The following is a 112,515-nucleotide window of genomic DNA, read 5'->3' as shown; positions in this document are numbered from 1 at the left end:
TGGCCACGCAGAACCGGGTCGCCATCTTCGGCTTCCTTGACCTCCACTTCGCAAAGGCTGTTCAGGCGCTTGGCAAAGGCTGCGGTAAACTTTTCCGGCATGTGCTGCACGATCACGATGCCCGGCGCATTGGCCGGCAGCGCCTCCAGAAATTCGCGCAGCGCTTCGGTGCCGCCTGTCGACGCGCCGATGCACACCACCATTTCGGTGGTTTTTGCCATGGCACCGATTTTTGGCGGCGGCAGGATGGCATCGGCCGTCAGCTTTGCCGACACCGGCCCGGTCCCCCGGAAACGGCGCAGCTTGCCAAGCCGCGCGCCGGCGGCAGCCTTGACGACGCTGCGCACCCGCTCGGCGCTTTCAGCCAGATGGTCGGCAGCGCCGATCTTCGGCTTCTGGATAATGTCGACGGCGCCGGCTTCCAGCGCCTGCATCAGCGTTTCCGAACCCGCTTCCGTCAGCGACGAACACATGACAACCGGAATCGGATGCTGCGACATCAACTTGCGCAGGAAGGTGATGCCGTCCATTTGCGGCATTTCCACATCCAGCGTGATGACGTCGGGTATGTCTTCGCGGATCTTGCGCGCTGCCATGAACGGATCGGAAGCGGCGCCGATCACCTCGATTTCCGGATCTTCCGACAAAAGCATGGTGAGCGTCTGGCGGATGCTGGCGGAATCATCGACGATCAGGACGCGGATCTTTTTGCCTATCGTGGTGCCCATGGCTCACACTCGCTTGAACACAGTATTGGCCACCTGCCTGATCGGCAGATTGAAGCCGGTTGCCGTTTCCGAATGGCCGATGAACAGGTAGCCACCCGGAAGCAGGCAATCGCATAGCCGGCTCAGGACGTGCTGCTGTGTTGGTTTGTCGAAATAGATCAGCACGTTGCGGCAGAAGATCACGTGTTGCATGTCCTTGATCGCATAGGCGTCGTCCATCAGGTTCAGACGTCCGAAGCCGACCCGCTGACGCAGCACCGGGGCAATACGCACCTCGTCGCGGCGCGGATCCACGGCCTGCATGATGTATTTTCGGCGCATCTCCTTGGAGACGGGGCTGACGATCTCGCTGGAATAGATTGCCCGGCGGGCGGTGTGCAGCACGTCGGTGGAGAGATCGGTGGCAATGATACGGAAGTCCGCGCCCTGCTTCTGGCCAAGGCATTCGGAGAGCACCATGGCCATCGTATAGGGTTCGGCGCCCGTCGAACAGGCGGAACTCCAGGCGCGGATCATCGTTTCGCCGGCCTTCAGAAGTTCCGGCACCACAGAGCGGGTCAGATAATCGAAATGCTTCGGTTCCCGGAAAAAGTCCGTCTTGTTGGTGGTCACCGCATCGATCAGGTAGACCTGTTCGGTTTCGAGGCCATCGTGATTGAAAAGATGATCGCAATAGTCGTCGAAGGTTGCGATGCCGGTGACGCGCAGCCGTCGGCGCAGACGCCCCTCCAGCATCGTCACCTTGGTGACCGGCATCTTGATGCCACTGTAATCATAAATGTATTTCGCCAGCCGTTCGAAATTCCGCTTGCTCAGGTGGTCATCGAGCGGTTGGCGTGCAAGTCCCGAGGCAGGTGCCAAAATCGTCTCCCGTCACGCCACTTGCAGGGCAGAGGTCACCCCGTCAAGCGCGTGGCTCTGGTCTGAAAACAGGCGGGCGAGATCGATGATGACCACGAAACCGCCGTTGCGTCGCACGACGCCCGAGATGTAATCGGAGCGCCAGCGAATGCCGATATCCGGTGCCGCTTCGATCTGCTCACGCTGGAACGGCACGACTTCGTAGACGCGATCCGCCACAAGGCCGAGCACGAGTACCTTGTTGCCGACGGGAACGTCGAGAACCAGGATGCGCGTATGCGGCGTTTTTTCCGTGCGGCTGAGGCCGAGCCGCAGGCGCAGGTCAATCACCGGAACGCCCTGGCCGCGGACATCCCGCAGCCCCAGCAGATAGTCGGGGCCATGGGGGATCTTGAACGGCTCCTCATGGTCCAGGATCTCCCGGACCACTTCGACCGGCACGGCGAAGATCTCCTCACCGAGACTGAAGGTCACGAACTGGGCTTCTGAAGGTGTCGCCATGGTTTTACGCGCTTTCCCTGAAATCGGCATCATCTTCGTCCGGGCCGCCCATCGACATGTCGAGCGCAAAACCCTTGGCGCGGGCCTGCTGGGCTGCCACGGACTGGGCATTGGTCGGGCGCTGGACAGGTTTTGCCTTATGCGCCTGCGAGGACATCGGCTTTGACGGTGTACGTGCCGGTGCCCGACGGCCGCCACCGCTCTGCTCCACCTTGAAGAAGGCGATGGAGGCCTGCAGTTCTTCGGCCTGGGCGGCCAGTTCTTCAGAAGTCGCAGACATCTGCTCGGAGGCACCGGCGTTCTGCTGGGTCACCTTGTCCAGCTGCTGGATCGCCTCGTTGATCTGGGATGCGCCGATATCCTGCTCGCGGCAGGCGGCCGAAATTTCCGAGATCAGTTCCGCCGTCTTCTGGATATCGGGCACAAGCCGGCTCAGCATCTCGCCGGCATCCGTTGCCACCTGAACCGTGTCGCCGGAAAGAGCCGAGATTTCGGCGGCGGCCGCCTGGCTGCGTTCGGCGAGCTTTCGGACTTCCGAGGCGACGACGGCAAAACCCTTGCCGTGTTCGCCGGCGCGGGCGGCTTCCACAGCGGCGTTCAGGGCGAGCAGATCGGTCTGGCGGGCGATTTCCTGCACGATGGAGATTTTTTCGGCAATCGTGCGCATGGCGCCGACGGCGCGGGTGACGGCCTGGCCCGAGGCTTCGGCATCACGCGAGGACTGACGGGCGATCTTTTCCGTCTGGGCGGCGTTATCGGCGTTCTGCTTGATGTTGGCCGCCATCTGTTCCATGGCAGCCGAGGCTTCTTCGGCAGCGGACGCCTGTTCGGTAGCACCCTGCGACAGTTGTTCGGAGCTTGCCGACAGTTCCTGGCTGCCCGAGGAAACGTTGTCACCGGCTGCCAGCGCATCGCCGACGACGCCGCGCAGGCGCGCAACCATGCTCTCCAGCGCCTTGCCCAGCGTATCCTTGTCGGACAGCGGTTTTGGCGAGACGGTGAGGTTGCCGTTGGCAATCTGATCGGCAATATCTGCGGTGTTGCGCAGATTGCTCGTCATGGTCTTCATGGAGGTGACGAGGTCGCGGATTTCATCATTTGCCGCGTGGTTCACATCCCGGTTGAGGTCGCCGATGGCCACTGCGTCGGCAAGGTCCACTGCGCGGCGCAGGCCGCGGCTGATGTTGAGGGAAATCCAGATGGCTGCGACAGCCGATAGAAGAATGGTCGCGGCAACGATACCGAGCAGCAGGCTCTTTGACGCATCATATTGCGCGTTGGTGGCGGCATCCGTTGCGGCAAGATCCTTGGCAATTGCTTCGTTCAGGCCGCCGAGTGCCTGCAGCAGGACAGCGGTGATCTTTGCGCCTTCGCCCATGGAAACCTCGCCGGCGCGTGTGTTGGACGCCGTGGTGTTTTCCCGGGCCAGTGCCAGGATCTGGTCCTGCAATTGCAGCCAGTTGGGATAAGCCGCGCGGAATTCGGCGACCTTGGCGCGAATGGCATCGGCCTTTTCCGCATCAAGCGCAGTGAGCAGCGTCTGGATCCGGGCGCGGGCGTCCTCGACCTCGCGGAAATAGGCGCTTATCTGCGCGGGATCGGTGTTGAGGATCGCGTTCTTCTCGGCGCGGATCGAAAGATAGACCGTGTCGGAAAGATCGCTGGAATTGCGCAGGTTTTCGGCCGGCCCATCGACGATATCGGTGATGGCCGAGTTCAGGCTCGACAGGTTGGTGATCGCAAGGGTTGCCATGCCCGACATCGCGAGCAGAATGAGCCCGAAGATCAGCGTCAATTTCAGTTTGATGGTGAACCGCATCATATCCTCTAGTAATCCCCCGCGTCTTGCGGGCTATGATGCAGAAGACCGAGTGCATTCACCCTTCTGCGGCCCGTCCCCCGGGCGTCTTCCAGCGCCTGCATGCGCTGGACCGTTTTTCGGCGTAAGCCGAACGTTCACTCAGGCACTTTTCTGGAAGTCCGCATCGTCATCGTCAGGGCCGCCCATCGACATATCGAGTGCAAAGCCTTTTGCACGCGAAAGCTGGGTTGAAACTGTCTGCCGTTTGGTGGTGGCGGTTTTGGGCTTCGTCTGGCGTGTCGGTTCCGCAGCCGCTGTCGGCCGTTGACGGGTGTTTGCGCGCTCGACGCGGAAGAAGGCGATGGAGGCCTGCAACTCCTCGGCCTGGGCTGCCAGCTCTTCCGATGTCGCCGACATCTGCTCGGATGCGCCGGCATTCTGCTGGATGACCTTGTCGAGTTGCTGGATAGCCTCGTTAATCTGCGAGGAGCCGATATCCTGTTCACGGCAGGCGGCCGAGATTTCCGACACCAGGTCTGCGGTTTTCTGGATATCGGGAACAAGCCGGTTCAGCATCTCCCCGGCCTCCGTTGCCACCTGAACCGTGTCGCCCGAGAGGGAGGAGATTTCGGCCGCTGCCGCCTGGCTGCGCTCGGCAAGTTTTCTGACCTCGGAGGCAACGACGGCAAAACCCTTGCCGTGTTCGCCGGCACGCGCAGCTTCCACAGCAGCGTTCAGCGCGAGCAGATCGGTCTGGCGGGCGATTTCCTGCACGATGGAGATCTTCTCGGCGATCGTGCGCATCGCACTGACCGCCCGCGACACCGCCTTGCCCGATGTTTCGGCATCGCGCGAGGACTGGCGAGCGATCTTTTCCGTCTGCGCGGCGTTATCGGCGTTCTGTTTGATGTTGGCGGCCATCTGCTCCATCGAGGCAGACGCTTCTTCAGCAGCAGCGGCCTGTTCTGTTGCGCCCTGCGACAGCTGTTCGGAACCGGCCGACAGTTCCTGGCTGCCCGACGAGACGTTGTCGGAGGCGGCCAGTGCATCGCCAACCACACCGCGCAGACGCTCGACCATGGATTCCAGCGCCAAACCCAGCACGTCATCCTTCGACTGGCGTCGCGCATCTGTTGTCAGGTCGCCGCTTGCGATGCTTTCCGCAAGATCGGCGGTTGCGCGCAGATAGTCCACCATGTCGCGCATGGAATTGCCGAGCGTATCCTTGTCGGACAACGGTGTTACGGTCACCTTGATGTCGCCGGTTGCGACACGACTGGCAATCCCCGCCGTCTGGCGAAGGTTTGCGGCCATCCTGTTGACGGTATCGACGACATCCTTGATCTCGTCATTGCCGGTGAGCTTGATCTCCTGGTTAAGGTCGCCCATTGCCACGGCGCTGGTTGCCTTCTGCACGGCGTTCAGCCCCCGGCCGATGCCGCGCAGGATGAAGAAGGCGGCCAGCGACCCCACCAGCAGGGCTGCGGCAAGGCCGACACCCACGACAAGCTGCGTCATCTCCCGTGTTGCCGAGGCGTGGGCTTCCGCTTGCTGCATCTGGTTGCTGTTGTTGGCAAGGCGTGCCTGGAGCAGCGTCTCGATCTGCCCCATCAGCGCGCCGCTTTCGCCTTTTGCCAGCTGGAGCGCCTGCTCCCCATTGCCCGTCTTGACAAGCACGCGCAGCTGGTCGTCGATCCGGAAAAGCTCGCGAAGGATCAGTAAGATGTCGGCATAGGCTTTTCTGCCGGCCTCGGTTTCGGCAGCGTTTGCCGCCCATTCGGCCGCCTTCAGCAATTCCTGGCGATCCGCATCGCTGGTGCGGATCAGGTTTGAGGCATCGTCTGCACTCTTTGCCTCCACCAGCGCCAACTGGCTGCGCGCGATCCTCAGCTGCAGATTGGTCATGTTCAGCGCGTTCGCCTGACGCGCGACGGGACCGGTCAAGGTGTGATGAAGCGTTTCGCCCGCATCGTCGATCGCATAAATGCCATAGCTTCCCATCGCCAGCATCAACGACAGCAGGAGCCCAAATGTAGCGGTTAGCTTGGTCTTGATCGTTATCCGCATGACAGCGTTTCCTCGTGAGGCATAGGTCGCTTCAGATCACCGGCTGGCGGTCGGGCTCTGTCGCAGGATTGGGGTCTGCCGGAGCGCCTCAGGCGCTCTGGCGAAAATCGTGGTCGTCGTCATCGGGGCCACCCATCGACATGTCGAGCGCAAAACCCTTGGCGCGGGCCTGCTGGCCTGACACCGAATTGTTCTGCGTGCGCCCTTGCGTCTGTGCGGGCTTGGTGGATCTGGCCGGAGTGCCGGCCTTGGCGCTACGCTGGGCCGCGGCCGGTGCCGGGCGCGCCGTGGTTTTGTGGCTGGCGCCATCCACCCGGAAGAAGGCGATGGAGGCCTGGAGTTCCTCGGCCTGGGCGGCCAGTTCCTCGGAGGTTGCCGACATCTGCTCGGAAGCGCCGGCGTTCTGCTGGGTGACCTTGTCGAGCTGCTGGATCGCTTCATTGATCTGGGAGGCGCCGATATCCTGCTCGCGGCAGGCAGCGGAGATTTCCGAGATCAGTTCCGCCGTCTTCTGGATGTCGGGCACAAGCCGGCTCAGCATCTCGCCGGCATCCGTTGCCACCTGAACCGTGTCACCCGACAGCGCCGAGATTTCAGCGGCGGCTGCCTGGGAGCGTTCGGCCAGCTTTCGGACTTCGGAGGCGACGACGGCAAAACCCTTGCCGTGTTCGCCGGCCCGGGCGGCTTCAACGGCAGCGTTCAGGGCGAGCAGATCGGTCTGGCGGGCAATTTCCTGCACGATGGAGATCTTTTCGGCAATCGTGCGCATGGCACCGACGGCGCGGGTGACGGCCTGGCCCGACGCTTCCGCATCACGCGAGGACTGACGGGCGATCTTTTCCGTCTGGGCGGCGTTATCGGCATTCTGCTTGATGTTGGCCGCCATCTGTTCCATCGAGGCGGATGCCTCTTCGGCGGCAGACGCCTGTTCGGTGGCGCCCTGCGACAGCTGTTCGGAGCTTGCCGAAAGTTCCTGGCTGCCCGACGAGACATTGTCGGAGGCGGAAAGCGCATCGCCGACGACACCGCGCAGGCGCTCGATCATGGTGTTGACGTAGCCGAGGAGATCGCCGATCTCGTCACGGGTGGTGATGGGTGCAAGCTTGGTCAGGTCGCCATTCGCCACGTCCTGGACGGAGCTGACGGCATTGCGCAGGCCGCGGTTGATGGAGGTCGCAATCCAGAAGGCAGCAATAAGGGCCACCAGAAGCGCAGTGCCGGTGACAGCCAGCACGATCGTGCGGGTCTGGAGATAATCTTCATGGGCCTCAGTCTTCGCCTGGCCAAGGCGGGATACTTCAAGCGCCACGACCTCTTCCAGAAGCGTGTCGATCTCGGCTGCGGTTGCCCGGTTGTCTGTCGTGGAAATCTTGAGCGCCGACGGCTGGTCACCGGCCATGACGAAGGCGCGGATCCGGTCGTCCTGCTGGCGATACTGTCCGGTAAGGCCCTGCAGCTTGTTCCAGATGACCTTGCCCTGCTCGGTGGCCTTCAGCATGACGGCACTGAAATTCTTGTCGAATTCCTGGCGATAAGTGTCGATGCGCCCGGCATATTCACGCGCGGCCTCCGGGTTCGGGGCAAGCAGCATGTTCTTCTGCTGGCGAAGCTGCTGAAGCTGGTAGACATCCAGCTCGAGAGCCAGTTGCAGGCGCTCTGCGGGGCCTTCCACCACGCCTTCCAGCCGATCGTTCAGGCTACCAAGGCTGATGATGCCAAGGGTTGCCGTAGCAACCAGCATGAGGATCACGAACCCGAAGGAGAGAGTGAGTTTTAATTTGATGGAGGCACGCATCTGAAATCTCCTTTGCAGCCCTACGCTTGCGACGGCTGGGTTGTCGACCGCTCTTGTTGAGCCGAAAAAATGGTGTGCAGGTTGGGAATGATGATGAATTCACCACCGCGTCGCACCAGGCAATCAATGAAATCCGGGCGCCAGCGCATGCCCACGCTCGGCGGCGGCTCGGCGGCCGTTTTTGTGAGCGTGGTCACCTCGTTCACCTTGTCGGTGCGCAGCCCCGTCAGCGTTGGCTCGTCGTCGATGTCAAGCTCGATCACGATGATGCGGCTGTCGATCGTCGGTTTGGTTGCTTCCATGCCGAAGGCCAGCCGGATATCGGCGAGCGGAATGACCTTGCCGCGAAAGTTGATGACGCTGCCGACGAAGGGTTTTGCACCGGGAACCGTGGTTTCCGGCAGGAGATCGAGGATTTCCTGAACCCTGACGGCCTCCAGCGCAAACATTTCGCCGGCGATGTCGAAGGTCAGCACCTCGACTTCCGCGCGGCCGTTCCACAGATCGTCGGGCATTTTTCTCTGGGCTTGGGTCATCCTGCAGCGCGCAACTGCGCCTCCTGTTGCTGTCCTTCGGTGACCAGATGGCCGACGTCGAGAATGAGAGCGACACCGCCGTCGCCGAGGATCGTGGCACCCGAGAAGGTGTCTACGTCGTGATGCAGCTTCGACATGCCCTTGATGACGGTCTGGTGGTCGCCGATGATCTGGTCGACGACGAGGCCCACCCGTTCGGAGCCGGTGGAGATGACCACGACTTTCTGGAAGGGATCGGGCTTTGTGCCGGTGCGGAAGAGATCACGCAGGCGGATGAACGGCACCAGGCTGTCGCGCAGCGAAATGAAGGAGCGGCCACGCGAGCGCATGTCCTCGTCGAGGGACAGCTCCAGGCATTCCTCAACGGCCGAGAGCGGAATGACGTAGCGGCCATTGCCGACCCGCACCAGAAGACCATCGATGATGGCAAGGGTCAGCGGGATGGCGAGCGAGATATTGGAGCCTTCGCCGTTCTGGCTCGCGACATTGATCGTGCCGCGCAGCGCATCGATCGTGCGCTTGACCACGTCCATGCCAACGCCGCGGCCAGACAGGTTCGTGACCTGCTGGGCGGTGGAAAAGCCCGGCTGAAAGATCAGTTGCAACAGGTCCTGGTCGCTGAGGTTGGCGCTCGGGGCAATCAGACCGGAGGCTTCCGCCTTGGCGCGCACGCGCTCGCGGTTGATGCCGCGGCCATCGTCGCGAATGGTGATGATGACTTCGCCGGCCTGCTGGCGGGCGGTGAGATAAATGCGACCGGCGGCGGGTTTTCCGGCGGCGATGCGTTCTTCCGGTGTTTCAAGGCCGTGGTCACAGGAATTGCGCACCAGATGCACCAGCGGATCGGCCAGCCGCTCGACCACGCTCTTGTCCACCTCGGTGCTTTCGCCCTCGGTGATCAGCTCGATCTTCTTGCCGGTTTCGATGGCCAGATCATGCACGAGGCGGCGGAAGCGGCTGAAGAGATGCGCAACAGGCACCATGCGCAGCACCATCATCGTGTCGCGCAGCTCGCCCGACAGGCGCTCCACGTCTTCCGAGACGGCGCGCAGCTGCAGGTCTGCGCTGGAATTGGCAAGCTGGCTGAGGCGCGACTGGGCAATCACCAGTTCGCCGACGCGGTCCATCAGCTCGTCCAGGCGTTCGGCGGGAACACGGACGTTTTCGGCCGATTTTGCCTGCTTCGCCTCGTTCTGGCGCGGCTCGGCCGGCGGTGTTGGCTGTGCGGGGGCCGGGACAGGAGCCGGCGCTGCGGCAACGGGTGCGGCAGATGGCGTGGGGGCTGCAACTGCTGCTGCCACTGCAGGCGCTGCGGCCGTCCCATCGAGGGCCTCGATCTCGAGCTGCATTTCGTCCATCACGAAGATGAACACGTCCTCGATGTCTGAGCGCGGTTTGTCCGTCACCAGTTCCAGGTCCCAGCGCACATGCAGGTCGGTGGCCACCAGCATGTCGAGCGAGGGGATGTCGGATTTGTCGGCGCGGATGCGGCAGGTGCCGAGTTCGGCAAGCTCGTCGAGAAGGCCGAGCGGATTGGTGCCATTGGCCATGGCATTGGCCGGCAGGCTGAAGCGGATGCGGTAGCCGGTTGCCTTTGCGGGCGCTACCGTTTCCGGCGCTTGCGAGGGATCGGCTGCGGCGGCAACGGCGGCGCGAAGGCCGGCCAGCAGCACTTCGCTTGCCGCTTCATAATCGCCATTCGGCGTTTCGACCAGCGCGCGCATGTGGTCGGTTGCGCCGAGAACGGCGGTCACCAGATCATGGGTTGCCGGCACGATGCCCTTGCGCACCTGATCGAAGGCGGTCTCGCAGTGATGGGTAAACGCGGCAAGGGCCTCGAAGCCGAACATGGCCCCGGACCCCTTCAACGTGTGCAGGCCGCGAAACACCGCGTCCACCTGTTCCTTGTCGGCCAGGTCATGATTCAGATCCAGTAGACCGGTCTCGATCTGCTCGAGCAGCTCGGCCGCCTCGGTTCTGAAAACGGCTATTGGATCTGGAAAACTCATCGGCCAAGGACCTTTCTGACAATCTTCACCAGGCTTTCCGGATCGAAAGGCTTGGTCAGCCAGCCGGTCGCGCCGGCGGCCTTGGCCTGCTGCTTGATCGCGGCATCGGATTCGGTGGTGAGGAAAATGACGGGAACGCCCATATGGGCAGGCAGTTTGCGCAGTTCGCGGATCATCGTCAGCCCGTCCATGCCGGGCATGTTGAGGTCGGTGACGATCAGATCGTATTGTCCGCCCTTGAGCTTGGCGATACCGTCATTGCCGTCCACGGCCTCGGTCACCTTGTAACCGGCGTTGGACAGGGCAACGCGCGTGGTGAGACGGATACTGGCGGAATCATCCACGGTCAGGATGCTGGCAGTCATTGAATTTCCCCTTGATGTAACCAAAATCCGGCATCGCCCGCGGACATGTCCTCGGCAAAACCCGCTCGCTTCAAAAGGTCGAGGAGCCGTCCTTCGACAGGTCTTTCCAGGTCCAGCCGCTTGCCGGCGGTCCCGGCATAGATTCGCGCCGATTCCATCAGCTGCAGGAAGCTCAGGTCTGCCTGCACATCGGCCGGCAATTGGACGATGACGTTGTCTTGTTCTTGAATGGCTTGCAGTAAATCGTCCCGAACAGACGAAATGTTTCTGATCGTCAATGTGTCGGGAAAGGTGATCGTGAAGGAGGCAGCCGTGTCGGAAAGCATCAAGGCCTCCTCGTTTTCTAGTGATTGGTGCAATTTGCCCTCGAAAGCTCCTCCCGGGCGATTAATGAACCCCTAATTTGCCGGTACAAGTTATGATGTGGAAAGATTCATCATCGTTTCCCGCACGCGGGCTCGCCTGGAAAATTAACCAATCGATTCGAAACTAAACGTCGATTTTGTGCCTGTTAACGCCGAGGCATCAAAACAGGAAACGCGCCGCAAGCAGACCTTTCATCGGCTTTCCGGCGCGTGCGTGAAGCGGGTTCCTGTCAGGCCGTTCAGCGGAATTCTTCGATGGTGAAAGAAGGGTGTAGTGGCATTGTCAGCAGCGGCGAAACAGGTCTCGGTCTTCAGGGGCAACAGCGCCCGGCATACCGTCGATCGGATGGAGGAAGCGCGCTCGCGCATCGAGCAGCGGTTCCTGGATGGCGGCGGCGTGCTGCTTTCGGTTCTCGATATCCTCAACAAGATGATCGGCTCCCTCGATAATCTCACCGGCTCCCTGGACGAGGGCACGGCGAAGGCAACGATGGAGGAACTCAACACCACGGTCACGGCGCTGTCACGGCTGACGGCGGCGGAAGGCGACCGCCAGGTTCGCTTCCGCGAAATCTCCTCCACCGAACGGGTTTTACGCCCCCACGTGACCAGCATGCAGGAAACGTTGCGCTACCTGCGCACGTTTGCCGTCACCGCCAAGATCACCGGCGCCGGCATCGATGATTTCGCCGGATTTGCCGAGGAAATCCTTCAGCGCATCCAGGAAGGCGCCCAGCAGGTCAACAGTTTTTCCGACAAGCTGCGCGATCTCGGTGCCGGGCTTGCGCCCGTCATCGTCAAGGGCGATGCCATTCTGCTGCGTTATGGCCAGACGGTGCCGAAGATCGTCGCCAGCCTCTCGGTCGGCGTCGACCAGATCCGCGACCAGCGTCGCCATCTGGCCGAACGGGCCGACAAGGTGCGTGCCATTGCGCGCGGCATCCAGAACAAGCTTGCCTCGACGCTGTCAGCCATGCAGATCGGCGACATCACCCGCCAGCGTGTCGAGCACTGCCAGTCGAGCTTCGAGATCCTCGAAGACTATCTGGCATCGCCCGAATCGGCAGGCCTCAGCGAAGAGCAACGCGCGCGCCTGTCTGCCATCATTCGCCGCCTCGTTTCGTTGCAGCTTGACCAGACGCGCGGCGATTTCGACCGCGACACCAAGAAGATCGTCGAAACGATCGCCAGCTTCCGCCAGGATCTCGTGGAGATTACCCAGATCCAGCAGTCGATGATGGGCGAGGGCGAGGGACAATCGACCAATGCGCTGCGCGAACTGGAACAGGGCGTTTCGGAAGCCCGCGCGGCGGTAACGGAAATCGACACGGTAGCGCATGCCGCCGCCAATCTCAGCCGCACCACGGTTGGCACCGTGCGCGATCTCCTGGATGGCATCAGCCTTGTGCAGGTGGTGCGCGGCGATATTCACTACATGGCGCTCAACACCAACCTGCGCTGCGGCAAGATCGGTGAAGCGGGCAAGGCGATCAATGTCGTGACGGCCGAACTGCGCGTCTTTGCCGGCCATCTGGACGAGGCGGCGGAAAAGATCCTGGCCGAACTGCATGGGCTTGAAAATGCCGCGCAGAAGCTGCTCAGCGATCCGCAGGCGCTCTCGGATGAGGAACATCTCGATACGCGGCTGGAACGGGCGCTTGCCCGTATCCGCGCCGTCGGCGACGGCATGGATGCGGATCTGAAGGTCATGGCCGAGGACGGTCGCGCCGGTGTCGATGCCATGAATGCCTCGCTGGCACGCCTGGATTTCCACGCCGAACTCGGCGCCATCCTGCGCGCCTGCGCTGAAGATATTGCCTTTGACCCGCAGCAGGATCTGTCCGCGTCAGGTCTTGAAGAGGCGCTTGCCACGATCGGGCCGCGGATCGCCAAGACCTATACGATGGCAACCGAGCGGGAACTGCACGCCCAGATACTCGGCACCGAACTTCCGCAGGAAGCGCCGCTCACGGTGCTCTCCGACGACGATCTGGATGACGCGCTGTTCTAGCGCCTTCAACCCGGCCCATCGGCCCAAAACCGTCTTGTCGACGGTTGGGCCGATGCAAACGGAGTATCAGTCGTCGACGTGGTCGTGGCCGCCATTGCGGCCCGGACGCCAGTAACCTTCCGAGGCAATCTGTTCGCGGGAAAGCCCGCGCTCGATCAGGTGGTGGCGCTGGGCGCGTACATTGCTCGTTTCACCGATGATCAGCGCCTGGCCGCGACCATCCGGCAGGGCAAAGGCACTGAGGCGGTCCAGCATGACGCTGCTCGGGCCGGCTGGAATGTCTCCGCGATAGATCCACTCGACAACGGCCTGGCTCGACGTTTCGACCGGCTGATGCCAGGTTTCATCCTGAACCTCGATGAAGGCGAAGGCGCGGGCATCGGAGGGCATGGTTTCCAGAATGTGCAGGATGCCCGGAATGCAGGTTTCATCGCCGGTCAGAAGATGCCAGTCGGCCGCCTCGTTGAACACGATGCGTCCGCGCGGGCCCTTCACCTCGACCGTATCGCCGGCTTTCGCGGCGCGTGCAAAACGCGGGCCGACGGTATCGCCATGCATGACGAAATCCACCGCGATCGTGCCCGTTGCCCGGTCAAGCGCCCGAATGGTGTAATGACGACGGCCCATTTCGCCATTGTCCAGCGGCAGGAAAAACACGATGTCCTGTCCCGGCTTGTAGGCGAATTCCTCGATCCGATCCGGGGCCAGAAGCACGCGGCGCATTTTGGGCGACAGATCGAAGGCATCCATGACGGTCAGTGTCCAGGAGGGCAGGTTCGGACGCTGGCGGGGCGGTTCGGTGGTCGTGGAAACAGGTTGGTCCATGAAGTAAATCCTTTTCGGTGTCGCCGCACCATTGCTGCTGCGGCTTTGGCTCAACCGATAGCGCGTTATACCTTCAAATTAAAGTCATGTTTTATCGTGCCGGATGCTTCTGCATCGCCGTCACGCTTGATCGGTAAAGGGCAGGGCAATGCCATAACGCACGGTAAACCCGCGAAAAGCCTCCTGCGTTGCCGGATCCAGCGGAATGCCTTCGCGCTCGCGCGCCTCAGCCACGCTCCATTCGCGGTCGCCGGGCGCCATCACATGCGTATCAGCGCCGGCATCGCTCATGCTATCAGCACGGGCGGGCGATTGGCGCAGGCTTTCGAGATAATGTTTCATGCCGGCGTCAAAGGTTTTTTCGTCGAGAAAGGCAGAAGGTTTCAGCGCCAGCACGAAGGCGCCAAGCCCGCGCGGTGTCGACAGATCCGGCCCGCCCATCGGCAGGATATCGAAGCTCAGCTTCATGCCGGAGAGAACGGCACTCAGGATCTCCACGAGACCGGCAAGGGCTGCTCCCTTGAAGCCGAAGGCGCCGCCGAGAGGGGCCAGCATCTCGGCCTTTTGCGGCTCGTTCGTATCATGGCCCTGCGCATCCGAGGCAACGCCTGCCGGAAGCGACACGCCAAGGCTTTCGTAAAGTTTGACGCGGTTATAGGGGATGGCACTGGTTGCCATGTCGAGAAGCCAGGGCCTTGTTCCGGCGACCGGCACGCCAAATGCGATCGGATTGGTGCCGTGAAAGCGCATGGCGCCGTCGTGCAGCCGCACAAAACTGTCGGAGTTGCAGACAGCAAGCCCGATAAAACCGCGGTTGGCTGCCTCAAGCGCATAGGCGCCCGCCGCGCCGAAATGCGAGCTGTTGCGGATGGAGACGGCGCCGATGCCGAAACGGTCTGCAAGGGCTGTTGCCTTGTCCATCGCGTGATAGGTGGCGCGTGCGCCATGGGCGTTATCGGCGTCAAGCACGGCAACCGCGCCGCCCTCACCGGAAAAATGCATGTCAGGCCGGCCATTGACGCGGCCGTGTTCGATGACGGTGACGTAATGGGCGAGAAGCCGGATGCCGTGGCTGTCGACGCCAAGCCGCGAGGCATGCAGCATGGCGCGCGTCGCAGCCTCGGCCGTTGCCTCATCGGCACCTGCAGCCCTGAGGATGGCCCGGCTATAGTCGGCCATGGTGTCCAGCGGCGCCAGTTTCACGGCCGCATGATCGGTTTTTGTCATGTTGTCTCCTCCCATAAACAGGACAGGCCCCGAAGGGCCTGTCGTCGTCTTTCTTGCAGTGTGCGTCAGATGTGGCTGCTGCTCAACTCCGCATGGTCTTCGCGGGCCTGTTCCTTACGGTTGTGGCGGATGGACGACCAGAGCGAGAGGCCGATGAGGCCTGCGCCGCCAAGACCGGTAATGACTTCCGGAATATGGAACAGTGTCTGGACGTACATGATGACCGAGAGGATCAGGATGGCATAGAAAGCGCCGTGCTCCAGATAGCGGTATTCGGCAAGCGTTCCCTTCTCCACCAGCATGATGGTCATCGAACGCACATACATGGCGCCGATGCCAAGGCCGATGGCGATGATGAACAGGTTCTGCGTCAGCGCAAACGCGCCGATCACGCCGTCGAAGGAGAAGCTGGCGTCGAGCACTTCCAGATAGATGAAGGCGCCGAGACCACCCTTTGCCGCTTCGCTCATGGTTTTCTGCGAAGCATCCAGCACACCGCCCAGAACTTCCACGAGAAGGAAGGTCAAAAGGCCGTAGACCGCCGAATGCACGAAGGTCGAGGCATCGGCTTCCGGCAGAAGCTGCGAGAACAGCATGATCAGCAGAAGCACGAAGGCGATCTCGATGCCCTTGATGGAGGAAAAGCGCGCAACGCGGCTTTCCAGCACCTCGATCCAGTGCACGTCCTTCTCATGATTGAAGAAGAAGGTGAGGCCGACCATCATCAGGAAGGTGCCGCCGAAAGCTGCGATCGGCAGATGCGCATCGTTCATGATGCGGGCATATTCTTCCGGTTTGGCGGCTGCCAGAATGATGGCATCGATCGGGCCGATGCCTGCGGCGATGACAACGATCAGCAGCGGAAACACGATGCGCATGCCGAAGACGGCAATCAGGATGCCCCAGGTGAGGAATCGCTGCTGCCAGACCGGCGTCATGTCCTTCAGCTTGTTGGCGTTGACGATGGCATTGTCAAAGGACAGCGAGATTTCCAGAACGGCAAGGACCGCACAGATGAAAAACACGGTCAGCATGCCGCTGATCGTGCCGCTCGACTGCCAACCCAGCACGCCGCCGAGGATGAGGCCAATGATGGTGACGATGAAAGCCCAGCGGAAATAACCGAGGGTGGAGCTTTGGGGCTGGCTCATGCGCACACCTCCAGAAGGAGAGAACGCGGATCAGCAAAAAGCGGGTGCGCGCGGTGAGCGGCATCCGGAATTCGGATGTTGAGAGATTTCATGGGGTTCAATCCGCCGGCTTTTTTGCAGGCGGTACCGACATCGCGAGAGCGCCGTAAAACTCTCGCCAGAGGGGCCCGGCACCAGTGTTCCGTCCCCAGGCGCAACTGGCGTGGGGAGACATGCCTAAAAGTGGCCAATTCCGGGCAAACGTCAAGAGCCTAAAAACAATGCCGGCAGCCTGTCTGCGGGCCTGAAGCGCCTGCACTTGCCTTGAAGCCTTGCGCCTCGTCACCTTGACCTTTTGACATTGGCAGGGCATGGAGCACGCCTGCCCGCGCCATTCGACCGCGTTTCTGTTATGATGCGTGCCTTGAAACGGCCCGAAGGAAAGAAAAACAACAATGAGCAAACCCACATCTTCCGCCCCGTCGCAGCGGATGCTGCGTGTTGGCGAGCAGGTCCGCGCCGCCATTACCCAGGTTCTCCAGCGTGGCGAAGTGCGTGACGACATCATCGAAAAGACGGTGATCTCGATCTCGGAAGTGCGCATGTCCACGGACCTGAAGCTGGCGACAGCCTATGTGACGCCGCTTGGCGTTGCCGACCATGTCAAGATCATCGAGGCGCTGAACCGCCATGCCAAGTTCATCCGCGGTCGCATCGGTGGCCAGCTGCGCCAGATGAAATACATGCCGGAAGTGCGCTTCCGCGACGATACCAGTTTTGACAATTACAAGAAGATCGACGCCCTTTTGCGCTCGCCGGAAGTCAGCCGTGACCTCGGGCGCGAGGCCGGTGACGACGAACAAGAATAGAGATCCATGTCCAAACCTCGCAAACCCAAGGGCCGGGCGATTTCCGGCTGGCTGATCCTCGACAAGCCGGTGGATTTCGGCTCGACCGAAGCCGTCGGCAAGATCAAGTGGCTGTTCAACGCCCAGAAGGCGGGACACGCCGGCACGCTCGATCCGCTGGCCTCCGGCATGCTGCCGATTGCGCTTGGCGATGCGACGAAGACCGTGCCTTACGTCATGGACGGCCGCAAGATCTACGAATTCACCGTCACCTGGGGTGAAGAGCGGGCAACCGACGACCTGGAGGGCGATGTCACCCATTCCTCCGACATCAGGCCGTCCGAAGAACAGATCCGCGAAATCTTGCCCAATTATACCGGCACGATCAGCCAGATCCCGCCGCAGTTCTCGGCCATCAAGATTGCCGGCGAACGCGCCTATGATCTGGCGCGCGACGGCGAGGTGGTGGACATTCCCGCCCGCGAGGTGGAAATTTTTCGCCTGACGCTGCTGAAGGCTGAAACCGACCGCGCCTTCTTCGAGGTGGAATGTGGCAAGGGCACCTATGTGCGCTCGCTGGCCCGCGATTTCGGCCGCGACCTCGGCTGCTACGCCCATATTTCCGAGCTTCGCCGCTCTTATGTGGCCCCGTTTGCCGAAGAGACGATGGTGCCGCTGGCCGATCTCATTGCGCTCGAAGCCATCGAGGATCGCGACGAGCGGCTGGCAGCACTCGATGCCTTCCTCGTCGACACCAGCGAGGCCTTGTCGGCTCTCCCGCAGATCCGCATCACCGACGATCAGGCGCATCGTCTGCGCATGGGCAACCCGATCATTCTGCGCGGGCGCGATGCGCCGGTGGCGGAACCGGAAGCGGTGGCGCTTGCCGGCGGCAAGCTGATCGCCATTGGCGAGATCGGCGAAGGCGAGTTCCGGCCGAAGCGAGTCTTCGGCTGAGAAACCCTGAAAAACATGCCTCTTCCCAAGGCGGGCCGAATGGTTTATAGGCACCGCCAGCTAGAGATGCGCTAATTTTGCACTCTTGCCTTCATGGCCAAGGCTGGACGACATCCCGGCCTATGGCGACCCCTTCCATCCTCACATCGAAAGGATTCACGATGTCGATCACTGCAGAGCGCAAGGCCGCCCTCATCAAGGAATACGCAATCAAGGAAGGCGACACCGGTTCGCCGGAAGTTCAGGTCGCAATCCTGACCGAGCGTATCACCAACCTGACGGAACACTTCAAGGGTCACAAGAAGGACAACCACTCGCGTCGTGGCCTTCTGACCATGGTTTCGACCCGCCGTTCGCTTCTCGACTACGTCAAGAAGCAGGATGAGGCTCGTTACACGAAGCTGATCACCAGCCTCGGCATCCGCCGCTAACAGATTTCCGGCGGGCTATCGAAAGGTGGTCCGCCGGTTTCCGATCCGGGCCTGACGTGCCCGGCAAACACATGAACCGTTCGACACCGAACGGCACTGGTGGGCCGGATGGCCGGACCGCCGAACGTAACCGATGACCTGTCATGGGGCAGGATTGCCGGATGCTTTCGCTGACGTTCCCGAGTACGGGCGCCAGCGGGCAATGCCTTTGATGCCGTCACCGGCCGGGCATTTGCCAAGCGCGCTGCGGAACACACCGCATCGACCCTGAAAGCCTCCCGTTGTCTTGCCCGTGATCGTGTCGCATTGCGCTGGCCGCGCGGCCCTCCGGTTTCCCCCTTTTGGAGGCCGATGCCGCACCGCCGCGCTACGAAGGACATACCATGTTCAATACCCATACCGTCGAAATCGAGTGGGCAGGCCGCCCGCTGAAGCTTGAAACCGGCAAGATCGCCCGTCAGGCTGATGGCGCGGTTCTCGCCACCTACGGCGAAACCGTCGTTCTCGCCACCGTCGTGTCGGCCAAGTCGCCGAAGCCGGGCCAGGACTTCTTCCCGCTCACCGTCAACTACCAGGAAAAGACCTATGCCGCCGGCAAGATCCCGGGCGGCTATTTCAAGCGCGAAGGTCGTCCGTCGGAAAAGGAAACGCTGGTTTCCCGCCTGATCGACCGCCCGATCCGCCCGCTTTTCCCGGAAGGCTACAAGAACGACACCCAGGTCGTCGTCACCGTCATCCAGCATGACCTTGAAAACGATCCGGACGTGCTGTCGATGGTGGCCGCTTCGGCTGCGCTGACGCTGTCGGGCGTTCCCTTCATGGGCCCGGTCGGTGGTGCGCGCGTTGGTTACATCAACGGCGAATATGTTCTGAACCCGCATCTCGACGAGATGGACGAATCGGTTCTCGATCTCGTGGTTGCCGGCACCCAGGACGCCGTCTTGATGGTGGAATCGGAAGCCAAGGAACTGAACGAAGACGTCATGCTCGGCGCCGTCATGTTCGGTCATCGCGGCTTCCAGCCGGTGATCGATGCGATCATCAAGCTTGCTGAAGTGGCCGCCAAGGAGCCGCGCGAATTCGAACCGGAAGATCATTCCGCTCTCGAAGCCGAAATGCTGCAGCATTTCGAAGCCGAACTGCGCGCCGCCTACAAGAACACCCAGAAGGCTGAACGTTACGCTGCCGTCGACGCCGTCAAGGCGAAGGTGAAGGCACATTTCTTCCCCGAGGGCGCTGAGCCGAAGTACACCGCCGAAGTGATCGGCGCCGTCTTCAAGCACCTGCAGGCGAAGATCGTTCGTTGGAACATCCTCGACACCAAGAGCCGCATCGACGGTCGTGACCTCGAAACCGTTCGCAAGATCGTTTCGGAAGTCGGGATCCTGCCGCGCACCCACGGTTCGGCCCTCTTCACCCGCGGCGAAACGCAGGCGATCGTTGTCGCCACGCTCGGCACCGGCGAAGACGAACAGTATGTCGACAGCCTCACCGGCATGTACAAGGAACGCTTCCTTCTGCATTACAACTTCCCGCCCTACTCGGTTGGTGAAACCGGTCGCATGGGCTCCCCAGGCCGCCGCGAAATCGGCCATGGCAAGCTTGCCTGGCGCGCTATCCGTCCGATGCTGCCGTCGGCTGACCAGTTCCCCTACACGCTGCGCGTCGTCTCCGAGATCACCGAGTCGAACGGCTCGTCCTCGATGGCAACCGTCTGCGGCACCTCGCTTGCCCTGATGGATGCCGGCGTTCCCTTGGCAAAGCCGGTGGCCGGTATCGCCATGGGCCTCATCCTTGAAGGCGACCGCTTTGCGGTTCTCTCCGACATCCTCGGCGACGAAGATCACCTCGGCGACATGGACTTCAAGGTTGCCGGCACCGCTGACGGTATCACCTCGCTGCAGATGGACATCAAGATCGCCGGTATCACCGAAGAGATCATGAAGGTCGCGCTCGGCCAGGCTCAGGGTGGCCGCAAGCACATCCTCGGCGAAATGGCCAACGCCATCACCGAAGGCCGCAGCCAGCTCGGCGAATTTGCACCGCGCATCGAAGTGATGAACATCCCGGTCGACAAGATCCGTGAAGTCATCGGTTCGGGCGGCAAGGTCATCCGCGAAATCGTTGAAAAGACCGGCGCCAAGATCAACATCGAAGACGATGGCACGATCAAGATCGCATCGTCCTCCGGCAAGGAGATCGAAGCGGCCCGCAAGTGGATCCACTCGATCGTCGCAGAACCGGAAATCGGCGCCATCTACGAAGGCACGGTTGTGAAGACCGCCGATTTCGGCGCTTTCGTCAACTTCTTCGGCGCCCGCGATGGCCTCGTGCATATCTCGCAGCTTGCTTCCGATCGTGTTGCCAAGACGCAGGACGTGGTCAAGGAAGGCCAGAAGGTCTGGGTCAAGCTGATGGGCTTTGATGAGCGCGGCAAGGTTCGCCTGTCCATGAAGGTTGTCGACCAGACGACCGGCCAGGAAATCGCCGCCGACAAGAAGAAGGAAGGCGAAGCCGCCGAATAAGGCGCTCGCATCCGGATGACTTCTGGGGCGCGGAAAATATTTCCGCGCCCTTTTCCTATTCGGGCCTTCTGGCCCACTTCGGGCAGTCGCTGCACTCTCATCGGTGAGCGGCATCAGCCCCAACCTCAAAGATCGAGCGTTTGTCGGCCAGGCTCATGGCGCACGCTCCAAAGATCGGAAACTCTTCATGATCCGCGACGCCGTGAAAACGCTGTTCCATCCCTTCGCCACCGGCACCCTGCCGATGCCCGGCGAGGGCTCCCGCATCCTGTTTCTGGCCGCCGAAAGCGGTCCGCGCCTGCCGGAAGGTTTTGGCGCCACAATCACCAATGTCCAGCCGCTGCGGCCTCTCTACCGCCCGCTGTCGGTCGCTGGCGCGCATATCGTGCCGGAGCCGGAAGGTGAGGACTATGACGGCGCGCTCGTGCTCTGCGGCAAACATCGCGGCGAGAACGACAACAACATGGCCGAAGCGCTCGCCCGCGTGAAGCCGGGCGGCATGATCACCGTTGCCGGTTCCAAGGAAGACGGCATCCAGCCGCTGCGCAAGCAGTTGCTCAACCTCGGTTTTGCCATCGATTACATGCCGAAATATCACGGCGTCGTCGTCTGGTTCCAGCGCCCTGATGATGTCGATGCCGCACTTGCATCCTTTCGCCGTCCTGTCACGATCATCGACGCCCGCTTTGAAGCCGTGCCCGGCACGTTTTCGCATGAACATGCGGACGCGGGCTCGGAATTGCTGGCAAGCCGCCTGCCGCGCGATTTCGATGGCAATGCCGCCGATCTCGGCGCCGGCTGGGGTTATCTCTCGGTGATGCTGGCGGATGCCTCGCCGCGGGTGAACCGTATCGACCTGTTCGAAGCCGATCACCGGGCTCTGGAATGCGCCAAGAAGAATCTTGCCCGCAATTGCCCGGAGCTTTCAGCGCGCTTCTTCTGGCAGGACCTGACGGCCGAGCCGGTCAAGGAAAAATACGACCTCGTCATCATGAACCCGCCCTTCCACGAAGGCCATGCGGCCGATCCGGAAATCGGCCAATCCTTCATCAAGGCGGCAGCTTCGGCGCTTCGCATCGGCGGTCGCCTGCTGATGGTTGCCAATCGTGGCCTGCCCTATGAGCCGGTGCTGGCCACCGAGTTCAAGGAAAGCGGCGAAGTCTGCCGCAACGCCCGTTTCAAGGTTTTGCAGGCGAAGAAGTAACCGCTTCACGCGGACGCGAGACCCATAGAAAAAGGCCCCGGGATCGATGATCCCGGGGCCTTTTTCATGAACGATGTCGAAGCGATCATTCCGAATCGGCGTTGCGCAGCCGGTCGAGCGAGGGCAGCGACGTGATGTTGTAGCCGGCATCCACATAATGGATCTCGCCGGTGACGCCTCGCGACAGGTCCGACAGCAGATAAAGTGCTGAGCCGCCGATATCCTCGATGGTCGCCGTGCGGCGCAGCGGGGAATTTTTCTGGTTCCACGAATAGATCGCGCGCGCATCCGAAATGCCGGCGCCGGCCAGCGTGCGTACGGGACCGGCGGAGATCGCGTTGACGCGAATACCCTTCGGGCCGTAATCGGCTGCAAGATAACGCACGGAGGATTCCAGGGCCGCCTTTGCGATGCCCATGACGTTGTAGTTCGGGATCACCCGCATGGAGCCGCCATAGGTCAGCGTCAGCATGGAGCCGTCTTCGCCCATCAGCTCGGCGGCCCGCTTGGCAATCTCGGTGAACGAGAAGCAGGAGATCACCATGGTGCGGCTGAAATTTTCCCGCGTCGTGTCGGCGTAGAGGCCCTTCAGCTCGTTCTTGTCGGAAAAGCCGATAGCATGCACGACGAAGTCGAGTTTGCCCCAGCGTTCCTTTATGGCGTCAAACGTGGCATCCACGGAGGCAAGATCCTCCACGTCGCAGGGAAGCACGACATCGGAGCCGACTTCGGCAGCCAGCGGCTTGACCCGACGTCCCAGCGCATCGCCCTGATAGGTGAAGGCAAGCTCGGCACCCTGGGCGGCCAGCGCCTTCGAAATACCCCAGGCAATCGAATGATTGTTCGCGACCCCCATGATGAGGCCGCGCTTTCCCTGCATTAGTCCGCTCATGGTCTTATCCGTTATAACGCTGGAAGACGAGCGTGGCGTTGGTGCCGCCGAACCCGAAGGAATTGGAAAGGGCAATGTCGATCTTGGCGTCGTCGATGCGCGAGCGCACGACAGGCATGCCTTCGAATTCCGGATCGAGATCCGTGATATGGGCGCTTTCACCGATGAAACCGGCCTGCATCATCAGCAGGGAGTAGATCGATTCCTGCACGCCGGCTGCACCCAGCGAATGGCCGGTCAGCGACTTGGTGGACTGGATGTGCGGCATCGCATCGCCGAACACTTCACGGATGGCGCCCATTTCCTTGGCGTCGCCCACGGGCGTCGAGGTGCCGTGCGTGTTGATGTAGTCAACCTTGCCGTCAACCGTTGCCAGCGCCTGACGCATGCAGCGGATGGCGCCTTCGCCGGAGGGAGCCACCATGTCATAACCGTCGGAGGTGGCGCCGTAGCCGACCACTTCGGCATAGATCTTGGCGCCGCGGGCCTTGGCATGCTCCAGCTCTTCCAGAACAAGCACGCCGGCGCCACCGGCGATGACGAAACCGTCGCGGCTGACGTCATAGGCGCGCGAGGCGGTCGACGGCGTGTCGTTGTATTTCGAAGACATGGCACCCATGGCGTCGAACAGGTTCGACATGGTCCAGTCGAGATCCTCGTGGCCGCCGGCAAACATCATGTCCTGCTTGCCCCACTGGATCATTTCCACAGCATTGCCGATGCAATGGGCAGACGTCGAGCAGGCAGACGAGATGGAGTAGTTGACGCCGTGGATCTTGAACCAGGTGGCAAGCGTGGCAGACGCCGTCGAAGACATCGCCTTCGGCACGGCAAACGGGCCGATGCGCTTCGGGCTGCTGTTCTTGATGGTGATGTCGGCGGCTTCGATCAGCGTGCGGGTGGAGGGGCCACCGGAGCCCATGATGATGCCGACGCGCTCGTTCTGGGCGTAATCGGTTTCTTCAAGCCCCGAATCGGCAATCGCCTGCTTCATGGCCACATGGTTCCAGGCGCCGCCTTGGCTGAGGAACCGCATGGCGCGGCGATCGACCAGATCGGTCGGATCGAGCTGCGGCTTGCCCCAGACCTGGCACTTGAAGCCATGTTCGGCAAAATCGCTGGAGAAGGAGATGCCGGACTTCGCATCGCGCAGAGAAGCGGTGACCTCGGCGGCATCATTGCCGATGGAGGAAACGACACCCAAACCTGTGACAACTACCCGTCGCATGAGATTGACCTTTTCAGTTCGTTTTAAGCAGGCGGCTGGCCGTCAGGCGGCCTTTTCCTGGAAGAGACCGACGCGCAGATCGGTGGCGCGGTAAATGACTTCGCCATCGGCCTTCATCCAGCCGTCAGCGATGCCGAGAACGAGGCGGCCGCGCATGACACGCTTGAAGTCGATGCCGTATTCGACAAGCTTGGTCTTCGGCGTCACCATGCCGGTGAACTTGACCTCGCCGGTGGAGAGGGCGCGGCCCTTGCCGGGTTCGCCAAGCCAGCCGAGATAAAAGCCGGTAAGCTGCCACATGGCATCAAGGCCAAGGCAGCCCGGCATCACCGGATCGCCTTCGAAATGACACGGAAAGAACCAGAGGTCCGGCGTGATATCGAATTCCGCCCGGATGAAGCCCTTGTCGTTCGGGCCACCGGTTTCCGAGATCTCGGTAATACGGTGGAACATCAGCATGGGCGGCAGGGGCAGCTGTGCATTGCCTGGCCCGAACATCTTGCCATGCGCGCAGGTCAGTATTTCTTCATACGAGAAGCTCGATTGTCTGCTGTCCATGAGGCCTGTCCGTTCCCCCTCTTCGCCGGTCCTTGCGCCTGTTTAAAGCAAGAGCGGCGGAAATTGAAGCGCATGAATCCGCTCCCCGGTCTTTACCAAGGGGGCCGATCCAGATTGATTCAGGTCGGCATATAGGAACGAGACCCGGCAAACCAGAGGCTTCTGATGCAAAATTTCGCATTTTCCTCCGCAGCCGCTTCATGACTGGAGCTTGCGTGCTATTGAAAGCACCGCGTTTAAAAGTTATATGCAAAACTCGAGAATACCGGCTTTACAGGAGCTTGCCTCACCCATGGCTGATGCCATCACCGATGTGGAAACCAGATTGCGCCACTGCGGGCTTCGGCCAACGCGGCAGCGCGTTGCGCTGGCCGACCTTCTGTTTGCAAAGGGTGATCGCCACCTGACGGTCGAGGAACTGCACGAGGAGGCGAGCACCGCCGGCGTGCCCGTCTCGCTTGCGACCGTTTACAACACGCTCCACCAGTTTACCGAGGCAGGCCTGATCCGCGTTCTCGCGGTGGAAAGCGCGCGGACCTATTTCGACACCAACGTGTCGGATCACCACCATTTCTTCGTCGAGGGCCGCAACGAGGTTCTCGATATTCCCGTCAGCAACCTCGAAATCGGCAACCTGCCCGAGGCGCCAGACGGCATGGAAATCGCCCATGTCGATGTGATCATCCGGCTGCGCGAGAAGAAGGCTTAAGGCGTTGCGCCTGCGCAAGGCCTTCTATTTCTTCCGTTTTTTCAACGCCTCGTCCGGCGGCCGTCCCGGCCGTGCGCGGTAGCGCGGCAAGGTCCAGCCGTAATAGAGCGCTCCGCCCCGCAGGCCAAAGGCGATGGCAAATCCCGCCGCGGAGCTGACCGGCAGCGGCAGGCCGATGAGGTTTGCGCCGGTAAACACCGTTGCCCCCGCAAGCGCTGCCGTCACGTAGATTTCCGGACGCAGGAGGATCGACGGTTCGTTGGCGATGAGATCGCGCAGGATGCCGCCAAAAGTTGCCGTCATTGTGCCGGTAACGATTGCGATGGTGAGCGAACCCGTGGTGGCAAAACCCTTGGCGGCACCCATCACGCTATAGGCGGACAGCCCGACTGCATCGAGCCAGATCAGCAGCTTATAGCGCCATTCCACGCGGTGGGCCGTCAGGAACACGAAGATGCCGACGCCGGCGCAGATCACCAGATATGTCGGATCCATCACCCAGAACACCGGCGTGCGCCCAAGCACGAGATCGCGCAACGTTCCGCCGCCGATGCCGGTTGCGGCTGCAAAAAACAGGAAACCTATGAGGTCGAGCTGCTTGCGCGAGGCGGCAAGTGCGCCGGTTGCGGCAAACAGGCCAACGCCCGCATAATCCAGTATCATCAGCAGCGACATGTGATTTTCGCCTCCCACGGCACGCCAGCGTCGCGCAAGCGGCATGCTGCATCATATCCGCGCATCAGGCCTGCCGCCATCGCGGCTAGGCCCTTGTCTACAGACAAACAAGCGGGAAAGACCAAGGCGTGGCGAAAATAATGATCATCCTTCTGCAGGCGATCCTGCTGGCATTTCTGCCGGCCGCAGCCGTTGCCCAGCAATCCCTGCTCAGCGATCCCGAGATCTACGAGAAGGATCATTTCAAGGCGCAATGCGACGCGGTTGCCTACGGTGACGATTTCATCACGCGCATGGACATCAACAATGATGGCATCATCGATGCCATCGTCAATCATGGTGCCATCACCTGCAATGGAGAAAAGGGCGTTGGCTGCGACGCCGATGGCTGCCCGCATAATTTCTACCTTCAGGTCAAGGAAGGCGGGTATTTCATGATGGCGACCGCGCAGATCTTTGGCTACGATTTCGTCAAACGCTTCGGCAACATGGTCTTCGTCTTCAAGATGAACCCGAAATTCTGCGACCGCAGCGATGACGTGCCCTGCGAGATGACCGTGCGCGTTCGCGGCGCAAAGATGACGACGATTTCGCGCAAGTAAGTGTCAGAACGGCCAGTCGATACGGCCCGCCGCGTAATAACCGAGCAGGCCCAGCCACTCCCGCACGGCCGTCGACATGTTCTGTGCGTTGAGCGATGGCTGGGTGAAATCGAAACCGGCTGTCACCGTACCGCTCGTACGGTAATCGACCGGAAACGGCGTCACCGTCAGGCGCGCCTTGTCAAACAGCGCCATTGATCGCGGCATATGGAAGGCCGAGGTGATCAAAAGGCAGGGACCAAGTCCTTCGCGGGCAAGAAGGTCGCGCGTGTTCAGCATGTTTTCAAACGTGTTGCGCGAGGTATTGTCCTTGATCAGCCGCGCCGGCGAAATGCCATAAGCGGAAAAGAAACGCTCGGCGGCACCGGCCTCGCCCTCATAGGCGCCGCTGAAGGAACCATCGCCGCCGGAAATCAGGATTTTTGCCGCGGGGTTTATCAGTGCCAGCCGCAGCGTCTGCGTATAACGATCGGCTGCCGCGTTCAGTTCGATGCCGCCACGGCCGCTCATCACCTCGTTTTCAATCGCGCCACCCAGCACGATCATGCAGGATATGTCCACCGGATCCGTCTGCGGCCGCACCACCCTGTTCTCCAGCGATTGCAGGAGAAGATTGCCGGTCGTGGTGTAGAGCGTGACAAACAGGACAAGGGCCGCAGCAGCGGCCATCGTGCCACCTGTTCGCCGTAAGCCGGAAAATGCAGTAAGAGCCCCGAACGCGGTCAGGAAGAAGGCGAGCGACAACGGCTGCACCAGCAGCCAGAAGATTTTTGACAGATAAAACATTCACTCACTTGGCGCTGGGGCTGCGGGAAATACGCTGGTTGTAGCGATGATGCAGCGTGCGACGCATCAGAAGCGTCGATAGAGCGACCAACAGTGTCAGCACTGCGGCGATGAACAGGGCGTCATCCGGCAGGGCGATCCCGAGGACGGCGCCGCACAGCGCGCCGCTGATCATGCCGAGCCACGGAACCGCCTGGATGGTCCAGTCGACCTTGCGTTCACCCATGATGTAGCGCCCGATGCCACGCCCGAACCGCGACAGGGCGCCTGTCACATAGGTCAGTCCGATCGGCAGGCCCTCGATATGCTCGACGGTGGCGTTCACCATGCCCATGGCAAGCACGACCACATAAAACCGCAGGAGATGCAGGGCCGGATCCTGCAGCATGGAGGCCAGCGACAGCAGCATGGCAACGCCTGAGAGAACGCCGAACATGCGCCGTCTAACCAGATGCGCGACGATGATGCCGGCGGCATTGCCCAGCACGAACACAAAGACGGCGCCCAGAAGCACCAGTCCATGATGCACATCGCCATCGGCAATCGCAATGGCGGCACGCGTGGTATTGCCCGTCATGAAGGAGACGAAATCACCGGAGAGGCGAAGGCCGATCGCATCGGTCATGCCGGCGATGAAGGAAATCGCCGCCACCAGCGCAAGCCCCATGCCCGTTCGTCGAACACGAATGATCCTGCGCCGTCTTTCCCGTGTCATGTTGCCCTCTGCAGCCCGAATCATCGGGCCGATGATATTTTGCGAGAGCCTAGCCGGTCCGACTGCCCAAAGGAAATGTCCTGGCGATATCGCCGGCTCACAGTTTGCGTCGCATCATGACAGCAGCGTGAGCGTCAGCGGATGGTGACTGTCGGCAAGACCATCGATGACATTGAAATGGTGCCGGTCGGGTTCGACATAGGCGCCGGTTTCCGCACCGAGCCCCAGCCACATGCTGGCCATCAGGGCATTCTGGCGGATGAATTCCGCCCGCTCATTGCCGCCCACCCAGCAGAACAGCCGCCCGTCGGTGCCGGGTTCCGTGAGAACCGGGCTTTCGGCCGCAGCCTCGTCCGGAGAAAGCTGAAGCTTCGTGTTGAGGCCGGTGTGGACGAGGGGGCGCAGATCATGCACGCCGGAGATGGACACGACATTTTTCACCCGAGCGCGGATGTCGGCCGGCAGCGGCGAGGTCCGGGCCATCATGCGTGTCACCAGGTGGCCGCCGGCGGAGTGGCCGGTGAGGTGGATCGGACCGTCGATCTCCGTTGCGGCATCACAGATTGCCGCGCCGATTTCCTGAACGATATCGCCGACCCGCACGTCAGGGCACAGCGTATAGGACGGAATGGCGACGGCAAAACCGCTGTCGACACTGCCCTTGGCCAGATGCGACCAGTAGCTCTTGTCGAGTGCCTGCCAGTAGCCGCCATGGACGAAGACGACCAGGCCCTTTGGCGTGGCTTCCGGCAGAAACAGATCGAACCGGTTGCGCGGCCTGTCGCCATAGGACAGGTCGAGCTTCGCGCGGCCCTCAGCGGCCAGTTCTTCACGATAGGCAAGCGCCGGCGCCACCCAGCGGTTCGGCCATTCCTCGCCACGCGGAATATTGGCGCCATTGGTATAGGCGTCGTCCCAGTCGTTGATCCGGTGAAAGAGCATGAAAGATGGCCTCGCCCATAGGTTGTTCGGTCAGAGAACGGTGCGCACCCGCCAAAGTTCTGGAAACAGTTCCACTTCCAGCATCTTTTTCAGGTAATGCGTGCCGGATGTGCCGCCGGTGCCGCGCTTGAAGCCGATGACGCGCTCCACTGTCGTGACATGGTTGAAGCGCCAACGGCGGAAATAATCCTCGAAATCCACCAGCTTTTCGGCAAGCTCGTAGAGATCCCAATAGCGCGACGGCGCCGCATAGACCTGTCGCCAGGCTTCCAGTACCTTTTCGCTTTCCGTGCGCTTTTCGCGAAAACTCGTCCGCTCGCAATCGGTGCCGATGTCAAAGCCGTTGCGGCCAAGAAGCAGGATCGCCTCGTCATATAGGCTCGGGCGGGCCAGGATGTCTTCCAGGTGGGCCAGCAGATCCGGCCGGTGGCTGTGTGGCCCGAGCATGGCAAGGTTGCGGTTGCCGGCCAGGAACTCGATGGCGCGGTACTGCGCCGACTGGAAACCGGAGGACTGGCCGAGTGCGTCGCGAAAATCGGTATATTCGCTCGGCGTCATGGTGCGCAGCACGTCCCAGGCATTGTTCAGCTGTTCAAAAATGCGCGCCACCCGCGACAGCATCTTGAAGGCCGGCTGCGGCTCGTCCCGGCGGATCGCGGCAATCGCCGAGCGGATCTCGTGGATGGCAAGCTTCATCCAAAGCTCCGAGGTCTGGTGCTGGATGATGAACAGCATCTCGTCATGCGCCGACGACAGCGGCTTTTGCGCCGACAGGATCGGGTCAAGCTGCAGGTAGTCGGTGTAGGACATCTTTTCGCGGAACGACATTTCGGCGCCGTCCTCAGCCGGATTGTAGGCTTTTTCGCTCATGTGACGAGCCCCCTCTGCTTGAATGCCGGCGCATCCCAGAGCCGGTTGTCCATGATGTCTGCGAGAACATCGACGGCAGAGACGACCTCGCGCTCACCGATGTAAAGCGGGGTGAAACCGAAGCGGATGGCGTTCGGTGCGCGAAAATCACCGATCACGCCACGCCCGATCAGCGCCTGCATGATGGCATAACCTTCTTCATGCAGGAAGGAGACCTGGCTGCCGCGGCTCTTGCCGTCGCGTGGTGAGGCAAGTGTCAGCGAGGGGCAGCGTGCCTCCACCTCCGCGATGAACAGGTCGCAGAGCGCGATGGATTTTTCGCGCACATCGGCCATGTCGACGCCGTCCCAGGCGTCCAGCGCCGCGTCGAGGGCGGCAAGTGCCAGGATCGGCGGCGTGCCGACGCGCATGCGGTCGATGCCATCGCCCGGGCGATAGGAAAGATCGAAGGCGAATGGTTTTTCATGGCCAAGCCAGCCGGAAAGGGCAGGGCGGGCCTGATCGGCATGGCGGGGGGCCACATAGATGAAGGCTGGGGCGCCTGGCCCGCCATTCAGGTATTTATACGTGCAGCCGACGGCAAAATCGGCGTCGGCACCAAAGAGATCGACGGGAATGGCGCCGGCGGAATGGGCGAGATCCCAGACGGTCAGCGCGCCGGCGTCATGCGCCTTTTTCGTCAGCGCCCTCATGTCGTGCAGGCGTCCGGTGCGGTAATCGACCTCGGTCAGCATGGTCACCGCCACCGTCTCGTCGATGGCCTCTTCCACCGCCAGCGGATCGACCACTTTCAGCACATAACCGCGGTCGAGCGATTTGATCAGCCCTTCGGCCATGTAAAGATCGGAGGGAAAATTGCCGCTGTCGGAGAGGATGACGCGTCGGGCGGGATCGCGCTCTGCGGCCAGTTGCAGGGCAGACGCCAGCGCCTGGTACACCTTGATGGACAGCGTATCGCCCATGACGACGGTTCCGGCGGGTGCGCCGATAAGGCGACCCACCCGGTCGCCGATCCGGCGCGGCGTCGCCATCCAGCCACCCTGGTTCCAGCCGCGAATCAGCATCTCGCCCCACTGGTCCACCATCAGGGCGCGCACACGTTCGGTTGCGGCCACGGGCAGCGGCCCAAGCGAATTGCCATCGAGATAAATCACGCCGTCCGGCATGTGAAACAGCGCGCGCGTCTTTTCGAAATCCGTCATTCTCTCGTCGCCCCACAGGAGGATTTTGCCGCCCCCGACCGGTCCATGTTCATGCCCTTGTTTTCTGCCGCCGCATCGGGCGTTTCCGGCATGATACCCAAAACATTTTAAGTTTAAACTAGATATTCTGTCTCACCGTCCGATTTATGCACCCGCTGGCGGCGCCAGACCCTCCGGCGGGAAGCGGCGGCTGAGATGTGCCGACCCCTTGAGGCCAAAACGCCACGGCAGGTCGATTGCCTTGGTAATGCCAATTCGCGGCCCGCTGACGATAAGGGGAGGGGTGGTGGCCGCGTCCAACACAAACGGCGGCTCATCCAGCGGCGCGCCATCCAGCGCGATGTCGATACCGAGCGCCTGCGCCAGCCGTCCGGGGCCAGCACAGAGCGTTAAAGGGTCGCTGCGCCCACGCCGCCTTGCCATCTCCTCCAGCCCGGTCACGGGGGCCAGAGCCCGGATGAGGACGGCGCTGCCCGGCCGACAGACGAAATTCAGGCACCAGTGAATGCCATAGGACCGGTAGACATAGGCATGGCCGGCGGGGCCGAACATGGTGCGGTTGCGCGGCGTTGGACCGCGAAAACTATGGGAAGCCGGCTCGTCCGGCTCATAAGCCTCGGTTTCGACAATCATGCCGCCTGCACCGTCTACGGTCAGCGTTGCACCAATCAGGTCTTGCGCAACGGTGACGGCGCTGCGGTCAAAAAAAGCGTGATGCTGCATGATGATATGCTCCGGTCGCTGACCGGCGTTTTCGCCCGACACGCTCCAGGATGCAAGGCTTCCCGGGCCAAGTGCCGGGGCAAGAGGTGCGGCGATACGTAAGGTTTCCCGCATCGGACGGGAGCCGCTTCTAGCCGATCTCTCCGGCGTCTGGTCTTGTCAGGCAAGGGGCAAGCGTCTAATGACCCCGGCATGGCTGCACGCGACCGATATTCCCGAAAACTCGAATGCCCGCAATGCGGACACTCCGGCTTTGCCGAGGTGTCGGAAGACGACGACCCGCGCCGCAAGGACCCGGGCTTTGCCATCGACGAGATGCCCAAGGGCTTCGCCACCGAATTTGCCGCCCGCGATCCGAAAAAATACATGCTGCGCTGCCAATGCGGCCACAAGTTCCTGTTCGCACGCAAAAGCGTGTACGCGCCGGGTGGCGAACCGCGGCGCTGAGGCGGGCGCCGAATCCGACAAGATTGGTTCGTGTTTCGCGATGGGCCTACTTCAGTGGCGACAGTTTTGTTGATTTCATCGGCAATTCAAACATTGCACCGCCAGAGACATTCTTGGAAATCGTTTCGATCGTAGGCCATAATGCTATAAGTCGTTCCGCTTGCTTCATTACAGGGGCCTTGTAAAGGCCAGAAGATAGAAACATGCCTATTATTTTGGAGGACTGGAATGCATTTTTCTCGGCGCGATTACGAGTAATGCGGCGGTCTCCGGAAATGAAAACCCAGGCACCTTCCCGACTTAACTCTGCAATAAGATTAACGTCTTTGATGTCGGGTGGAAATTTATCCTTCAGGGCAACAATCTCATAGCCATCCCCCTTTAAAGCCTGAAAAGCTCTGGCAATTCGGGGTGAAATATTGTGGTCGAAGAGGACTTTCACGCCGCTAGCATTTCCTCAAATGCGACGGCATCACGTACGACTGACAAAGGCACTTCATAAAGTGCCGAAACAGCTTTCTCGGAGCCTTCTGCAGTCACAGCCTGAGCCAATGCGATTGTGGGAACATTATAGATCGCTGTTGTCGGTTGCCCGAACACCAAAGCGGGATCTATAATGATAGATGGCTTGCCCCCAAAGGGTCGCCAGCGTGAAACAGCATCGTTCTCAATGTCGAGATCTTTAAATGTACGCTCTATCACCGCCTTGATGGTGTATTGCTTCTGCTTGAGATCAAGGAGGGTTTCATCGCCTGACGCTGTTGCGCTCTCAAGAAAGATGGTTTTCCCATCGGTCTGAAACCTGCGAGTGGAAAAAGGGCGTTCGTCATTTACGCAATCTCGTGCGTAAGTCAGACAATGCCTGATTGTCTTTAAGCCCAAGCCGGCCTTGATAAATTCTTGAACAAATCGAAGCTCGATTAAATCTCGAAAGCTCAGTTCAATATGGTCATCATGCCGCGGTAATTGAGGAGTCCACAGCGGGGCAACATGGAGCAGTTCTCCCCTGTGGCGGTAGTCGTATCCCCCCAGCCAGCGACGGATATTACGAACAGATATATCCAGCAAGCGAGACGCTTCGCTTGTGGAATAAAAGCCGATCCCTACGAGCGAAGTGTCATCTCTCATGGTGGGGTCCGTCCTGTCGTTGTATAAACAATCAGTATCTATTTCGCGCGACTCGCGTCAAACCAAATCTCGCGTTGGTGCAACAGATCTGGCCCAGCGGTAAATTTGCCTTACCGATTGTTACATTTAATCCAAACACTGAACTTATGAAAAAGATTTGGTGGAGCTAAGCGGGGCCTCCACGATCACTCATCAACCTATTGAAGCAATTGAAATACAGTGATAATCATCAGTCCATATTGGTCTGAATGGTTGGTCTGAAATGGCAAAAAGCTCCCGTCGATATCTCGTTATGCGCGGTCTCAAATACTGGTTCAAGCGCGATATTCCCGCAGCAATCCGGCACCATTTTGGGGGCAAGACTGCCTATCTCGTTAACCTTGAGACGGGCGATATTCGAGCAGCTATGGAGCGTCGAGACGAAATCGAGCGCGAGACGAATCGGCTCTTCCGAGATGCGCGGCAAGGCAGGTCTACTACCCCCGCCTCCGATACAATCCAGCAGAAGGCTCAACTGTGGGCCAACGAAATCGCCGAGGCGAGGAACGATCCCCACAGCTGGACGGCCAAGATTACCGGACGGAAGAGCGAGGAAGTTCGGGATGAGGAGGTGGCCGATCCGCGTGATCTAGTCGAGCGCGAGGCAGAGCGCATCGAACAGAGCCACGGCACACAGGGCCGCGAACGCTTCCTGAATCTAGTCCAAGGTAATGTCGATGTGGAGCATTACATGGAGACGTATCTCAAGGAGGCCCGGCTTGCTCCGAAGACCACCAAAGAGCGCCGCAATCTGATCAAACGATTTGCCGCGTGGGCCACGCTCAAAGGCCTATCACTTCGCCAGATCGACCGCTCCAAGGCGGGGACCTACTTCTCTGAAGCAATCGCGCCACTTAGCGAACGAACAGCCCGGAAGCATCATGGCGCCGTGAAGCTCTACTGGGATTACCTAGTCGCGAGAGGTCATGTCAGAGGTGAAAACCCGTGGGTCGGCCAACGGATGCCGGACAGGGGTCGCAGGGTGGAGCGTGGGGGCAAGGCTGACGAGCGCCCATTCACGGAGGAAGAGATCAAAACCCTCCTCTACTCTGCCTTCCCCCGTGGCATGAGGAAGAACTTCGAGTCGCAGATAGCGGATGCGATCCGGATTGCCGCCTTGTCGGGGCTGAGACTCGCGGAGCTCGTAACACTGTGGGTGGAGGAGTGCCCGCTGGATGACAAGGGAAGTGGCTACTTCGACATTCGACAGGGCAAAACAGCGGCAGCAGCACGGCGAGTGCCGATGCATCCCGACCTAGTGGAGATCGTGAAGCGTCGGAAGAAAGGAAAAGGCCCGCAGGATTGGCTCTTTCACGAACTAGCTGAGGAAAAGAACGCCAGCGACGTATTTGGGAAGCGCTTCGCCAACTATCGGGGAAAGCTCAGAGTGGATGACAAACGGCCAGGACAACGCCGGAGCTTGGTGAATTTCCACTCCTTCCGCCGCTGGTTCGTCACTCAAGCGGAGCAAGCGGGCATTCCAGAAAGCACCATTTCATCAGTCGTCGGCCACGAAGAGGGCCGGAAGTCGATCACGCTTGGAGTCTATTCTGGTGGACCCGCGTGGCAGCAGATGCGGGCTTGCGTTGAGGCGGTCAGACTCCCAACAAGAGACCAGAACTGATCAAGAACAAAAGTTAAACCCGTCTAAAATCGCCACAGGAGGCCACTGACGGGCAACTCCGCTTAGCGCGGCAGGCAGTCGAATTGCACCACCAAGGGCGCTAGCGGCCAAATAAACCGGAATTGCATGGTGATTTAGCCGATCGGCGCTTGCCGACTCCGCTGGAACCTAGTATTTAAGGAACAGTTATTGCTGGCCCACACTTATGCGGCACTCTTGAGTGTCTTGGGAGGGTGCAGCTTCGTCGCATGAAGTGGCGAAGGGCTGGCGAGAGCGAGTCCTCCTGGCTCTCATATGAGAATAGGAGGCGGGTATGAGAGTTTCATGCCCTGCATTCAGGCCGGTATCTGTAATCCAGTACCGGAGGTTCCGTCTGGGCCAATGGGAGACAGTCTGCTCTCATTGCCGCCGCTGGCCGCGCTCGAACGCGTCAGCTGCGTAACCCAGACGTACCAAGTCGAAGCATAAGAAAGGCTCCCATTTCGGTGGGGGCCTTTTTCCTGTAATCAACAGGATGTTGATTTTGTAAGCTATTGATTCACGCTTGACAAGCGAATCTTGGACAAATTGTCCGGCGCAAAATCGCAATTTATTCAATGCGATTCACAAATATTCATTTAAATCAACGGCTTAAAAAATACGCGCGGCTTTTACATGATGCGTTTCGCGGAGTCAAGTTGGCTGCCATGTGAATAGTGGGGACAACGCACCCCTAGAGTTTGTAGCCCTAGCCTAAAATGACGGAAAAATCCGAGGCATCGAAATAGACATTTGAGGCCGCGCAGTACCCCCCGTGGCCCTCTCTTTTTGGGCGTCTCAATGCCGTCCGGGTTCCCCTTTTGGTGGCCTTCCGGTTCTTCTGGCGCTCTTTCCATTCCTCAAAAACTCCAGCGTCATCGTTGACCATTAGGGTATGCCCTTAGCGAACCATGTTGGGATTGGTTCGATATGTGGCGATTGACAACCCATATCGAACCGATTATCAGCGAACCAGCCTAATCGAACTGACGGAGGTTCAACATGTTTGTACGAGCGTACTTGAGAGCATCGACGGCAGAGCAAGACGCTAGCCGCGCACGGGCTGACCTAGAACACTTTGCCTCCGAGAAGGGATTGAGGATCGCTGCAAGCTATGTGGAGAACGAGAGTGGTGCCAGTCTAAAGCGTCCCGAACTGTTCCGCCTTCTGGACGATTGCCGACCGGGTGACATCCTGTTGGTGGAGCAGGTGGATAGGTTGAGCCGATTGAATGCGGAAGACTGGGAACGGCTCAAGGCAGAGATTGCTTCCAAGCGCGTCCGGGTGGTTGCCCTCGACTTGCCCACGTCACACCAACTTGCGCAGCCCGGAGGCGATGAGTTCTCTGCCCGGATGCTGGACGCCATCAACGGCATGATGCTCGACATGTTGGCCGCAATCGCCCGCAAGGACTACGAGGACCGCCGCAGACGCCAAGCGCAGGGGATCGCGAAGGCTAAGACGGAAGGCGTCTACAGGGGACGTCAGGAGGACGTGAAGAGGAACGCCGCGATCTTGTCCATGCTCAAGAGTGGGCAAAGCTGGAACAGCATTGTGTCCGCCACGGGATGCTCCCGGTCTACACTCTCACGATTGGCAAAGCGGCTGGATGAGCGGAAGCAGGAGGCGTGAAGATGGCAGAGTTCTTCCCTTGGGTGTTCATTCTCCCGATGTTCCTGGCGGGCGTTTGGGGTGTCTATGAGACGTTTTTCAGGCGCTAGGATCAAGAATGTGGGAAATGCTCCCTGTAATGGGACCAATCGTACAAGCCGATTTTCCTTTGCTACACCCTCCGATGTCAGCCGCGACGGGCGGCACCACAAGAGGGAAAGTAGAATGAAGATCGCAGCCAATTCGACCGTCTCACCCGCACCGATAGCAGCCCTTACAGAAGCCGCAGAGTTCCTTATGTGCGCCGTTCGGGCGATGGCATGGGGCGCTGATGCGGACAGTCAGGAAGTCCGGCAGGTGGTCGCGTGGGCCATGTCGAAGATCAAGGAAGCCGGGGTAGACCAATTACACCCTAGTTAAGGACGACCACTCCCCGGATCAATTATTGATGTTGGACATGGGACATGGTGGACATCAGTGGGGGTAGGGGGCAGGTCCGGCACTCATGGGAACCCATAGTGGTGACTTATCGAGACACCTACGGGGATAGCTCCTCCTTGTTCCTCCCTCATCATTCATGATCGATCATCCCAATACAGGGAAGCAGAAGAGCAATTACACCCTAGTTAAGCTCTCTCGTCCTCATCCTCCTCACCGTCATCATCTCGCATCGAAACACGACGCAAGCTCCTCTTGTCCTTGATCGGGAGGGGCTTTCGTGGCGTTTCAGGGTCATGAACGCCGGGGCTGGTGATTACGATTTCCACACCCTGTTCGGCTTCAACTCCGGGCAGGGTGCTCTTTTTCCAGTCCTTTGAATATCCGGTCGTCCGTGTCTCCCTATCTGTTCGGCAGAAGCGACCCGGCGCACCACATCGGCCCACCCATCCCCCACATCAGCCGACCTTTCGTCTCCCGGAGTTATCCGCTGGAGCGGGGTCTTTTTCGTTTTCACCTGCAACGGAGCGCAGAAGCATGACCACAAATCAGCGGCAGCAATACCGCTCACAGTCCCTCCTCTACACCGACCGCCACGGACGGACGATCCGAAAGGTCCCCCTCGACAGGACAAATTCGGCATACGCCAAGGTTCTCGACAGCGATTATCAACGCATCCTTCGCATGGGCGGCACAGGTGCTTGGTTCGGCCATGGCGTGGACGGGAAGAAGTATGTCCGCACCGTACTCAGGACGGCGGAAGGCGCAAAGATGGCGATGGTTGCCCGTCTTATCGTCGGAGCACAGACAGGCGGTGTCATCCGCTATGTGGACGGCGATCCTACCGACCTGACCCCGGAGAATATCGTCTATGTCAGGCGACGGAGGGCAGCATGATCGAGTTCGGCCCCGATAATCGCCCCTTCACCACCATCTTCGCCACCGGCACCGGCCACAATCAAGCCGACAGGAAACACCAAGCCTACGCGGAAAGCCTTGTCGGCATCGGCATAGGGATTTGCCGGAAGTGCAAGACCCGTTGCGCCTCCGGGCCGGGGTGGAAGGGTATTTGCACCCGATGTGCCGCAGCGGCAACCCACGTCCACACGAACGGGCCACCTGTTGCCACCATGAGCATCACGCCAGCGGCACCGGTAGAACCTCCCGCAGATCGTCACGGCTTGGACGGGCTGGAGGAGTGGTGACAGTGAAGACCGACCACCCCCGCAAGCTTCATATCCCGAACGATGAATGGATCAGGGACGATGACCCCGACAGGGACCGCAAGATGGAGGATCGTCTCTCCGGTCGCCAACCCGGCATGAGATCGATGCACGGTCCCAACGGCTTCGCCCAACCTCACCTAGCACCGGATTGGTGGCGTGAGAAACACGGCCTCCTCTCCCTCAATAACCCCAAGTAACCCGCCCTACAGGGCCACAAAAGGAAACATATCATGACCCACGTCACCTATAGCAATGACACATCCCCGGAAGAACTGGACGCCCTCAAGAGGGAATACGAGCGGATCAATCCGCGACAGGACGGCAAGCAGGTCGTCGGCGTCTACGTCAACGGCGGCGGTACTCAAATCGATACCGTCGATGGAAAGCAGGTCGTCCAGAAGAAGTTTGAAGGCTCCGTCGCTGTCAAATCAGCATTGCGTCCCGGTCACATCATGATCGGCGGCACGGAAACCACCATCGACGCCGCTCTAGCAGCCGGTCTCATCACCCGCGAACAGGCGGCATCCGGTTCTTTTAATCTGCCCGTCCAGCCACAGGCCAAGGCTGAAACGGGCGTAGAGGACAAGGCCCAGGAACAGGACCAGAAGGAGCCGGAGGAGCTTTCAGAGGCCGCACAGGCGGCAAAGGAAGCATCCGAGACGCTACAGGAGCTTGACGCCACGGTAGGCGCTGCGGCGGTCGATGCTGCCCTAGAGAACGTCATTGAAAGCGGCTATCTCCCGGAGGCTGATGAGCTACCGGAAGGCGCAGACCTTGGTCATGTCGTGAAGATCACGGCGGGTTATGTCGCACAGGCAAACAACGTCCTTGCCGATGTTCACGCGAACGTACCGCTCCTCATGGACTTCCTGTCTGACGACGAGTTGCGGGACGCCAGACGGGCCACCATCGGCAACGCCCCCGACAGCCTCCGAGACCTTGGCAGGATCGCGGTTGACCGCCTTGCCATGCTCCCGCAGACGAACCCGGAGCGGTTTGCCGAGCATCTGGAGGGGATGTCCCCTGCCGAGCGCAAGGCACTTAGACGGACCCCGAACGGGGAATGGACTGTGACTGTTCCCGGCTATCCCGAAATGGGCTTCGGGGCCGCAGTGCGGGCCGGGATCGTCCGCCTATGAGGGCGCTTGTCACCACGAAAGGGGCCGCGATTAGCGGTCCCTCCGTTGCTGGCGCGGAACAAGACGAACGCAAATCTGCGTCGGTCTCACCCGATAGTGTCCCGGAAGTGTGCCAAGGGGTGCCCTTTATGACCTCCCTTGAAATCGCAGCGATGACAGGGAAGCGGCATTCGAACGTTCTCCGTGACATCCAGCGGGAGCTTGCGAAGATCGGGGAACCCCAACTCAAATTTGAGGCGGGGTATCGGGACGCACAAGGCCAGCGCCGCACTCTCTATTGCCTCCCCGGAACCTACCTCCTGTTCATCGCATCGGCCTATGACGCCAAGCTGCGTTTCCAGATCATTCAGCACTGGGAAGCCCTGAATAACGGCACCGCGCAGCCGGTCAGGGACGCCGCCAATGTTTTCGTCCAGCGGCTTGTGAACGGCGGACGCAAAGCCCGGATGCTGGAGCTTCAACAGGCCGAACAGCGGGCAAGGCTGGACGGTAGGCTTCTGACGGCCAGAGAACGCAACTTCATCCTACTCCCCTGAAATCAACCAAAGGAACCAACATGACCACAACCGAACGCCAGCCTTCCGAGGCCGAATTGTTCATTATTCACGGCACCGCTAATGACCGGCAGAAGGCCGACGAACGGGCCGCAGCACGGGCAGCAGCAGAGGCACGGAAACAAGCCGAACGGGACGCTTACACCGCTATGGTGGCGTCTATTCCCCGCCCCTGACGCGGGGTAATGGTGTGGCCCAACCACCCTTTTGAATTACCCACACTACCTCTCGTCATCTGAGGGGTAGTCCCCCGGTGTCCTCAGTCGGGTTCCTCGAACTTGGGCAAGATCGAGAAAAATAGGTACGCTTGGCAGGAGCGGAAATCGTCGATGACACTGTTCGTCTGGAGGGCGAGTTTTCGTATTTTGGCCACCGGCATATCCACCGGCTTCCCGCGTTGAGTGACTATCTGATAGTTGCCTGAGTAGGGGTTCTGATCGAAATGACCATGTGCCAGCGTATTACGTTCGCCGCTGATGTCGCGTGCCGCCTTGAAGTTCGGCTTGTGCATACGCGGTATTGCGAGAAGAACCGTCTCAAATAGGCGAAGCTTTACCTCTAACCGTTCTCCCGCCGAATACAGGTCCGGCCTACCTAGATGAGCAAAACTTTCCTGTAATAGATCCCCAACCAGATTTTCCAGCCGATTGAAACTGACGAGAAATGAGCCGAGAGCCGCCTCGTACTCCGTCTGAATGGCTGGATCGGCCCACGGGATGTCATCATCTTCGTCAATGAAGCTCATGAGGTCTCACATGATTTGAGCTGAACGCTCGATCTCTCCAGATTACCGCAAGGCAGGAATGCAGCAAGGAGACGAGCAAACATTAGCTTGGGCCGAAAATTGGTCTGAATGATTGGTCTGATTTGGTCTGAGACCGCGGCGAAAAGTTCGCCTATCCCAATGATTTCATTTCGAAATTTTAATACTGGGGAAATTTGGTGGAGCTAAGCGGGATCGAACCGCTGACCTCTTGCATGCCATGCAAGCGCTCTCCCAGCTGAGCTATAGCCCCATCAGGGTACCGGGCATTAACCGGTTCCGGGAACCCCTTGAAAGCGCTGCTTTCGTTGGGGTGGCGGCTTATTACTTCCGGTGGTTTCGGAGCGCAAGCCTAAAAATGAAAAGCCCGGACGTTTTTTTCGTCCGGGCCCAAAAATCAAGGTCTTAGACCTCGTCGTCGTCGCCGCCGACACCGATAATGCCGGAGACGTCGTCGTCATCGTCATCTTCATCGGCTTCGAGGAAGGTGTCGTCGTCGTCGCCGTCGATTTCCACGTCGTCGTCGCCGATATCGGGAATGTCGTCGCCGGCTGCCGCTTCGTCACCCTCTTCGAGCGATACGAGTTCGACATCGGTGTTTTCCGTATCGACTTCGGCGACTTCTTCTTCTTCAGCCTGTTCCATCTTCATCTGGGCCGTCGTCTCTTCAAAGAAGGAGAGCGGCCAGGACTTGCCGGAATAAGGCGACACAACCGGGTCGCGGTTGAGGTCGTAGAATTTTTTGCCCGTATCCGGGTCGGTGCGCTTGGTACCAAGTTCCGCTTTTGCCACTGTCGATGCCCCGTGAGAATGGCCGATCAATTCGGCGTTGCCGCAAAGGCGGCGCTAAAATGCTAGCCGGTCCCCTTAATGCTTGTCCCCGAGCATGTCAAAGGCAAACTTTGCCTGCCAAATGCCCGGATTTGCGGGAAAACCATTGATGCCCGCCATTCTTCTTTATGCCGGAGGCGCCTCAAAGGCAGGCTTTGCGTCATCCCTTAAGCGGGATCGCCGACGGTATAGAAGGCGTGCACGCTTCCGTGTTTTCCGCTAAGCGAGGCGCAGCAGGAAAAAGATCCGCCCCGGAGTTTTTGATGACCTTTACCATTGCCATCGACGGACCGGCAGCCGCCGGCAAGGGAACGCTGTCGCGCCGTATTGCGCAAACCTATGGTTTCCACCATCTCGATACCGGCCTCACCTACCGGGCCACCGCAAAGGTGCTTCTCGATGCGGGGCTTCCGCTCGATGACGAGGCGGTGGCGGAAGCCATGGCGCTGAAGGTGGATCTGGCCGGTCTCGATCGCTCGGTCCTCTCGGCCCATGCCATCGGCGAGGCGGCGTCGAAAATTGCGGTCATGCCGGCGGTGCGGCGTGCGCTGGTCGAAGCGCAGCGCGCCTTTGCGCAGCGCGAACCGGGAACGGTAATCGACGGGCGCGATATCGGCACGGTGGTCTGCCCGCAGGCGCCGGTAAAGCTTTATGTGACTGCAGCGCCCGAAGTGCGTGCGCGCCGCCGTTACGATGAGATCGTCGCCTCCGGCAAGCAGGCGGATTTCGACACCATCTTTGCCGATGTGACGCTGCGGGACGAGCGCGACATGGGCCGCGCCGACAGCCCCTTGAAACCGGCCGCCGATGCGCACTTGCTTGATACCTCGGAAATGAGTATAGAGGCCGCGTTTGAGGCAGCATCGGTCATCATCGACGCCGCGTTGAAAAAAGATTGACGACCTGCCGGGTTTCCGGCGCGCGCAATTGCAGTGCCTGACCCAAAGCTCGGATCCCCGCGCCGGATTGCCCTCTCAACGAAGACGGGCGGATTTGTTCTTTGGGTATGTTTAACACAAACCCCCCGGCGCCATCCGTGTCCGAACAAGGGACACGACCAGGAGATTTCATGTCAGTAGCAAACCCCACGCGGGAGGATTTCGCAGCCCTCCTCGAAGAATCCTTCGTCACGAACGACCTTGCTGAAGGCTATGTAGCCAAGGGTATCGTCACCGGGATCGAAAAGGACGTCGCCGTCATCGACGTCGGCCTCAAGGTTGAAGGCCGCGTTCCCCTGAAGGAATTCGGCGCCAAGGGCAAAGACGGCACGCTGAAGGTCGGCGACGAAGTCGAAGTTTATGTCGAGCGCATCGAAAACGCGCTGGGCGAAGCTGTTCTGTCGCGCGAAAAGGCTCGCCGCGAAGAAAGCTGGATCAAGCTCGAAGCCAAGTTCGAAGCCGGCGAACGCGTCGAAGGCGTCATCTTCAACCAGGTCAAGGGTGGTTTCACCGTCGATCTGGATGGTGCCGTTGCCTTCCTGCCGCGCAGCCAGGTGGACATCCGCCCGATCCGCGACGTCACCCCGCTGATGCACAACCCGCAGCCCTTCGAAATCTTGAAGATGGACAAGCGTCGCGGCAACATCGTGGTTTCGCGTCGTACGGTTCTGGAAGAATCGCGTGCCGAACAGCGTTCGGAAATCGTGCAGAACCTCGAAGAAGGCCAGGTTGTTGACGGCGTCGTCAAGAACATCACCGATTACGGTGCGTTCGTTGACCTCGGCGGCATCGACGGCCTGCTGCACGTCACCGACATGGCATGGCGCCGTGTGAACCATCCGTCGGAAATCCTGAACATCGGCCAGTCGGTCAAGGTTCAGATCATCCGCATCAACCAGGAAACCCACCGCATCTCGCTCGGCATGAAGCAGCTCGAGTCGGATCCGTGGGATGGCATCTCGGCCAAGTACCCGGTCGGCAAGAAGATCTCCGGTACCGTCACGAACATCACCGACTACGGTGCATTCGTTGAGCTGGAGCCGGGCATCGAAGGCCTGATCCACATCTCCGAAATGTCCTGGACGAAGAAGAACGTTCATCCCGGCAAGATCCTGTCCACGACGCAGGACGTTGACGTGGTCGTTCTCGAAGTCGATCCGTCCAAGCGCCGTATTTCGCTTGGCCTGAAGCAGACGCTCGAAAACCCGTGGCAGGCATTTGCCTTCAGCCACCCGGCCGGCACTGAAGTCGAAGGCGAAGTGAAGAACAAGACCGAATTCGGTCTCTTCATCGGTCTCGACGGCGATGTCGACGGCATGGTTCACCTGTCGGATCTCGACTGGAACCGTCCGGGCGAACAGGTCATCGAAGAGTTCAACAAGGGCGACGTCGTCAAGGCTGTCGTTCTGGATGTGGACGTCGACAAGGAGCGCATCTCGCTCGGCATCAAGCAGCTCGGCCGCGATGCGGTTGGCGAAGCTGCAACGTCCGGTGAACTGCGCAAGAACGCTGTCGTTTCGTGCGAAGTCATCGCCGTTAACGACGGTGGTGTTGAAGTGAAGCTGGTTGCTCACGAAGACATCACGTCCTTCATCCGCCGTGGCGACCTCGCACGCGATCGTGACGATCAGCGTCCGGAGCGTTTCTCGGTTGGCCAGGTGTTCGACGCCCGCGTCGTCAACTTCTCCAAGAAGGACCGCAAGGTCATGCTGTCGATCAAGGCTCTCGAGATCGCAGAAGAGAAGGAAGCCGTGGCTCAGTTCGGTTCGTCCGACTCTGGCGCTTCGCTCGGCGACATCCTGGGTGCAGCCCTGAAGAACCGCACCAACGACTAATCGTTATCGGTTAGACGCTGACTGAACAAAGAAACCCGCCGGATGCAAAGTCCGGCGGGTTTTTTCACGGCTGATTTTTGACGTGTTTTCGGGCGAGGGGCGGGCGGTGGCGCCGGCGTTTTACCAGCCTGCCATGCGCTGGTAATAGGCCTGCGCATCGTCGCCGGTAGCGGGTGCCGTCGCCAGATGAGCGATGTGCTGTTCTGCCGCGCGCTCATCGAAAAGCACCGGTTCCTGCATCACGCCGCCATCGCCTGCCATGGTCGTTTCTGATTCGGCCGGTCTCTGTTCATCCTGCCCATCCTCGCCGGTGCCGGGATCGCGTCCGGAGCGTCGCCCGCGCTCGCGGTGTTCGTCATCAGGCTCCACGGCGGGAACAAGCGGTTTCGGCTTTTCTTCGATGCCGCCCGGTGCGGGATAAGGAACGTAGGCGGGCAGCACACCCTCACGGACCAGCGATCCCTGCGCTGCGAGCGCCTGCAGGGCGGCGGCCTGCTGTGCCGGGTTCAACGTGGCAGCCGACGCCTGTGCGCTGGGGTTTTGCGCAGCCGTGGCCGGGAGCGGTGTCGAAGCGGTTCCGGTGCCGGCGCCAAGGCTATTGGGCAAACCTTCGTCCCCGCCCGCTGCCATGCCATCAAAGCCATGGGCGGCAAGGGGATCGGCCGCATCCGCCATGGCCTGAGGTGCGGCATTGGCCAGCAGCCAGGAGGCGCCGCCTTCATCGGCGTAAAGCCCGGAGATCCAGGCGACGGGGACCGATTCCGGTTCTGGAAGGGTCATCAGCACGGCTGCCGGCATGGATGCAGAGGCCGGCAGTACTGGTTGTTGGCTGGCGCTTGCCGCCCGTGTCGCTGCGGACGCAATCGGCGGCTCGCCACCGGCCTGCACCAGCCGCGCAAGGGCGGGGCCGTCATAGGTCACGTCATCCAATGCCGCGTCCGGCCGGAGTTCTGCCTGAGCTTTCGTTTCGGGCGCCGTGGCAACCGCCTGCGGCAGGCCTGTCTCTTCGGGATCGGTGAGGGAGAGGGTTGCCGCCTGCCCGAGCAGATCGGCGCCAGCAGCAAGAGTGTTGGCCAGGGCGGGAGCCGCGGGAATACCCGGCTGTGCGCTTGTCCGACTGTTCAGAAGCGTGAGAGGGGCGCCCGGGCGACCGCCCGTTCCCGCCTCGCCTTCGCGTTCAGTCTCGTCGGAATTCTGCCGGAGCACGGGTTGCTTTGCGTCATCGCGGGTATCTGTTGGATAGGCTTCCGTGGCGCTTCCGCCGGCCGACGCGGTCTGCCGGGCGGCTGAGCCGGCGATTGCGCCGCTCGGGAGCGGCCGACCACCGGCTGGCGGTTGCGCCTCGGCCCCGGCATTCTGCCGATAGGAGGTCACCACCTGGCGCGTCACCGGGTCTCGCTCCAGATAAGCGGCGGCCTCCAGCTTCAGCGCCAGCCGGGTTGCATCGGGACCGACGGGGTTTTTCAGGATTTCGGTCAGAAGCCGCAGCGTGAACCCCTGCATCAGCTGGTTCAGCGCGCGCTGCAGCGAGAGGCGTTCCGTCGGTGAAAGCTTGGCAATCACCTCTGCTATCCGATCGGCATAATCGGTGAGCGGTTCGCCCTGGTTACGGCTGACGGAGAGGAGCGCGCCGATGGTTTCGACCACCGAAAGCCCCTGCGCCAGTTGCAGCTGGCCAGACAAAGACAACAAATCGAGCCGGCTGCCGCTGCTGACCGAGGGTTCCCGCAGCATGCGCGGATCCACGCTTGTTGAGGACAAAAGCACATCGCCCCGCTGGGCGGACAAAACGATGCCGGGCTGGCCATAGGCGCTGAAGGACGTGTCTGATGATGCGGCGACAGGCGTCAACATGGGTCTGCTCCACGCTTGTGTCGGTTGAAGGGCAGACCGGCTGGCGGGGCGTCTATTGCGACCGAACGGGCCGCAACCGCGGCGCCTCATGGCGTCATCTAAAGCCGATTAAGGTAGAATTAGACTATAAGTTTCTTAAGATTTTATGAATAGACGGACGCGTGAGGCTGGCGTCTCACCCCTCCGCCACGCCAAACGTATGCACGCCTCAGCTGTGAGCAAAAATGTCCGTTTCCTCCCAGCCGAGAAGATCAAGCTTGGCCCGGGTCGGCAGGAAGTCGAAGCAGGCCTGTGCAAGCTCCAGCCGCTTGTCGCGCACCAGCCGGGCCATCAGCTTTTCACGCAGGGCATGCAGATAGAGCACGTCGGAGGCGGCATAGTCGAGCTGTGCTTGGCTGAGCGTTTCGGCTGCCCAGTCGGTCTGCTGCTGTGCCTTCGACACGTCGACGTCAAGCATTTCCTTCAGGTTGTCCTTCAATCCGTGTCGGTCGGTATAGGTGCGCGTCAGGCGAGAGGCGATCTTGGTGCAGAACACCGAGGCGGTCGTCACGCCAAAGGTCTGGTAGAGCACGGCAATGTCGAAGCGGCCGTAATGGAAGATTTTTTCGCGGCCCGCATCGGCCAACATCGCCATAAGGTTCGGCGCCTGCGTCTGGCCCGCGGCAATGCGGATCACGTCGGCGGTGCCGTCGCCCGGCGATAGCTGCACGACGCAAAGCCGGTCACGGCGTGGAACAAGCCCCAGCGTTTCCGTGTCGATGGCGATGGCGTCGGTGTAACGCGCTACATCCTCTGCGGAAATATCGCCTTCGTGCGTCCGGATCTTGCTCATGGCTTGCCTCTTTGCGTTTCCGTCTTCCCGCTATAAACCAAGCCATGGTTTCTGAATATGCTCTTTATCTGCCCCTTCGGACATCAAGTGGGAAGGTAGCTGTGCGCCAGGTGCATTGCTGCGTTGCAGCGGTGGCCTTGTTCGAATCGAAGGATCGGCCTATATGTCAACCATCGAAGCGGCGCACTCCTCCTCCCAGTGCTGCTTCGTTGAGATCGGCAATCTCCTCCTCCTCCCAATTGCCGATCAAGTTTAAAAGCCTGCCGCACCTCCTCCCGCGGCAGGCTTTTTCCGTTTAAGGCCATCCCCCACATCATCCTGACGGCGTCTATCCTTTGAGGTGCGACATCGGCAAAGCCGCCGCAGATCGTGTCGCGGCGGCATCTGGCGTTTACACACGCTGACGGATCGCGCTTAAAGTGCTGCGATCGCCTGCATCACGCTGTCATCGATGGAAATGCCCGTCTCGAGCGCTGCACGCCGCAGCGAGCGGCCGCGGCGACCGGGCAGGCGCACGCCGTCTTCGCTGGCCATGAGCGTGGCAAGTGCTGCCATGCGCGCGCCAAAGCCGGCACCTGCCGTTGCCTGCGGGTCGATGGCGATGATGAAATGGCCAAGTTCCGGTGGCGGTCCCTTGTCGTCGAACAGCGAAGACGCCTCGTGCGAGAAATGCGCCCCTGTGATGCCGGCGGAGAGAACTTCCACCATCATGGCAAGGGCGGCACCCTTGGCACCACCGGCCGGCGCCATCGTGCCCTGCATGGCAATGTCGGGATCGGTCGTCGGGCGACCCTCAGGGTCAAGAGCCCAATCGTCGGGAATGGCGACGCCCTTTTGCTGGGCCTCCATCACCTTGCCGCGCGCCACCTTGGAAAGTGCCAGATCAATGACAATAGGATCGATGCCGTCCGCCGGCTCTCCAACGGGCACGGCAAAGGCGATGGGATTGGTGCCGAAAAATGGCTTTCGGCCGCCCCAGGGCGCCATGGCGGCCGGGGCATTGGCAAACATCATGGCCACCAGCCCCTCATCGGCAAAACGCTCCACGGTCAGCGCCATCACGCCGGCATGATGCGAGCGGAAGATGGCAGCAGACGCTATGCCTTGGCGCCGGGCAAGCGGCGCAAGCTCGGCCACCGCGAGATCAAGCGCCGGATAGGCAAAGCCGTGGCGGGCATCGACGGATAGAACGCCGGGGCGCGGGTGCGCGGCGGTTGCCTGCGCGCTGCCATCCACTTTGCCGGCTCTCACCTGCTTCACATAGGCTGGCACGCGGCGAAGGCCATGGCCGGACTGGCCGGCGGCTTCAGCTGCGATAAGTGCCCGGGCAACCGAGCGTGAGGACGCAGGCAGAACGCCGCTTGTCTCGAAAACCGCGGTGATCTGCCGTTCAAGGTCGGCAAGGGTATGGTGCATGCTGCTTATGTCCTGAGGCGGGCGGGCCGCGCCTTCTTGCGAGCAGCGCAAACCCCTGAAGGCCTGAACTAGCAGTTTTTAGAGGCGAGCGGAACCGTGACTTTGTTGCTGACGCCAGCCGGCGGCGGCGGAACGGGTGAGGCACGGCGGACAAAATCGACCATGTAGCTGTCGAAATCGGAATAACCGGACGATCTTGCCAGCGATACGGCGGAAAGATTGCCGCCATCATCGATGAGGAAGGTGACATAGGCGGTGCTGCCGCCCCCAGACGCCGGGCAACGTCCGCCCCTCTTGCGGCTAAGATGTGCGTAAAGCTTTGCCTGCCAGCGCGCCGGCGCGACCGAATTGCCACCAAGGCTGGTGGAGGTAGCGGCCGCTGCCGTGCGGTTGGATTGCTGCACGTCGGCCTTGGCCTGCTGGGTAGCCTTTGCAGCCTGCGGCTGCGGTTTCGGCTTTTCAGCCCGAACAACCTTTTTTTCCACCGGCTTCAGCTTTTCCTGTACGGCCTCCTCCTTCGGCTCCTCAACCTCTGGCGGGCGCACCACGGGAAGCGGTACTTCCACATTCTGCAAGAGGGCAAGCTGCTGCTCGGCCGTTTCGTCCACCGGCTCCTCAATGGGTTCCGGCGGTTTTTCGGGCATAGCCTGCGTGGTTTCCTCCACCGGCTCTTCGGGCTTGGGTTCTTCGATCACAGGCTCTGGCGGCGGCGGTTCCTTCGTTTCGGCAACCTCTTCTGGCGGCTGTGGCGGAGGTTCGGGTGCCGGTTCGACGACTGGCTCTGGCGGCGGTTCCTTCACTGGCTCCGTCGTTTCGCTCTTCACCTCCTGCGAATCCTGCGTTTCCTCGGAAACCAGCGTTTCCTCGGTTTCCGCAGCCACCGGTTCGGGCGCAAGCTCGATCATGATCGCAGCGGGTTGCGCAGCGTCAGCCGAAGCGACCTCATCCTCGCGCAGCATCACGGCGGCAGCCGCCAGGTGTGCTGCCAGAACCACCGTACAGGCGCTGGACCAGAGAGCTGCCTCGCCAAGTTTGCTCCATCGGCTGCGGGGAAGCATCTGGCTCATGGGGTTGCTCCCTCTTCCGCCGGCGCCGGTGCCGGTGCCGATGTCGCCTGTGGCGCCGCAGGCAGCGTCTCAAGCCCAACAAGGGCGATCTTCAGGTAGCCGGCGTCGCGCAAGAGGTTCATCACCTCCATGAACTGCCCGTAATCGACCGACTTGTCGGCCCGCAGGAAAATTCGCGCATCCGTATTGCCGCCGGTCACTTGTGCAAGCATGGCCGGTAGCTGTTCGCGGCTGACCGCATCATTGCCGAGGCTGAGGGTCAAATCCTGCTTGACGGTGAGATAAAGCGGCTCGTCGGTACGCGGCGCAGGTTTCGCGGTCGATGCCGGCAGGTCCACCTTCACGTCAACGGTTGCAAGCGGTGCGGCCACCATGAAGATGATCAGCAGAACCAGCATCACGTCGATGAACGGCGTGACGTTGATTTCATGGTTTTCCGGCAGATCGTCGCCGCTATTTTCGCGAATGCCTCCGGCCATGGCTCATTCTCCTGCAACAAGTGCGACGGAGGATTTGCGCGCGCCCGGCGGCACCTTGCGGAAATCGAGGTCGCGGCTCACCAGTCGTTCCACGCCGGCTGCTGCATCGGCCAGAAGCTGGCGATAACCGGTGATCGAGCGGGCAAAGATATTGTAGATCACCACCGCCGGAATGGCGGCGACAAGGCCGATGGCGGTGGCGAGCAGCGCCTCGGCAATGCCGGGTGCCACGACCGCAAGGTTGGTGGTCTGCGATTGCGAAATGCCGATGAACGAATTCATGATGCCCCAGACGGTGCCGAACAGGCCAACGAATGGGCCAACGGAGCCGATGGTGGCGAGTGCGCCGGTGCCGCGCATCATGCGGCGGCCGGCGCCTGCCTCGATGCGGCCGAGCGTCGAGGAGACGCGCTCCTTCACACCGCTGTTTTCCGCGTGGTCCAGCGCACCTTCCGAGAGCGTCAGTTCGGTTGCGGCCTCGCGCAGCATCAGGGCGGCAGGTCCGCCGCGCCGTTCGGTGGCAGACAAGGCATCCGACAAGGTCCTTGCCCGGCCGATGGCCTTGATGACGCCCTTGGCGCGCCGCCGGGCCGCGATCAGTTCCAGCGATTTGGCAAGCCAGACGGTCCAGGTGATCAGCGAGGCAATCGCAAGACCGATCATCACGCCCTTCACCACCCAGTCAGCCGCCAGGAACATGCCCATGGGCGACAGATTATGGGGAATGTCGCCGCGTGCCTGCGGATCGACAAGCGAGGTCAGCATGCCACCCGGCTCCTCACCCGGTGCAGCGTCTGGAGCCTGCGGCGCCGTATCGGGCGCTGCAGCATCGGCGGCCGGCGCCTGGGGCGCTTGTGGCGCCTGGGGTGCTTGCGCAGACGGTTCGGCAGCCGGGGCGGCTGGTGCAGGCGTTGCAGGTTGGGGAGCCTGGGCCTGGGCGGGGACGTTCGGTTGCGTGGTCTGCGTGCCTGCGCCCTCTCCGCCCGGAGCAGCAGGCGTTGCCGGCTGGGCCAGGCGCGGCTGCGTGGCAGATGGTTCCACGGTCGGCGTTTCCACGGCGGGGGTCTGCTGCGCCGGTGCCGGCGTCTGGCTCATAGCTTGGGTGGCCAAAAGCGAGACCGCGATCGCCGCAGCGGCAAAGCCGCCGGTTGCACCGGTCTTTACGCGGCTGGAAAAAGCGGTCGACGGGAGGGACGGGATCGGCATCAGGCAAACTCCGGATGATCTTACGCAGGCAAGGGCCCCCGGCCGGTCTGGTTGTTGCTGCAGAAGGCGGGCGCCGAAAGCGGTGCCGCACACAGTCGTCCTGCGCGGCCACGCCAGTTGCCTACCCGATAATAAACTTGAGTATGTTTGGCAACTATATTGTGCCGTGAAAGCCGATTGATGTGGTCAACTTTTGCCGAAGTCCGTTTCCAGGGGGAGAAATTCGCAAGCATGGCGCAAAAAAAACGCCGGGCTTGAGGGCCCGGCGTTGATCATGTCTGACGGCTGACGGCGATCAGAGCGTGCGCGTGATATGTTCCACGCGGAAGCACTCGATCGTGTCGCCGGCGCGGATGTCTTCGTAGTTTTCGAAGGCCATGCCGCATTCCTGGCCCATCGGCACTTCGGACACTTCGTCCTTGAAGCGCTTGAGGGTCTTGAGCTTGCCTTCGTGGATGACGACGTTGTCGCGCAGCAGGCGAACGCCCGCACCACGCTCGACCTTGCCTTCGACGACGCGGCAACCCGCGACCTTGCCGGTCTTGGTGATGTTGAACACCTCCAGGATTTCGGCATTGCCGAGGAAGGTCTCGCGACGTTCCGGAGACAAGAGGCCCGACATCGCTGCCTTCACGTCATCCACCAGATCGTAGATGATGTTGTAGTAGCGGATCTCGATGCCACCGCGCTCGGCTGCCGTGCGTGCCTGTGCATTGGCACGAACGTTGAAGCCGATGATGGCAGCGTCCGAGGACTCAGCCAGTGCGATATCCGATTCCGTGATGGCGCCGGCACCCGAATGCACGATGCGGGCGCGAACTTCGTCGGTGCCGAGCTTGTCGAGCGCGCCGATAATGGCTTCGATCGAACCCTGCACGTCGCCCTTGATGACCAGCGGGAACTCCTTGAACCCGGTGTTCTGCAGCTTGCTCATCATCTGTTCGAGCGAACCGCGCTGGCCGGACTGGCGGGCAGCGGCCTTGTCGCGGGCCAGACGCTGGCGATATTCGGAGATTTCGCGCGCGCGGGCCTCGTTCTCAACCACGGCGAACTTGTCGCCGGCCGCCGGCGTACCGGACAGGCCGAGAATTTCGACCGGCATGGCAGGTCCGGCTTCCTTGACGTGAATGCCCTGGTCGTTGACCAGCGCACGCACACGGCCCCACTGGTCGCCGGCCACGATGATCTGGCCGGGCTTCAGTGTACCCTTCTGGACGAGCACGGTTGCCACCGCACCACGACCACGGTCGAGCTGCGCTTCGATGACGGTGCCTTCTGCAGTCCGCGTCGGGTCGGCCTTGAGGTCAAGGATTTCCGCCTGCAGCAGGACGGCTTCGAGCAGCTTGTCGAGGTTCAGCTTGTTCTTCGCCGAAACTTCGACGTCGAGCACTTCACCGCCGAGCGATTCCACGAAAACTTCGTGCTGCAGCAGCTGCTGGCGAACCTTGTCCGGGTTTGCCTCATGCTTGTCGATCTTGTTGATCGCCACGATGATCGGCACACCGGCCGCCTTGGCGTGGTTGATCGATTCAATCGTCTGCGGCATCACGCTGTCATCGGCCGCAACCACCAGAATGGCAATGTCGGTTGCCTGGGCGCCACGGGCACGCATCGCGGTAAAGGCGGCGTGGCCGGGGGTGTCGATGAAGGTGATCTTCTGGCCGTTCTGCTCAACCTGATAGGCACCGATATGCTGGGTAATGCCACCGGCTTCGCCCGAGACGACGGAGGTCTTGCGGATGGCGTCGAGCAGCGATGTCTTGCCGTGGTCGACGTGACCCATGATGGTGACCACAGGCGGACGCGACACCAGCTCGACTTCATCATCCTTCACGTTGAAGATACCTTCTTCAACGTCGGATTCCGACACGCGCTTGACGGTATGGCCGAATTCGGTCGCGATCAGTTCAGCCAGATCGGCGTCGATGACGTCGCCCGGCTTCATCATCTGGCCTTCCTTCATCAGGTACTTGATGACGTCGACGGCGCGTTCGGACATGCGCTGCGACAGTTCCTGAATGGTGATGGTTTCCGGCAGGATGACCTCGCGCATAACCTTTTCGCGGGTTTCCTGCATCTGGCTGCGGCGGAACTTTTCCTGGCGGCGACGGGTCGCGGCCATCGAACGGCCACGGGCGTTGCCATCATCGTCCGTGCTGACGGTGGTGACGGTCAGCTTGCCGCGGCGACGGTCTTCTTCGACCTTCGGACGGGCAGGCACCTTTGCCGGAACCGGTGCCGTGATCTTGCCACGGTTCGGCGCACCACGCGGCGGGCCGCGATCATCGTCTTCTTCACCGCTCTTGCGGCCACGCACAGCGCCCGGGAGACCCGGAGCTGCAACCGGCGCCCGGGGCGCCTGCGGACGGCCGTCGGGTGCGCGGGCACCGGCGGGGGCTGCTGGCGCGGCTGTGGCTGCACGTTCAGCCGGAGCTTCGACCGGAGCAGGCGCACTCACGCCAGCCTTTGCAGCCTCTTCGGCGCGAAGCTTGGCTTCCGCGGCCAGACGTTCGTTTTCGATTGCCTGTTCGGCGGCACGGCGCTCGTCCTCGATCTTGCGACGGGCCTCGTCCTCGACACGCTGCTTTGCCTCGATGATGTCGCGGGCCTGCGCTTCGGCAAGCGCGCGGCGGCGGGCATCCATCTCACTGGCCGAGAGGTCGTGCAGTACGGTGCCACCGCGCGGACGATCAGGCTGGCGCTGCGGCTGCGACGGGCGCGGCTGCTGCTGCGAGGACGGGCGCTGCTGCGAATGCTGCGGGCGGTTGCCCTGCTGGTTCGGGCGCTGCTGGTTGTTCTGGCCGGCGCCGTAGCCTGCATTCTGCGCCGGACGCTGCGGCTGCGGGGCAGCCGGACGCGGAGCAGGTGCTGCTGCAACCGGCGGCGCTGCGACGGGTGCCGGGGCCTGTGCAACCGGCGGTGACGCAGGTGCTGCGGCCACGGGCTGGGGTGCCGGCTGTTCTGCGCGCGGTGCAGCAGGGGCTGCCGGCGCAGGCGTCGTGATGGGGGTGATTGGCTTTTCGTCTTCCGGACGCAGTGGGCGGCGCTTGCGCGTTTCCACCACGACCGCCTTGGTGCGACCGCGACCCATTTCCTGGCGCACGGTACCCTGGCTCATCCCCGAAGGCTTCAGGGTGAGGGTCTTCTTAGCCGTAACGCTGAGCGTCTTGTCGTCTTTGTTGTCGGTCATCCGTTCCTGTTCCTTCCGACAGGAACAGAGATGGAAACCATCAGATCCTGTCGTTCAATACACTTTTCCAGTGCGGCTGCCGGCGAATGCCGGTGACCACGTCATGTCTCTGACCGGCCAGCGCCGCCATTTGCTCTGGAGTGACCGCCATTGCGGTACGTATCGAGCATGGTTGCGCGTTTCACTACACCCTCACCCGCCTGTCCGGCAAGCGCCGCAGCATGGATAAAAGCACTCTGGCCCATCAGTTCGTCCATTTCGGCCGCAGTAAAGAGCATGAAGGAGGGTATCTCCTCCTCGCTCTCTGTCCCCAGCCGCCAGGCCTTGCGGGCCTGGTCGATTTTTCGCACACCGTCCGCTGCCGCGTCCGATGCATGGAAGACGCCCAGCGTCTGGCCCGAGCGGACCGCGGCATCCACCTTGGTGGCGCCTGAGATGAACTGGCCCGCCTTGCGCGCCATGCCCATCATACCCGTCAGGTCTGCCACCAGCAGTTTGTCGACCAGATCGCCAAGATCCGGGGCCGCCTTCACGTCCGCCTTCAGGGCGCGGGCAAAGATCTTGCGCTTGATGGCGGTTTCCACCAGCGCGCGATCCACCTTGACCCAGCATCCCCGACCCGGCAATTGCCGCTTCAGGTCCGGCACAACGGTTCCATCCGGTGCCGCGACGAAGCGGATCAGCTCTTCCGGCGAAACGGCTTCACGCGTCACGATGCAGGTCCGGTCGTTCACAACCAATTCCGCATCGTCTGCGCTCCCGTCACCGGCAACAGCTGCCGCAATCATTCCTGAACTGCGGCGTCCGCCTCCTCGTCAGCCATGTCGGCTTCTTCGGTTTCAGCTTCGGCCTGCTGTTTTGCGAGGTCTTCCTCGGTGATCCAGCCGGCCATCAGACGGGCCTGCACGATCATGTTTTCGGCCTCGACACGCGATACGTCGAACTTGGAGAACAGGCCTTCGAACTTCTTCGTTTCGCCGTCCTTGCGTTCCGACCAGCCGATGAGATCGTCGGCGGCACAGCCGGCAAAGTCTTCCACCGACTTGATGCCGTCTTCGCCAAGCGCCACCAGCATCTTGCCGGTCAGGCCATCGATCTGCTTCAACTCATCGAGAACGCCGAGTTCAACGCGCTTGGCGTCCATTTCGGCTTCCAGGCGCTCGAGGTATTCCTTGGCGCGCATCTGGATTTCGCTGGCGGTATCTTCGTCGAAACCGTCGATCGAGGCGATTTCGTCCAGTTCGACATAGGCCAGTTCCTCGACCTGCGCGAAACCTTCCGATGCCAGAACCTGGCCGACCATTTCGTCCACGTCGAGCGCATCCATGAAGAGGTTGGTGCGTTCGTTGAATTCCTTCTGACGGCGCTCCGATTCCTCGGCCTCCGTCATGATGTCGATATCCCAACCGGTCAGCTGCGAGGCCAGACGTACGTTCTGGCCGCGGCGGCCGATGGCCAGCGACAGCTGTTCGTCCGGCACCACCACTTCGATGCGCTCGGCATCTTCATCCAGAACGACCTTGGCGACTTCAGCCGGCTGCAGGGCGTTGACGATGAAGGAAGCCGGATCCGCCGACCAGGGAATGATGTCGATCTTTTCGCCCTGAAGCTCGCCGACAACGGCCTGAACGCGCGAACCGCGCATACCGACGCAGGCGCCGACCGGATCGATCGAGCTATCGTTCGAGATAACGGCGATCTTGGCACGCGAGCCCGGGTCACGGGCCACCGACTTGATCTGGATGATGCCGTCGTAGATTTCAGGCACTTCCATGGTGAACAGCTTCACCATGAACTGCGGATGGGTGCGCGACAGGAAGATCTGCGGGCCGCGCTGTTCGCGGCGCACGTCGTAGACGTAAGCGCGAACACGGTCGCCGTAACGCATGTTTTCGCGCGGGATCATTTCATCACGACGGATGATGCCTTCGCCACGGCCGAGATCGACAATCACGTTGCCATATTCGACGCGCTTGACAGTGCCGTTGATGATTTCGCCGACGCGGTCCTTGAACTCATCGAACTGGCGGTCACGCTCGGCTTCGCGCACCTTCTGCACGATGACCTGCTTGGCCGACTGGGCAGCGATGCGGCCAAAGTCCATCGGCGGCAGCGGATCGGCAATGAAATCGCCGATCTTGGCGTCGACATTGCGGTCGCGGGCCAGCGCCAGCGGAATCTGCGTGGTATAGTCTTCCGCGTGATCGACCACTTCCAGGAGACGCTGAAGGCGGATTTCGCCGGTCTTGGAATTGATGTCGGCGCGGATGTTGCTTTCGGTGCCGTAACGCGAGCGGGCGGCCTTCTGGATCGCGTCGGCCATTGCGGCCAGCACGATCTCGCGGTCGATGACCTTTTCGCGCGCCACTGCATCTGCGATCTGCAGAAGTTCTAGCCGGTTCGCACTCACTGCCATTGTCGTCGGTCTCCGTAGATCGAATTGGTTCGCCCTTGCGGAAGCAAGAACGTTTATCGGTTAGTCCTGATCTTCTTCGGTCAGGTCTTCGTCGTTCTGATTGGCGGCTTCGGCCTTGGCCAGCTTGTCCGCCTTCAACGCATCGCGGATCAGGTCGTCGGTCAGGATCAGCTTGGCTTCAGCCAGCGCCGAATAAGGAACCGTCACACGCGGTTCTTCGCCATAAGCCGCCTGGTCCCGTTCAAGGGTGAAACCGTTGTCGTCCGTTTCGACGATCTTGCCGCGAAAACGCTTGCGGCCATCGAGCATAACGGAGGTTTCGCACTTCAGAAGATGCCCGGTCCAGCGGACGAAATCGGATTTGCGCACCATCGGGCGGTCGATGCCGGGCGATGACACTTCCAGATGATACGCCTTATCGATCGGATCTTCCACATCGAGAACCGGAGAAACCGCCATCGAAACGGCTTCGCAGCCCTCGACATTCATGGTTCCGTCATCGCGTTCACACATGATCTGCAAAGTCAGGCCGTTCTGGTTCATCAGACGAACCCTGACGAGACGGAAATCCATTGCCTCGAGCGTCGGCTCGATGATTTCAGCGACCCGGAGGTCGAGGCCTGTCTCGACGATGAGACGCGGTTCCTTGGCGTTGTCCTGCATTTGGTCTTTCGGCGCTGTCGCCGTCCCGGCGATGATGCTGCGAGCCTGACCGCCTAACAAAAAAGAGCGGGTCCTTGCGGCCCCACCCTTCATCTGACGATCAAGAATATGAGAGCCATATACGCTTTCAAAGCCGCAATTGCAAGCGTTGCGGCAGAGGCGGGGGCTGGAGGGCAAAGATGCGTCCTGCGCCTGTGCCGGTCAAGCCGGCGCGAGGGTCTGGCAAGGTCTGCGGGATATCCTAGGGGATCGCGACAAGAGGATGGACCGCTTCGCTTTTGCGCTTGCCGTTGGCGCCCGCCCGACTAGTTTAGCCGGCAGCATCAAGAGCATGAAGAGGTTCACCGTGCCCGAGCGGGTCTCACCCCTGGCGCCTTTCGGTTACCAGACATTCCGCACCATCTGGATTGCCAGCATCGCCTCCAATTTCGGCGGGCTGATCCAGGCTGTCGGGGCCGCCTGGATGATGACGGCGATTTCCTCGTCGGAAAACATGGTGGCGCTTGTCCAGTCCTCGACAGCGCTGCCGATCATGCTGTTTTCGCTGGTGGCAGGCGCGCTTGCCGACAATTACAACCGCCGCCGTATCATGCTGACGGCGCAAGGTTTTATGCTCACGGTCTCGCTGCTGCTCACAGTGTTTGCCTTTTTCGGCTGGCTGACGCCCTGGGCGCTGCTTGGTTTCACCTTCCTCATCGGCTGCGGCACGGCGCTCAACAATCCCTCCTGGCAGGCCTCTGTCGGGGATCTCGTGCCGCGCCCGGTGCTGCCGGCGGCCGTGACGCTGAACAGTGTCGGTTTCAACATTACCCGCAGCGTGGGACCTGCCATCGGCGGCGCCATTGTTGCAGCCTTCGGCGCGGCGGCGGCCTTTGCCGTCAATGCTGCCAGCTATTTTGCGCTGATCTACGCGCTTTCGCGCTGGAAACAGGAGGAGCCGGAAAGCCGGCTGCCGCGCGAAACGCTGGGCCGGGCGCTCTCGGCCGGTTTCGGTTACGTGGCGATGTCGCCAAAACTGCTCAATGTGCTGTTCCGCTCCACTCTGTTCGGGCTTTCCGCCAGTGCCATCCTGGCGCTCCTGCCGCTGGTGGCGCGCGATCTCGTTTCCGGCGGCCCGCTGACCTATGGCTTCATGCTAGGCGCCTTCGGCGTCGGCGCTGTTGGTGGTGCCACGCTCAATGCGCGGCTGCGTGAGATGTTTTCGAGCGAGATGATCGTGCGCATCTCGTTTACCGGCTTTGCGGTGAGCGCCGTGGTGGCCGCTCTTTCCACCGCGACCTGGCTCACCTGTCTCGTGCTTCTGATCCCCGGCGCCTGCTGGGTGCTGGCGCTCTCGCTATTTAACACCACGGTGCAGCTGTCCACCCCGCGCTGGGTGGTGGGGCGTGCGCTGTCCTTTTATCAGACGGCAGCTTTTGGCGGCATCGCGGTCGGCAGTTGGCTCTGGGGCTCGCTTGCCGAAGAGCATGGTGTTTCTACAGCCCTGATGCTGGCAAGCCTTTCCATGGTGTTTGGCGCCGCCATCGGCTGGAAACTGTGGTTGCCCTCGCTGGAAACGCTGAACCTCGATCCCGTCAACACGTTTCGCGAACCCTCTCTGCGGCTCGATCTGCAGCCGCGCAGCGGACCCATCGTGCTTCTCGTCGATTACACGATCCGCGAGGAAAACGTGGCCGAGTTCCTGACGCTGATGTCGGAGCGCCGGCGTATCCGCATCCGCGATGGCGCCCGCCAATGGGGGCTGCTCCGGGATCTGGAAAATCCTGACGTCTGGACCGAAACCTACCATACCGCCACCTGGGCCGATTACGTGCGCCACAACCAGCGCCGCACGCAGGCCGATGCGGAGGTCTGGGCCCGCATCCGGGCGCTTCATGCCGGGCCGGACGGGCCGCGCGTCCACCGCATGATCGAGCGCCAGGCCATTCCCCCGCACGATGCGCGCGACGACGTGTTCCACAAGTCGGCGCTCGACCTTCATCACTGACCGCAATTGGGAGAGACGCATTGCTGAAGATCCGCACGGCCACCCGCGAGGACCTGTCCGCCATCGTTGCCATGCTGGCCGATGATGCACTTGGGCTTGCCCGCGAAGTGGTGTCGGATCCGGTCGACCGGCGTTATGTTGCAGCCTTCGAGGCCATCGAGGCAGATGACAACCAGCTTCTCGCGGTTGCCGTTTCGCCAGAGGGCCAGGTGCTTGGCTGTCTTCAGGTGAGCTTCATTCCGGGCCTGTCGCGCCTTGGCCTGTGGCGCGGCCAGATCGAAAGTGTGCGCGTGGCAGCAGATGCGCGGGGCAGCGGCATCGGCCGTCAGATGCTTGCCTGGGCCATCGACACATGCCGCGCGCGGGGCTGCAAACTGGTGCAGCTCACCTCGGATAAACGACGCGACGATGCCATCCGCTTTTACCGGTCGCTCGGATTTGAGCCGACGCACGAAGGGTTCAAGCTGTCCCTCTGACAGTCTGTCCCATGATTCCCTATGACGGGCTGCAAATGGCAATTTCTGCTTATCCGGTGCTCACGGACCAAACGTGCGCTCCGCTCCGGTTCTCGACATCACCATTTTCGCCGCGCCGGAGGGAATTCTTGAACAGACTATGAGCCCTGGAGGTTTGCTCAGCGCAGCTTTGCCTTCAGGCTCTCGTCGGGAAAGCAGGTGGGAGAAAGTCCGTTCTTCGCCTGCCAGTCGCCCAGCGCCCGGCGGGTCTTGAAGCCGGCGAGACCATCGGCATTGCCGACATCATAACCCTTGGCCTGCAGGGTTTTCTGCATGGCAAGAACATCCGAGCGCAGCATCTTTCCAACCGGCCCCCAACTGCCTTCGAAGGCGCCGGCGCCATGGGCGATGCGGTCGGCGAGATTGCCGATGAAGAGGGCATAGAGGTCGGAATTATTATATTCCTTCAGCACGTAGAAATTCGGTGTGACAACGAATTCCGGGCCGTGGCGGCCGGCGGGCACCAGCATCATGCCGTCCACCCTTAGCTCCGCTGCCGGAAAGGGCTTGGCCGAGATGCGGGTGATGCCCATGCCGGCCCAGGCGGAAATCGGCTTTGCCAGATCCGGCCCCTCCTGCGCGCAGGAGACGTTTTGCGGAATGGAGACTTCAAAACCCCAGTCGCGACCGCGTTGCCAGCCTTTCAGCGCGAGATAATGGGCAATCGAACCCAGCGTATCCGGCACCGAATTCCAGATATCGGCGCGTCCATCACCATCGAAATCCACCGCGTAACGAGCATAGCTCGATGGCATGAACTGCGGCTGGCCAAGGGCGCCCGCCCAGGAGCCCATCATCTTGTCCGCGGTGATATCGCCATGCTCGATGATGCGCAGGGCGTCGATCAGCTCGGTGCGAAACATGTCCTTGCGGGTGGACATGAAGGCTTTTGTGGCCAGCACATCCAGTGCCGGATAGGGCAGTTTTGCCCGCCCATAACCGGATTCGCGGCCCCAGACGGCTAGCACGATGGACCCCGGCACGCCATAGGTCTGTTCCACCTTGCGCAGTGTTGCCGCATGGGTGGCGGCGAGAGACCGGCCGGCAGCCGCAAGGCCCTGCAGGCGCTGCTCGGAAAAATAGGCGCCGGGAGAGGAAAATTCCGCCTGGCTCTGGTCGCGCTCTTTTGGCGGCGTGGTGCCGGGCGGCACCAGATCCGGCAGGTCCCAGTATAGTCTGATGCCCTTCAGCGCACTGTCGGCGGTGCGGCCCGAAACGCCGGCTTTTCGCGCCTCCGGTGCGATATCCTTCGCCAGCCAGGCGCGGAACTGCGCTTCCACCTGAGCCTTCGAGGGGGCGGCAAGCGCTGGCAGCGGCAGGAGCGACAGGGCAATAAGTGCAAGGGCGCGGCAGAGGTGCCGTCTGGTCGCGGTTGTTCTGGCCATGAGCGTCATCCTCCTCAGATCACGGTGCGGGCGCGAAGTGCGGCCGTCAGCGTGCCCTCGTCGAGATAATCAAGCTCGCCACCCACGGGAACGCCGTGGGCAAGCCGGGTGATGCGCACCTCGAGATCGCCGAGCCGGTCGGTGATGTAATGCGCCGTTGCCTGCCCCTCGACGGTGGCATTGACGGCGAGAATGATCTCGCGGATGCCGCCTTCGCTCACCCGGTCGATCAGGCCCTTGATGTTCAAATCGTCAGGTCCGACGCCATCGAGCGGCGAGAGCGTGCCGCCGAGCACATGATAGGCGGTGTTCATGGCACCCGCCCGCTCCAGCGCCCAGAGGTCGGATACATCCTCCACCACGATGATGACGGCCTGGTCGCGCCGCTCGTCGGTGCAGACCGTGCAAGGGTCGACCGTATCGACATTGCCGCAGCGCGAGCAGACTTTGACCTTGTCATAGGCCTCGCCCATCGCAGTCGAGAGCGGCCCCATCAGCTGTTCGCGCTTCTTGATGAGGTGCAGCGCTGCGCGGCGCGCGGAGCGGGGGCCAAGCCCCGGAACCTTTGCCAGCAACTGGATGAGTTTTTCGATTTCCGGACCGGTTACACGTTTTGCCATGCGCCGCTTTTAGACCATATGTCTGGAAAACGGAATCGCACAGTGAGGCTTGCCCCATGAAAGTCAGCGCCATCTGTCTTGGCCAGGCGGAAAAACTGCCGGGAAAAAGTTATAAGACCGGCATCAACAAGCACGCCGTTGCAGGCGCGGTGCTGGTTGATGAAAGCGGCCTCGTCGGCGATGCGATCTGCAACCGCAAATACCACGGCGGGCCGGATCAGGCGGTCTATGTGGAGGGCAGCCTGACGCTGGAGTGGTGGGCCGAGGCGCTCGACCATCCTGTGGCACCCGGCCTGTTCGGCGAAAACCTCGTCATCGAAGGCCTCGACAACCGGGATGTCTGCGCCGGCGACCGGTTCTACCTCTCGGGCGGCGTGGTGCTGGAGGCGACGTCTGCCCGCATCCCCTGCAACACGTTTTCGGCCCGCATGGGCGATGCAAAATTTGCCAAGCGCTATATGGCAGCGGGCAGGCCGGGCATTTATTGTCGTGTTCTTGTGTCGGGAACCATAAGCCCCGAGGAGCCGGTGAGGTTCGAAGCATTTTCCGGAGAAAAAGTACCGGTCCCGGAGATGATGCGCACTTTTGGCAAAAGGCTGACGCCGGAAGACCGGGCGCGGTATCTCTCAGCGCCGATCCATACGAAGCTGCGCGCGGATCTGGAGCGGGTGGTCGGTTGACGCGGGGGCTGTCTGCCCCTCATCCGCCTGCCGGCACCTTTGTAACTTCCCAATAGCCGCATTTGGGTGTGTAATGCCCAATGCGGTGGCGGATGGGAGACCGACAAACCTTTGGGACACCAAGCCCGTGGGAGAGCAAGGGTCTTCGTCCGCCGTTCCATCGAACCCGAACAGTCGCCAGGACCGCTTGCGCAGGCAAAGTCCGTTTAGGCAAGGATGGGAAAAGATGGATATCGTTGTTGGGATCGATGTTTCGAAGGATCGTCTGGATATCGCCGTGGCGCCATCCGGTGTGACGTTTGCGGTGGAAAATACGCATGCGGGCGTCGAAGATCTGGTCTCGCGACTGCAATCGATCAAAGCCAATGCCGTTGCCATGGAAGCAACCGGCGGGTTTGAGATGCTGGCGGTGGCGGCGCTGTCTTCGGCGGGCTTTGCCGTCCTCGTGGTCAATCCGGCGCAGGTGCGTTCTTATGCCAATGCGATCGGCCGTCGCGCCAAGACAGATCCGATCGATGCGGCAGTGATTGCCGCTTTCGTGATTGCGACCAAGCCAGAGCTGAGACCGCTCAAAGACTTGGAAACCCAGGCTTTGTCGGCACTTGTGGCCCGCAGGCGGCAGATCGTCCAGATGATCGTGGCTGAGGAAAACCGGGCGCGCATGGTTCTGGCGAAAGAGGCCCAGAAGAGCATTACGCGGTTGCTGAAAGCCCTCAAGCGCGAGTTGGAAAGTCTCGACGCCGATCTCGATGAACATATCCGCAGGTCGCCGCTGTGGCGGGTGCGCGAGCAGCTACTGACATCGGTGCCGGGGGTGGGGGCCGCCACCGCTCGCACGCTGCTCGCCGAGATGCCGGAACTGGGCAGTCTCGATCGACGTCAGATCGCATCGCTTGCGGGTCTGGCACCCTTTACCCGACAATCGGGCACGTGGAAAGGCAAGAGCTTCATTGGCGGCGGCAGGGGCAAAGTGCGGGCCGTGCTGTTCATGGCAGCCCTCGTCGCCAGCCGGCACAACCCCGTGCTCAAAGCCTTTCGTGACCGTCTCGTCGCAGCCGGCAAACCCAAGATCGTCGCCATCGTCGCAACAATGCGCAAACTCCTCACCATGCTCAACGCCATCATCCGGGACCAAAAACCATGGCAAAACGCTTGACTGCAAAGACAGTCGCTCTCCCCGTTATGACGGTACGGCTACCGCATTTGAAATAAAACCCTCTCTGCCCTGCCGGGCATCTCCCCCACAAGGGGGGAGAACCGACGTGACAAGCGCCCTGTTCCTGCATCAGAGGGGGCGGCCGGGTTAAGCCATCCCCCTTGTGGGGAGGGTTTGGGAGAGGCCTTGTCTCATAGCGATAGCCCTTGGTTTTGACGAGGCGAAGGGACATTGGGGCGACCCATTTGCCCCGTGCAACGTCCTGGATAGCAAACGCTTGTTCCGCAGCGTTGCCGCTAAGGTCTCGCGCTTGCTTAGAACGGCAGCTTCATGCCGGGCGGCAAAGGCAGGCCGGCGGTGAGGGCTGCCATCTTTTCCTGGGCCTGGGCTTCGCCCTTGTCCTTGGCGTCCTTGTGGGCGGCAACAATCAGGTCTTCGAGGATTTCCACCTCGTCTTCCTTGAAGAGCGCCGGATCGATCTTCAGGCCGCGCATTTCGCCCTTGCCGTTGAGGATCACGGTGACGAGCCCGCCGCCGGCCTTGCCTTCGATTTCAAGGGCAGCGATTTCCTCCTGCACCTTTTCCATCTTGGCCTGCATTTCCTTGACCTTGCCCATCATGCCCATGATGTCGCGCATCGGGTCGCTCCTTGTCGTTTGTCGTTAGAATTCCATGTCGTCGCCGGGCAGGATGTCGCCCTCGGCACTTTCGATGGTGGCCGGCGGCGGTGCCTCGTCGGCATCGTCGATCAACTCGGCCATCCGGATGCGCACGTCGGTAATGCGGGCGCCGGGAAACTGCGAAAGAATGGCCGCGACATCCGGGTCGGATCGCGCATCGGTGAGGCGTGCCTCGCGGGCTTCCGTTTCCACTTCCGACAGGGTCTGCGATCCCACCTCGCGGCTGAGGATCACCATCCAGCGGATTTCGGTCCACTCTTCCAGACGTTTTTGCAGGTCACCGACAATGCTTTTCGGCGCGTCGGTCGGCAGGTTGATTTCGAGCCGCCCGGGCTCCACCTTCACCAGCCGCACGAAACCGCGCAACAGCGCCTTCAGCTTCGGGTCGCGGTTCCTGGTGCAGAGATCGGCAATGTCGGACAGCGAGGTGATCGGCACCTTCGGCTCAGGCTGCTGTTTCTGCTGCGGGGCCGGATTGCTTGCCGGCCGTGCCTCCGTCTGCCCCATGGCCATCGGCTGGGAAGAGGCGGGAACGGCGGCCAGCATGGCGGTGGCACCGCCGGAGGGCATGCGCGCTGCCGGAGCGCTATCGGACCCGCGCGCCATCGCGTTGATCTGCGGTTGTGCCATCGCACGGGCGCCGCCATTGCCATTGCCCGCTGGCGAAGCGGAGGCGCCGGCATCGCTGCCGCCGTTGGAAAGAAGGTCGGCCATTCGGCGCGCGGCATCTTCCGGAGACGGCAGATGCGCGGCATGGGTCAGGCGGATCAGCACCATTTCGGCCGCACCGGCGGGCCTGGACGAATTTTCCGCTTCGGGAATGCCCTTCAGCAGCATCTGCCAGATGCGCGACAGCGTGCTGACGGCAACCGTGCCGGCAAATTCTGCGCCGCGCACCCGCTCGACCTCGCTCAAAGACGGGTCGTCGGCGGCATCGGGGATATATTTGACGCGGGTGACGAGATGGGTGAAATCGGCGAGATCCGTCAGCACCACAACCGGGCTCGCACCCGCTTCATACTGTGCGGTAAATTCCGAAAGTGCTGCCGTCACATCGCCTTTGACCACATGTTCGAAGAGGTCGACGATCCGGGCGCGGTCGGCAAGGCCCAGCATGCCGCGCACGGTGTCCACCTGAACGCTGCCGCCGCCATGGGCAATCGCCTGGTCGAGCAAAGACAGGCCGTCACGCGCAGAACCTTCGGCCGCACGCGCCACCATGGCCAGAGCCTCCGGCTCGAAGGGCACACCTTCCTTGCCGAGAATGGTGGAAAACAGCCCGACCAGATCGGCGGCACTGATGCGGCGCAGGTCAAACCGCTGGCAGCGCGACAGGACCGTGATCGGAACCTTGCGGATTTCGGTGGTGGCGAAGATGAATTTCACATGTTCCGGCGGCTCTTCCAACGTCTTCAACAACCCGTTGAAGGCCTGCGTCGAGAGCATGTGCACTTCGTCGATAATGTAGACCTTGTAGCGCGCCGAAACCGGGCGATAGCGCACCTGCTCGATAATCTCTCTGATGTCGTCGATGCCGGTATGGGAGGCGGCGTCCATCTCGATCACGTCGACATGGCGGCCTTCCATGATCGCCTGGCAGTGTTCGCCGGGAATACGAAGGTCGATTGTGGGCTTGTCGATTTCAGGCGTCTTGTAATTCAGCGCGCGCGCCAGAATGCGGGCGGTCGTGGTTTTCCCCACACCGCGCACGCCGGTCAGCATATAGGCTTGGGCAATGCGGCCGGTCTCAAACGCGTTGGTGAGGGTGCGCACCATCGGTTCCTGACCGACCATCAGGTCGGAGAAATCCTTCGGGCGGTATTTTCGCGCCAGGACCCGGTAGCCGGCATTGGCCGGTGCGGTGGTGCCCGAAACTGTCGGCCTGTGTTCCGGCGGCTCTATGTCGCTCATGAGGTTCCGCCAGCCTTCTTCAAGGCCGCCCCGGCCTCTGCCGGAATGCGGACCGACCGGACGCTGGCCATATAGGGAATGAGGTGGGAGGCTGGCACGGCGACCCGTGCCTGGCTCGTTAGGGCTGCTTCCTTCCGGACCTGACCCGGTTGGCGAGTGGCTCGTCCACCACCAACCTCCCGAGGCGACATATCGGCAATAACGGAACCAAATGCAAGCCAACCTTCCAAAAAACTGCTAGCAAGAGGAAAAAGCAGGAGGAAACCTTGAGCCCATTCGAACTGGATGCCCGGCTGGCGCGCGATTCTGATCTGGTGACGGTGCTGGGCCTCTGCCAGCTGCGCATCTTGAACGACAGCCGCTGGCCCTGGCTGATGCTGGTGCCGCAGCGGCCTGGAATGAGTGAAATCTTCGAGCTTACGCCGCTCGACCAGACCATGTTGACCTTCGAGACCAATCTGGTGGCGGAGGCGCTGAAGCGGGTCACCGGCGCGAAAAAAATCAATGTCGGGGCGCTCGGTAATGTCGTGTCGCAGCTTCACGTGCATGTGGTGGCGCGCAACGAAGGCGATGCCAACTGGCCGGGGCCGATCTGGGGCCATGGTTCTGCCGTACCTTACGATGAAGACAAGAAGCGCACCTTCCTCGCCGCCCTCGACCAAGCCCTCTGACCCTCCAAGATCTGACCCCATGACCCATTCCCTTTTCGATACCGATGCGCCGCACGGCGAGCCAAGCCGGCTGACGGCATTTACCGGCAACCGGCTGGACCGCGATGCCGAACACCGCACGGAAGACAGTCTTGATCAGGCGCTGGCGCTTGGCGGCGCGACCATCCTTGCATTTACCGGCAACCGGCTCCTGCTGAAGGAGATCGAGGGCACGCTTGATCCGCTGTTTGACCGTGCGGAGCTGGAGCCTCTTTTGCCGGATCTGGCTGGCGCCATTCTGCTGGGGATGCGCCAGGATGGTTCGCCGCGCCTTGCCGTTCCGGTTCAGCGCCCGGCCGAGGAGCTTTCGCTGTCATTCCGGCTGACCGATCCCCGTTCTGCCTTGCGTGATGGTCTGGTCGCGGAGGAGACACTGGGCGAGGTGGCGCAGGCCGTCAGCCTTCTTCACTGGAATGACGCCAACCGTTTCTGCGGCAAATGCGGCACCAGGACCGAAAGTCGCCTTGCCGGCTACAAGCGAATCTGTCCGGCCTGCGCGCATATGATGTTTCCGCGCACCGATCCCGTCGTCATCATGCTGACGGTGGATGAAGCGCGCGATCGCGTGCTGCTCGGCCGCGGCCATCACTTTACGCCGGGCATGTATTCGGCGCTTGCCGGTTTCGTTGAGCCGGCCGAAACCATCGAGGATGCCGTGCGCCGCGAAACGCGCGAGGAATCGGGCATTGTTACGGGCCGGGTACGCTACCATGCATCACAACCCTGGCCGATGCCGCATTCGCTGATGATCGGCTGTTATGCCGAGGCGCTGAGCGAAGATATCCGCATCGACACCCAGGAACTGGAGGATTGCCGCTGGTTTTCGCGTGCCGAGGTTGTCGCCATGCTTGCGGCCGATCCTGCAGGCGAGGGGCCGTCTGCACCGCTGCGCGGTGCCATTGCCAACCGCCTGCTGCGTGACTGGGTGGAATGGAGCCGCTGATCAGGCGGGTTTTGCGCGGCGGGTGAATTCGCGCACGGCAAGCGAGACGCCGATGACCTGCAGGAGGCAGCCAAAGCCTTCCGACGGTGTTGGCCAGCGCAGGTCCATGGAAAGTCCGAAGATCAGGCCGAACACGGTTTCCGCCACGATCAGCTGCGCCGTCAGCGCCAGCGGCAGCCGGTTGGAGGCAAAGCTCCAGCACCAGGTGGCAAGCCAGGAGGCGGCCATGCCCAGTACCACGGACCAGACGATGAAGCGCATCAGTACATCGGAAGAGACGGTCTGATAGGCATCAGACGCCATGGGCAGAAGGATAATTGAGCCGATCAGTGCGCCAAGACCGTGAAGGGTCGTCCAGTCCATGGCGCTCGGTGGGTTTTCCGCCCGCATCAGGCGGGAATTGACGATGCCGTACATCACCCAGACGAGGAGGGCTGCCACCGCGCATCCGGCACCTGCCAGCATCATGCGCTGTCCGGCAACATCAAGCTTTGCCACCAGCTCGAGATTGACCACCAGAATGCCGGCGGCAATCATCACCAGAGGGGCTGCAAGCCGGCGCCAGGCGATGGTGCGCTCCATCAGGTTGGCAATTGCCGGAAGAACCACCGGCGTCACGCCGATAATCAACGGCGGAATGACGGGACCGGCCAGAAGCACGGCCTGCGAGGCCAGCAGAAAATAACCGACATACCCGATGACGCCGAGCGCCATGCCGATCAGCGCGCGCTTCCCCCCCACGCCCTGCAAACGAAAGCGCGGATGCAGCATGGTGACAAGGCAGGTGATGCCGAAGACGAAATAGCGGCCAATCGTGATGTCCCAGATGGAAAAGGGATGCACAAGGCGCGCGGCAACGAAGGTGAGGCCCCAGAGCGCGCCCGTCAGCAGGCCGGCGAGGATTCCAAGCAGCATGCGATCTCCTTTGCCGCAGTCCAAGACGATGCTGGCGCGACGGCTGACGCGTGAGAAGAAGGCGGGACCGATGATCCCGCCGGGAGGGGGGACGAAATCAGCCGCCGTTCAGCGACCGGCGCATGGGATGGCCGAGGTAGCTGCCGAGAATGCGGACCTTTTCGGAAAAGAAGCGCAATTCCTCCAAGGCGCGGCGCACCGGCGCATCCTCCGGATGTCCCTCGATGTCGGCATAAAACTGCGTTGCCACGAACTTGCCGCCGATCTGGTAGCTTTCGAGCTTCGTCATGTTGATGCCGTTCGTCGCAAAGCCGCCCATCGCCTTGTAGAGGGCGGCTGGAATGTTGCGCACGTTGAAGACGAAGGTGGTGACGATGAGTTCGTCCGGGCTGTTGCGCTTCACCCATTTTTCATCGCGCGAGAGAACGACAAAGCGGGTGACGTTGTGCTCGGAATCCTCGACATTTTCCTGCAGGATTTCAAGCCCGTAGAGGCCGGCGGCCAGACGCGGCGCAAGCGCTGCCATCGAGCGGTCGCCGCGTTCGGCGACAAGCTTTGCAGCGCCGGCGGTATCGCCGGCGACCACGGCCTTCCAGCCGTTCCCGCGGATGATCTTGCGGCACTGGCCAAGCGCATGGATGTGGCTGTGGACCGTGCGGATCTCGTCATGCTTCACCCCCGGCAGCACCATCAGCTGGAAGCGGATCGGCATGAAATATTCACCGATGATGTGCAGGCGCGATTCCGGCAGCAGGTGGTGGATATCGGCCACGCGTCCGGCCAGCGTGTTCTCGATCGGGATCATCGCCAGATCCGCCTCGCCGCTTTCGAGCGCCGTAAAGGCATCCTCGAATGTGGGGCAGGGCAGCGGTTCCATGGTCGGGAACATGTCCCGGCAGGCCATGTCGGAGTTGGCGCCGAAATCGCCCTGGAAGGCGATGCGATTGGTCGTCGAAACCATGTTTGGATGTCCGGTCAGAGGGAGCGGCTGGCGAGGATCGCGCGCGCCTTTGCAAGGTCGGCGGGAGTATCGACGCCGAGCGGCACCGAGTCAACGATCTCCACATCGATGCGCATGCCGGCTTCCAGCGCGCGCAACTGCTCCAGCTTCTCGCGCTGTTCCAGCACGGACGGACCGAGCGAGACGAAACGTTCGAGCGCTGCGCGCCGGTAGGTGTAGAGACCGATGTGGTGGTAAAGCGGGCCTTCGCCGTAAGGCGCTGTGGCCCGGGTGAAATAGAGCGCGCGCAGCCGGTTTGCGGAGAGAGGCGAACCCACCACTTTCACGATGTGCGGCAGAACCTTGTCTTCCTCGTTGTCGATTTCGACAGTCAACGTCGCGATATCCACGGCCGGATCTTCCATCGGGCGCAGCGAGGCATGGACAGCTGACGCCTCGATGGTGGGAAGATCGCCCTGGATATTGACGATATATTCGACCTTTCCATCGGGGTCTGCGGCAACCATGGCTTCGTGGATGCGGTCTGATCCGGACTGATGGTCGGCGCGGGTCATCACAACCTCAAATCCGGCTGCCTGCACCGCATTAAAAACGTCCTGATCGTCGACGGCCACCATGACGCGGCCGACATTGGCTTCCCGTGCGCGGCGCGCCACCTGTACGATCATCGGGGCGCCGTTGATGTCGGCAAGCGGCTTTCCCGGCAGGCGTGTGGAGGCCATTCGGGCCGGAATGAGAACGAGCGTCTTGTCAAAAGCCGTATTGTGCATTGGTTTCTCTTCTGGCATTGCCGATGGGATGGCAAAAGGTCTCAGGGGCGGCAATGTGATTCAGGTTGCACCGATCCTGCAAAAGACATAGCTTTCAATGGATTTCAAGGTGGGACGCCTGTGATTCCGGCGGGTGGGCCGGCGGGCGGGAAGGAGCTTTTCTCGGATGAATTCCTATACGAACATGGCCGCGGGGGCCTTGCTCAGCACTGTTTTCGTGATGATGTCGGTCTCGATCGCCTCCGAAGGCCTCTTCCATGCGGAAGCGCCCGAGAAGCCGGGATTTGCCATAGTTGCCGAAGACGCGCCGGCAGAAGGCGGCGCAGCGGCCGCAGCGCCTGCTGCCGTGCCGATCGCACAGCTTCTGGCCAGTGCCGATCCGGCCGCCGGTGCAACCTCGTTCAAGAAATGTGCGAGCTGTCATTCGGCCGAACCGAGCAGCCCCAACAAGGTCGGACCCGGCCTCTGGAGCGTCGTCAATCGGCCTATCGCAGCACATGAAGCCTTCAGCTATTCGGCAGCCATCAAGGACTTTTCCAAGGGTGGCGCGGAAAAGTGGGATTATGAACATCTCAACCACTTCCTGGCAGCCCCTAAGGCTTACATCAAGGGCACGGCCATGGGCTTTGCCGGCCTGAAGAACGATCAGGAACGGGCAAACGTCATCGCTTATCTGCGTTCGCTGTCCGACAGCCCGGCACCCCTGCCGGATCCGGCCGCCGCACCGCCGGCGACCAACTGATCGTTTCGAACGAATTTCCACTGAAGGCCCGGCTTGTCCGGGCCTTTTCGCGTCAGGGGTTCAGCTGAGCAGCCAGGCCCAGAAGCTGACGGAGACAACGCCAAAGATGGTGGTGATGCTGATCACCGAGGCGGCAAGGCTCTGGCCGGAGCGGAAACGGGTGGCGATGATCCAGGCATTGATGCCTGTCGGCACCGACGAGGTGAGCACCATCGCCGCCGTCCAGGGTTTTGACAGGCCGAGCAGATGGGCAAAGCCAAAGACAGCCGCCGGCAGCAGCAACAGCTTCAGAACTGCCATCATGGCGGCAAGCGAGAGGTTGCCGCGCACCGGGTATTTCTTCAGCGTCATGCCAAGCGAGATCAGCGCCGAGGCGGCCGTGACGGCGGCAATCTGATCCACCACGCTCTTCAGCACGACCGGCAAAGCACCGAGGCCGGAGAGATTAAAGGCAATGCCCAGCGTCAGCGCAATCACCAGCGGATTGCGTACCAGATTGGCGCCCACCTGTTTCACGACCGTGGCGATGCTGCGCCGCCCGCCGCCATCCACCTTGGCACTGGCATGTTCCATCAGGATCGTTCCCGCCACCATCATCAGCGGCAGATGGATGGCAAGCAGGATCGAGATGGCGACAAGCCCGTCATCACCGACAGAACGGCCGACGAGCGGCAGGCCGATGAAGACATTGTTGGCAAAGGCCGACGACATGCCGGCGATCACGCCGATCTTTTCGTCACGCTTGAACAGGTGTTTTGCCACCAGGTGCCCGACCGTCCAGGTGACGGCGACACCGCCGAAATAGGCGATCCACAGGCGAAATGGCGAAGCACCCTCGAAATGCGCCTCCGCCAGCGTGCGGAAAATGAGCGTCGGCAGCGCGATCTTGAAGACGAATTCGGCCAGCGCATCGCCGGTTTCTTCGCGCATCAGACCGATGCGTGCCACCAGAAAACCGATGAGGATCAACAGGAAAACGGGCGCGACATTGATGAAGACAGCTGACACGGGGGGAGGGCTTTCAAAGAGGAGATACCTCGTTTAGCCCATTCGCACCCGTGGGACAAACCCTCGCGTCTGCCGCATCGCCCAAAAAAAGAAAGCGGGCATCAAGCCCGCTTGTCACCCGAAACCGGGTCTCGATATCGCTCCCTGCCAGTTCATCCGTGGTCCGGGAAGCAATTCGATGACTACGGATATAGCGGGGTTTCGTGACGGGAGGATGACGGCGCTCGCCACGTTCTCAGGCGGTTTTTTCCTTTTCTTCAACTCTGAAAGCTATATGAGGAGACTGACGCCAACCGCGGAGATTGAAGGCTTCATGAGCAAGTTCGACGTTCTGACCATCGGCAATGCCATCGTGGATATCATTTCGCGGTGCGATGACCAGTTTCTCGAGGAGAACGGCATCATCAAGGCCGCGATGAACCTCATCGATGCGGAACGGGCGGAACTTCTCTATTCGCTGATGGGCCCGGCCCATGAAGCCTCCGGCGGCAGCGCCGGCAACACGGCGGCAGGCGTGGCCAGTTTCGGTGCGCGCGCGGCCTATTTCGGCAAGGTGGCGGAAGACGAACTGGGCAAGATCTTTGCCCATGATATTCGTGCCCAGGGCGTGCATTACGAGACGAAGCCCGACGGCACGTTTCCGCCGACCGCCCGCTCGATGATTTTTGTGACGCCCGATGGCGAGCGTTCGATGAACACTTTTCTCGGCGCCTGCGTCGATCTCGGTCCCGAACATGTCGAGCCGGAAGTGGTGGCCCAGTCGAAGGTGACGTATTTCGAGGGTTATCTCTGGGACCCGCCGCGGGCCAAGGAAGCCATCCGCGAATGCGCCCGCATTGCCCACGAAAACGGCCGGGAAGTGTCGATGACGCTGTCCGACCCGTTCTGCGTCGGCCGTTACCGCGACGAATTTCTTGACCTGATGCGCTCCGGCACCGTCGATATCGTTTTTGCCAACCGGCATGAGGCGCTGTCGCTCTACGAGACCGATGATCTGGAACTGGCGCTGAAAAACATCGCCGCCGATTGCAAACTTGCCTGCGTGACGCTGAGCGAAGAGGGTGCCATCGTCGTGCGCGGCACCGAGCGCTTCAAGATCGAGGCGCTGAAGATTGACAAGGTGCTGGATACGACCGGCGCTGGCGACCTCTTTGCCGCCGGATTCCTTGCCGGTTACACGGCGGGCCGCCCGCTCGATGTGTGTGGCAAGTTGGGGTGCCTTGCCGCCGGTATCGTCATCCAGCATTTCGGGCCACGGCCGATGGTGTCGCTGAAGGAAGCCGGGCAAGAGGCTGGCCTTCTTTAGACCGCGTGGGGTCTACTTGAAGGCCTCTTCAGGATAGGCGCCCCAGATCTCGGCCTGCGAGACCCAGCCTTCCATGGAACCGGCAATGGCCTGGCACCAGGTGCCGTTACACTGTTTCAGGCGCATGATGACGCCGGGTTCGAGCTTTGCCAGAACCTGGGCGGAGCTTTGCGGCTCGCGGCGCATGTTGACGAACACATCCTGGCCCTTGCTGCGCATCCAGGGCGCGGCGATCGCGCTGCGTTCGCCCGACAGCAGCGCCTGATTGACCCAGCCTTCCGTGCCATCGGCATCGCGCACGCGGCGCCAGTTTTCGTATTCCTGGATGATTTCCATCGGCAGCCCCTCTTTCATGTACATCCAGGACACCGCGTAATCGGTGCTGGGGCCGATGCGGATGTTGACGCGGCGCGACTTCAGGCTGACGAAACGGGGCAGGGGAAGGCCGCTTGCGCCTTTCGAGGCACCCTGGGCAAAGGCCGGTGCCGTCCACGGAGGAGAGCCGGCCGCGGCCACCATGGACAGGACTGCAAAACAGGCGATACGGATGGAGCGGTTCATGTTTCTTCTCTGTGTGGTCTTCAGGCGCTGGCAGACCCAAGGCGGTCGGGCGAATCGGCTGCCGGTCCTCAGTGAGGTTTTATTTGTCTTCGCCGGTGGGTCTGGTAGAAAACGCCTGATCCGTCGAATGTCGCCTATCTTGGTTAACGACTTCTGAACGAGCTTCTTGCAGGACGCCCATGACCGCCAGGAAAAAGCCCAAGGTTTACATCACCCGCAAGCTGCCGGATGCGGTAGAGACGCGCATGCGCGAATTGTTCGATGCGCAGTTGAACATCGATGACATCGTGCGCACGCCCGAACAGCTGATGCAGGCGATGAAAACAGCGGACGTGCTGGTGCCCACCGTGACGGATCGTATCGATTCGGCGATGATCGAGGCGGCCGGGCCGCAGCTGAAGCTGATCGCCAGCTTTTCCAACGGCGTCGATCATATCGATGTGGATGCGGCGGCGAAAAAAGGCATCACCGTCACCAACACGCCGAACGTGCTGACGGAAGACACCGCCGACATGACCATGGTGCTGATCTTTGCGGTGCTGCGCCGGTTGATCGAGGGCTCGCGGGTTCTGACCGAATCGCCGGGAAGCTGGCCCGGCTGGTCGCCCACCTGGATGCTTGGCCGGCGCATCGGCGGCAAGCGCATCGGCATTGTCGGCATGGGGCGGATCGGCACGGCCGTTGCCCGCCGCGCCAAGGCCTTTGGCCTGTCGATCCATTATCACAACCGCTCGCGCGTCAACCCGACAACCGAGGAGGAGCTGGAGGCGACCTACTGGGACAGTCTCGACCAGATGCTGGCCCGCGTTGATATCGTCTCAGTCAACTGCCCCTCGACGCCTGCCACCTTCCATTTGCTGTCGGCCCGGCGGCTGGCGCTGATGCAGCCGTCGAGCATCATCGTCAACACAGCGCGCGGCGACATTATCGACGAGGCAGCGCTGATCCAGCTGCTGCGCGAGGGAAAGATTGCGGGTGCCGGCCTCGACGTGTTCTCCAACGAGCCGCTGGTCAATCCGAAGCTCTTGAAGCTTGCGCATGAAGGCAAGGCGGTGCTTCTGCCGCATATGGGCTCGGCAACGATCGAAGGTCGCATCGACATGGGCGACAAGGTGATCATCAATATCCGCACCTTCTTCGACGGTCATCGCCCGCCAAACCGCGTTCTGCCAAGCCGTCTCTGAATATCCATTCTGCGTCCCCACGGTAAAAATCGCCACAGTTAGCGTTTGATCTGCGGGCCTCGCGAAAACTTGACCGTATTTCTTGGGGGCTCCATCGATCCAGCCGGGAACACGCGCCGTAAACCCTCATCAGAGATGAAAGGAGGCAGTCATGAAAAAGGCTTTGCTCTCGCTCACGATGGGGCTTTCGATGCTGACACTGACGGGGACGGCACAGGCAACCGACCTGGTGTTCGAACGATATTTTGCAGGCAAGACAACCGCGACGGGCTCGTTCAGCGCCATCAACGGGGTGAAGCGCGACTTTAACGTCGATCTCACCGGGCGCTGGAACGGCAAGACGCTGGTGCTGCGGGAAGATTTCGTGTTTTCCGACGGCGAAAAAGACACCAAGACCTGGCGTTTCACCAAGACGGCCGAGGGCCGTTATACCGGCACCCGCGAGGATGTGATCGGAACGACCGACGTGGTGATCGACGGAAAAACCGCCCGCTTCACCTATCTCGTCAATCTCGGCACTGCGGCCAAACCGAATACGGTGCGCTTCCATGATACGATGGTGCTTGAAGCCGACGGGCGGGTGGTGAATACCGCCTGGGTGACGAAATACCTGTTTCCGGTCGCCAAAACCCGCGTGGTCTTCAGCCGGTAAGGCTGATCAGGCCGCGGGGACAAGCCTCTTGCGCATCTCGATGAAGGTAGGCCGCTGAAAGCCGGGATGGGCTTTTTCAGCGGTCTTTTCAAAACCCCAGGCTGAAAAAGTCGCGTGATTGCCGACCAGTTCGATGCGGGTCTCGAGCCGGAGCGCCGGAAGGTTAAGGCGGGCAGCCTCCGCCTGCGCCACCTGAAGCAGCTTTCTCCCGATGCCGCGCCCCTGCGCTTGCGGCGAGATGGCAAGTTTTCCGACATAAAGGCAAGCGGGCGGCTCCGGCTTCAGGAACATGCAGCCGACAAGCGTCTCGCCGTCGTGTGCGACAAAGGCAATTTCGTCACGGGCCTTTTGCGCCAGCGTCTCCGGCGTCAACCGATGGGCAGACGAGGGCGGATCGATGACACCATCCATATAGGCGAAAGAGCCCATGATAAGCGCGAGCAGGCCCTGCCAATCGGCAAAGTCCGGGCGGATGGGATCGATTGTAATCATTGGCTTCAGGTCTTTGTGCGGCGTTTGTAACGGATGGTGTTGAAACTGGCGGCAAGGGCATCGTAGATCAGTAGGCGGCCGACCAGCGGTTCGCCGATGCCGGCAATCAGCTTGATCGCTTCCATCGCCATCAGCGTGCCGATGACGCCGGTGAGTGCGCCGATGACGCCGGCTTCGGCGCAGGCGGGCACCAGGCCTTCGGGTGGTGCTTCCGGGAAGAGGTCGCGATAACCGGGGTTCTGCCGGCCCTCCGCATCGGTCTCATAGGGTTTCAGCACCGTCAGCGTGCCATCAAAACGGCCGACGGCGCCGGTGACGAGTGGAATTTTCGCAGCCTGCGTGGCGTCGGCTGCCGCATAACGGGTGTCGAAATTGTCGGACCCATCGATGACAAGATGAAACCGCGCCAGATGCATGGCTGCAAATTCCGGCCCAAACCGCTCTTCGAAGCGGATTGTGCGCACATGCGGGTTGAGCCGCGCAATGGCGTCGGCCGCACTTTGCGTCTTCATGTCGCCGAGCGTGCCGCTGTCGTGGATGACCTGCCTTTGCAGGTTGGAGAGCGACACCCGGTCATCATCGACAATGCCGAGCGTGCCGACACCGGCAGCCGCCAGATAATGCAGCACCGGTGCGCCAAGGCCGCCGGCACCGATCACCAGCACGCGGGCCGCCTTCAGCTTGCGCTGGCCCTCGCCACCCACTTCCGGCAGCAGGATATGGCGTTTGTAACGTTCGATTTCATCAGGGGTCAGTGCATCCATGGGGGGCAACCTAACATGGCCAAGGCGTTTGCGACATCAGGCATGGACGGCCCCTTGCGCGACGGTCAAAAATTGTGCCCGTGCGCCAAGGGCTGAAAACATCGCGCGGTCGGTGCCGGTCATGAAGGATTGGCCACCAAGATCATCGACGAGGTCAAAGAGGGCGGCGCGGCGACCCTCGTCCAGATGGGCGGCAATTTCGTCCAGCAGCAGCACCGGCGCATGGCCGGTCATGTCGGCCGTCAGCCGCGCATGGGCCAGCACGAGGCCAACCAGCAGCGCCTTCTGCTCCCCGGTGGAGCAACGCCCGGCATCCATATCCTTTTCGCGGTGGCGCACCAGAAGATCGGCGCGGTGCGGGCCAATGAGCGTGCGCCCCGCGGCCGCATCACGGTAGCGGCCATCGCGAAGGGTCGCGAGGTATTCCTCTTCCAGCTCGGCAAACGGACGCCCCGCAGCCTCATCGTTGAAACCGCAGAGCGTGAGGCTCGGCGTTGGAAAAGGCGAGGCGGCGCGGGCAATGAGGGCGGACAAAAGATCCAGCATTTCCGAGCGCGCGGCCGCCATCGCCATGCCAAGCTCGGCCATCTGCACCTCGATGCCGGTCAGCCACGCCGGATCGAAGCGCCCTTCCGACAAGAGCCTGTTGCGGCTGCGCATGGCGCGCTCGTAATCGGCAGCCCGTCTGCCATGGGCGGGATCGAGCGAGAGCACAAGACGATCGAGAAAACGCCTTCGATCTGAGGAGCCACCGGTAAACAGCCCGTCCATCGACGGTGTCAGCCACAGTACGTTCAGATGGTCGGTCAGTTCCTCGACGGATTTGACCGGCGTGCCGTTCAGCCGCAGACGCCGGCTGACAGCCTCCTCGCCGCCATCGATGCCGGTGCCGATGGCAACTTCGCCCTCGCGTCCATCCACATCGGCAAACACGGAAAAACCGCCGCTTGCGCCGACCCGCGTCACCTCCGACAGTACAGCACGGCGAAGGCCCCGGCCGGGTGACAGGAAGGAGATGGCTTCCAGAAGGTTGGTCTTGCCCGAACCGTTATCGCCCGTCAGCACCACGTGGCGCGCGTCGAACGACAGCGAGGCCGCCGCATAATTGCGGAAGTCGGAAAGCTTCAGTGTCGAAAGGGAGGTTTTCTGCGCCATGATGTTTTGCATTGATCGTGACTAGGAGCTAATCCTTCAGCCTGACGAAGGCAAGCTTGCGCCGGATTTTTGCAGCTCCGCCGTCTTAAACAGGTCACTTTCCGCATGCGCCTCACCGCACGAAAATATGGAACCGATTGCGGCAAATCATGTTAGGATTGGCTGAAATTCACCAGTCCGTGGGGAGAGCGGGCCATGAGCAGCGAGCGCATTCATCAACCCGAGAGCAGCCAATCACCGATGTCGGCTGAGGAGGCGCGGGCAGACCATGTCAGCATGCTGCGGTTCCTCGCCATCAATGCGTCTTTCGGCTTCCTGGTGGGGCTTGGCGTTGCGCTCTGCCTGCTCTGGTTCGATCTTGGTGGGCTCGGCACGCGGGTTGCCCGCTCGCAGACGCCGCTTATGGTGATTTTCATTCTGTCGGTGCCGATGGCTTTACCTTCAGCGGCGCCGTCACTGCATCGGCTGTCATGCTGATGCCCTACAAGGCCAAGAGGCAGGTCTGACAGCCTCTTGAAGACCGGAACGACGCTTTCCATTCCACCGCACCTGCAGTAGAGGAGGCACCATGTCCGATATCATCCCGACTGAAAACGTCCCACCCGAAAACGAGCGGCTCTTCAAGCTCGAGGAAATCGTCGCCTATCAGACGAAGACCATCGACGAGCTATCCGAGCAGCTGGCCGATCAATGGAAGGTGCTGGAGCAGACCCGCGCCAAGCTGGACCGGTTGACGGAGCGATTCCTGTCGCTCGAGGAAAGCTCGCTGGATGCGCCAGCGATTACCAAGCCGCCGCATTATTGAGAAAAACGCCGCTGGAGGAAGCCGTGTTTTTGAAGGACGGCGACTTTTGAGGCGGAGTGACGCCGACGACGAAACGCCGCCGGTGTGACGCGGCGGCGTTTGGATTGATGGGTTGAGGAGGGGCTGCGGATCGGCGCTGGCGTGTCCCGGCCCTTCGCTTTAGGCTCAGGGCGTTCGCTGCTCAAATCGCTCCACTGGAGCGATTTGTCGGCTGCGCCGACCGCAGCTCACCCCTCAAAAAATTCCTTCATGCGGGCGAAGAAGCCTGATGATTCCGGGTTGTTTTCCTTGGACGAGATTTCCTCGAATTCCTGCAGCAGTTCGCGCTGGCGTTTTGTCAGCTTTTGCGGGGTTTCGATCTGGATCTGGATATAGAGATCCCCCGTCTGCGACGAGCGCAGAACCGGCATGCCCTTGCCCTTCAGGCGGAACTGCTTGCCCGGCTGGGTGCCTTCCGGCACCGAGACGCGCGATTTCGTGCCGTCGAGCGTGGTGACGTCGAACGTGCCGCCAAGCGCTGCCGTGGTCATGGAAATCGGCACGGCGCAATAAAGGTCTGCTCCGTCGCGTTGGAAAAACTCATGCGGCTTGACCGACAGGAAGATGTAGAGATCGCCCGCCGGGCCACCGCGTGCGCCCGCTTCGCCTTCGCCCTGCAGGCGAATGCGTGTGCCGTCCTCGATGCCCGAGGGGATGTTGACCGAAAGCGCCCGTTCTTCTGTGATGCGGCCCTGGCCGTTGCACTTGACGCAAGGGTCCGGAATGATCTGGCCACGCCCGTGGCAGGTCGGACAGGTGCGCTCGACCGAGAAGAAGCCCTGGCTTGCGCGCACGCGGCCGGAACCCTGGCAGGTGCCGCAGGTTTTTGGCTGCGTGCCGGGCTTGGCGCCGGAACCGGAGCAGACGTCGCAGGTCACGGCTGTCGGCACGCGGATCTGCGCGGTCTTGCCGGAATAGGCCTCTTCAAGCGAAATTTCCATGTTGTAGCGAAGGTCGGCGCCGCGTTCGCGTCCACCGGAGGAACGGCGCGCACGTCCGCCACCCATCATTTCGCCAAAAATGTCTTCGAAGATGTCGGAGAAACCGCCACCGCCGGCAAAGCCGCCGCCACCACCGCCACCCATGCCGCCCTGTTCGAAGGCCGCATGGCCGAACCGGTCGTAGGCTGCCCGCTTCTGCGGGTCCTTCAGGGTCTCGTAGGCTTCGTTGAGTTCCTTGAACTTCTTCTCGGATTCAGCGTCGCCGGGGTTCTTGTCGGGATGATATTTCATCGCAAGCTTGCGGAAGGCGCTTTTCAGCTCCTTCTCGTCAGCGGTGCGGCCGACACCCAGCGTTTCGTAAAAGTCAGCTTTTGCCATGGAGGTAACGGCTCCCGAAAGGGGTCCGGCTGCACTGGGGCAGCCGGATATCTACGCGATTACAGGGTTACAGGGCGAACCTCAGGCCGACTTCTTGTCGTCCTTGATTTCCTCGTAGTCGGCATCAACGACGCCGTCTTCGTTTTTGCCACCTTCAGCACCGGCTTCCGCCTGCTGCTGGGCTTCGTAGATCGCCTGGCCGAGCTTCATAGAGGTTTCCATCAGCGTCTGCGTCTTGGCAGTGATGTCTTCTGCATCCGGCTCGGACACTTCGGTCGAAGCCTTCAGGGCAGCGATGGCATCCTCGATGGCCTTGCGGTCCGCCTCGGAAACCTTGTCACCGTATTCATGCAGCGACTTCTCAGTCGAATGAACGAGGCTTTCGGCCTGGTTCTTGGCTTCCACCACGGCACGACGCTTCTTGTCGGTCTCGGCGTTGGCTTCGGCGTCCTTCACCATCTTCTCGATGTCGGCGTCGGAAAGACCACCGGAGGCCTGGATGCGGATCTGCTGTTCCTTGCCGGTGCCCTTGTCCTTGGCCGAAACCTGCACGATGCCGTTGGCGTCGATGTCGAAGGTGACTTCGATCTGCGGCATGCCGCGCGGTGCCGGCGGAAGGCCAACGAGGTCGAACTGGCCGAGCAGCTTGTTGTCTGCGGCCATTTCGCGCTCACCCTGGGAGACGCGGATGGTCACGGCCTGCTGATTGTCGTCAGCGGTCGAGAAGGTCTGGCTCTTCTTCGTCGGGATCGTCGTGTTGCGGTCGATCAGACGGGTGAATACGCCACCGAGCGTTTCGATGCCGAGCGACAGCGGGGTCACGTCGAGCAGCAGCACGTCCTTGACGTCGCCCTGGAGAACGCCGGCCTGGATGGCGGCACCGAGTGCGACCACTTCATCCGGGTTGACACCCTTGTGGGGTTCCTTGCCGAACAGCTGCTTGACGACTTCCTGAACCTTCGGCATGCGGCTCATACCGCCGACGAGCACGACTTCATCGATTTCAGCCGGCGTTACGCCCGCATCCTTCAGCGCTGCCTTGCACGGTGCGATCGTGCGCTGGACGAGATCGTCGACCAGGCTTTCGAACTTGGCGCGCGTCAGCTTCATCGTCAGGTGCTTCGGGCCGGACGCATCTGCCGTGATGAAGGGCAGGTTAATTTCGGTCTGCTGCGACGAGGACAGCTCGATCTTTGCCTTTTCGGCAGCTTCCTTCAGGCGCTGCAGGGCAAGCTTGTCGCCCTTCAGGTCGATGCCCTGATCCTTCTTGAACTCGCCCGCCAGATATTCGACGAGGCGCATGTCAAAATCTTCGCCGCCGAGGAAGGTGTCGCCGTTCGTGGACTTCACTTCGAAGACGCCGTCGCCGATTTCCAGAACGGAGATGTCGAAGGTGCCGCCACCCAGGTCGTAGACGGCAATGGTCTTGCCTTCGGTCTTGTCGAGGCCATAGGCAAGGGCAGCCGCCGTCGGCTCGTTGATGATGCGCAGCACTTCAAGGCCTGCAATGCGGCCGGCATCCTTGGTGGCCTGGCGCTGGGCGTCGTTGAAGTAGGCGGGAACGGTAATGACGGCCTTTTCGACCTTTTCGCCGAGATAGGCTTCCGCCGTTTCCTTCATCTTCTGAAGGATCATCGCAGAGATCTGCGAGGGGGAATAACCCTTGCCGTTTGCCGTGACCCAGGCATCACCATTGTCGCCGCGCGAAATTTCGAAGGGAACCAGGCCCTTGTCCTTTTCGACGGTCGGATCTTCGTAGCGGCGGCCGATGAGGCGCTTGACTGCAAACAGCGTGTTGGTCGGGTTGGTCACAGCCTGGCGCTTGGCCGGCTGGCCGACCAGACGTTCGCCATCGTCCGAGAAAGCAACCATGGAAGGCGTCGTGCGCGCGCCTTCGGCGTTCTCGATCACCTTTGCGTCCTTGCCGTCCATGACGGCCACGCAGGAATTGGTTGTGCCAAGGTCGATGCCAATTACTTTTGCCATTTTTTCTCTCTCCTTTAAGCGAACTGTCGGAACCCCCTCAAAGGCATTCCGCAGACAGTTCCTCGACTGGGATAATTTTTCAGCAGTGGGCTGCTGTCATGCGGCGTATATAAGGACCGGTTTTTCTGACTGCAAGGCGGGAAAGAGCGTGCCGATCAGCAAAAAGCAAGCCTTTTGCGCCGGGAGCAAACACGGGTCACTGCCCCATGATGAGGTCGAAAAGCGTCGTCTGGCGCGGCGCTGGCTCGTAGCGACCGCCGCCGACGTCTGCAGGTGGCACCATCCCTTCGCCCACATCTCCCGGCGGTACCGGTTGATCATAGGGGCCGCGGTATTCGCGGTAGTCGCGCACCGGCTGGTCGGAGGGGCCAGCCTGACCTTGCCCGTCGCGGCGATTTGATGGTGGCAAGGGGCGGTTTTGCGCGGCCGGTGCCGTCGGTGCCGGCGGGTAGGCCTCTTCACTGCGATGGCCGGGAAGAACGCCCGAAATAATGTCGCCGATCGACATCGAACCGGAATCCGGCGCCTGGGGCAGGGCCGGCTGTATGCCGACGCCATAAAGCGGGGTGGGGCGGTAGCCTTTCAGTGCTGCCGTCATGTAGCTTTTCCAGGCTTTTGCGGGAAGCCCGCCGCCGGTCACCTTCTTCATCGAGGAGCCATCGTCATTGCCGAACCAGACACCTGTCGTGAGCGTGCTGGTATAACCGACGAACAGGGCGTCGCGAAACGATTGCGTCGTTCCGGATTTTCCGGCGGCTTCCCAGTTGGACAGACGGGCCGCCTTGCCGGTGCCTTCCACCATCACGCGGTTCAGCATGCCATTCATGGTGGCCACCACGCCGTCGTTCAACACCTTGGGCGGATTGGAAAAATCGGCTTCATAAAGCACTTTTCCATCGGGATCGAGAATGCGGGTCACCGTGTGCGGCGTTGCCTTGAAGCCGCCGTTCATGAAGGGCGCATAGGCAGACGTCAGCTCCATCAGCGAGACTTCCGACGTGCCAAGCGCAATCGAGGCATTCGGCTGAAGTTCCGATTCGATGCCCAGCCGATGCGCCATGCTGATCACCTTGTCCGGCCCCACCTGCATGACGAGCTGGGCAGCAATCGTGTTCAGCGAATTGGCAAGCGCCGTTGCGAGCGTCACATTGCCGCGATATTTCTGGTCGTAGTTTTCCGGCGTCCAGTTGCCGATCTTGACCGGCCCGTCGGTCATTACCGTATCGGGGGTGAAGCCTGCTTCCAGCGCTGCGGCATAAACGAAGGGCTTGAAGGCCGAACCCGGCTGGCGCTTGGCCCGCACAGCGCGGTTGAACTGGCTTGCGGCGTAATCCCGCCCGCCGACCAGCGCCCGAACGGCCCCGGTCGCATCCACCGAAACCAGTGCTGCCTGCGAGGCGTTAAGCTTGCCACCCTCGCTCGTCAGGATGTCGTCCAGCGCCTTTTCGGCATCCTTTTCCAGACGCATATCGAGTGTGGTTTCCACCGTGATATCGGTCTTCACCTCGCCGATCAGCGATTTTACCTCGTCCATCACGGTATCGGCGGCATAATGCTCGGCACCGGACCAGTAGCTGCGGGCCTTGGTCGGCGGCTGCGACATGGCCGTTTTTGCTTCTTCCTCGGTGATATAACCCTCTTCGCGCATGGCGCCGAGCACCACTTGCGCCCGCGCCTCGGCGGCCTGCGGGTCCCGCGCCGGCGAAAGCCGCGTCGGCGCCTTGAGGAGGCCGGCCAGAAGCGCTGCCTCTCCCAGGTTCACATCGCGCGCCGACTTGTTGAAATATCGCCGCGAGGCCGCTTCCACGCCATAGGCATTGGAGCCGAAAAACATGCGGTTGAGATACATCGCAAGGATCTGGTCCTTGGTGAACTTGTGCTCCAGCCAGAAGGCCAGCATCACTTCCTGGATCTTGCGCTCAAACGTGCGGTCGGGCGAGAGGAACAGGTTCTTGGCCAGCTGCTGGGTCAGCGTAGAGCCGCCCTGGATGCTCTGGCCGGTCATGTTGTTGACGAAGGCGCGCGCAAGCCCCAGCGGGTCGACGCCGAAATGCGAATAAAAGCGCCGGTCCTCGATCGCCATCACCGCTTGCGGAATGAAGGGCGACATTTCCTCAAGCGCCAGCGCCTCGCCGCCGGTCACACCGCGGTTGGCAATCAGCGTGCCATCGAGTGCTGTGATCTTGACGTTGGGCGGACGGTCTGGAATGGACCACGAGCCGGCACTCGGCATCTGGGCTGCATAATAAACCACCAGCCCGCCGACCCCGATCGCACCCCAGATGCCGATGACGATGCACCAGTAGATGAAGGCGCGAATGGTGCCGAAAAAGCCGCGGCCCTGTGGCTCCCGGCGCCCGCTGCCATTGCCTCGTTCCGGCTTTGCTGCTGCGGCGCGGGCGGATTTCCGCGCGGTCTTGCGCGTTCCATGGCCTATGATCCGGTCGTCGGCATCGATGTGCACGTCATCCTCGACCTCGTCTTCGTCAAACGAAGGATCGACGCGGTGGCGCGATTTTTTCCACGATGCCATGAACTGCGGCTGTGCTCCCCGTCTCTTTGCGTACGATCCCGGCCCTTCACGTCAGGGCAACTCGGTCTCCTTTGAAGGCGGAGAGTGGATCATGGCGGCTGCCCCGGCAAGGGTAGCCGGTATCCAGACGTTCGCTGCACCTTAAATGCGGCGATTTAAGGGGAGGTTAAGGGGCTGCGCCCGCCTCTTTCGCAAGGCCGCATCCCCGCCATGTTGTGCAGATAAACAATACGCGGTGCAGTGCCATATGGTCCAAAAGATGCCAAGATGAAGATATACTAAGTTACCTACCAATAATGAGAGTTGCCATTTTGGAAGAGTGACATACAACTTGTCAAAACGGACATTCGCCGGCGTGTATAATGGAGAGTTGACCGGCAGGACCTTTGGAGTTCCGGCGATGTGAGGAGCCGGATTTCTGGGAGGCAACCGTCTGAGGGGCGTTTACCTGCGTCATTGGTGGCCACACTCAAGGAATCGATACGAAATAGAGGCGCGGCGGCAGGCAGGCTGCCATAACAGGAGGTTTTGATGCGCGCACCGGTTGTTAGACGTCCAGTCCATCCGGACCAGCTGAGCTTGCTTCAGCAGGTGTTCGATGCGGCGTGTGCGCAGCATCAGATCAGCAAGGCAAGCCCGGACGGCGAGGCGCTGGCCCTGATCCTCGTCAATTCCCTGCAAAAGGGGATGAGCGAGAAGGAAGCACTGGCTTCGCTGGCCGAGGCGCTCGCCCAGTCACGTTGACCGCGCGCGCCGACCAGATGCGTTGACCGGGCGCATCGACTACCGGAACCGCTGAAAATCCGTCACCACCCCCAGTTTCCATCCGTCCCGGCGTTTGTTTCCCGCTGCGCGAAAACGGCTGGAACCTATCGGCCCCTCGCAAGTTGACCCGGCTCCTGAACATCATCGGCCTGACTGACGGGCCGCCAGCAAGGAGATCCGCATGGAAAATTCCGAGACAGGCATGGGCTTCAACCAGCAGAGAGCCGGCGACGACGCAAGTGCTGCCGTGCGCTCAGAGATTTCGGCCCTGCGCGCCGAAATCGCCAGCATCCGCGAAAAGCTGACGGAATACAGCGGCGAGGCCTATGACAATGTTGCCCGCAGCGCCGGAACCGCCGCCGCCTATGTGCAGGATGAGGCAAGCTCGGTCGCAGGCGCCATTCGCCAGCATCCGGCAACCGCCACGACGCTGATGACCCTTGTCGGCGGCATCGGCTTTGCCATCGGTTATCTCGTCGCCTCGACCTCCTTCGAGCAGAAGCAGGCCTGGTATCGTCGCTATTATTCCTGACAGCTGGCGGCTGGGCGGGCCTCGATCGTCCGCCGCAGGCTCAAGGCATGCCCGCAAGCGCCGTTCGCTGTTCAAGGCGTAACGGCAGCTTGCAGGGTATTTTTTTGGCCGACGGAAGCCTCAGGCTGTCGCGTTTTCTGTCTCAGTCGCCGGGGCCTGACAGACGTCCACCCATTCGCCAGAAACAAGCTCTGCCATGCGGTCGGGCGAAATCCGGACAGCTGCATTGATCGCGCCGGCCGCCGGCACCACCTGCGCATACCGTTTCAACGACACGTCCAGATAGATGGCAAGCGGATGGGGCAGACCGAAGGGACAAACGCCGCCGATGGGGTGGCTGGTCTGTTCCACCACCTCTTCGGCGCCGAGCATACGCGGTTTTGCCGCAAACCGGTCGCGGAATTTTCGATTGTCGAGCCGGCTTGTCCCCGATGCGACAACAAGGATGACCCGGTCACCGGCGCGCAGGCAGATGGTCTTGGCGATCTGGTCGGGATCGACGCCATGAGCTTCGGCAGCCAAGGTCACCGTGGCCGAACTTGCCGCGGTCTCGATCACGGAAATATCCGGGGCGTGGGTGGCGAAAAAGGTTTTGACGGATGAAAGGCTCATGTCGTCAGCCTAGCCAAGCGCTCGCGTCAGAGCAAGACGTCTGAGAGATATGCAATTCTTGCATTGCTGCGCTGCGAAAAACTGACTGTTTTTTGAGCGAGCCGAATGTATATTTAAATCATCGCACGGCGCACTCCTCCTCCCAGCGCCGAACGATGGGACTGGCAACACCTCCTCCTCCCGGTTGCTGGTCAGTTTCAGAAGCCCGGTGCACCTCCTCCCGCGCCGGGCTTCTTTCATTTTAAGCTCCCAAATCATTGTTTTGAAAAAGCTTCTTTTGCAATCGCTCGGCTTGTCCGCCAGGTTGCATTGAGTGGCACTGTCATCTCAGCCTTGACAGGAGACCCCTTCCGGGGGTACCTCAGCGCATCGATATTTGTTTGACAAGTGGCACTACAGCGCCAAAAGCGCTGACGACGACCTTTCTTCAAATACGAAATCCGCGTTCCCCGCCGCCCGCGGCGAGGAACAGAGTCAACGTTGCGAACGAAAGGAATCGTAATGGCTACCGGTACTGTAAAATGGTTCAACGCCACCAAGGGTTTTGGTTTCATCCAGCCGGATGACGGCGCACAGGACGTGTTCGTACACATCTCTGCTGTTGAGCGCGCTGGTCTTTCCAGCCTCAACGACGGCCAGAAGGTTTCCTACGACCTGGTTTCCGACAAGCGTTCGGGCCGTATGTCCGCAGACAACCTGCGCGCAGCCTGATCTTTAAAGGCTTCTGACGTTAAAATCAGACACACATTGAATGGCGCCCTTGCAATCGCGGGGCGCCATTCCCATTTCAGCATCAAGCGGCATGACGATTGTGCCTGCGGTCGATGATGATCGCGCCGTTTATCAGGAAGTGTGAATATCTTAACTGGATATTAACCTTCGTGACAGATGATGAAGGCACAGGCGGCGGCGAAGAGCCGACGCTATCGAAATGCCAAACCCGTTTCGTGTTTGACCACGGATGTACTGGCAGGGATTGAGACGGGAATGAAAGGTCGGGCTTGTCCCGGCCTTTTTGCTTTCTGGAGTTTTTTCGCCGCAACACCTTGCGACCCGCCCAAGCGGGCAGGGCGCAAGGCATAGGTCGATCAGAGGGCCGCGAGAATGCGGATCCAGGAGCGGATGCCCTTGTGGAACGAGATGAGGTCATACTTCTCGTTGGGCGAATGGATCCGGTCGTCGATCAGGCCGTAGCCGACGAGCAGCGAATCCATGCCGAGATAGGTCTGGAAATCCCCGACGATTGGGATTGAGCCACCCATGCCGACGACGACAGCCGGCTTTGGCCATTCATCCGACAGCGCCGTCTTTGCCTTGGTCAGAACCGGCGAATCATAGGACAGCTGAATGGCCGGCGAGCCGCCATGCTCATGGAATTCCACGCTGCAATCGGCCGGGATGTTTTGGCGCACATAGGCGCGAAAACTGTCGCGGATCTTTTGCGGGTCCTGCTCGCCGACAAGGCGGAACGACACCTTTGCCGAGGCCTTGGCGGCGATAACGGTCTTGAAGCCTTCGCCGGTATAGCCGCCCCAGATGCCGTTGACCTCGCAGGTCGGGCGCGCCCAGGTGAGTTCCAGAACCGAGCGGCCCTTTTCGCCTGATGGTTCTGAAAGCCCCACTTCACCGAGGAAGCTTTTGGCGTCGCGGCCCAGTGTCTGCCAGCTTGCCTTGATGTTCTCAGGCGTTTCTTCCACCCCGTCATAAAAGCCAGCAAGCGTCACGCGGCCCGTTTCGTCGCGAAGGCCGGCCAGCACGCTTGCCAGGATGTGGATGGGGTTGGCGGCGGCTCCGCCGAAGAGGCCGGAATGCAGGTCGCGGTCGGCAGCCGTTATCGTCAGTTCCTCGCCGACGAGACCGCGCAGCGTGGCGGCAATCGCCGGCGTTTCGCCGTCCCACATGCTGGTGTCGCAGACCAGTGCATATTCGGCCTTCAGTTCGGCAGCATTGGCCTCAAGGAAGGGTTTCAGCGACGGCGATCCGGATTCCTCCTCGCCCTCGAAGAGGATGGTGATCTTCGCCGGAAGCGAGCCCACGGTTTCCTTATAGGCGCGGCAAGCCTCGACGAAGGTGAGAAGCTGGCCCTTGTCATCGGAGGTACCGCGCCCGGTCAGAACCTTGCGGCCATTGGCCAGTTCCTTCACCTTGGGGTCGAAGGGATCGCTTTCCCAGAGGTCGAGCGGATCGACAGGCTGTACGTCATAGTGGCCGTAAAACAGCACATGCGGGGCGTCGGAACTGTCGGCGGCATGGTGGGCAACAACCATCGGATGGCCGGGCGTGTCGCGCAACGAAGCGTCAAATCCAAGCTCCGTCAGCGCGCCGACCAGCCATTCTGCCGCCTTGCGGCAATCGGGCTTGTAGGCGGGATCGGTGGAAATCGAGGGGATACGCACCAGGTCAAACAGCCGCTCGAGGCTTGAGGAAAGATTGCTGTCGGCCTTGGCGAGGATGGGGGAAAGTTCTGTCATGGGGGAGAGCCTTGCGGGGTCATCGGATGGAAGACGGCCACGTTAGACCCTAACGACGCGGGAGGGAACCGGCTGGGCCAAAGGAATGTGGAGAGCGCCGGCTTCTGGAGGCGCAAGGGCAGAGTGGGCGGATCAGTCGCGCTGCAGGCTGCGGGCATTGGCAAGCGCCATGCGCATGTATTCCATCAGCAGCTCGCGTTCGAAGTTGCGAAAACCGGCAAAGATCTCGTTTTCGGCAAGGGCTGCCGCTTCTGTTGCCAGTGTTTCCAGTTCACGTCCGCGCGGCGTCAGCGTCACGATCTGGGCGCGCCGGTCGCACGGATGCGGAGCGCGCAGGATAAGGCCGTCGCGTTCCATGCGCGCCAGCGTATTGGCAAGCGTTGCCTGCTCCACCTCCATGCGATCGAGCAACTGGCGCTGGGTCAACCCGTCCTCGTGCCAGAGAACCAGCAGAACCGGGAACTGGCCAGGGGAAAAACCCAGTGCCGAGGCACGCCTGTGCAGGGCGCGCCCGAGACCCTTGGCCAGCTGGCTGGAAAGGTAGAGAGCGGAATTCGTGCGCTCGAAGCTCATATCGGATGAGGACCCTCTGCGCTCTATCGATAACGACAGTCTGTGCGAATGAACAGGATGCCGAATGAGTGCAACGGCATGATCAATAGCACGATATCCTTCGATGGATTGTCTTGCAACAGCAACGGCAGAGATCAGCAAAGTAAAACCGCCACGGCCGGGAGGGGCAGCCGTGGCGGTCAGATAAAGGGACAAAGGCCCGGAGAGGGGGATAAGGCCTTTGCCCGACCTGACGCGGCAGGGGACAAGCCGGCTGTCAGGTTGCGGCGTGATCAGTGCCGGTGACCTTGAAATGGCGCCGCACCTGCGCCTTTTCAAGGCAGGTGGCTGGCCGCTTGCAGTCACGTTCCGGTGAGGATTTCGTGTTCAGGAACGGCGTCTGCGCCAGGCGAAAAAAAACTGCAGCGGTGCCGCAAGACCGATGAACAGCAGGAACATCAGGATCTGGCGCGTGACGTCATGCGCCATCTCCGGTGTCGCCACGAGAACGAAGAAGGCGGCCGTGACGCAAGCCGAGAGGATCTGGAACTCCACCTCTGCCGGCCAGCTGCGGGATCCATCCGTGTCGGGCGGGAAAAAGCTGCGCAGGCCGCGCCAGGCGATGGGGAAGACGAGCGCGATCAGGATCTTGTGGAACGTCATGGCCGGCGGGTCTCCCTCCAGACGGCACAGCAGGCCGACAAGGACGGCAAGGCCCGCGGGAGCCGCGTAGGCGGAAACGATATCGCGTGATGTCATGAGGCTGTGTTCCGGCAAGTGGATGGCTACTTTTATAGAGGCCACGGCCTGCCCGCAATGGACCTTTGCGCCACATCGCGCTATCCATCGGCCATGAAAAAAGGCGATCATCTTTTCCTTGTCGACGGCTCCGGTTTCATCTTCCGGGCCTTTCACGCTTTGCCGCCGCTGACGCGCAAGACCGACGGCCTGCCGGTCGGTGCCGTCTCCGGTTTCTGCAACATGTTGTGGAAGCTGCTGACCAATGCGCGTGACACCAATGTCGGTGTGACGCCGACGCATTTTGCCGTGATCTTCGACTATTCGTCAAAGACCTTCCGCAAGGAACTGTATCCGGATTACAAGGCCAACCGCTCGGCGCCGCCGGAAGAGCTGGTGCCGCAGTTCGGGCTGATCCGCCAGGCGACACGCGCCTTCAACCTGCCCTGCATCGAAACGGATGGTTTCGAGGCCGACGATATCATCGCCACCTATGCGCGGGCCGCCGAAGCCATCGGCGCTGATGTTACCATCATCTCCTCCGACAAGGACCTGATGCAGCTGGTGACGCCGAATGTCCACATGTACGACAGCATGAAGGACAAGCAGATCGGCATTCCCGATGTCATCGAGAAATGGGGCGTGGCGCCGGAAAAAATGATCGACCTGCAGGCGCTGGTCGGCGATTCCGTCGATAATGTGCCGGGAATTCCCGGCATCGGCCCGAAGACGGCTGCCCAGCTTCTGGAAGAATTCGGCGATCTGGAAACGCTTCTGGCGCGTGCCTCCGAAATCAAGCAGGTCAAGCGGCGCGAAAACATCGTCGCCAATGCCGAGCTTGCCCGCCTGTCGCGCCGGCTGGTGGAACTGCGCACCGATGTGCCGCTCGATATGCCGCTCGATGCGCTGGTTCTGGAAAAGCAGGACGGGCCAAGGCTCGTCGGTTTCCTGAAGGCGATGGAATTCGGCACGCTGACGCGGCGCGTGGCAGATGCCTGCGATTGCGACGCCAGCGCCATCGAACCCTCCGAAATTCAGGTGGAATGGGGACCGGCGGCCCATGGGCCGGATCTCGATCCGGGCGCCGAACATTCGCAGGACCTTCTTGCCAATGGAAGCGCTGCGACATCGGCCTCGCAGCCTGCCTCAAGTGACACGGCAAAGGGCAATTCGCGAGCAGCCGAGATCGCTGCCTCCCGGCACGAGGCATTTTCGGCCGCAAAGATCGATCATTCCAGCTATGTTGCGATCCGTGACGTGGAAACGCTAAAGGCCTGGATCGCTAGCGCCCGCGAAACCGGCGTGGTTGCCTTCGATACGGAAACCACCTCGCTGGATCCGATGCAGGCCGAACTCGTCGGTGTCTCGCTTGCCGTGCAGGACAATCGTGCCTCGCCTGCCGCCGCCACCATCCGCGCCGCTTATGTGCCACTTGCGCATCGAAGCGGCGGCGAAGACCTGTTCAGCGAGGGCTTGAAGCTCGTCGATGGCCAGATCCCCATGGGCGAGGCGCTGACGCTTCTGAAGGACCTGCTCGAAGACCCCTCGGTGCTGAAGGTCGCGCAGAACCTGAAATACGATTACCTCGTCATGAAGCGGCACGGCATCACGCTTGCAGGCTTCGACGATACAATGCTGATTTCCTATGTGCTGGAAGCCGGCCAGGGCAATCACGGCATGGACAGCCTGTCCGAGCGCTGGCTTGGCCACACGCCCATACCTTACAAGGACGTCGCAGGCTCGGGCAAATCCTCCGTCACCTTCGACCGGGTGGAGATCGACAAGGCAACCGCCTATGCGGCAGAAGATGCCGATGTGACGCTGCGGCTCTGGTTGGTGCTGAAGCCTCGCCTTGCCGCCGATGGCCTGACGCGCGTTTACGAGCGGTTGGAGCGGCCGCTGGTGCCGGTGCTTGCGCATATGGAAGAGCGCGGCATCACCATCGACCGCCAGATCCTGTCGCGGCTCTCGGGCGAGCTTGCGCAGAAGGCCGCCGCCTTCGAGGACGAAATTTATGAACTGGCCGGTGAGCGTTTCAACATCGGCTCGCCCAAGCAGCTCGGCGATATCCTGTTCGGCAAGATGAGCCTGCCGGGTGGCGCCAAGACCAAGACCGGCCAATGGTCCACCTCGGCGCAGGTGCTGGAAGATCTGGCAGCGCAAGGGCTTGATCTGCCGCGCAGAATCGTCGACTGGCGCCAACTCACCAAGCTCAAGTCCACCTATACGGACGCGCTGCCGGGTTATGTGCATCCGCAGACGAAGCGGGTCCATACCGGGTATTCGATGGCAGCCACGTCTACGGGCCGGCTGTCTTCGTCGGAACCGAACCTGCAGAACATTCCGGTGCGCACCGCCGAAGGCCGCAAGATCCGCACCGCCTTCATCTCGACGCCCGGTCACAAGCTGCTCTCCGCCGATTACAGCCAGATCGAACTGCGCGTGCTCGCCCACGTCGCCGATATCCCGCAGCTTCGCCAGGCCTTTGCCGATGGTATCGACATCCACGCCATGACGGCATCTGAAATGTTCGGCGTGCCGGTGGAGGGCATGCCGTCGGAAGTGCGTCGCCGGGCAAAGGCGATCAATTTCGGCATTATCTATGGCATTTCCGCCTTCGGTCTTGCCAACCAGCTTTCCATCGAGCGATCGGAAGCGGGCGAATACATCAAGAAGTATTTCGAGCGTTTCCCCGGCATCCGCGATTACATGGACGAGACAAAGGCCTTTGCCCGCGAGCATGGTTATGTCGAAACCATCTTTGGCCGCCGGGCGCATTATCCCGAGATCAAGTCCTCCAACCCGTCGGTGCGTGCCTTCAACGAGCGTGCGGCCATCAACGCGCCGATCCAGGGATCGGCCGCCGATGTGATCCGCCGGGCGATGATCCAGGTCGAGCCCGTGCTGCAGAAGGCCGGCCTTGGCGAGAAAGTGCGCATGCTGCTGCAGGTGCATGACGAACTCATCTTCGAGGTGGAAGATGACGCGATCGATCATGCCATGCCGCTCATCGTGCGCACCATGGAGCACGCAGCGCTTCCGGCGCTCGACATGCGCGTGCCGCTGAAGGTGGATGCCCGCGCGGCGCTGAACTGGGACGAGGCGCACTGAGTTGGCGTGAAGCCATCGTTTGATGGCTTCACAACCGTTCCTGCTTAATGCGCGTGGGACGGATAAAGCGACATCAGCGCCGTACCAAGCAGGGTCTGGGCATAACTTGCTGCCGCGCTGCGGCACTCCTGCGACAGGCGCAGTTCGCCACACCGTTGGTCCACCGTTTCCAGAATCAGTCCGGCAATGCCGGTTGCCTGCGTCCGATCGGACGTATCGAGCGCCATCGCAAGCGCCGACATGGTCACGATCTCAAGCACCACCATGCGTGCTTCCAGCGCCGCAACAGGGTCGTGGGAGGGGCCGTCGACAGCTCTCAGATAGGTCATGTCGTTCCCTTTCGCGTATACACCAGTGGGCGCATCAATTGATCTTGCACACCTTAACGCGAGTTCGGAGACGCTGCCACTAGTCGATTCGAGGGGCTATCAGGTTTTCGTAGAGAATTTTCACCAGTTCCGCGCCGGCTTTGTCGACACTATCGCTGTTGTCGATGGTGGCGACACGGTAGTCGCCGGTCACCGAAAGCTGTGCCCGCTGCAGGCGCGCCAGGATGTCGTCGCGGGTTTCACGCCCGCGCGCCATCAACCGTTCTGCAAGGATTTCCGCGCGCGCGGTGATGTTGATCACCAGGAGATTGTTATAGGCCGCCTTGAACAGCGGCAGTGCCGAGCGCGAGCCATTGGCCACCAGCAGCAGGCCCGCCGCAATTTCATCCTTCGTGCGGTGCGGAATGCCGTAGTTCAGGCCGTGCGCGCTCCAGGACACGGCAAAGCCACCGGCCTGCTCCAGGGCCTCGAAAGCCTCGGGAGTCATGCCCTCATGGTCTTCGCCGCCGGCTGCCGCATCGCGGGTGATGCAGCGACGCACGAACCGGATGCGCGGCTCGGCGTGGAAATGCGAGGCGGCAAAGCCGATCAGCGTATCCTTGCCGGCACCGCTTGGGCCGACGACCACGGCCATCGTGCCGCGACCGCGCGCCGCTTCGTCGTCTGATCGCTGTTCCATCAGGCAACCCGCCGACCGCTGCGCCAGACGGCGCGGGTGATCGGCACGCCATGGCTGCGATGCACCCGCACAAGGTCTGCCCGCAGGCCGGGCGCAATGCGACCGCGATCAGTAAGGTTGACCGTTCTTGCCGGGGTGGCGCTGACCATGGCGATGGCCTGCGGCAGGTCCAGCGTCTCGATCGTATCGGCGAGGATAAAGGGGGCATGCAACAGGCTGAACGGCACGTAATCGGAGGAGAGAACGTCGAGCACGCCAAGTTCTGCCAGATCGCGCGCGGCGATATTGCCGGAATGCGACTGGCCGCGCACCACGTTCGGCGCTCCCATCAGCACACTCATGCCGGCCGCATGCGAGGCTTTTGCCGCCTCTCTGCTGGTCGGAAATTCCGCAAGCCGCACGCCGTGTCCTTCAGCTTCTGCCACATGTGCAAGCGTTGCATCGTCATGGCTTGCAACGGTGATGCCAAGGGCGGCGCACCGTTCTGCCAGCGCATCGCGGTGGGCTGCGGAATATTGCGCGGACGCTGCCATGCGCTTTTCGATGAAGGCTTCGAAGGCCTCGTCACTCATGCCGCGCTTCTTTTTGTAGAAGAAGATATATTGCTCGAGCGACTGGAACTGCCGCTGGCCCGGCGCATGGTCCATCAGCGAGGCAAGGCGCACGCGCGGGTCACCTTCGAAGTCGGAAAACTGCTCCAGCACGTCGGCGCAGGGCACCTCGCAGCGCAGGTGGATCAGGTGCTCGGCGCGCAAACGCCCGGCATTTTCCGCAGCCTCGATGGCATCGGCGAGCGCGCGCATATCGCCGCGCTCAAAACCGCTGTCCTCGTCGGAGCCCAGCCGCAGGCAATCGAACACGGTGGTGATGCCTGATGTGGCGATCTGCGCGTCGTGTGACTGGATGGCGGATGTCGTATCCCAGCGCACGCCGGGGCGCGGCGAATAATGCGTTTCCAGATGGTCGGTGTGCAGTTCAACGAGGCCGGGGATCAGGTAATCGCCGTCGAAATCCTCGCCCGTTGACGTGCGACCTTCGCTGATATCGGCAATCACCCCGTTCTTGACCTGAACGGTGCCGTCAAACATCCGGTCTTCAAGCACCACGCGGGCATTGGTCAGGATCAGTTCGTGGCTCATGCGATGGTCTCTCCGGTTTCTGCGGCACCGCGCAAGGCGGCGTGCTGCGCGATCATGAAAGGCGCACCACGCTGCAACTCGACGGAAAGGCCGAGATGGGCAACAGGCAGGGGGCGGTTGATAAAGGCTGAAAAGCGTTCCGTCAGACGGTCGCGCATGCGCGGCTGATCGTCGGCCGCGACGGGCCCGGTCAGCGTCATGTGAAAGCGGAATTCGTCAAAGACGTAAGGATATCCCCACGTGTCGAGATAGGCGCGCTGGCGCTCCGTGAGGCGCTCCGGCTTGCGACGGGCAACATCGTCCGGCGAGAGTGCTGCGCGAAACGGCTCAAAGGCTTCGACCACGGAGGCGCACAGCCCATCCACGCCTTGCGAATCGCCATCTGGCACCAGAGCGAAGAAGGGTCCGAGCTGCGCAAGCGTTAGCCGGGGTATGACAACCGGGGCCGTTATCAGGCAGAACCGGTCAAAGCTCGCCTCCAGCGCCGGCAGCGACAACCCGTCTGCAAGCGTAAAGGGCGCTTTCAGCGTCGCATGAAACCCGTAACGGCGCGGATCTGCCGTCAGCACCTCCCACTCGGAGAGCGCCATGCCGGCATCGGCGGGGGGCGTCATCAGGGGGCCGGCAAAGGCATCGCGGCCCAGCCAGGCGACGGCAGCACGGGTCAGCGGATCATCTTGGGGCGGGGCAAAATAGACGGCGTAACGCACGGAGGGGAATCACTTCTGTTGCTCGGGCAAGTCTAGCGGATCAAGTGCCTGCTGCTAGCGGAAAGCTGTGACGCAAGCATGTCAATCGTCAAACAGCCGCGGCCAGTTTAAGCCCTTTCGCAACCTATTGCGGTTTTCGCGCGTTAACCGGGCAGAACAGGAGATAGGACAATGGAAACGAGCATTCTGATCGCCACCTTCCTCTCGGTGTTTACCGCAAGCGGACTGCTGAGCGCCTACTGGTACAGCCGTTAAGAACGCACGCATCATTCGAAAAAAAAGCGCCACCGGATGCCGGCAGCGCTTCGATCAGCCTCAAAGAATTCGGGCGCTTAGTGGGCGCCGGACATATCGCCCAGCACCACCTTGGATGCGACGGTTGAATCCGCGTTCAGCTTGTAGACCATGGGAACACCGGTCGCGAGGTTGAGCTTCAGGATCTCCTCCTTGGAAAGGCGGTCGAGCACCATCACCAGCGAGCGCAGCGAATTGCCGTGGGCTGCCACCAGAACCGTTTCGCCACGGAGAACGCGCGGCAGGATTTCGGTCAGATAATAAGGCCAGACGCGGGCGCCCGTATCGCGCAGGCTTTCGCCGCCCGGCGGAGGGATATCGTAGGAACGGCGCCAGATATGCACCTGTTCCTCACCCCATTTGGCGCGGGCATCATCCTTGTTGAGACCGGAGAGGTCACCGTAATCGCGCTCGTTGAGCGCCTGGTCGCGAATGGTTTCGAGATCCGGCTGGCCGACCTTGTCGAGAACGATGCGGCAGGTTTCCTGCGCACGCTTCAGAACCGAGGTGAAGGCGATATCGAACTTGATGCCGGTATCGGCGAGCGCCTTGCCACCGGTCGTGGCTTCTTCCACGCCAAGCTCGGTCAGCTCTGGGTCTTTCCAGCCGGTGAACAGGTTCTTGAGGTTCCAGTCGCTCTGACCGTGGCGAACAAGGACGAGAGTTCCGCTCATGTATTCCTCCGAAAAACGGGTGAGAGATCAGTGTGAGAGCCCGAGCACGTCGAGCATGGAATAGAAACCTGGCTTTTCAGTCCGCGCCCAGACCGCTGCGGCCACGGCGCCGCGGGCAAAGATCGAACGGTCGAGCGCCGAATGGGAGAGCGTTACCAGCTCACCTTCGCCGGCAAGAATGACCGAATGTTCGCCGATCACCGAACCGCCGCGCAGCGTCGCAAAACCGATCGTGCCGGCTTCGCGTGCGCCGGTATGGCCATCACGAACCCGGACCGACTGTGTCTTCAGATCGATATCGCGCCCCCTAGCCGCCGCTTGCCCCAGAAGAAGAGCTGTGCCGGAGGGCGCATCCACCTTATGCTTGTGGTGCATTTCAAGCACTTCGATATCCCAGCCGGCGGCCGGCAGGGCCTTTGCCGCCTGTTCAACCAGAACCCCTAGTAGATTAACGCCAAGGCTCATATTGCCGGATTTGACGACGCGCGCATGACGGGCGGCGGCGGCAAATTTTTCCTCGTCGGCTTCGGAGCAGCCAGTCGTGCCGATGACGTGGACGATACGGGCCTGCGCTGCAAGGCCTGCGAGTTCCACACTTAACGTCGGCGTCGTGAAATCAATCACGCCTTCTGCATGAAGCAGCGCTTCCAGCGGATCAGACGTTACGGGAACGCCGAGATATCCGGTGCCGGCGATCTCCCCTGCATCCTTGCCGATAAAAGGCGAGCCCTCGCGTCCAATGGCGGCATGCAGTTTCACGCCCGGCGTTTCCTGGATGACGCGGATGATGGTCTGGCCCATACGCCCGGCAGCGCCCACGACCACCAGTTTCATGTCATGCTCGCTCATGCGGAAATTCGGCTCCGTTATCGTCTGTGTACCCGTCAGATGGGCGTGTGGAGATTGTTGAGGCGAGCGTAAAGCCCGTCCGGACGTCGCGCAAGGCTTTCATGATCCCCCTCTTCGACCACCCGTCCCTCCGCCATCACGACGATCTTGTCAGCCTTGACGACGGTGGAGAGGCGATGGGCGACGACGACGACGGTGCGGCCGTTCATGGCAGTATCGAGCGCCTTCTGAACGGCGGCTTCCGATTCGTTGTCGAGCGCAGACGTTGCCTCGTCGAGCAACAGGATCGGCGCGTTGCGCACCAGCGCGCGGGCAATGGACAGCCGCTGGCGCTGGCCGCCGGACAGCGTCACGCCGTTTTCGCCGACGGGCGTATCATAACCTTCCGGCTGCGCCATGATGAAGTCATGCGCATAGGCAAGGCGAGCGGCCTGTTCCACATCCGTATCCGTCGCTTCCGGGCGGCCATAGCGGATGTTGTCGCGGATGGTGCCCTCAAACAGATAAGGCTGCTGCGAGACATAGGCGAGGTGATGGCGCAGCGACGACTTCGTCACATGCGAAATGTCCTGCCCGTCGATGAGGATGGCACCTTCGGCCGGATCGTAGAAACGCGGAATGAGCGAAATGATCGTCGATTTGCCGGCGCCCGATGGGCCGACAAGTGCCGTGGTCTTGCCGCCTTCGGCGACGATATCGACGTTCTTCAGGATCTTTTCGCCATTGCCATAACGGAAGCTGACGCCCCGCAGCTCGATCTTTGCTTCGGTGACGACGAGATCCTTGGCGTCCGGCCGCTCGCGCTGCTGCGGTTGCAGGTCGAGAATGTCGTAGATCATCCGGGCATTGACGACAGCGCGTTCCATCTGCACCTGCAGCTTGGCAAGACGCCGGGCCGGATCATAGGCCATCAGCAGGGCAGCCACGAAGGCGAAGAAGGCGCCCGGCGGCACGCCGTCATAGATCGAACGGAAGGCCGCATAGGCCAGAACGCTGGAAATGGAGAGGCCGGCAAAGGTTTCGGTGAGCGGCGACGTGCGCTCGGAAAGCCTTGCGATGCGGTTTGCCCGGTTTTCGGCAGAACCGATGATGCCGTTGACCTTGGTGCTCAGCTGTTCTTCCATCGTAAACGCCTTGACGATGGAAATACCCTGGATGGTTTCCTGCATGGCGCCGACCACATGGCTGTTCAGTTCCACCGATTCGCGGGTGGCGCTGCGCAGGCGCTTCGACACATACCGCAAAGCATAAAGCAGCGGCGGTGCCACGCCGAACACGATCAGCGACAGAAGCGGATCCTTGCTGACCATGACGCCGATCAGCGCCACCAGCGTCAGCAGGTCGCGGGCGGTCGAGGTGACCGTCAGGTTCAGGACGTCGCGGATGCCGTTGACGTTCTGGCTGATCTGGGCGGCCAGATGCGCCGAGCGTGATTCGCTGTAGAAGCCCACAGACAGTTTCATCAGATGCGTGAAAAGGCGCTTCTGATATTCGGCGACGATGTTGTTGCCGATCTTCGACAGCGTCACCGCCTGCCCGTAGGTCGCAAGGCCGCGCAGCACGAAGGCAAGGAAAATGGCGCCGCAGATGAGCCAGACGAGATCGGCACGCTTGTTGGCAAAGGCCTCGTTGACCACGGATTCCATGATCCAGGCGGTAAAGGCCGTGGAAAGCGCAACGACGACGAGGCACAAGATCGCAAACACATAACCGCGCACATGTTCACGACCATTTTCCGAGATGATGCGCTTCAGCACGCTCGTTACGGTGCCGGAATCGACGTGGGGCTTGCGTTCCGTGGCTGTATCAACTGCTTCCAACAAGACGTTCCCATTTAGAGAGACGCGGCCTTCATGCCCCGTCGCGGTCAAAACCATTCGCGGTCTTAACCACTCGGCGCATGGTTGGCTAGCGGCTGGGCAAGATTCCCGCCGTCTGTTGCATTCCAGCCTTGGGGCGGCGCTGGCGTTTCAGCGGCGCCAGCGGCGCCCATCGGTGGCAATACCGAAATGCTGGGGCGTGCGGGCAAAGGAGGCAAGGCCGGCAAGGGCTGCCTGCGGGTGGGTGACGACGAAGGTCGGGATATGTTTCATCATCGCCTTATGGGGCGCCTTGTCTTCAAAGGCGGCCCGAAATTCCGGTCGCTTCAGGGCCGGCAGGATCTTTTGGGAAATGCCACCGGCCAGATAGACGCCGCCCTTTGCCATCATCACCAGCGCCATGTCGCCAGCCAGCCGTCCGAGATAGGTCACGAACAGCACCAGCGTTTCGGCGGCCTGCACATTGCTGCCGGAAAGGCCATGCGCCGTCACGTCGGCTGGAATGGACAGCACGGGCTCGACGCCATCGGCTGCGCACACGGCGCGGTAAAGATTGACGAGGCCGCGACCGCACAGGATCTGCTCGCCCGCAACACGCCCCTCGATGCGCTCGATATGCGGAAACACCTGGTAATCGCGGTCGCTGCGCGGGCCGATATCCACATGGCCACCTTCGCCGGGCACCGGAAACCACGTTTCCTGCGCATGGATGAGGCCGGCAACGCCAAGCCCGGTGCCAGGGCCCAGCACCACGCGAGAGGCAACCGGGGCCGAAGAAGCCGGACCAATCGGATCACGGTATTCTTCCGAAAGCGATGCGACGGCCAGCGCCTGCGCCTCGAAATCGTTGATGACAAGCACATCGGAAAAGCCCAGCTCGTCGATCAGCTGCTTCGGGCGCACCACCCAGTCGCAATTGGTCAGCGGAATTTCATCACCTTCGATGGGGCCGGCGATGGCAAGAATAGCCGATTTCGGCTGTTGCGCCGTCTTGTCGAGCACTTCGGCCTGGATCGCCGCATCGATCGTTGCGTAATCGGCGGTATGGATATTGGGAAACTGCTGCGGTTCGGCAAACACATCCGTCAGGATCCAGAAGCGCGCATTGGTGCCGCCGATATCGCCGATCAGGATCGGGAAGGCGGGCTTGTCACTGTCCTGAGGTCTTGCCATCAAAGGGCTCCGTCATCCGGGTGGGCGGGTCTTACTGGAAATCGATCAGCTTTTCGGCGGTCGCCCGGTTGAGCGCCATCGGAATGTCATAGACCGTGGCAAGGCGTGTCAGCGCTTTTACGTCCACGTCATGCGGCAGCGGCGTCAGCGGGTCGGTGAAGAAGATGAGCATGGAAACCTCGCCGGTCGCAATCAAGGCTCCGATCTGCTGGTCGCCGCCGAGCGGACCGCTTTTCAGCCGCGTCACGTCAAGGCTGGGCGCCGCCTCCAGCACGCGTCCGCCGGTTGTGCCGGTGGCGACGATGCGAAAGTTCGACAGCGCCGCTTCATGGCGCTTGGCAAACTGCGCCATCTCATCCTTTTTCTGATCATGTGCGATCAGGGCAATACAGGGTTTGTCCGGCACGCACATGTTCCTCGGATTTTGCTTAGCGGGCCGCGATTTCTATACCGAAGACGGGCCGGAAGGGAAGGGATTAAACCGTTTATATCGTTGCAAAGGCGCATCTCATCCCGCCGTCAGGGGCGGGGGCGCGGCATGGGAACGGTCTGCATATCATCAGGCACCCCGTCCATCTCAGAGGGCTCGGCAGGCGCATCGAAGGGAATAGCGTCCGCCGGCGCAGCCCGGTAGGCGGCAGCAGCCGAAGACGCCGGTGCCCCCAGAAGTGCAGCACAGGCTCTTGGCAGGTCAGACACCATGACCGGGCGCGGCGGCGGGGGCGGCTTGCGGTTCGGATCGGGCTTCGGTTTTGCCCAGGGTTCCTGGGTAAACCACCAGGCGAGCGACTTGTCGCAACCGTCGCCGTCGGCCACGGGCGCCTGCGGTTTGCAACTGGCGATGCCTGGCGGGCAGGCAAGCCGGATGTGGAAATGCTCGTCATGGCCGTACATCGGGCGCACCTTGCCCAGCGCCGAGCGGTCGCCCGTCCAGGCTTCGCAGAGCTTCCTCTTGATGGCCGGATTGACGAAGATGCGTTCCACCTGCGGATAACTTGCCGCGATCATGACGAGGCGGGCCGCCGTCGGTGTGAAGCGGCGTTCGTTGACGGTGAGGAACCGGGTTTTGTCCAGCATGGAGGTGAAGGGAATGGTTTCGCGCTGTTGCGGCGTCAGCCGTCTGGCGGGCATGGGCGTGAACCAGACATCGACATCAAGCCCGACCTGATGGGAGGCATGGCCTGATGCCATCGGCCCGCCGCGTGGCTGCGACATGTCGCCGACGAGGATGCCGTTGCCCCAGCCGATACGGGCGGCATCGTTCGACAGGCGCTCCAGCATCGAGATCGTCTGGGGCATGCCCCAGTGGCGGTTGCGCGACAGGCGCATTGCCTGCCAGTGCGGCCCGTCATCGGCAAGCGGAACGGCGCCGGAAATACAGCCCTTGGCATAGGAGCCGATCGGATAAGGAGGGCCAGCACTTGGCAACGCCACGGAGCCAAACGCCTGCTTTGCCGGCTGATCGGCCAGCGCGGCTGTATCGATCCCGGAGGTGATGAGGCCAAGCGTTGCAAGGCCTGTCATAAGAGCGGCCCGCCAGCGGGCAAAATCGGCAGTCAGCATCAATGTTCAAACACCTGGGAGATGGGGGCTTTGGCGTAAGTCTAGACTGATTTGCGCCAGCCGTTAATCCGTCGCATCACGATGAGGGCGCAAGCATGGCGCGGCGATAAAAAAGCTTGTGAGCAGGGCAGGCTGTATTTTGGCCGGGTTTTGCCTATCATTGTCAAACAAGAACAAACGACAAAGGGATCACCGCATGACGTTGGCACGCCTGAAAGCCGGTATTTTCATCCTTGCCTCAACGGTCCTGGCCGGCCAGCCGGGGCTGGCGCTTGCGCAGGAACCGGTCTGGCGCCATGCCGTCTCCGTTCTGGAGGCGCCCAAGCTTCCGGCGGATTTCAAACAACTGCCTTATGTCAACGCGGATGCGCCCAAGACCGGCGAACTGCGGCTCTCCGAAGAAGGCACGTTCGACAGTCTCAACCCGCTGGTCGATCGGGGCAATCCGGCTGTCGGCGTCGGCATCGTCTTCGATACGCTGATGAAGCAGTCGGAAGACGAGGTATCGGTGAGTTACGGCCTGCTTGCCGAAGCGCTGTCTTTTCCCGACGACATGTCCTCCGTCACCTTCCGGCTGCGGCCTGAGGCGAAATGGGCGGATGGTCAGCCGGTGACGCCTGACGACGTGATCTTCAGCTTCAATTCTGCCAAGGAAAACAGCACGCTGTTCGGCAGCTACTACCGGCATGTGGTGGCCGCCGAAAAGACCGGCGAGCGCGAGGTGACCTTCCGCTTCGACGAGAAGAACAACAAGGAATTGCCCTCCATCGTCGGTGATTTCCCGGTTCTGCCAAAACATTGGTGGGAGGGCAAGGATGGCGCCGGCAAGCCGCGCGACATTTCCCGCACCACGCTTGAGCCGCTGATGGGGTCTGGCCCTTACAAGATCGCCGCCGTGCAGCCGGGCTCGACCATTCGCTACGAACGGCGCGACGATTATTGGGCCAAGGACCTGCCGATCAATGTCGGCCAGAACAATTTCAAGGCAATCAGCTATACCTATTTTGCCGACCGCGACGTGGAGTTCGAGGCCTTTCGAGCCGGCACCATCGATTACCAGCAGGAAAACAGCTCCAGCCGCTGGGCGATCCGGTATGATTTTGCCGCCGTCAAGGACGGTCGGGTCATCCGCGAGGCGCTGTCCAATCCCTTCCGCGCCACCGGCATCATGCAGGCCATGGTGCCCAATATGCGCCGCGACCAGTTTAAGGATGCCCGGGTGCGCGAGGCGCTGAACTATGCATTCGATTTCGAGGACCTCAACAAGAACCTTGCCTATGGTGGGCTAAAGCGCGTCGACAGCTATTTCTGGGGCACCGAGCTTGCCTCCTCCGGCCTGCCCGAGGGGCGCGAGCTGGAAATCCTGAACGGTCTGAAGGACAAGGTGCCGGCTTCCGTCTTCACCACGCCCTTCACCAACCCTGTCGGCGGCGATCCGCAAAAAGTGCGCGACAATTTCCGCAAGGCGATCAGCCTCTTCAAGGATGCCGGCTGGGAGCTGAAGGGCAACCGGATGGTGAACGCAAAGACCGGCCAGCCGATGGCCTTCGAGATCCTGCTCAGCAGCGCCTCGCAGGAGCGCTCGGTGCTGCCTTATGTGGCAAGCCTCAAGAAGATCGGTGTGGAAGCGAGCATCCGCACTGTCGATTCCTCGCAATATGTCAACCGTGTCAGAAGCTTCGATTACGACGTGATCTGGGCGGTCTGGGCGCAGACCATGAACCCCGGCAACGAGCAGGCCAATTACTGGGGCTCCACCTCTGCCAACCAGCCGGGCTCGCGCAATTATGCCGGCATCGCCGATCCGGCGGTTGACGAGCTGATCCGCATGATCAATACCGCGCCCAATCGCGCGGAACAGGTGGCAGCGGTTCATGCGCTGGACCGGGTGCTGCTTGCCAACCATTTCGTCATGCCGCTGTTTTATTCCGGTGAGGCGAAGATCGCCTACTGGAACCGGATCACGCATCCGGACAAGCTGCCGGAATACGGCATCGGCTTCCCGACGATCTGGTGGTCCAAGGCTTCCCCGTAAAAACCTTGCGCCGGGGCATACGCCGGGTCCAAATGCGCTTTTATGCACTGATTCTCATGATCTCGAAGATGCAAAGGATGCACACGCCTTGATGCTGATCGACACCAGAGGCCGCCTTGCCGGCCGAAGCGGAAACGCCTGATGGGCGCCTATATCCTGCGCCGTCTTCTCCTGATGATCCCGACCATTGTCGGGATCATGGGCATTTCCTTTCTGGTCGTACAGTTTGCGCCCGGCGGCCCCGTGGAACAGGTGATTGCCCAGATCCAGGGCACCGATTCCGGTGACCGGCTATCGGGCGGTGGCGATTTCACGCAAAGCGGCGGCGGCGAGGAGTCGCGTTATCGCGGCGCCCAGGGGCTCGATCCGGATCTGATTGCCAAGCTCGAAAAGCAGTTCGGCTTCGACAAGCCGCCGCTGACCCGTTTCCTCGACATGATGTGGAACTACATCCGCTTCGACTTCGGCGAGAGCTTCTTTCGCAATACGCCTGTCATCGATCTCATCATCGACAAACTGCCAGTGTCTATCTCGCTTGGCGTCTGGATTCTGCTTGCCTCCTATGTGGTGTCGATCCCGCTTGGTATTCGCAAGGCGGTCAAGGACGGGTCCGCCTTCGACGTCTGGACCTCCGGCATCATCATCGTCGGTTATGCGGTGCCGAGCTTTCTCTTCGGCATCCTGCTGATCGTGGTGTTTGCAGGCGGTTCCTTCTTCGACTGGTTTCCGCTGCGCGGCCTCGTGTCGGATAATTTTGCCGACCTGTCCTGGTGGCAGAAGATCATCGACTATTTCTGGCACCTGACGCTGCCGCTCATCGCGCTGTCGCTATCGGCCTTTGCAACGACAACGCTGCTGACCAAAAATTCCTTCATCGACGAAATCAAGAAACAATATGTGGTGACGGCCCGCGCAAAAGGCCTGCCGGAGCGGCGGGTGCTTTACGGCCACGTGTTCCGCAATGCCATGCTGATCGTGATTGCCGGTTTTCCCGCCTCTTTCATCTCGGCCTTCTTCACCGGTTCGCTGCTGATCGAGAACATTTTTTCGCTCGATGGTCTCGGCCGTCTCGGTTATCTCGCCATCGTCAACCGCGATTATCCGATCGTCTTCGGCACGCTCTACATCTTCTCGCTGCTCGGCCTTGTCGTCGGGCTGGTGTCCGATCTCATCTACACCTGGATCGATCCGCGCATCGACTTTGAAAAGAGGGAAGTGTGATGAACGCTCCCGCCACCACATCATCGCTGGCGCCTGCCACGGACAAGCCGCCGCGCAAGGCCTTTTTGACGCCCACCAACCGGCGGCGCCTGCAGAATTTTCGCGCCAACCGCCGCGGTTATTGGTCGTTCTGGATCTTCATGGTGCTGTTCGGCCTGTCGCTCTCAGCCGAATTTGTCGCCAATGACCGGCCGATCCTCGTCTCCTACAAAGGCGAGATGCTGTTTCCGGTGGTCGTCAATTATCCGGAAGAAAAATTCGGCGGGTTTCTCGCCACCACCGATTATCGCTCCGCCTATATTCAGGAGGAGATCAACGCCAATGGCTGGATGATCTGGCCACCGATCCGTTATTCCTACCAGACGGTGAATTCCGAAATTCCGCATTCGGCGCCGACCGCACCCTTCTGGCTGATGGGGGCGGAAGAACGATGCAGCGGCTATCCGCAAGGCCCCTACGATCCCAACTGCACGCTCGGCAATCTCAACTGGCTCGGCACCGATGACCAGGCGCGTGATGTGACGGCGCGGCTGATCTACGGGTTTCGCATTTCGGTTCTGTTCGGGCTGGCGCTGACGGTCTGCTCGGCGCTGATCGGGGTTACAGCCGGCGCCATTCAGGGCTTTTTCGGCGGCTGGACGGATCTTCTCCTGCAGCGCTTCATCGAGATCTGGTCCTCGATGCCGGTGCTCTACATCCTGCTGATCATCGCCGCCATCCTGCCGCCCGGCTTCTTCGTGCTGCTCGGCATCATGCTGCTGTTCCAATGGGTGGGTTTTGTCGGTGTGGTGCGCGCCGAATTCCTGCGGGCCCGCAATTTCGAATATGTGCGCGCCGCGCGCGCGCTTGGCGTCGGCGACTGGACAATCATGTTCCGCCACCTTTTGCCGAACGCCATGGTGGCAACGCTCACCTTCATGCCGTTCATCCTGTCCGGCTCGATTGCAACGCTCACCTCGCTCGATTTCTTAGGCTTCGGTATGCCGCCGGGCTCGCCCTCACTTGGGGAAATGATCGCGCAGGGCAAGAACAACCTCCAGGCACCCTGGCTCGGGCTCACCGCCTTCTTCACCATGTCGATCATGCTGTCGCTGCTGATCTTCATCGGCGAGGCCGTGCGCGATGCGTTTGACCCGCGAAAGACCTTCCGGTGAGGCGCATCGTCTTTGCCCGTGCTTTGTGGCATGATCGCCGGACAAGCCTTGGAAGAGGGACGCCATGAACAAGATCGTGCGTGAGCATTATCCCGTGGAAAACCTGCCGGAAGACCTGCGCGAGGGGCTTCAGGCGGGGGCTACCGTGCGCGTGGTGTTGGAGGTGGAAGACGTTGGGATCGCACAGCCCTTGATGAGTTTCGAGGAATCCATGCGCCTCATCAACGACTACAGGCGCGACAATCCGGAGCGTGTCTCGGCTGAAGATGCCGTGCAACGCGTCCGCGACCTGCGTGACGAATGGGATGACCGATGACGGTGGATCACCGTCTCTATCTCGATACCAATGCGCTGATCCTTCTGAACGAAGGTGAAGGTGCTGCAAGACGTGTGCTGGAACAGATCGTCACGGCGGCGGCGTCAAGGCCCGCGCCGCTTTTGATGACCAGCGCGCTCACCCTGTCGGAGCTTCTGGTCAAGCCATACCGTGATGGACAGATACAGCTGATCACTGCCTATCGATCCTGGTTTGGCGGTCTCTCGTGGCTCGACATTCTCCCCGTATCGCATGACGTTCTTGATCTCGCGTCCTTGCTGCGAGCCACGCGGCCGGGCCTGAAACTGCCGGATGGTATCCAGTTGGCGACCGCTCTCATCGCTGGAGTGAGCTGTTTCGTCAGTGCCGACAAAGGCCTCCACGCGGTCGAACAGATTTTTCATCCCTTGCTCGGGCGTCTGCCCTATTCGCCGCTCACCATCCTGCGCCCCGACGAACCCTCTCTGTCCGCCCTTCTAGAAAGCATATCCGCATGACAAAGCCGCTTCTTTCCGTGCGTGACCTGTCGGTCGCCTTCCATCAGGGGGGCGCGCAGTCGCTGGCGGTCGATCGGGTCTCGTTCGATATCGCGCCGGGCGAGGTGATGGCGCTGGTGGGGGAATCCGGGTCCGGCAAGTCGGTCACGGCAAGCTCGGTGCTGCAGCTTCTGCCCTATCCATCGGCCAGCCATCCCTCAGGCGAAATCCTGTTCGAGGGGCGCGATCTCCTGAAGGCGTCCGAGCAGGAGTTGCGGGCGGTGCGCGGCAACGATATCACCATGATTTTCCAAGAGCCGATGACCTCGCTCAACCCGCTGCACACGATCGAAAAGCAGGTGTCGGAAATCCTCGAACTGCACCAGGCGCTGACCGGGGCGGCGGCGCGAACGCAGGTGCTGGAGCTGTTGAACCAGGTGGGTATCCGCGAGCCGGAAAAACGGCTGAAAGCTTATCCGCACGAACTCTCCGGCGGCCAGCGCCAGCGCGTGATGATTGCCATGGCGCTTGCCAACCGGCCAAAGCTTTTGATCGCTGACGAGCCGACCACAGCGCTCGACGTGACGGTACAGGCGCAGATCCTGGAGCTTCTGAAACGGCTGCAGGTGGAATATGGCATGTCCATCCTGTTCATCACCCATGACCTCGGCATCGTCCGGCGCTTTGCAGATCGGGTCTGCGTGATGACGAAGGGCGAAATCGTTGAGCGCGGCACGGTTGAAGAGGTGTTCGAGCGCCCGCAGCATGCCTATACGCGCCATCTTCTGGCATCCGAGCCGCGCGGCGAACCGCCACTTGCCGATCCCTCCCGCCCCGTCGTGATGGAAGGGCGAGATGTAAAGGTGTGGTTTCCCATCAAGGCGGGTTTCCTGCGCCGCGTGGTGGATCATGTGAAGGCCGTCGATGGCATCGATGTGACGCTGCGGGCCGGCGAAACCGTCGGCATTGTCGGCGAATCCGGCTCCGGCAAGACGACACTCGGGCTGGCGCTTGCCCGCCTCATCTCGTCCAGCGGCAAGATCAGCTTCGTCGGCAGCGATATCGGCGCCTATTCCTTCAGCGAGATGCGACCGCTGCGCGACAAGCTGCAGGTGGTGTTTCAGGATCCCTACGGGTCACTGTCGCCGCGGATGTCGGTGGGAGATATCATCGCCGAGGGGCTGACGGTTCACCAGCCGAAAATGACGGCGGATGAGCGGGACCGGCAGGTGGCCTGGTCGCTGGAAGAGGTGGGGCTCGATCCGGCCACCCGCTGGCGTTACCCGCATGAATTTTCCGGTGGCCAGCGGCAGCGCATCGCCATCGCTCGCGCCATGGTGCTGAAGCCGCGCTTCGTCATGCTGGACGAGCCGACGTCTGCGCTCGACATGACGGTGCAGGCGCAGGTGGTGGATCTGTTGCGTGACCTGCAGAAGAAACATGATCTCGCCTATCTCTTCATCAGCCACGACCTGAAGGTGGTCAAGGCGCTTGCCAACCACGTCATCGTCATGCGCGCCGGCAAGGTGATGGAGGAGGGACCATCGCGGCAGATTTTTGAGGCGCCTCAGAACGAATACACTCGTGCGCTCCTGGCGGCGGCCTTCAATCTGAAGGCGGTGGAAGCAGCACACCTCCAGCAATAACGCCGGGTTCTCAGGCGTTACAGCCAGAGCTTGGAACAAAGCTGCCGGCGACTCGTTGCCTTTTCACAACAACCACCGGGTGCTTTCACCCTGCGGAACCTGAAAAGGACTACGCGCATGAACAACCGCATCGATCCCAACGATACTCGCTCCGATCCGCTGACCGACGCTCCGCCGGCGCATCTGCAGGACCCGAATTTTACCCGAAGTGCAACGCGCCCGGTGGAGCAGTCTCCCGTTGAACAACCGATGAGCCCGACAGAGGCGCGCCAGGGAAGCACCGGCCGCCCGGTTCTGATGGTTCTGATCGCGGGCCTCGTGCTGGCCATGCTCGCCTGGGGCGGATCGGAATGGTGGGGCCAATCGACCGAACCGCCGGCCGAGCAGACGGCAACGCCGCCGGCTGGGGATACGACGCCGGCCAATCCCGCAACGCAGCCTCCTTCCACGCCGTAAGGCTTCAACCGGTTGCCGCGGCGAAAGCTGCGGCACCCGATGCCTCCTGCCTCTGGCCCCGCTGCGCAAGCTCTGGAAGCTTGCATTGCCCTGCCTGCCTTTTCTCCGTCCCTGCGGCGGCGTTTGCGCATTAGGCAGTGGACTTTGCCTTGCGTTTTTTCGATAACGTCGCCGGAGGTTTTCAACGGATGCCTTCACCCTTCGACGCAATGCAGGGCCCGCTCCCCGGGAGGAGCGCTGGGCAGAGGCAGCCATGACAACGAAGACCGATATCGCCAAGCGTGTCTATAACCATACGTGGAAGCTCGACCCCATCATCCGCAGCCTCATCGATACGGATTTTTACAAGCTGTTGATGTTGCAGATGATCTGGAAACTCTATCCGACCACGGATGTGACCTTTTCCGTCATCAATCGCACCAAACGGGTGCGTCTTGCCGATGAAATCGACGAGATGGAACTGCGCGAGCAGCTCGATCATGCCCGTGAAGTTAAGCTTTCCAAGAAGGAAATGATCTGGCTTGCCGGCAACAGCTTTTACGGCAAGGCGCAGATCTTCGAGCCGGAGTTTCTGGCCTGGCTTGCCAATTACCGGCTGCCGGAATACGAGCTTTCCAAGCGCGACGGCCAGTATGAGCTGACCTTCCACGGCCGCTGGATGGATACGACGCTCTGGGAAATTCCAGCCCTTGCCATCATCAACGAGCTTCGCTCGCGCGCGGCCATGCGCTCGCTTGGGCCCTTCACGCTCGATGTGCTTTATGCCCGCGCCAAGGCCAAGATGTGGGAAAAGGTGGAGCGCCTGCAGACGCTGCCGGGTCTTCGCATCTCCGATTTCGGCACCCGCCGTCGCCACAGCTTTTTGTGGCAGCGCTGGTGCGTAGAGGCGCTGAAGGAAGGCGTCGGCTCCGGTTTTACCGGCACCAGCAATGTGCTTCTGGCAATGGATTCCGATCTGGAAGCCGTCGGCACCAATGCGCACGAACTGCCGATGGTGCTGGCCGCTCTTGCCAATACCGACGCGGAACTGCGTGCCGCTCCCTATCAGGTGCTTAAAGACTGGAACCGGCTTTACGGCGGCAACCTTTTGATCGTGCTGCCCGATGCCTTTGGAACTGCATCCTTCCTGCGCGATGCGCCGGAATGGGTGGCAGATTGGACCGGTTTTCGCCCCGACAGCGCGCCGCCCATCGAAGGTGGCGAAAAGATCATTGCCTGGTGGGAGAAAATGGGGCGCGATCCCAAGCAGAAACTGCTGATCTTTTCCGATGGCCTCGATGTCGATGCCATCATTGACACCCATCGGCATTTCGAAGGCCGCGTGCGCATGAGCTTCGGTTGGGGAACTAACCTCACCAATGATTTCGCCGGCTGCGCGCCAAGCGAAATCGATGGCTTGAAGCCGATTTCCGTGGTGTGCAAGATCAGCGAAGCGAATGGCCGCCCGGCCGTCAAACTGTCTGACAATCCGCAGAAAGCCACCGGCGAACCGGAAGAAGTGCAGCGTTACCTGCGCTTTTTCGGTCAGGAAGATCGCGTCGAGCAGGCGGTCCTCGTCTGAGGCCTTTTCGGCCTTCTGGCGTGATCTCTCGATCACCATGAAAAACAGGCCCGCCTTG

109 protein-coding genes, 1 tRNA gene and 1 other RNA gene (1 of these 111 only partly in view) are annotated in these 112,515 nt (G+C 61.3%); 43 read left to right on the top strand and 68 right to left on the bottom strand.

Going from position 1 to position 112,515, the window contains the following annotated elements; genetic code table 11:
- The 10 genes from AC4CWF_RS18295 to AC4CWF_RS18250 form a co-directional block, all read right to left on the bottom strand.
- A protein-coding gene (locus AC4CWF_RS18295; protein ID WP_491285493.1) for a protein-glutamate methylesterase/protein-glutamine glutaminase crosses the window boundary here: on the bottom strand, positions 1-716 show its 5' portion. 364 nt of this gene lie to the left of the window's left edge; the window shows 716 of its 1,080 coding nt (coding positions 1-716); its start codon is at positions 714-716; its stop codon lies beyond the left edge, outside the window.
- 15 nt (positions 717-731) lie between these two features.
- The gene (locus AC4CWF_RS18290) at positions 732-1,589 is read right to left on the bottom strand and encodes a CheR family methyltransferase (protein WP_491283046.1); all 858 of its coding nucleotides are present in this window, start codon (positions 1,587-1,589) and stop codon (positions 732-734) included.
- 12 nt (positions 1,590-1,601) lie between these two features.
- A complete protein-coding gene (locus tag AC4CWF_RS18285) occupies positions 1,602-2,090 on the bottom strand; it encodes a chemotaxis protein CheW (RefSeq protein WP_491283045.1) in 489 nt (162 codons plus the stop codon).
- Positions 2,091-2,094: 4 nt separating this feature from the next.
- Positions 2,095-3,909 carry a methyl-accepting chemotaxis protein gene (locus tag AC4CWF_RS18280; RefSeq protein WP_491285491.1) on the bottom strand — a complete coding sequence of 605 codons (1,815 nt, stop codon included), beginning with the start codon at positions 3,907-3,909 and terminating at the stop codon, positions 2,095-2,097.
- Positions 3,910-4,050: 141 nt separating this feature from the next.
- Positions 4,051-5,958: a methyl-accepting chemotaxis protein gene (locus tag AC4CWF_RS18275; protein ID WP_491283044.1), complete on the bottom strand. Its 1,908-nt coding sequence runs from the start codon at positions 5,956-5,958 to the stop codon at positions 4,051-4,053.
- Positions 5,959-6,046: 88 nt separating this feature from the next.
- Entirely contained in the window at positions 6,047-7,753 is a 1,707-nt protein-coding gene (locus tag AC4CWF_RS18270; RefSeq protein ID WP_491283043.1) for a methyl-accepting chemotaxis protein, read from the bottom strand.
- 20 nt (positions 7,754-7,773) lie between these two features.
- Positions 7,774-8,289 (bottom strand): chemotaxis protein CheW, encoded by a 516-nt coding sequence (locus AC4CWF_RS18265; RefSeq protein ID WP_491283042.1) that lies wholly within the window; start codon positions 8,287-8,289, stop codon positions 7,774-7,776.
- Positions 8,286-10,298 (bottom strand): chemotaxis protein CheA, encoded by a 2,013-nt coding sequence (locus AC4CWF_RS18260; protein WP_491283041.1) that lies wholly within the window; start codon positions 10,296-10,298, stop codon positions 8,286-8,288. The genes AC4CWF_RS18265 and AC4CWF_RS18260 overlap by 4 nt, the downstream gene beginning before the upstream one ends.
- A complete protein-coding gene (locus AC4CWF_RS18255; protein ID WP_491283040.1) occupies positions 10,295-10,663 on the bottom strand; it encodes a response regulator in 369 nt (122 codons plus the stop codon). The genes AC4CWF_RS18260 and AC4CWF_RS18255 overlap by 4 nt, the downstream gene beginning before the upstream one ends.
- Entirely contained in the window at positions 10,660-10,989 is a 330-nt protein-coding gene (locus AC4CWF_RS18250; protein ID WP_491283039.1) for an STAS domain-containing protein, read from the bottom strand. The genes AC4CWF_RS18255 and AC4CWF_RS18250 overlap by 4 nt, the downstream gene beginning before the upstream one ends.
- 313 nt (positions 10,990-11,302) lie before the next feature.
- Between AC4CWF_RS18250 and AC4CWF_RS18245 the strand changes: the two genes are divergently transcribed.
- Positions 11,303-13,039, top strand: a complete 1,737-nt coding sequence (locus AC4CWF_RS18245) for a chemotaxis protein (RefSeq protein ID WP_491283038.1) — start codon at positions 11,303-11,305, stop codon at positions 13,037-13,039.
- Positions 13,040-13,105: 66 nt separating this feature from the next.
- Here AC4CWF_RS18245 and AC4CWF_RS18240 read toward each other — a convergent pair whose 3' ends face one another.
- From AC4CWF_RS18240 to AC4CWF_RS18230, 3 genes are all read right to left on the bottom strand, one after another.
- A complete protein-coding gene (locus tag AC4CWF_RS18240; protein WP_491283037.1) occupies positions 13,106-13,864 on the bottom strand; it encodes a siderophore-interacting protein in 759 nt (252 codons plus the stop codon).
- 120 nt (positions 13,865-13,984) lie between these two features.
- On the bottom strand, positions 13,985-15,091 hold the full coding sequence (locus tag AC4CWF_RS18235; RefSeq protein ID WP_491283036.1) for an Ldh family oxidoreductase: 1,107 nt from the start codon (positions 15,089-15,091) through the stop codon (positions 13,985-13,987).
- Between the two features lie 65 nt (positions 15,092-15,156).
- On the bottom strand, positions 15,157-16,242 hold the full coding sequence (locus AC4CWF_RS18230) for a DUF475 domain-containing protein (RefSeq protein ID WP_491283035.1): 1,086 nt from the start codon (positions 16,240-16,242) through the stop codon (positions 15,157-15,159).
- 434 nt (positions 16,243-16,676) lie between these two features.
- On the opposite strand from AC4CWF_RS18230, the gene rbfA reads away from it, so the two are divergent.
- The 5 genes from rbfA (at position 16,677) to AC4CWF_RS18205 (ending at position 22,186) form a co-directional block, all read left to right on the top strand.
- Entirely contained in the window at positions 16,677-17,090 is a 414-nt protein-coding gene (gene rbfA / locus AC4CWF_RS18225) for a 30S ribosome-binding factor RbfA (protein WP_491283034.1), read from the top strand.
- 6 nt (positions 17,091-17,096) lie between these two features.
- On the top strand, positions 17,097-18,026 hold the full coding sequence (truB, locus tag AC4CWF_RS18220) for a tRNA pseudouridine(55) synthase TruB (RefSeq protein ID WP_491283033.1): 930 nt from the start codon (positions 17,097-17,099) through the stop codon (positions 18,024-18,026).
- A gap of 161 nt (positions 18,027-18,187) precedes the next feature.
- A complete protein-coding gene (gene rpsO / locus AC4CWF_RS18215; protein ID WP_102020548.1) occupies positions 18,188-18,457 on the top strand; it encodes a 30S ribosomal protein S15 in 270 nt (89 codons plus the stop codon).
- 383 nt (positions 18,458-18,840) lie between these two features.
- A complete protein-coding gene (gene pnp / locus AC4CWF_RS18210; protein WP_491283032.1) occupies positions 18,841-20,982 on the top strand; it encodes a polyribonucleotide nucleotidyltransferase in 2,142 nt (713 codons plus the stop codon).
- A 187-nt stretch (positions 20,983-21,169) separates the two neighbouring features.
- Entirely contained in the window at positions 21,170-22,186 is a 1,017-nt protein-coding gene (locus tag AC4CWF_RS18205; protein WP_491283031.1) for a class I SAM-dependent methyltransferase, read from the top strand.
- Positions 22,187-22,271: 85 nt separating this feature from the next.
- On the opposite strand, the gene fabI is transcribed toward AC4CWF_RS18205, so the two are convergent.
- Genes fabI through fabA form a run of 3 tightly spaced genes read right to left on the bottom strand, consistent with a single transcriptional unit; the run spans position 22,272 to position 24,864 of the window.
- Positions 22,272-23,078 (bottom strand): enoyl-ACP reductase FabI, encoded by an 807-nt coding sequence (fabI, locus tag AC4CWF_RS18200; RefSeq protein WP_491283030.1) that lies wholly within the window; start codon positions 23,076-23,078, stop codon positions 22,272-22,274.
- Positions 23,079-23,082: 4 nt separating this feature from the next.
- On the bottom strand, positions 23,083-24,306 hold the full coding sequence (fabB, locus tag AC4CWF_RS18195; RefSeq protein WP_491283029.1) for a beta-ketoacyl-ACP synthase I: 1,224 nt from the start codon (positions 24,304-24,306) through the stop codon (positions 23,083-23,085).
- 42 nt (positions 24,307-24,348) lie between these two features.
- Entirely contained in the window at positions 24,349-24,864 is a 516-nt protein-coding gene (gene fabA / locus AC4CWF_RS18190; RefSeq protein ID WP_491283028.1) for a 3-hydroxyacyl-[acyl-carrier-protein] dehydratase FabA, read from the bottom strand.
- 292 nt (positions 24,865-25,156) lie between these two features.
- Here fabA and irrA point away from each other — a divergent pair, with 292 nt between their 5' ends.
- Positions 25,157-25,573, top strand: coding sequence for an iron response transcriptional regulator IrrA (gene irrA, locus AC4CWF_RS18185; RefSeq protein WP_491283027.1), 417 nt, complete (start codon positions 25,157-25,159; stop codon positions 25,571-25,573).
- Between the two features lie 24 nt (positions 25,574-25,597).
- On the opposite strand, the gene AC4CWF_RS18180 is transcribed toward irrA, so the two are convergent.
- Complete coding sequence (locus AC4CWF_RS18180) at positions 25,598-26,248, bottom strand: trimeric intracellular cation channel family protein (RefSeq protein ID WP_491285489.1); 651 nt, start codon at positions 26,246-26,248, stop codon at positions 25,598-25,600.
- 128 nt (positions 26,249-26,376) lie between these two features.
- Between AC4CWF_RS18180 and AC4CWF_RS18175 the strand changes: the two genes are divergently transcribed.
- Positions 26,377-26,850, top strand: a complete 474-nt coding sequence (locus tag AC4CWF_RS18175) for a hypothetical protein (RefSeq protein ID WP_491283026.1) — start codon at positions 26,377-26,379, stop codon at positions 26,848-26,850.
- A 3-nt stretch (positions 26,851-26,853) separates the two neighbouring features.
- On the opposite strand, the gene AC4CWF_RS18170 is transcribed toward AC4CWF_RS18175, so the two are convergent.
- From AC4CWF_RS18170 to AC4CWF_RS18145, 6 genes are all read right to left on the bottom strand, one after another.
- Entirely contained in the window at positions 26,854-27,636 is a 783-nt protein-coding gene (locus tag AC4CWF_RS18170; protein WP_491283025.1) for a YdcF family protein, read from the bottom strand.
- 4 nt (positions 27,637-27,640) lie between these two features.
- Positions 27,641-28,351 (bottom strand): YoaK family protein, encoded by a 711-nt coding sequence (locus AC4CWF_RS18165; protein ID WP_491283024.1) that lies wholly within the window; start codon positions 28,349-28,351, stop codon positions 27,641-27,643.
- Between the two features lie 114 nt (positions 28,352-28,465).
- Positions 28,466-29,293 carry a hormone-sensitive lipase gene (locus tag AC4CWF_RS18160; protein ID WP_491283023.1) on the bottom strand — a complete coding sequence of 276 codons (828 nt, stop codon included), beginning with the start codon at positions 29,291-29,293 and terminating at the stop codon, positions 28,466-28,468.
- A gap of 30 nt (positions 29,294-29,323) precedes the next feature.
- Positions 29,324-30,163, bottom strand: coding sequence for a tryptophan 2,3-dioxygenase (kynA, locus tag AC4CWF_RS18155; RefSeq protein WP_491283022.1), 840 nt, complete (start codon positions 30,161-30,163; stop codon positions 29,324-29,326).
- A complete protein-coding gene (gene kynU / locus AC4CWF_RS18150) occupies positions 30,160-31,365 on the bottom strand; it encodes a kynureninase (protein ID WP_491283021.1) in 1,206 nt (401 codons plus the stop codon). Before kynU ends, kynA begins: the two co-directional genes overlap by 4 nt.
- A gap of 144 nt (positions 31,366-31,509) precedes the next feature.
- Entirely contained in the window at positions 31,510-32,088 is a 579-nt protein-coding gene (locus tag AC4CWF_RS18145; protein WP_491283020.1) for a DNA-3-methyladenine glycosylase, read from the bottom strand.
- A 192-nt stretch (positions 32,089-32,280) separates the two neighbouring features.
- On the opposite strand from AC4CWF_RS18145, the gene AC4CWF_RS18140 reads away from it, so the two are divergent.
- On the top strand, positions 32,281-32,535 hold the full coding sequence (locus AC4CWF_RS18140) for a hypothetical protein (protein WP_491283019.1): 255 nt from the start codon (positions 32,281-32,283) through the stop codon (positions 32,533-32,535).
- 46 nt (positions 32,536-32,581) lie between these two features.
- Here the strand turns inward: AC4CWF_RS18140 and AC4CWF_RS18135 are convergent, their stop codons facing one another.
- Both AC4CWF_RS18135 and AC4CWF_RS18130 read right to left on the bottom strand, forming a co-directional pair.
- Positions 32,582-32,977, bottom strand: coding sequence for a PIN-like domain-containing protein (locus AC4CWF_RS18135; RefSeq protein WP_491283018.1), 396 nt, complete (start codon positions 32,975-32,977; stop codon positions 32,582-32,584).
- Positions 32,974-33,663 carry a hypothetical protein gene (locus AC4CWF_RS18130; RefSeq protein WP_491283017.1) on the bottom strand — a complete coding sequence of 230 codons (690 nt, stop codon included), beginning with the start codon at positions 33,661-33,663 and terminating at the stop codon, positions 32,974-32,976. The genes AC4CWF_RS18135 and AC4CWF_RS18130 overlap by 4 nt, the downstream gene beginning before the upstream one ends.
- Before the next feature lie 262 nt (positions 33,664-33,925).
- On the opposite strand from AC4CWF_RS18130, the gene AC4CWF_RS18125 reads away from it, so the two are divergent.
- The 8 genes from AC4CWF_RS18125 (at position 33,926) to AC4CWF_RS18090 (ending at position 40,488) form a co-directional block, all read left to right on the top strand.
- On the top strand, positions 33,926-35,326 hold the full coding sequence (locus AC4CWF_RS18125; protein ID WP_491283016.1) for a site-specific integrase: 1,401 nt from the start codon (positions 33,926-33,928) through the stop codon (positions 35,324-35,326).
- A gap of 1,020 nt (positions 35,327-36,346) precedes the next feature.
- Entirely contained in the window at positions 36,347-36,976 is a 630-nt protein-coding gene (locus AC4CWF_RS18120) for a recombinase family protein (protein WP_491283015.1), read from the top strand.
- Positions 36,977-37,180: 204 nt separating this feature from the next.
- Positions 37,181-37,375, top strand: coding sequence for a hypothetical protein (locus tag AC4CWF_RS18115; RefSeq protein WP_491283014.1), 195 nt, complete (start codon positions 37,181-37,183; stop codon positions 37,373-37,375).
- A gap of 555 nt (positions 37,376-37,930) precedes the next feature.
- Positions 37,931-38,290, top strand: a complete 360-nt coding sequence (locus AC4CWF_RS18110) for a hypothetical protein (RefSeq protein ID WP_491283013.1) — start codon at positions 37,931-37,933, stop codon at positions 38,288-38,290.
- On the top strand, positions 38,287-38,598 hold the full coding sequence (locus AC4CWF_RS18105; RefSeq protein ID WP_491283012.1) for a hypothetical protein: 312 nt from the start codon (positions 38,287-38,289) through the stop codon (positions 38,596-38,598). The genes AC4CWF_RS18110 and AC4CWF_RS18105 overlap by 4 nt, the downstream gene beginning before the upstream one ends.
- Positions 38,599-38,849: 251 nt before the next feature.
- Entirely contained in the window at positions 38,850-39,758 is a 909-nt protein-coding gene (locus tag AC4CWF_RS18100; RefSeq protein ID WP_491283011.1) for a hypothetical protein, read from the top strand.
- Positions 39,759-39,886: 128 nt separating this feature from the next.
- Complete coding sequence (locus AC4CWF_RS18095) at positions 39,887-40,294, top strand: Rha family transcriptional regulator (protein WP_491283010.1); 408 nt, start codon at positions 39,887-39,889, stop codon at positions 40,292-40,294.
- Positions 40,295-40,314: 20 nt separating this feature from the next.
- The gene (locus tag AC4CWF_RS18090) at positions 40,315-40,488 is read left to right on the top strand and encodes a hypothetical protein (RefSeq protein WP_491283009.1); all 174 of its coding nucleotides are present in this window, start codon (positions 40,315-40,317) and stop codon (positions 40,486-40,488) included.
- Between the two features lie 83 nt (positions 40,489-40,571).
- Here the strand turns inward: AC4CWF_RS18090 and AC4CWF_RS18085 are convergent, their stop codons facing one another.
- The 3 genes from AC4CWF_RS18085 to AC4CWF_RS18075 form a co-directional block, all read right to left on the bottom strand.
- Positions 40,572-41,057 carry a hypothetical protein gene (locus AC4CWF_RS18085; RefSeq protein ID WP_491283008.1) on the bottom strand — a complete coding sequence of 162 codons (486 nt, stop codon included), beginning with the start codon at positions 41,055-41,057 and terminating at the stop codon, positions 40,572-40,574.
- Between the two features lie 195 nt (positions 41,058-41,252).
- Positions 41,253-41,328 (bottom strand) — tRNA-Ala (locus tag AC4CWF_RS18080).
- A gap of 152 nt (positions 41,329-41,480) precedes the next feature.
- Entirely contained in the window at positions 41,481-41,867 is a 387-nt protein-coding gene (locus AC4CWF_RS18075; protein ID WP_491283007.1) for a TIGR02300 family protein, read from the bottom strand.
- Between the two features lie 302 nt (positions 41,868-42,169).
- Here AC4CWF_RS18075 and cmk point away from each other — a divergent pair, with 302 nt between their 5' ends.
- Complete coding sequence (gene cmk / locus AC4CWF_RS18070) at positions 42,170-42,805, top strand: (d)CMP kinase (RefSeq protein ID WP_491283006.1); 636 nt, start codon at positions 42,170-42,172, stop codon at positions 42,803-42,805.
- Between the two features lie 170 nt (positions 42,806-42,975).
- On the top strand, positions 42,976-44,679 hold the full coding sequence (gene rpsA / locus AC4CWF_RS18065; protein ID WP_210103971.1) for a 30S ribosomal protein S1: 1,704 nt from the start codon (positions 42,976-42,978) through the stop codon (positions 44,677-44,679).
- Positions 44,680-44,799: 120 nt separating this feature from the next.
- On the opposite strand, the gene AC4CWF_RS18060 is transcribed toward rpsA, so the two are convergent.
- From AC4CWF_RS18060 to rimP, 10 genes are all read right to left on the bottom strand, one after another.
- Positions 44,800-46,533: a hypothetical protein gene (locus tag AC4CWF_RS18060; protein ID WP_491283005.1), complete on the bottom strand. Its 1,734-nt coding sequence runs from the start codon at positions 46,531-46,533 to the stop codon at positions 44,800-44,802.
- Positions 46,534-46,741: 208 nt separating this feature from the next.
- A complete protein-coding gene (locus AC4CWF_RS18055; protein WP_491283004.1) occupies positions 46,742-47,365 on the bottom strand; it encodes a ribonuclease D in 624 nt (207 codons plus the stop codon).
- A gap of 414 nt (positions 47,366-47,779) precedes the next feature.
- Positions 47,780-48,781 (bottom strand): Ldh family oxidoreductase, encoded by a 1,002-nt coding sequence (locus AC4CWF_RS18050; protein WP_491283003.1) that lies wholly within the window; start codon positions 48,779-48,781, stop codon positions 47,780-47,782.
- Positions 48,782-48,849: 68 nt separating this feature from the next.
- Positions 48,850-49,848, bottom strand: a complete 999-nt coding sequence (locus tag AC4CWF_RS18045; RefSeq protein ID WP_491283002.1) for an energy transducer TonB family protein — start codon at positions 49,846-49,848, stop codon at positions 48,850-48,852.
- Positions 49,845-50,327 (bottom strand): TonB system transport protein ExbD, encoded by a 483-nt coding sequence (gene exbD / locus AC4CWF_RS18040; RefSeq protein ID WP_491283001.1) that lies wholly within the window; start codon positions 50,325-50,327, stop codon positions 49,845-49,847. The genes AC4CWF_RS18045 and exbD overlap by 4 nt, the downstream gene beginning before the upstream one ends.
- Before the next feature lie 3 nt (positions 50,328-50,330).
- On the bottom strand, positions 50,331-51,533 hold the full coding sequence (gene exbB, locus AC4CWF_RS18035; RefSeq protein ID WP_491283000.1) for a tonB-system energizer ExbB: 1,203 nt from the start codon (positions 51,531-51,533) through the stop codon (positions 50,331-50,333).
- Positions 51,534-51,828: 295 nt separating this feature from the next.
- The gene (infB, locus tag AC4CWF_RS18030) at positions 51,829-54,723 is read right to left on the bottom strand and encodes a translation initiation factor IF-2 (RefSeq protein WP_491282999.1); all 2,895 of its coding nucleotides are present in this window, start codon (positions 54,721-54,723) and stop codon (positions 51,829-51,831) included.
- 101 nt (positions 54,724-54,824) lie between these two features.
- Positions 54,825-55,511: an RNA-binding protein gene (locus AC4CWF_RS18025; protein ID WP_491282998.1), complete on the bottom strand. Its 687-nt coding sequence runs from the start codon at positions 55,509-55,511 to the stop codon at positions 54,825-54,827.
- Complete coding sequence (gene nusA / locus AC4CWF_RS18020; protein WP_491282997.1) at positions 55,508-57,139, bottom strand: transcription termination factor NusA; 1,632 nt, start codon at positions 57,137-57,139, stop codon at positions 55,508-55,510. Before nusA ends, AC4CWF_RS18025 begins: the two co-directional genes overlap by 4 nt.
- Before the next feature lie 60 nt (positions 57,140-57,199).
- Positions 57,200-57,802 (bottom strand): ribosome maturation factor RimP, encoded by a 603-nt coding sequence (gene rimP, locus AC4CWF_RS18015; protein ID WP_491282996.1) that lies wholly within the window; start codon positions 57,800-57,802, stop codon positions 57,200-57,202.
- Between the two features lie 331 nt (positions 57,803-58,133).
- On the opposite strand from rimP, the gene AC4CWF_RS18010 reads away from it, so the two are divergent.
- Both AC4CWF_RS18010 and AC4CWF_RS18005 read left to right on the top strand, forming a co-directional pair.
- Positions 58,134-59,789, top strand: coding sequence for an MFS transporter (locus tag AC4CWF_RS18010; RefSeq protein ID WP_491282995.1), 1,656 nt, complete (start codon positions 58,134-58,136; stop codon positions 59,787-59,789).
- A gap of 71 nt (positions 59,790-59,860) precedes the next feature.
- Positions 59,861-60,265 carry a GNAT family N-acetyltransferase gene (locus AC4CWF_RS18005; RefSeq protein WP_491285487.1) on the top strand — a complete coding sequence of 135 codons (405 nt, stop codon included), beginning with the start codon at positions 59,861-59,863 and terminating at the stop codon, positions 60,263-60,265.
- A gap of 158 nt (positions 60,266-60,423) precedes the next feature.
- Here the strand turns inward: AC4CWF_RS18005 and AC4CWF_RS18000 are convergent, their stop codons facing one another.
- Both AC4CWF_RS18000 and recR read right to left on the bottom strand, forming a co-directional pair.
- Positions 60,424-61,689: a lytic murein transglycosylase gene (locus AC4CWF_RS18000; RefSeq protein WP_491282994.1), complete on the bottom strand. Its 1,266-nt coding sequence runs from the start codon at positions 61,687-61,689 to the stop codon at positions 60,424-60,426.
- Between the two features lie 14 nt (positions 61,690-61,703).
- The gene (gene recR, locus AC4CWF_RS17995) at positions 61,704-62,309 is read right to left on the bottom strand and encodes a recombination mediator RecR (RefSeq protein WP_491282993.1); all 606 of its coding nucleotides are present in this window, start codon (positions 62,307-62,309) and stop codon (positions 61,704-61,706) included.
- 56 nt (positions 62,310-62,365) lie between these two features.
- Between recR and AC4CWF_RS17990 the strand changes: the two genes are divergently transcribed.
- Together AC4CWF_RS17990 and AC4CWF_RS17985 are read left to right on the top strand one after the other, a co-directional pair.
- Positions 62,366-62,989, top strand: a complete 624-nt coding sequence (locus AC4CWF_RS17990) for an MOSC domain-containing protein (protein WP_491282992.1) — start codon at positions 62,366-62,368, stop codon at positions 62,987-62,989.
- A gap of 226 nt (positions 62,990-63,215) precedes the next feature.
- On the top strand, positions 63,216-64,145 hold the full coding sequence (locus tag AC4CWF_RS17985) for an IS110 family RNA-guided transposase (protein WP_491282054.1): 930 nt from the start codon (positions 63,216-63,218) through the stop codon (positions 64,143-64,145).
- Between the two features lie 314 nt (positions 64,146-64,459).
- On the opposite strand, the gene AC4CWF_RS17980 is transcribed toward AC4CWF_RS17985, so the two are convergent.
- The 3 genes from AC4CWF_RS17980 to ffs all read right to left on the bottom strand — a co-directional run bounded on the left by AC4CWF_RS17980 (position 64,460) and on the right by ffs (position 66,916).
- On the bottom strand, positions 64,460-64,783 hold the full coding sequence (locus AC4CWF_RS17980; protein WP_491282991.1) for a YbaB/EbfC family nucleoid-associated protein: 324 nt from the start codon (positions 64,781-64,783) through the stop codon (positions 64,460-64,462).
- A 24-nt stretch (positions 64,784-64,807) separates the two neighbouring features.
- The gene (locus tag AC4CWF_RS17975; protein WP_491282990.1) at positions 64,808-66,736 is read right to left on the bottom strand and encodes a DNA polymerase III subunit gamma/tau; all 1,929 of its coding nucleotides are present in this window, start codon (positions 66,734-66,736) and stop codon (positions 64,808-64,810) included.
- A gap of 83 nt (positions 66,737-66,819) precedes the next feature.
- Positions 66,820-66,916, bottom strand: an RNA gene (gene ffs / locus AC4CWF_RS17970) — signal recognition particle sRNA small type.
- 86 nt (positions 66,917-67,002) lie between these two features.
- On the opposite strand from ffs, the gene AC4CWF_RS17965 reads away from it, so the two are divergent.
- The gene (locus AC4CWF_RS17965; protein WP_491282989.1) at positions 67,003-67,407 is read left to right on the top strand and encodes an HIT family protein; all 405 of its coding nucleotides are present in this window, start codon (positions 67,003-67,005) and stop codon (positions 67,405-67,407) included.
- A 19-nt stretch (positions 67,408-67,426) separates the two neighbouring features.
- Positions 67,427-68,389, top strand: coding sequence for an NAD(+) diphosphatase (nudC, locus tag AC4CWF_RS17960; RefSeq protein ID WP_491282988.1), 963 nt, complete (start codon positions 67,427-67,429; stop codon positions 68,387-68,389).
- Here the strand turns inward: nudC and AC4CWF_RS17955 are convergent, their stop codons facing one another.
- The 3 genes from AC4CWF_RS17955 to AC4CWF_RS17945 all read right to left on the bottom strand — a co-directional run bounded on the left by AC4CWF_RS17955 (position 68,390) and on the right by AC4CWF_RS17945 (position 71,035).
- Complete coding sequence (locus tag AC4CWF_RS17955; RefSeq protein WP_491282987.1) at positions 68,390-69,304, bottom strand: DMT family transporter; 915 nt, start codon at positions 69,302-69,304, stop codon at positions 68,390-68,392.
- A 97-nt stretch (positions 69,305-69,401) separates the two neighbouring features.
- A complete protein-coding gene (locus tag AC4CWF_RS17950) occupies positions 69,402-70,265 on the bottom strand; it encodes a prephenate dehydratase (protein ID WP_491282986.1) in 864 nt (287 codons plus the stop codon).
- A 14-nt stretch (positions 70,266-70,279) separates the two neighbouring features.
- Positions 70,280-71,035, bottom strand: a complete 756-nt coding sequence (locus AC4CWF_RS17945) for a 3-deoxy-manno-octulosonate cytidylyltransferase (RefSeq protein ID WP_491282985.1) — start codon at positions 71,033-71,035, stop codon at positions 70,280-70,282.
- A gap of 166 nt (positions 71,036-71,201) precedes the next feature.
- On the opposite strand from AC4CWF_RS17945, the gene AC4CWF_RS17940 reads away from it, so the two are divergent.
- The gene (locus tag AC4CWF_RS17940; protein WP_491282984.1) at positions 71,202-71,777 is read left to right on the top strand and encodes a c-type cytochrome; all 576 of its coding nucleotides are present in this window, start codon (positions 71,202-71,204) and stop codon (positions 71,775-71,777) included.
- 60 nt (positions 71,778-71,837) lie between these two features.
- Here AC4CWF_RS17940 and AC4CWF_RS17935 read toward each other — a convergent pair whose 3' ends face one another.
- Positions 71,838-72,785 carry an AEC family transporter gene (locus AC4CWF_RS17935; RefSeq protein WP_491282983.1) on the bottom strand — a complete coding sequence of 316 codons (948 nt, stop codon included), beginning with the start codon at positions 72,783-72,785 and terminating at the stop codon, positions 71,838-71,840.
- A 313-nt stretch (positions 72,786-73,098) separates the two neighbouring features.
- Here AC4CWF_RS17935 and AC4CWF_RS17930 point away from each other — a divergent pair, with 313 nt between their 5' ends.
- Positions 73,099-74,091 carry an adenosine kinase gene (locus AC4CWF_RS17930; RefSeq protein ID WP_491282982.1) on the top strand — a complete coding sequence of 331 codons (993 nt, stop codon included), beginning with the start codon at positions 73,099-73,101 and terminating at the stop codon, positions 74,089-74,091.
- A gap of 12 nt (positions 74,092-74,103) precedes the next feature.
- Here the strand turns inward: AC4CWF_RS17930 and AC4CWF_RS17925 are convergent, their stop codons facing one another.
- On the bottom strand, positions 74,104-74,610 hold the full coding sequence (locus tag AC4CWF_RS17925) for an SH3 domain-containing protein (RefSeq protein WP_491285484.1): 507 nt from the start codon (positions 74,608-74,610) through the stop codon (positions 74,104-74,106).
- Between the two features lie 221 nt (positions 74,611-74,831).
- On the opposite strand from AC4CWF_RS17925, the gene AC4CWF_RS17920 reads away from it, so the two are divergent.
- Positions 74,832-75,836, top strand: coding sequence for a 2-hydroxyacid dehydrogenase (locus AC4CWF_RS17920; RefSeq protein ID WP_491282981.1), 1,005 nt, complete (start codon positions 74,832-74,834; stop codon positions 75,834-75,836).
- A gap of 151 nt (positions 75,837-75,987) precedes the next feature.
- The gene (locus AC4CWF_RS17915; protein ID WP_491282980.1) at positions 75,988-76,488 is read left to right on the top strand and encodes a DUF3833 family protein; all 501 of its coding nucleotides are present in this window, start codon (positions 75,988-75,990) and stop codon (positions 76,486-76,488) included.
- Positions 76,489-76,494: 6 nt separating this feature from the next.
- Here the strand turns inward: AC4CWF_RS17915 and AC4CWF_RS17910 are convergent, their stop codons facing one another.
- From AC4CWF_RS17910 to recF, 3 genes are read right to left on the bottom strand one after another with little or no spacing between them, the layout of a single operon-like run.
- Positions 76,495-76,980: a GNAT family N-acetyltransferase gene (locus AC4CWF_RS17910; protein WP_491282979.1), complete on the bottom strand. Its 486-nt coding sequence runs from the start codon at positions 76,978-76,980 to the stop codon at positions 76,495-76,497.
- A gap of 5 nt (positions 76,981-76,985) precedes the next feature.
- Positions 76,986-77,744: a molybdopterin-synthase adenylyltransferase MoeB gene (locus AC4CWF_RS17905; RefSeq protein ID WP_491282978.1), complete on the bottom strand. Its 759-nt coding sequence runs from the start codon at positions 77,742-77,744 to the stop codon at positions 76,986-76,988.
- 36 nt (positions 77,745-77,780) lie between these two features.
- A complete protein-coding gene (recF, locus tag AC4CWF_RS17900; RefSeq protein ID WP_491282977.1) occupies positions 77,781-78,899 on the bottom strand; it encodes a DNA replication/repair protein RecF in 1,119 nt (372 codons plus the stop codon).
- 195 nt (positions 78,900-79,094) lie between these two features.
- On the opposite strand from recF, the gene AC4CWF_RS17895 reads away from it, so the two are divergent.
- Both AC4CWF_RS17895 and AC4CWF_RS17890 read left to right on the top strand, forming a co-directional pair.
- Positions 79,095-79,376 carry a hypothetical protein gene (locus tag AC4CWF_RS17895; RefSeq protein WP_491282976.1) on the top strand — a complete coding sequence of 94 codons (282 nt, stop codon included), beginning with the start codon at positions 79,095-79,097 and terminating at the stop codon, positions 79,374-79,376.
- Positions 79,377-79,467: 91 nt separating this feature from the next.
- Entirely contained in the window at positions 79,468-79,704 is a 237-nt protein-coding gene (locus tag AC4CWF_RS17890) for a SlyX family protein (RefSeq protein ID WP_491282975.1), read from the top strand.
- 227 nt (positions 79,705-79,931) lie between these two features.
- Here AC4CWF_RS17890 and dnaJ read toward each other — a convergent pair whose 3' ends face one another.
- The 3 genes from dnaJ to AC4CWF_RS17875 form a co-directional block, all read right to left on the bottom strand.
- Complete coding sequence (gene dnaJ, locus AC4CWF_RS17885) at positions 79,932-81,062, bottom strand: molecular chaperone DnaJ (protein ID WP_491282974.1); 1,131 nt, start codon at positions 81,060-81,062, stop codon at positions 79,932-79,934.
- Positions 81,063-81,143: 81 nt separating this feature from the next.
- Positions 81,144-83,048, bottom strand: coding sequence for a molecular chaperone DnaK (gene dnaK / locus AC4CWF_RS17880; RefSeq protein WP_491282973.1), 1,905 nt, complete (start codon positions 83,046-83,048; stop codon positions 81,144-81,146).
- 196 nt (positions 83,049-83,244) lie between these two features.
- Positions 83,245-85,581, bottom strand: coding sequence for a transglycosylase domain-containing protein (locus AC4CWF_RS17875; RefSeq protein WP_491282972.1), 2,337 nt, complete (start codon positions 85,579-85,581; stop codon positions 83,245-83,247).
- A gap of 531 nt (positions 85,582-86,112) precedes the next feature.
- Here AC4CWF_RS17875 and AC4CWF_RS17870 point away from each other — a divergent pair.
- Positions 86,113-86,325 (top strand): hypothetical protein, encoded by a 213-nt coding sequence (locus AC4CWF_RS17870; RefSeq protein ID WP_491282971.1) that lies wholly within the window; start codon positions 86,113-86,115, stop codon positions 86,323-86,325.
- Between the two features lie 202 nt (positions 86,326-86,527).
- The gene (locus tag AC4CWF_RS17865; protein WP_491282970.1) at positions 86,528-86,878 is read left to right on the top strand and encodes a hypothetical protein; all 351 of its coding nucleotides are present in this window, start codon (positions 86,528-86,530) and stop codon (positions 86,876-86,878) included.
- Between the two features lie 120 nt (positions 86,879-86,998).
- Here the strand turns inward: AC4CWF_RS17865 and AC4CWF_RS17860 are convergent, their stop codons facing one another.
- Positions 86,999-87,490 carry a YbaK/EbsC family protein gene (locus AC4CWF_RS17860; protein WP_491282969.1) on the bottom strand — a complete coding sequence of 164 codons (492 nt, stop codon included), beginning with the start codon at positions 87,488-87,490 and terminating at the stop codon, positions 86,999-87,001.
- 501 nt (positions 87,491-87,991) lie between these two features.
- Between AC4CWF_RS17860 and AC4CWF_RS17855 the strand changes: the two genes are divergently transcribed.
- The gene (locus AC4CWF_RS17855; protein WP_491282968.1) at positions 87,992-88,201 is read left to right on the top strand and encodes a cold-shock protein; all 210 of its coding nucleotides are present in this window, start codon (positions 87,992-87,994) and stop codon (positions 88,199-88,201) included.
- 377 nt (positions 88,202-88,578) lie between these two features.
- On the opposite strand, the gene AC4CWF_RS17850 is transcribed toward AC4CWF_RS17855, so the two are convergent.
- The 3 genes from AC4CWF_RS17850 to AC4CWF_RS17840 all read right to left on the bottom strand — a co-directional run bounded on the left by AC4CWF_RS17850 (position 88,579) and on the right by AC4CWF_RS17840 (position 91,272).
- On the bottom strand, positions 88,579-89,961 hold the full coding sequence (locus tag AC4CWF_RS17850) for a dipeptidase (protein ID WP_491282967.1): 1,383 nt from the start codon (positions 89,959-89,961) through the stop codon (positions 88,579-88,581).
- A gap of 132 nt (positions 89,962-90,093) precedes the next feature.
- On the bottom strand, positions 90,094-90,534 hold the full coding sequence (locus tag AC4CWF_RS17845) for a MarR family winged helix-turn-helix transcriptional regulator (RefSeq protein ID WP_491282966.1): 441 nt from the start codon (positions 90,532-90,534) through the stop codon (positions 90,094-90,096).
- Positions 90,535-90,900: 366 nt separating this feature from the next.
- Positions 90,901-91,272 (bottom strand): hypothetical protein, encoded by a 372-nt coding sequence (locus tag AC4CWF_RS17840; RefSeq protein ID WP_491282965.1) that lies wholly within the window; start codon positions 91,270-91,272, stop codon positions 90,901-90,903.
- A 93-nt stretch (positions 91,273-91,365) separates the two neighbouring features.
- On the opposite strand from AC4CWF_RS17840, the gene polA reads away from it, so the two are divergent.
- Positions 91,366-94,362 (top strand): DNA polymerase I, encoded by a 2,997-nt coding sequence (polA, locus tag AC4CWF_RS17835; RefSeq protein WP_491282964.1) that lies wholly within the window; start codon positions 91,366-91,368, stop codon positions 94,360-94,362.
- A 44-nt stretch (positions 94,363-94,406) separates the two neighbouring features.
- Here the strand turns inward: polA and AC4CWF_RS17830 are convergent, their stop codons facing one another.
- The 10 genes from AC4CWF_RS17830 to mepA form a co-directional block, all read right to left on the bottom strand.
- Entirely contained in the window at positions 94,407-94,691 is a 285-nt protein-coding gene (locus AC4CWF_RS17830; RefSeq protein WP_491282963.1) for a hypothetical protein, read from the bottom strand.
- Positions 94,692-94,770: 79 nt separating this feature from the next.
- Positions 94,771-95,370 (bottom strand): phosphonate metabolism protein/1,5-bisphosphokinase (PRPP-forming) PhnN, encoded by a 600-nt coding sequence (phnN, locus tag AC4CWF_RS17825; RefSeq protein ID WP_491282962.1) that lies wholly within the window; start codon positions 95,368-95,370, stop codon positions 94,771-94,773.
- The gene (locus tag AC4CWF_RS17820) at positions 95,370-96,509 is read right to left on the bottom strand and encodes an alpha-D-ribose 1-methylphosphonate 5-triphosphate diphosphatase (protein ID WP_491282961.1); all 1,140 of its coding nucleotides are present in this window, start codon (positions 96,507-96,509) and stop codon (positions 95,370-95,372) included. Before AC4CWF_RS17820 ends, phnN begins: the two co-directional genes overlap by 1 nt.
- Positions 96,506-97,219, bottom strand: coding sequence for a DUF1045 domain-containing protein (locus tag AC4CWF_RS17815; RefSeq protein WP_491282960.1), 714 nt, complete (start codon positions 97,217-97,219; stop codon positions 96,506-96,508). Before AC4CWF_RS17815 ends, AC4CWF_RS17820 begins: the two co-directional genes overlap by 4 nt.
- A gap of 332 nt (positions 97,220-97,551) precedes the next feature.
- Entirely contained in the window at positions 97,552-98,187 is a 636-nt protein-coding gene (locus tag AC4CWF_RS17810; RefSeq protein WP_491282959.1) for a 2,3-bisphosphoglycerate-dependent phosphoglycerate mutase, read from the bottom strand.
- Positions 98,188-98,214: 27 nt separating this feature from the next.
- Positions 98,215-99,036 (bottom strand): 4-hydroxy-tetrahydrodipicolinate reductase, encoded by an 822-nt coding sequence (gene dapB, locus AC4CWF_RS17805; protein WP_491282958.1) that lies wholly within the window; start codon positions 99,034-99,036, stop codon positions 98,215-98,217.
- A 35-nt stretch (positions 99,037-99,071) separates the two neighbouring features.
- The gene (locus tag AC4CWF_RS17800; protein ID WP_491282957.1) at positions 99,072-100,913 is read right to left on the bottom strand and encodes an ABC transporter ATP-binding protein; all 1,842 of its coding nucleotides are present in this window, start codon (positions 100,911-100,913) and stop codon (positions 99,072-99,074) included.
- A gap of 93 nt (positions 100,914-101,006) precedes the next feature.
- A complete protein-coding gene (locus AC4CWF_RS17795) occupies positions 101,007-102,029 on the bottom strand; it encodes a glucokinase (protein ID WP_491282956.1) in 1,023 nt (340 codons plus the stop codon).
- 31 nt (positions 102,030-102,060) lie between these two features.
- On the bottom strand, positions 102,061-102,381 hold the full coding sequence (locus AC4CWF_RS17790) for a methylglyoxal synthase (RefSeq protein WP_491285481.1): 321 nt from the start codon (positions 102,379-102,381) through the stop codon (positions 102,061-102,063).
- A gap of 167 nt (positions 102,382-102,548) precedes the next feature.
- Complete coding sequence (mepA, locus tag AC4CWF_RS17785) at positions 102,549-103,592, bottom strand: penicillin-insensitive murein endopeptidase (protein ID WP_491282955.1); 1,044 nt, start codon at positions 103,590-103,592, stop codon at positions 102,549-102,551.
- 196 nt (positions 103,593-103,788) lie between these two features.
- Here mepA and AC4CWF_RS17780 point away from each other — a divergent pair, with 196 nt between their 5' ends.
- From AC4CWF_RS17780 to pncB, 8 genes are all read left to right on the top strand, one after another.
- On the top strand, positions 103,789-105,627 hold the full coding sequence (locus AC4CWF_RS17780) for an extracellular solute-binding protein (RefSeq protein WP_491282954.1): 1,839 nt from the start codon (positions 103,789-103,791) through the stop codon (positions 105,625-105,627).
- A 141-nt stretch (positions 105,628-105,768) separates the two neighbouring features.
- Positions 105,769-106,848 carry a microcin C ABC transporter permease YejB gene (locus tag AC4CWF_RS17775; protein WP_491282953.1) on the top strand — a complete coding sequence of 360 codons (1,080 nt, stop codon included), beginning with the start codon at positions 105,769-105,771 and terminating at the stop codon, positions 106,846-106,848.
- Positions 106,848-108,002, top strand: coding sequence for an ABC transporter permease (locus tag AC4CWF_RS17770; protein ID WP_491282952.1), 1,155 nt, complete (start codon positions 106,848-106,850; stop codon positions 108,000-108,002). The genes AC4CWF_RS17775 and AC4CWF_RS17770 overlap by 1 nt, the downstream gene beginning before the upstream one ends.
- A gap of 64 nt (positions 108,003-108,066) precedes the next feature.
- Entirely contained in the window at positions 108,067-108,318 is a 252-nt protein-coding gene (locus AC4CWF_RS17765; protein WP_491282951.1) for a hypothetical protein, read from the top strand.
- Positions 108,315-108,815 carry a type II toxin-antitoxin system VapC family toxin gene (locus AC4CWF_RS17760; RefSeq protein WP_491282950.1) on the top strand — a complete coding sequence of 167 codons (501 nt, stop codon included), beginning with the start codon at positions 108,315-108,317 and terminating at the stop codon, positions 108,813-108,815. The genes AC4CWF_RS17765 and AC4CWF_RS17760 overlap by 4 nt, the downstream gene beginning before the upstream one ends.
- A complete protein-coding gene (locus AC4CWF_RS17755) occupies positions 108,812-110,440 on the top strand; it encodes an ABC transporter ATP-binding protein (RefSeq protein WP_491282949.1) in 1,629 nt (542 codons plus the stop codon). The genes AC4CWF_RS17760 and AC4CWF_RS17755 overlap by 4 nt, the downstream gene beginning before the upstream one ends.
- A gap of 117 nt (positions 110,441-110,557) precedes the next feature.
- Complete coding sequence (locus AC4CWF_RS17750; RefSeq protein ID WP_491282948.1) at positions 110,558-110,896, top strand: hypothetical protein; 339 nt, start codon at positions 110,558-110,560, stop codon at positions 110,894-110,896.
- A gap of 253 nt (positions 110,897-111,149) precedes the next feature.
- The gene (pncB, locus tag AC4CWF_RS17745; protein WP_491282947.1) at positions 111,150-112,457 is read left to right on the top strand and encodes a nicotinate phosphoribosyltransferase; all 1,308 of its coding nucleotides are present in this window, start codon (positions 111,150-111,152) and stop codon (positions 112,455-112,457) included.
- The last annotated feature ends 58 nt before the right edge of the window (positions 112,458-112,515 follow it).

It is taken from the genome of Neorhizobium sp. PAMB6630 (assembly GCF_058242775.1).
This window is presented reverse-complemented; position numbering and strand designations above follow the sequence as displayed.

Bases quoted from the DNA above. Each gene is read 5' to 3' on its own strand.
- AC4CWF_RS18285 (WP_491283045.1), bottom strand. From the start codon at position 2,090: ATGGCGACACCTTCAGAAGCCCAGTTCGTGACCTTCAGTCTCGGTGAG.
- AC4CWF_RS18280 (WP_491285491.1), bottom strand. From the start codon at position 3,909: ATGCGGTTCACCATCAAACTGAAATTGACGCTGATCTTCGGGCTCATT.
- AC4CWF_RS18275 (WP_491283044.1), bottom strand. From the start codon at position 5,958: ATGCGGATAACGATCAAGACCAAGCTAACCGCTACATTTGGGCTCCTG.
- AC4CWF_RS18270 (WP_491283043.1), bottom strand. From the start codon at position 7,753: ATGCGTGCCTCCATCAAATTAAAACTCACTCTCTCCTTCGGGTTCGTG.
- AC4CWF_RS18265 (WP_491283042.1), bottom strand. From the start codon at position 8,289: ATGACCCAAGCCCAGAGAAAAATGCCCGACGATCTGTGGAACGGCCGC.
- AC4CWF_RS18260 (WP_491283041.1), bottom strand. From the start codon at position 10,298: ATGAGTTTTCCAGATCCAATAGCCGTTTTCAGAACCGAGGCGGCCGAG.
- AC4CWF_RS18255 (WP_491283040.1), bottom strand. From the start codon at position 10,663: ATGACTGCCAGCATCCTGACCGTGGATGATTCCGCCAGTATCCGTCTC.
- AC4CWF_RS18250 (WP_491283039.1), bottom strand. From the start codon at position 10,989: ATGCTTTCCGACACGGCTGCCTCCTTCACGATCACCTTTCCCGACACA.
- AC4CWF_RS18240 (WP_491283037.1), bottom strand. From the start codon at position 13,864: ATGGACCAACCTGTTTCCACGACCACCGAACCGCCCCGCCAGCGTCCG.
- AC4CWF_RS18235 (WP_491283036.1), bottom strand. From the start codon at position 15,091: ATGACAAAAACCGATCATGCGGCCGTGAAACTGGCGCCGCTGGACACC.
- AC4CWF_RS18230 (WP_491283035.1), bottom strand. From the start codon at position 16,242: ATGAGCCAGCCCCAAAGCTCCACCCTCGGTTATTTCCGCTGGGCTTTC.
- rbfA (WP_491283034.1), top strand. From the start codon at position 16,677: ATGAGCAAACCCACATCTTCCGCCCCGTCGCAGCGGATGCTGCGTGTT.
- truB (WP_491283033.1), top strand. From the start codon at position 17,097: ATGTCCAAACCTCGCAAACCCAAGGGCCGGGCGATTTCCGGCTGGCTG.
- rpsO (WP_102020548.1), top strand. From the start codon at position 18,188: ATGTCGATCACTGCAGAGCGCAAGGCCGCCCTCATCAAGGAATACGCA.
- pnp (WP_491283032.1), top strand. From the start codon at position 18,841: ATGTTCAATACCCATACCGTCGAAATCGAGTGGGCAGGCCGCCCGCTG.
- AC4CWF_RS18205 (WP_491283031.1), top strand. From the start codon at position 21,170: ATGATCCGCGACGCCGTGAAAACGCTGTTCCATCCCTTCGCCACCGGC.
- fabI (WP_491283030.1), bottom strand. From the start codon at position 23,078: ATGAGCGGACTAATGCAGGGAAAGCGCGGCCTCATCATGGGGGTCGCG.
- fabB (WP_491283029.1), bottom strand. From the start codon at position 24,306: ATGCGACGGGTAGTTGTCACAGGTTTGGGTGTCGTTTCCTCCATCGGC.
- fabA (WP_491283028.1), bottom strand. From the start codon at position 24,864: ATGGACAGCAGACAATCGAGCTTCTCGTATGAAGAAATACTGACCTGC.
- irrA (WP_491283027.1), top strand. From the start codon at position 25,157: ATGGCTGATGCCATCACCGATGTGGAAACCAGATTGCGCCACTGCGGG.
- AC4CWF_RS18180 (WP_491285489.1), bottom strand. From the start codon at position 26,248: ATGTCGCTGCTGATGATACTGGATTATGCGGGCGTTGGCCTGTTTGCC.
- AC4CWF_RS18170 (WP_491283025.1), bottom strand. From the start codon at position 27,636: ATGTTTTATCTGTCAAAAATCTTCTGGCTGCTGGTGCAGCCGTTGTCG.
- AC4CWF_RS18165 (WP_491283024.1), bottom strand. From the start codon at position 28,351: ATGACACGGGAAAGACGGCGCAGGATCATTCGTGTTCGACGAACGGGC.
- AC4CWF_RS18160 (WP_491283023.1), bottom strand. From the start codon at position 29,293: ATGCTCTTTCACCGGATCAACGACTGGGACGACGCCTATACCAATGGC.
- kynA (WP_491283022.1), bottom strand. From the start codon at position 30,163: ATGAGCGAAAAAGCCTACAATCCGGCTGAGGACGGCGCCGAAATGTCG.
- kynU (WP_491283021.1), bottom strand. From the start codon at position 31,365: ATGACGGATTTCGAAAAGACGCGCGCGCTGTTTCACATGCCGGACGGC.
- AC4CWF_RS18145 (WP_491283020.1), bottom strand. From the start codon at position 32,088: ATGCAGCATCACGCTTTTTTTGACCGCAGCGCCGTCACCGTTGCGCAA.
- AC4CWF_RS18140 (WP_491283019.1), top strand. From the start codon at position 32,281: ATGGCTGCACGCGACCGATATTCCCGAAAACTCGAATGCCCGCAATGC.
- AC4CWF_RS18130 (WP_491283017.1), bottom strand. From the start codon at position 33,663: ATGAGAGATGACACTTCGCTCGTAGGGATCGGCTTTTATTCCACAAGC.
- AC4CWF_RS18125 (WP_491283016.1), top strand. From the start codon at position 33,926: ATGGCAAAAAGCTCCCGTCGATATCTCGTTATGCGCGGTCTCAAATAC.
- AC4CWF_RS18120 (WP_491283015.1), top strand. From the start codon at position 36,347: ATGTTTGTACGAGCGTACTTGAGAGCATCGACGGCAGAGCAAGACGCT.
- AC4CWF_RS18115 (WP_491283014.1), top strand. From the start codon at position 37,181: ATGAAGATCGCAGCCAATTCGACCGTCTCACCCGCACCGATAGCAGCC.
- AC4CWF_RS18110 (WP_491283013.1), top strand. From the start codon at position 37,931: ATGACCACAAATCAGCGGCAGCAATACCGCTCACAGTCCCTCCTCTAC.
- AC4CWF_RS18105 (WP_491283012.1), top strand. From the start codon at position 38,287: ATGATCGAGTTCGGCCCCGATAATCGCCCCTTCACCACCATCTTCGCC.
- AC4CWF_RS18100 (WP_491283011.1), top strand. From the start codon at position 38,850: ATGACCCACGTCACCTATAGCAATGACACATCCCCGGAAGAACTGGAC.
- AC4CWF_RS18095 (WP_491283010.1), top strand. From the start codon at position 39,887: ATGACCTCCCTTGAAATCGCAGCGATGACAGGGAAGCGGCATTCGAAC.
- AC4CWF_RS18090 (WP_491283009.1), top strand. From the start codon at position 40,315: ATGACCACAACCGAACGCCAGCCTTCCGAGGCCGAATTGTTCATTATT.
- AC4CWF_RS18085 (WP_491283008.1), bottom strand. From the start codon at position 41,057: ATGAGCTTCATTGACGAAGATGATGACATCCCGTGGGCCGATCCAGCC.
- cmk (WP_491283006.1), top strand. From the start codon at position 42,170: ATGACCTTTACCATTGCCATCGACGGACCGGCAGCCGCCGGCAAGGGA.
- rpsA (WP_210103971.1), top strand. From the start codon at position 42,976: ATGTCAGTAGCAAACCCCACGCGGGAGGATTTCGCAGCCCTCCTCGAA.
- AC4CWF_RS18060 (WP_491283005.1), bottom strand. From the start codon at position 46,533: ATGTTGACGCCTGTCGCCGCATCATCAGACACGTCCTTCAGCGCCTAT.
- AC4CWF_RS18055 (WP_491283004.1), bottom strand. From the start codon at position 47,365: ATGAGCAAGATCCGGACGCACGAAGGCGATATTTCCGCAGAGGATGTA.
- AC4CWF_RS18050 (WP_491283003.1), bottom strand. From the start codon at position 48,781: ATGCACCATACCCTTGCCGACCTTGAACGGCAGATCACCGCGGTTTTC.
- AC4CWF_RS18045 (WP_491283002.1), bottom strand. From the start codon at position 49,848: ATGAGCCAGATGCTTCCCCGCAGCCGATGGAGCAAACTTGGCGAGGCA.
- exbD (WP_491283001.1), bottom strand. From the start codon at position 50,327: ATGGCCGGAGGCATTCGCGAAAATAGCGGCGACGATCTGCCGGAAAAC.
- exbB (WP_491283000.1), bottom strand. From the start codon at position 51,533: ATGCCGATCCCGTCCCTCCCGTCGACCGCTTTTTCCAGCCGCGTAAAG.
- infB (WP_491282999.1), bottom strand. From the start codon at position 54,723: ATGACCGACAACAAAGACGACAAGACGCTCAGCGTTACGGCTAAGAAG.
- AC4CWF_RS18025 (WP_491282998.1), bottom strand. From the start codon at position 55,511: ATGATTGCGGCAGCTGTTGCCGGTGACGGGAGCGCAGACGATGCGGAA.
- nusA (WP_491282997.1), bottom strand. From the start codon at position 57,139: ATGGCAGTGAGTGCGAACCGGCTAGAACTTCTGCAGATCGCAGATGCA.
- rimP (WP_491282996.1), bottom strand. From the start codon at position 57,802: ATGCAGGACAACGCCAAGGAACCGCGTCTCATCGTCGAGACAGGCCTC.
- AC4CWF_RS18010 (WP_491282995.1), top strand. From the start codon at position 58,134: ATGAAGAGGTTCACCGTGCCCGAGCGGGTCTCACCCCTGGCGCCTTTC.
- AC4CWF_RS18005 (WP_491285487.1), top strand. From the start codon at position 59,861: ATGCTGGCCGATGATGCACTTGGGCTTGCCCGCGAAGTGGTGTCGGAT.
- AC4CWF_RS18000 (WP_491282994.1), bottom strand. From the start codon at position 61,689: ATGGCCAGAACAACCGCGACCAGACGGCACCTCTGCCGCGCCCTTGCA.
- recR (WP_491282993.1), bottom strand. From the start codon at position 62,309: ATGGCAAAACGTGTAACCGGTCCGGAAATCGAAAAACTCATCCAGTTG.
- AC4CWF_RS17990 (WP_491282992.1), top strand. From the start codon at position 62,366: ATGAAAGTCAGCGCCATCTGTCTTGGCCAGGCGGAAAAACTGCCGGGA.
- AC4CWF_RS17985 (WP_491282054.1), top strand. From the start codon at position 63,216: ATGGATATCGTTGTTGGGATCGATGTTTCGAAGGATCGTCTGGATATC.
- AC4CWF_RS17980 (WP_491282991.1), bottom strand. From the start codon at position 64,783: ATGCGCGACATCATGGGCATGATGGGCAAGGTCAAGGAAATGCAGGCC.
- AC4CWF_RS17975 (WP_491282990.1), bottom strand. From the start codon at position 66,736: ATGAGCGACATAGAGCCGCCGGAACACAGGCCGACAGTTTCGGGCACC.
- nudC (WP_491282988.1), top strand. From the start codon at position 67,427: ATGACCCATTCCCTTTTCGATACCGATGCGCCGCACGGCGAGCCAAGC.
- AC4CWF_RS17955 (WP_491282987.1), bottom strand. From the start codon at position 69,304: ATGCTGCTTGGAATCCTCGCCGGCCTGCTGACGGGCGCGCTCTGGGGC.
- AC4CWF_RS17950 (WP_491282986.1), bottom strand. From the start codon at position 70,265: ATGGTTTCGACGACCAATCGCATCGCCTTCCAGGGCGATTTCGGCGCC.
- AC4CWF_RS17945 (WP_491282985.1), bottom strand. From the start codon at position 71,035: ATGCACAATACGGCTTTTGACAAGACGCTCGTTCTCATTCCGGCCCGA.
- AC4CWF_RS17940 (WP_491282984.1), top strand. From the start codon at position 71,202: ATGAATTCCTATACGAACATGGCCGCGGGGGCCTTGCTCAGCACTGTT.
- AC4CWF_RS17930 (WP_491282982.1), top strand. From the start codon at position 73,099: ATGAGCAAGTTCGACGTTCTGACCATCGGCAATGCCATCGTGGATATC.
- AC4CWF_RS17925 (WP_491285484.1), bottom strand. From the start codon at position 74,610: ATGGTGGCCGCGGCCGGCTCTCCTCCGTGGACGGCACCGGCCTTTGCC.
- AC4CWF_RS17920 (WP_491282981.1), top strand. From the start codon at position 74,832: ATGACCGCCAGGAAAAAGCCCAAGGTTTACATCACCCGCAAGCTGCCG.
- AC4CWF_RS17915 (WP_491282980.1), top strand. From the start codon at position 75,988: ATGAAAAAGGCTTTGCTCTCGCTCACGATGGGGCTTTCGATGCTGACA.
- AC4CWF_RS17910 (WP_491282979.1), bottom strand. From the start codon at position 76,980: ATGATTACAATCGATCCCATCCGCCCGGACTTTGCCGATTGGCAGGGC.
- AC4CWF_RS17905 (WP_491282978.1), bottom strand. From the start codon at position 77,744: ATGGATGCACTGACCCCTGATGAAATCGAACGTTACAAACGCCATATC.
- recF (WP_491282977.1), bottom strand. From the start codon at position 78,899: ATGGCGCAGAAAACCTCCCTTTCGACACTGAAGCTTTCCGACTTCCGC.
- AC4CWF_RS17895 (WP_491282976.1), top strand. From the start codon at position 79,095: ATGAGCAGCGAGCGCATTCATCAACCCGAGAGCAGCCAATCACCGATG.
- AC4CWF_RS17890 (WP_491282975.1), top strand. From the start codon at position 79,468: ATGTCCGATATCATCCCGACTGAAAACGTCCCACCCGAAAACGAGCGG.
- dnaJ (WP_491282974.1), bottom strand. From the start codon at position 81,062: ATGGCAAAAGCTGACTTTTACGAAACGCTGGGTGTCGGCCGCACCGCT.
- dnaK (WP_491282973.1), bottom strand. From the start codon at position 83,048: ATGGCAAAAGTAATTGGCATCGACCTTGGCACAACCAATTCCTGCGTG.
- AC4CWF_RS17875 (WP_491282972.1), bottom strand. From the start codon at position 85,581: ATGGCATCGTGGAAAAAATCGCGCCACCGCGTCGATCCTTCGTTTGAC.
- AC4CWF_RS17870 (WP_491282971.1), top strand. From the start codon at position 86,113: ATGCGCGCACCGGTTGTTAGACGTCCAGTCCATCCGGACCAGCTGAGC.
- AC4CWF_RS17865 (WP_491282970.1), top strand. From the start codon at position 86,528: ATGGAAAATTCCGAGACAGGCATGGGCTTCAACCAGCAGAGAGCCGGC.
- AC4CWF_RS17860 (WP_491282969.1), bottom strand. From the start codon at position 87,490: ATGAGCCTTTCATCCGTCAAAACCTTTTTCGCCACCCACGCCCCGGAT.
- AC4CWF_RS17855 (WP_491282968.1), top strand. From the start codon at position 87,992: ATGGCTACCGGTACTGTAAAATGGTTCAACGCCACCAAGGGTTTTGGT.
- AC4CWF_RS17850 (WP_491282967.1), bottom strand. From the start codon at position 89,961: ATGACAGAACTTTCCCCCATCCTCGCCAAGGCCGACAGCAATCTTTCC.
- AC4CWF_RS17845 (WP_491282966.1), bottom strand. From the start codon at position 90,534: ATGAGCTTCGAGCGCACGAATTCCGCTCTCTACCTTTCCAGCCAGCTG.
- AC4CWF_RS17840 (WP_491282965.1), bottom strand. From the start codon at position 91,272: ATGACATCACGCGATATCGTTTCCGCCTACGCGGCTCCCGCGGGCCTT.
- polA (WP_491282964.1), top strand. From the start codon at position 91,366: ATGAAAAAAGGCGATCATCTTTTCCTTGTCGACGGCTCCGGTTTCATC.
- AC4CWF_RS17830 (WP_491282963.1), bottom strand. From the start codon at position 94,691: ATGACCTATCTGAGAGCTGTCGACGGCCCCTCCCACGACCCTGTTGCG.
- phnN (WP_491282962.1), bottom strand. From the start codon at position 95,370: ATGGAACAGCGATCAGACGACGAAGCGGCGCGCGGTCGCGGCACGATG.
- AC4CWF_RS17820 (WP_491282961.1), bottom strand. From the start codon at position 96,509: ATGAGCCACGAACTGATCCTGACCAATGCCCGCGTGGTGCTTGAAGAC.
- AC4CWF_RS17810 (WP_491282959.1), bottom strand. From the start codon at position 98,187: ATGAGCGGAACTCTCGTCCTTGTTCGCCACGGTCAGAGCGACTGGAAC.
- dapB (WP_491282958.1), bottom strand. From the start codon at position 99,036: ATGAGCGAGCATGACATGAAACTGGTGGTCGTGGGCGCTGCCGGGCGT.
- AC4CWF_RS17800 (WP_491282957.1), bottom strand. From the start codon at position 100,913: ATGGTTTTGACCGCGACGGGGCATGAAGGCCGCGTCTCTCTAAATGGG.
- AC4CWF_RS17795 (WP_491282956.1), bottom strand. From the start codon at position 102,029: ATGGCAAGACCTCAGGACAGTGACAAGCCCGCCTTCCCGATCCTGATC.
- AC4CWF_RS17790 (WP_491285481.1), bottom strand. From the start codon at position 102,381: ATGGCGCAGTTTGCCAAGCGCCATGAAGCGGCGCTGTCGAACTTTCGC.
- mepA (WP_491282955.1), bottom strand. From the start codon at position 103,592: ATGCTGACTGCCGATTTTGCCCGCTGGCGGGCCGCTCTTATGACAGGC.
- AC4CWF_RS17780 (WP_491282954.1), top strand. From the start codon at position 103,789: ATGACGTTGGCACGCCTGAAAGCCGGTATTTTCATCCTTGCCTCAACG.
- AC4CWF_RS17775 (WP_491282953.1), top strand. From the start codon at position 105,769: ATGGGCGCCTATATCCTGCGCCGTCTTCTCCTGATGATCCCGACCATT.
- AC4CWF_RS17770 (WP_491282952.1), top strand. From the start codon at position 106,848: ATGAACGCTCCCGCCACCACATCATCGCTGGCGCCTGCCACGGACAAG.
- AC4CWF_RS17765 (WP_491282951.1), top strand. From the start codon at position 108,067: ATGAACAAGATCGTGCGTGAGCATTATCCCGTGGAAAACCTGCCGGAA.
- AC4CWF_RS17760 (WP_491282950.1), top strand. From the start codon at position 108,315: ATGACGGTGGATCACCGTCTCTATCTCGATACCAATGCGCTGATCCTT.
- AC4CWF_RS17755 (WP_491282949.1), top strand. From the start codon at position 108,812: ATGACAAAGCCGCTTCTTTCCGTGCGTGACCTGTCGGTCGCCTTCCAT.
- AC4CWF_RS17750 (WP_491282948.1), top strand. From the start codon at position 110,558: ATGAACAACCGCATCGATCCCAACGATACTCGCTCCGATCCGCTGACC.
- pncB (WP_491282947.1), top strand. From the start codon at position 111,150: ATGACAACGAAGACCGATATCGCCAAGCGTGTCTATAACCATACGTGG.